Source organism: Sphingobium yanoikuyae, assembly GCF_034424525.1.
Classification (GTDB): Bacteria; Pseudomonadota; Alphaproteobacteria; order Sphingomonadales; family Sphingomonadaceae; genus Sphingobium; species Sphingobium yanoikuyae.
On record NZ_CP139979.1, the window covers coordinates 2,619,214 to 2,732,926 of the forward strand.

The window sequence follows — 113,713 nt, forward strand, 5'->3', positions numbered from 1 at the left end:
CAGCGCGACGCACCGGCACATCCGCATCAACAGCGTGACGCCCGGCCATATCGCCACCGACCTCAACGGCCATGCCGGCACCCGCACGGTCGAACAGGGCGCGCGGGTGGTCATGACCTTTGCGACGCTGCCGGACGATGGCCCCAATGGCGGCTTCTTCAATGAGGATGGCCCCCTGCCCTGGTAGGACGAGGCCGCCCCTTATTCCGCATAGTCGGTGAAGACGAAATCCTTGCCCTTCTCCAGCCGCTCCAGCTTCTGGTGACAGGCAAAGCAGCTCTGCACCACGGCCGGGTCGGGATTGGGTCGACCGCCCTCGAACTGGCCATAGCCCCAACCGCCGGTCGCGGCATAGCGCTTCGCATCCTTGACGCTGACCTGCACATTGGTCGGCGCGCCGGCGACGAAGGATTGCGGGGCGGGAAACACCGCGTCGTTGCGCGGTGAGGCCTGATAACGCCAGGCCAGCCGGACGATCACCGCGCCATCGGGAAAAGGCCGCTTGCCATCGCGAAAGGCCTTCACCGCAATGGCATTGCCAAGGATCGCGCGGATATCGTCATTCCTGCCATTTTCCTGCGCCACGCTGATCAGTTTCCAGTCGCGATAGCCCTTGGGCAGGGTCACGCCATAGATAGGGGACGCCTGCGCCTTGCGGGCCGGGCCGGCGAAGACCACCGATCCGCCCAGCAACAGCGCGGCCATGCCTAGCGCCAGAATGCCGATCCGTGTCATCGCTGCCCCCCTCATCCTGCCATGCGTGCGGCGTCGAGCACCGCCTGTGCAAAGGCCGCCGGCGCCTCATGCGGCAGATTATGACCGATGCCGCCTTCGATCAGCCGATGGTCATAAACGCCCGCGAACTTCGCGCGATAGGCGGCCGGATCGGGGTGCGGCGCGCCATTGGCATCGCCTTCCATCGTAATCGCCGGGATCGTCACCGGCGGGCCGGCGGCCAGTTTCGCTTCCAGTCCGTCATATTGCGGCTCGCCTTCGGCCAGGCCCAGCCGCCAGCGATAATTGTGGATGACGATCGCGACATGATCAGGATTGACGAAGGAGGCCGCCGACCGGGCAAAGGTCGCATCGTCGAACGCCCAGCGCGGCGACGCCAATTGCCAGATCTGCTTGTTGAAGGCGTTGGTATTGGCGGCATAGCCGGCCTTGCCGCGCTCCGTCGCGAAATAATATTGATACCACCATTGCAGTTCCGCGGCGGGCGGCAGCGGCTTGGCATTGGCGGCCTGGCTGCCGATCAGATAGCCGCTGACCGACACCAGCGCCTTGCACCGTTCGGGCCACAGCACCGCCATGATGTCTGCCGTGCGCGCGCCCCAGTCGAAGCCGGCCACCACCGCTTGGCGGATGCCCAGCGCATCCATCAGCGCGATGCCATCCGCGCCCAGCGCCGCCTGCTGTGCATTGCGCGGGGTGGCTGCGTCACGGAAGACGGTGCTGCCATGGCCGCGCAGATGCGGGATGATGACCCGATGCCCCTGCGCCACCAGCAGCGGCGCGACCTCGGCAAAGGCGTGGATGTCATAGGGCCAGCCATGGAACAGCAGGATCGGCGCGCCATCGCGCGGCCCCATGTCGACATAGCCGATATTGAGCACACCGGCGTCGATCTGGCGGATCGGGCCCAGCGCAGGCGGGTTCGCCCCGGCAACCGGAGCGGCAAACGCCCGACCAGCCGACCCGCCAGCCACCAGCGTCGCGGCCATGGCGGCTGCGACACGAACGAAATCCCGGCGAGCGGGGTCTGCAATATCCTGACGCATCATCATTCTCCCATCCATGGGCTGAGCCGGGTTCAAGCTAGCCGGCACTCACGGCGACGGTTTCCTGATAGACGCATCGCCGACGATGCGCCTGTTAATCGCTGTGATCTGCTGTGAGCCGGCATGGTTCCCGTTGTCAGTCGGCATTCGCCGCCTTTTCGATCAGCCGGGCGACTTCGGGTGCGTGCGACACCATCACGACATGCGATGCGCCGCGGATCACCACGCTCTGCCGCGCCGCTGCGCGCTGCGCCATGAAGGCCATGGCGGCGGGCGGGATGTTGCGGTCGGCGTCGCCATAGATGAACCAGGACGGCACGGTCTTCCACGCTGCCTGGGTCGCGGCTTCCGACAGGGCGGCCTCGGCAATCGGGCGCTGCCCCGCCGCCATCAGGCGCGCTTCGGCCGGCGGCACATCGGCGGCGAACTGGTCATGGAAACGGGCCTGCAGGATATAAAGATCCTTGCCTCCCGAACCGAGCGAGACCGGCGGTGCCAGTGCCGGCCCTAGCGTGCTGCCGGGGAATTTGCCGGTCAGGCCGATGGCGGTTTCGCCGACGTCCGGCGCGAAGGCGGCGACATAGACCAGCCCCTTCACATTGGCCTGGCCGGCCGCAGCCTCGCTGATCACCGACCCGCCATAGGAATGACCGACAAGGATCACCGGTCCCGCGATGCTGCGAACCAGATCGGCCACGACATCGGCATCGGCGCGCACGCCTCGCAGCGGATTGGGCGCGGCGACCACCCGATAGCCGTCCTGTTCAAGGAAGGGAATCACGCCGTTCCAGCTGGAACTGTCGGCAAAGGCGCCATGGACCAGGACGATGGTCGGCTTGATCGGTTGCGCCTGCGCATTGCCTGCGGCGAGACCCGCCAGCAATGCGCCCATGATGAGAGTCCGCATGTCAAATCTCCTGATGTTCGGGGTTTCAGACGAGCGTGACGAGGGCATCGATATTGCCCTTGATCGCCTTTGAATAAGGGCAGGTGCGGTGCGCCTGCTCGATGATCTGCCGGGCTATGTCGGGCGCTAGGCCGGGCACCGAGACATTGAGCCGGGCGGCAAGCGAATAGCCTTCGTCGCCATGGCGCAGCGACACCTCCGCATCGATGGCCAGGTCGTCCGGCAGGGTCACGCCCTTTGCCTTCGCGGCGATCGCCATCGCGCCTTGGAAACAGGCAGACCAGCCGGCCGCGAATAATTGTTCGGGATTGGTCCCCTGCCCCTGTCCGCCGGGCGTGGTGAGAGGGAGGTCAAGGCGACCGTCGGAACTGCGGGCGTGGCCTTCGCGTCCACCGGTCACATGGACCTGGGCGGTATAGAGCGTCTTGGTGTCGGACATGGCAAGTCTCCTTTATTGAGGGGGTTCAGCGCAGCGGACGAAAGGCGGTGCGCAGTTCCTGTGCGAACAGCATCGGCTGTTCCCAGGCGGCGAAATGGCCGCCATCGGCCACCGCGTTGAAATAATGGAGGCGGCTGTAGCAGCGCTCGGCCCAACTTCTGGGCGCACGGAAAATCTCGCCGGGGAAGACGCTGATCGCGACCGGCAGGTCGATGACGCCACGCGCGTTGAAATTATTGCTATGGTCTTCCCAATAGATCCGGGCGGCCGAGGCGCCGGTGCCGGTCAGCCAGTAGAGCGAAAGATCGTCGAGGATGGCATCGCGGCCCAGCAGCTTCTCGGGCTGGCCGTCGCTATAGGTCCATTGCGCGATCTTCTCATACATCCACGCCGCCATGCCGACCGGCGAGTCCACCAGCGCATAGCCGATCGTCTGCGGCCGCGTGTTCATCATCGCGGCATAGGCGGCATTGTCGCGGTAGAAGGCGGCGAGTTGGTCGAAGGCCCGGCGTTCCGGCGCGCTCAAGGTGGCGGGGGCGGGATCGCCGGCGGCAAGGATATGGGCGGTCTCGGCCGGCACCACGGCCGGCATGTTGAGATGGATGCCGATCAGGCCCGGCACATGCTGCAACGCCATCCGCTGCGAGATCACCGATCCGCAATCGCCGCCCTGGCTGACATAGCGATCATAGCCCAGCCGCCGCATCAGCACTGACCAGGCCCGACCGATATGGTCGGATCCCCAGCCCGGCACGCGGGGCTTTTCGGAAAAGCCGAAGCCAGGGATCGAGGGAATGACGAGGTGGAAGGCATCGTCGACCGTGCCGCCATGCGCGGTCGGATCGGTCAGCGGACCGATGACCTTCAGAAATTCCAGGATCGAACCCGGCCAGCCATGGGTCAGGATCATCGGCAAGGCGGCGGCATGGCGCGAACGGACGTGGATGAACTGGATGTCGAGCCCGTCGATCCGGGTGATGAACATCGGCAGCGCATTGAGCTGCGCCTCGACCCGGCGCCAGTCATAGGCGCCCGCCCAGTAGCGCATCAGCGGTTCCAGCGTCTGGCGACGCACGCCCTGGCTGTCGTCGGCGACCGGCTGGGTGTCGGCCCAGCGGGTTTCGGCGATGCGCCGCTTCATCGTTGCAATGTCCGCCTGCGGGATGGCGACGCGAAAGGGCCGAACAGCCGTGTCGTCGATCGCGGCACGCAGCGCGGACGGCATGGCGCTGGCCGCGCCTGCCAATGCAGCACCTGCCATGAACCGGCGGCGTGATGTCGAATGGGGTTCCGTCATGTTCATTTCCTCGATCCGGGAAGTCATGGTCCCGGAGATAGAGGAGCGGGTGCGGAACGCCCGTTAGTTGGGATGATGGGGCGTTAGCCGTTGCAAATGCGATCTGCCGCCCGCGCCACTGCCGCCAACTAATGCGCCCGCACAGGGCCTAACAGGCATCCGCGCAACCGGCCGCTACATTGCAGGCAAGAGAGCAACCACAAGGCCGCCCGCCATGACCAGAACCCGTTCGATCCGTTTCATCGCCGCCGCCCTGCTGGCAGCCGGTGCCACCACCATCGCCTGCTGCGCCGATGCGATCCGCGCGGCTCCCTTCAACGCTCCACGAAAGGCCATTGATGTGCTCGATCATGCAGGCCCCTGGCTGATGCCCGTGCCCGGTGGCGTGGCCTCGCTGCGCGGCAAGGTGGTGCTGGTGAATTTCTGGACCTATTCCTGCATCAACTCGCTGCGCGCCCTGCCCTATCTACGCGCCTGGCAGGAACGCTATGGCGACAAGGGGCTGGTCGTGGTCGGCGTCCATGCGCCCGAATTCCGGTTCGAGCATGATCCTGCCAAGGTCCGTCAGGCCACCGCCCGGTTGGGCGTGGACTATCCCAATCTTCAGGACAATGACTATGCCGTCTGGCAGGCGTTCGGCAATCAGGGCTGGCCCGGCTTCTATTTCATCGACGCCAGGGGGCAGGTGCGCGGCTATCGCGTCGGCGAGGGCGATTATGCCGAGTCCGAACAATTGATCCGCCGCCTGCTGGCCGAGGCCGGTCACGATCCTGCGGCCATTCCCGTGACGCCGATCCAGGGTCGCGGAATCGAGGCCCCGGCCGACTGGCGCAATCTGGCATCGGGCGAAGCCTATCTGGGCCATGACAAGGCAACCGGCTTCCGGTCGCCCGGCGGCCTGCGCCGGGATGCGACCGCAAGCTACAACGCGACAACCGATCTGCCGCTGGGCGGATGGGATCTGTCCGGCGATTGGACCGTCGGATCGGAATTTTCCCGGCTGGATGCACCCAATGGCACGCTGCGCTATCGCTTTCATGCCCGTGACGCGCATCTGGTCCTGGGCGGCGCCCCCCATGGCCGCCCGATCCGCTTCCGCGTGACGATCGATGGCGCAGCGCCCGGCGCCAGCCATGGCGCCGATACCGATGCGCAGGGCTGGGGCGAAGTGCGGGACGACCGGCTCTACCAGCTTGTCCGCCAGACCGGCCCCATTCGCGATCGCACCATCGCCATCCAGTTCGCCCGGCCGGGGGCCAGAGCCTATTCCTTCACCTTCGGCTGATTCCCCGGTCCATCTCTCGCCATTCCACTGGTCGTTGCCTTTCGCTAACGATATGGCAATGCAGCAGACAGCGGCGCGAACGTCGCCGGAAATGGGACGGTGCAAGCGTGGCAGACGGAGACAGGCAGCTTCTGGGCGAACGGCGCAGCTTCGGCCCCTTCGCGCTGCTGCCGGCCGAAAGGCTGCTTACCCGCGATGGTGTCCCGGTCGAGATTGGCGGCCGCTCCTTCGACCTGCTGGTGGTGCTGACCGAACAGCCGGGGCAGATCCTTTCCAAGCGCGACCTGTTGAAGCGGGTCTGGCCCGATGTCGTGGTCGAGGATGGCAGCCTGCGCTTCCATATGGCGGGCCTGCGCAAGCTGCTGGGCGAAGGCACCGATGGCGCACGCTATATCGCGACCCAGGTTGGGGTCGGCTATGCCTTCGTCGCCCCGGTCGCGGTGCAAGGGCCGGCAGCGGGTCAGACCGTGACGCCCGCCCCTGCCCCGCTCGCACCGACGCATAATATCCCGCCGCGCCTGCCGCACCTGATCGGCCGGACGGAGGATCTGGCGCTGTTGCAGAACAGGGTCGTCGATACGCCGCTGTTCACGATCGTCGGCGCCGGCGGCGTCGGCAAAACTTCGCTGGCGATCGAGATCGGCCACGCCCTTGCCCCGCAATTCTCCCATCGCGTCGCCTTCGTCGATTTCAGCATGTTGGAAAATCCCGGCCTGGTGCGGCCGATGATCGCCGGCGCCATGGGCCTGACCGTGCAGAGCGACGATCCGCTGGCGGTGATCCTGGGCCATCTGCGCGATCAATCCTTTCTGCTGCTGCTCGACAATTGCGAGCATCTGATCGCCCCCACAGCCGAACTGGTCGAACATATCATCGACGCCGCACCGCAGGTGCGCATCCTTGCCACCTCGCGTGAGCCGCTGCGCGTCCGCGGCGAACATGTCCATCGCCTCGACGCGCTCGGCTATCCCGATGATGCACAGGCGCTGACGCTAGCGGAGTTGCGCGCCTATCCCGCGATCGAACTGTTCCTGGAGCGGGCGCGCGCGGCCGACAGCCAGTTTCGGGTCGATGAGGGTGACGCGCGCCTGATTGGGGATCTCTGCGCCCGGCTGGGCGGCATGGCCCTGCCGATCGAACTGGCGGCCGTGCGCGCCGCATCTCATGGGCTGGAAGCGACGGCCCGGCAACTGGGCGAACGGTTCAGCCTGATGTGGCCGGGGCGGCGCACCGCCCTGCCGCGTCAGCAGACATTGCAGGCGACGCTCGACTGGAGCCATGACCTCCTGCCCGACGTCGAGCGGATCGTGCTGGAGCGGCTGGCCATCTTCGTCGGCCCCTTCTCGATCGACGCGGCGCTCGCGGTGGTGGCCGACGCGCTGGTCGGCGCGGACGATATCGCCGCCGCCGTCGATCAACTGGTCGCCAAGTCGCTGATCGCGCCAAATCGGATGCGAGGCGCGGGTACCTATCGCCTCCTGGAAATGACCCGTGCTCATGGGCGCCAGCATCTGCTTACCCGTGGACAGGCCGAGGTTAATGCCAATGTCCGGCGCCATGCCGCCTATTATCTGGCGGAACTGGAAGCCCTGCTCGCGCAGGAAGATGACGTCCTTCAGGACCAGCGCCCCCTGCGACAGCAACTGGGCAATATCCGCAGCGCGCTCGACTGGGCCTTTGGCGAAGACGGGGATCGGCGCATCGCCGTGCGCCTTGCCGCTGCCAGTGCGCCGGTCTTCCTCAATCTCTCGCATCTGATCGAATGCCGCAACTGGTGCAGCCGGGCGCTGGCCGAAATGATGGACAGCGAACGCGGCACCGCGATCGAGCTGGAACTGCAGGGCGCGCTCGCCATCGCGCTGATGTTCACCCGTGGCAATCGGCCGGAAGCCGGCAAGGCGCTCGACCGCGCGCTGGAAATCGCCCGGCTGTTGGAGGATCGCTGGAGCGAGCTGCGCATTCTTGGCCGACTGCACATTTTTCATGAGCGGATCGGCGAATATCAGGTCGCGATGGATCACGCCGCGCGGGCAATCCAGGTGGCCGAGGCGGTCGGCGAGGATGAGGCCATCGGCGTCGCCTATTCGCTGTCAGGCATTTCGCACCATCTGGCCGGCGACCAGATACAGGCGCGCACCGATCTGGAAATGTCCCTGGCGCATGCTCCCCAATCGCTGCGCAGTCAGACGGTGCGCTATGGCTTCGACCATCGCAATCGCTCTATCATCGCACTGGCCCGCACGCTCTGGCTGACCGGTGACGAACGACGGGCCAAGGCGCTGGCGCGCCAGGCCGTCGAGGACGCCGCGACGCTCAATCATCCCGTGACGCTCTGCATCGCGCTGATCTGGTCGCTGTCGATCCATAGCTGGATGAGGGACTTTGCTGCCGCGGAGGAGACGCTCGCCACCTTTGCCGACTGTGCCGAAGCCAATGCCCTAGGCCCCTATATCGCCGCAGCCAGCGGATTTGCCGGCGAGTTCGCGATCCTGCGCGGGGAAGCAGGCGGCGACGCGCTGACAGCCATCGAGCAATGCCTCGTCCGGCTGCGCACTGCCCGTTATGACCTGCTGACGACGCCTTTTTCCATCGCACTGGCGCAGGGCTTGATGCTCGACACGCGTTTCACAGAGGCTGGCAAGGTGATCGACGCCACCATCCGGCGATGCGAGGCAAATGGCGAACAATGCCTGATGCCCGAATTGTTGCGGATCAAGGCCAGGATCGCAATCGGACTCCTCGACAGCGCAACCGCGAAATCCTCCCTGGATAACGCCATCACGCTCGCGCGCCGGCAAGGCGCTGTCGCATGGGAGTTGCAGGCCGCCGCTGATCTGGCTTCCTCGTAACGGCTGTTAGCGGATAGGTTCTGGCCGCAGGAGAAACGCGCGACAGGCCTATTGATTGCGTTGCCGCTCCCGTTCCTCCGTCTGCCAGACGGTATCGCCGTTTTGCCAATGGGTCGGGCAGCCCCGGCAATCCTTCATCCAGGCATCCTGGAACACGGCAAAGCGCAATTGCACGCCATCCATGACGGCACGTTCCAGGTCGGCTTCGTAGAATTTGGCTTCCATGAGATCGGTGTTGATGAAGCGCGCATCCTGGAAGCTTGCTCCCTTCAGCAGCGCCTTTTCCAGCGTGGCGGCGGTCATGTCGCTGCGGTCGAACCGCGCCTTGGCTGCGCGGACGAAGGACAGATCGGTGCCGCGCAGCGATGCCCCTTCCAGACGGGTGCCGCCCATGAAGGCCGTGCTCATCCGGGCGCCGTCGAGGTCGGCGCTGGTCAGCTTGGCGCCAGTCAGATTGGCATGGCGCAGATCGGCGCGCGCAAGCTTTGCTCCGGTCAGGTCGGCGCCGCTGAGGTCGGCATTGGCCAGATCGGCAAAGCGCAGGTCGGCGCCGGGGCAACTCGCCTTCGGTCCGATCCGGCAGCCATTGACGATCCAGGGATCGGGGCGCTCCTCGACATTGGTGATGAGCATCTGGGCAGTGGCTGGCGGGACAGCCAGCGATGCGGCCAGCAGGGACAGGATGATGCGCATGGCAGGTTCCCTATGAAAACGGAGTCCGCCCGGTCGGTCGGCAAGGGAGGCGCCGGCCGACCGGGCGGATCGGCACCGGGGGTGATGAGGCCCCGGTGATGCCGGAAGGGAATCAGCCTTCGGGCAGTTCGAACACCCAGAATGAGCCACCCTGGCTGACCGAGCGCGTCAGGTCCGCCATGTCACCACCCCATAGCGGCACCGCGCCGCCATAGCCCGAGGCAAGGCCGATATATTGCTTGCCGTCCATCTCCCAGGTGATGGGCACGGACACCACGCCCGACCCGGTCTGGAATTTCCACAGCTCCTCGCCAGTCTTGGCGTTGAACAGCTTCACATAGCCGTCGCTTGTGCCCTGGACGACGATATTGCCCTTGGTCGTCAGGTTGCCGCCCCATAGCGGCAGATGCTCCTTCGCCTCCCAGGCGATCTTGCCGGTCTTGGGGTCCAGCGCCCGCAGCACGCCGACATGATCGTCGAACTGCTTGCGGATGCGGAAGCCCTGACCGAGATAGGCGGCACCCTTGTTATAGGTCACATTCTCGGTCCAGTAATCTTCCGACCAGTCGTTGGACGGGATGTAGAACAGTCCGGTTCCCGGATTGTAGGACATGGGCATCCAGTTGGTGCCGCCCAGGAAATTGGGGGTGACCTTGATCACGTCCCCCTTGTCCTGGCCTGGTGCGGGCGGCGGCGGACGCTGCCCCGGATTTTCGATCGGCCGGCCATTGGCCACATCCCATTTGCTGGCCCAGCTGATGTTCGGGACGAAGGGATAGATGCCCAGCGCCGATCCTTTCTGCTTGCTGATCTTGCCATCGCGCTTGGTCAGCTTGTCGAGATCGGTCAGGAAGAAATAGCCGTTGCGATCGGCATGGGCGCCGGCGCGGATCGTCTTGCCGTCCTTTTCCAGATCGAACAGCACGATCGGGTTGTTGCCCGAAAAGTCCCAGGCGTCGTTGGGCGTATGCTGGAAGAAGCCCACCGGCTCGCCGGTCGACGGTTCGATATAGACCTGGCCCGATGTGTAGAGGCTGTCGCCCGGCGAACGCTTCCAGGTGTTCCATGGCGCGGGATTGCCGGTACCGATGACGATCGTGTTGGTCTTCACGTCAAAGGTCGCCGACTGCCAGGGGGCTCCGCCGCCATGGTTCCACGCCTCGACCTTCTTGCCATCCTTGTCATTGGGCCAGCTCGGCGCCTTGGGATCGCCAGTGAAGCTCGACGGCTTGCCGTTGAGGCGGCCCTGATGCCCCTCAACCATCGGCCGCATCCAGATTTCCTCGCCGGTGTCGGGATCGCGGGCATAAAGTTCGCCCACCACGCCGAATTCATCACCGGACGATCCGTGGATCAGCATGACGCGCCCGGTCTTCTGATCCTTCACGATCGTCGGCGCGCCGGTCATGGTGTAGCCGGCCTTGTGATCCTGGAACTTCTTGTTCCACACCACCTTGCCGGTCTTGCGGTCGAGCGCGATCATGGAGGCGTCGAGCGTGCCGAGGAAGATCTTGTCGCCATAGATGGCCGCGCCGCGATTGATGACGTCGCAGCAGGGACGGATGTCATCGGGCAGGCGCGCGGTGTAGGACCAGATCTTCTTGCCCGTCGCCGCGTCCAGCGCGAATATCCGGCTGTAGGATGCGGTCACATAGATGACACCGTCATAGAAGAGGGCCTGGCTTTCCTGTCCGCGCTGCCGCTCGTCGCCGAAGGAGAAAACCCATTTCGGCACCAGTTTCTTCGCAGTGTCACTGTTGATCTGGTCGAGCGTGCTGAACCGCTGGGCCCGCACGCCCAGGCCATACATCAGCACATTGTCGTTGCTCTGCTCGTCATTCAGGATGTCGTCCCAGCTGACGCCCGGCAGCTTGAAATCATGCTTGGCCGCAGCCCCATTCTGGCCCAGCGCCGGCCCCGCCAGCATCGTTGCCAGCGCCGTAATAGCCGCCAGCCGCCCCCTTGCTCCTCGCATCGCATCCTCCTTGGCAGTGCGGCTTGATCGCCGCTTACCCGGAGAAGTGTAGGAAGGCTTTCTGAGAGCGTCCTGAGCGCTTCATGAGATCCCTCTCAATATCGCTCATGCTTTGGTCCCATGCCGCAGCATGAAACCGACCCCACGCACCGTCAGCAGGTCGGGCGCGCAGGCGTGCGCGGCCAGGCGCTTGCGCAAATAGCCGACATAGACGTCGACGCTGTTTTCCGTGACGTCGGCGTCGGTGCCCCACGCCATGTCCAATATCTGGCTGCGTGATACCACCTGTCCAGCCTGACGGGTCAGGCACAACAGCAGGTCGAACTCGCGCCGGCTGCAATCGAGCGGCTTCCTCTCGATCTGCGCCGTCCGGGCACGAATGTCGATCGCCAGCGATCCCAGCGACAGGCGCTCGGCATCGCGGCCTTCGCGACGTCGAACCATGACCGCCAGCCGCGCCAGCAATTCCTCGAAGGAAAAAGGCTTGGTCAGATAATCATCGGCGCCGCAGCGAAACCCCTCCAGCTTCTCGTCCAGGCTGGCACGCGCGGTCAGCATGCAGATCGGCAGATCGACCCCGTCCCGCCGCACCTCACGGCACAGGTCGGCGCCATCCATGTCGGGTAGGCCAAGGTCCAGGATCGCAGCATGGAACAGACCGGATGCCAGTCGTGGACGGGCCCGCCGTCCCGATGTCTGCCATTCGACCATATAGCCTTCGGCCATCAATCCGCGATGGACGAAACGGCCGATGCCCGGATCATCTTCCACCAGCAGGATGTTCATGACACCACCGGCAAGGTCAGCGACACGCACAGGCCCTCCCTCATGCGGTGATTGGCAGCGTCCAGATGGCCGCCATGCCGATCCGCGATCCATCGCGCGAGCGCAAGCCCGAGCCCGGTGCCGCCCCGGCTGCGTCCGACATCCGCCTGGAAATAGGGATCGAAAATCCTGGCCAGATCGGCCTCCGCTACGCCCGGACCATCGTCGCTGATCGCGATGCGCGCGCGATCGCCGTACGATCGCATATCCAGCCGGATCATGCCCTCGGGCGGCGAGAATTTTATGCCATTATCGATGATGGCAACGAGGGCCTGGCGCAATCGATCAGGATCGCCGACGATCGGCACCGCATCGCTTGCCGCTTCAAGTTGAAGCCCGATACCACTTGATCGGGCGAAGGGGGCCACCATGGCATGGGCCTCGCGCAGCACGAGGGCAAGGTCGATCGGCCGGGGCGCGACCGACAAGGCGCCGTCTTCCGCCTGGGCCAGCGCCAGCAGGTCGTCCAGCCGCCGATGGAGGAACTGGCCGCTGTCGACGATATGGACCAGCGCATCCTCCAGTGCAGCGCGATTCTCCGGCCGGCGCAGCGCCACTTCTGCTTCACCGCGCATCACGGTGACGGGCGTGCGCAGTTCATGGCTGACCTTGGACAGGAACAGCCGACGCCGGCCATCGATATCGCGCAGCCGTTGATTGGCCTGTTCCAGGGCCGTCGTGCGGGTGGCCACCTGCGTCTCGATCGCTTCCGCCATATCGTTGAACTGGGCGGCCAGATGCTGTAGTTCGTGCAGCCCCTGCAGCCGAACGCGTGCAGGGCCCCGTTCTGCCCTGAGCCTGTCTGTGCCATCGATGAGCGCAGCGATGGGCGCCACGATGCCGCGCCACAGCAGCCAGCCGGTTGCGCCACACAGCAGCAGGATGAAAAGCGCCACGCTGCCAATCAGCCAGCCGCTCCAGCGCTGCGCCTGCGCGATCGATTGCGCGGCCTCCCGCGCCTCCCCCTGTTCCCGGACGGCGATGTCATGCGACAGAGCGCGTGCCGCCCTCCATCCCGCTCGATCGGAATTGCCTATGATCCCGGCGAGTTCTAGCGCCCTTGCCCATTCATGGGTTTGCTGGGCCTGACTTTCCGCGTCGGTTTCGATCAGGTGCCGTTCGTTTTCAATACTGCCCAGATAGGCTCGCATGCCGACTGCAATGGCCTGATCCATGGCAACATGCTGTGACCGATCGGCCAGTTGCCGGGCGACGATGTCCGCCTCCAGCCGGGTGACCAGCAGCGCCTGATGCTGGGCCATTTCGATCCGCGAAAGCAACCGAGCGGCGAGCCTGTGATGCCAGATAGATGTCGCGATCAGCACAGCGAGCGACAATATCAGCGCCAATGCGCCCGCGACCATCGCCTTCCTGAAGCTCACCGGCACCTCCCCGATGCGCTGTCATCCGCACCTGCATGGATGCCGAACATAATGGGCCAGGCCGCGCGGTTGGATCATACTTTGGTCCAATAAGGTTTTCCTGACCCAGGCCGGACGCTCAGTTCCTAATTTTCGCGGACCGGAAGCAGACATTCCGTTTAGTCGCATGGGCGCCTAATCACGATAGCGCACGGCTTCGACAAACAGCTTGAAAGCGGCGGAGGCATGCCGCCGGTTGGGATAATAAAGCTGATAGCCCGGCAGGTCGGGCGTGAACTTGCCCAGAACCTGGATCAGTCGCCCGGCATCAAGATCATCCTGGACCTGATCGGTCGGCAGATAGGCGAGACCGTGACCATCGAGCGCCGCAGCACGGACGAGTTCAATCGTCGTCAGCACCAGCGGTCCGCCGACGCGCACCTTCGCCTCCCGCCCGCCGCGCATCAGACGCCAGCCCAGGGGCACCCGAGAACCGGGCAAGCCCAGATTGATGGCGCGATGATCGACAAGGCCGGCCGGAGACGCCGGCGCGCTTCGTCCGGCGAAATAGGCGGGCGCGCCGACGATCGCCATTGGCACATCCGCGCTGATGCGAACCGCAATCATGTCCTTGGCGATCTCGCCGCCCAACCGAACACCGGCGTCGAACCGATCGGCCACCACATCCGCGAGCGCATAGTCGATCGTCAGTTCAACCGTGACATCCGGATTTTTCAGGGAGCAGCTTGCGCATCGCTGGCAGAAGGATCGTCTTGGCGGCATGCTCCACCGTCGTCACGCGGATCGTGCCCGATGGCCGATCCCGCAAATCCCCCAGCGACGCAATGGCGCCGTCCAGATCATGCAACATTGGCCCCAGCGTGGCGATCAACCGTTCCCCCGCCTCTGTCGGGGCGACGCTGCGCGTGGTGCGGGACAGGAGGCGCATCCCAAGCCGCTCCTCGATCTTGCGCACGATCTGGCTGAGCCCCGATTGCGCCATGCCCAGGCGTGCGGCCGCCTTGGTGAAGCTGCGTTCTTCCGCAACGATCACGAATGCCGCCAGATCAGCGATCTCATCGCGCCTCATTCATCACTCCAGTGATAGGACCAAGCAGTATTACCTGTCTAATCCACGCAATCGGCAGGGTCTATATCTCCCTTATCGGCAGACGGTCCCCCGTCGCCAGCCCTGAGGAGACCGAGACATGAGCAAGATCAGCTTCGCCAATTCGAACAACCCGTCGATAGCCATGTCGGCCGTCATCAACCTGCCCGAAGGCTTTGATGCAACCCGGCGCTATCCGGCGATCGTCGTTTCGCATCCGGGCGGCGGGGTGAAGGAGCAGACGGCCGGCACCTATGCCCGCAAGCTGGCGGAGCAGGGCTTCGTCACGATCGCCTTCGACCGCTCCTATCAGGGCGAAAGCGGTGGCGATATTCGTCAGCTGGAAAATCCCCATATCAGCACCGAGGATGTAAGCGCGGTCATCGATCATCTGACGACGCTGCCCTATGTCGACCGGGACCAGATCGGCGCGATGGGCATCTGTGCGGGCGCCGGCTATACGGCCAATGCCGCGATCCAGGATCGCCGGATCAAGGCGATCGGTACGGTCAGCGCGGTCAATATCGGTTCCATGTTCCGCAATGGCTGGGACAATATGGTCAAATCGATCGACGCGCTGCCCTATGTCGAGGCGGGCTCGAACGCCCGCACCGCCGACGCCGAGGGCAAGGGCCATGCGACCATGCCGCTGGCACCGATGAACGAAGCGGACGCGCCGAACGAGGAGCTTCGTCAGGCCTGGGAATATTATCATACTCCGCGCGCCGAATATCCGACCGCGCCCGGCTTTGCGACGCTGCGCAGCCTGAACCAGATCATCACCTATGATGCCTATCACATGGCCGATGTTTATCTAACCCAGCCGATCCAGATCGTCGCCGGCAGCATGGCGGGCTCGAAGTGGATGAGCGATGATCTCTATGATCGCGCGGCCAGCACCGACAAGGCATTCCATGTCGTCGAGGGCGCCAATCATATGGATCTCTATGATGGCGAAGCCTTTGTCGACGAGGCCGTGTCCGTCCTCGCCCCGTTCTTCACGGCCAAGCTGACGGCCGCCGTGAGCGAACCCGCCGAGTAATCGAGCAAGCAGGCGCCGGGAGCATTGCGCTCCTGGCATCCACTGTCTTTCCCGAGGAAATGATCATGGAAAGCGTTCAGATCCGGAACCGCGACATGGCATGGCACATCGCCGCCAACATACTGTTCCCGCCGAATTTCGATGCCGCAAAGAGCTGGCCGGCAATCATCGCCGTCCACCCGTTCGGCAGCTGCAAGGAGCAGATGATCTGCCCCCACCGAGTGGACCGATTGGTTTGTTAGTGCATTAAGCTCATCGCCGCCATATCCGGACGGAGGTGGAGCGAAGCGGAACCGGAGGCCGGATATGGCGGTGTCGCCGTTTCTGGTGCCGGTGGCCGATAGCCAAGACTGCTGTGCGGGCGGACGGTGTTGTAATGCCGCCGCCAGGCTTCGATCAGCACCCTGGCCTCGGCGAGGCTGTAGAAGATTTCACCATTGAGCAGTTCGTCGCGCAGCGACCCATTGAAGCTTTCATTATAGCCATTCTCCCATGGCGATCCCGGCGCGATGTAGAGCGTCTTCACGCCGATCTGCCGCAGCCATTGCTGGACGGCATTGGCGATAAATTCGGCGCCATTATCTGACCGTATATGTGCAGGCGGGCCGCGCGAGATGAACAGGTCCGCCAAGGCCGCCAGCACATCCTCATGTTTGAGCTGTCGCGCAACGATAAGCGCCAGACATTCCCTGCTGGCCTCGTCGATGATCGTCAGGATGCGGAACTTGCGGCCGTCATGCGTGCGCCCCTCGACGAAGTCGTAGGCCCACACATGCCCAGGATACTCAGGCCGCAGGCGGATGCATGATCCGTCGTTGAGCCATAGACGCCCGCGTTTGGGCTGGCGCTGCGGCACCTTGAGCCCTTCGCGCCGCCATATCCGCTCGACCCGTTTATGGTTCACCGTCCACCCCGCATGGCGCAGCAACGCCGTGACCCGGCGGTAGCCGTAACGACCATATTGCTTTGCCAAGGCGATGATGTCCTCCGTCAGCGCCTGTTCGTCATCCGCCCCACGCGGCACTTTACGCTGTGTCGATCGATGCTGCCCCAGAACCCGGCATATCCGTCGCTCGGATAGCCGGACTGGCAGATCCCGTCGTATATGATCGATGCAGCGCCGTCGCCGCGCGGGGCTCAGAAGTTTCCCCGTGCAGCTTCCTGCAATATCAGCTTGTCCAGCGTCAGGTCCGAGATCGCCCGGCGCAGCCGTTGGTTTTCCTTCTCCAGATCCTTCATCCGCCGTGCCTGGTCGGTCTTCAGCCCGCCATATTCCTTGCGCCAGCGATAATAGGTCTGCTCGCTGACCCCGATCCGACGGCAGGCTTCGGCGGTCGAAGCCCCCTGCGCCAGCACAATCTCAACTTCACGCAGCTTGCCGATGATCTCTTCCGGCTTGTGCTTCTTGCTCGGCATTCAATGTCCCTTTCGCGGTCCAGACTATCATAGTCTCTGGGCCACTCAGCGGGGGGCAGATCACATCATGGGAGGGTCAGCGCAAAGTCGCCCACGCGCGGCCTCACGATCATGCTCCAATTCCCGATCGCGAACATCGGGCGCATTGCCAGTGGTGGCAGCGAGCGAGGATAGGCGATCTTCGACAAGGCGGACAGTTTCGACGCGATCATCCGGGTCTTGCCCGGGCGCACGATGGCCCGGGCCGCGTCGCGCTGGTCGCGCGCGTCTGCTAGCGTGACATCGGGGAACAGCCCGAAGGTCAGCCGCTTCTGTTTGCCGGCAAATCGATTTGAAACGCCAGGACTTCGCCCCTTTCGTGGAGACGAACAGGTGCAGGCCGGCGGAATCAGCGAGCTATAGTCCCGCTCCCCCGGTCTGGCGTTCTTCACTTCGGCGACGGTCAGAGCAACGATGCCCCCACTTTGAAATCCGATGCCCCCACCAATGTCCCCGCATGGGGTGCGCTAGAGCGTTTTCTAATCAGGTGGAACACCTGATGACTCGGAAAACGCGTTAAACCAAAAACTTAGAGCAACCGATCTGACGCAGTCGGATCGGAATTTGCTCTAGAGCGAGATAGAGTGAGACAAAGTGTAATTCGAGTGCGCCGGAATAGACGGGGCGCGGAGTCTCAATGAGAACAAATGGCTAACATGATCGGAAAATCTGGTGGGCCCGGCAGGACTCGAACCCGCAACCTAGCCGTTATGAGCGGCCAGCTCTAACCATTGAGCTACAGGCCCCACCTTGAACGCGGCGATAAGGAGCATCAGGCGGCTTGGCAAGCCTTCGCGCGCGCCGGAATAGCGTCCAGCAACTGATCCAGGCCGACCGCCGTCACGCCGCGCCGCGCCAGATGGCTCAGCACCCTATCCCACCAGCCGTAAAAGGCGGTGCGATCGGCCTCGTCACGGACATAGGGCGTGTGCCCCGGCTCCAGCGTGGGCGAATGGAAACTGAAATTGAGGACGCGCACGCCTTCCTCGATCAGTGCATCGATCGCCGTCGTCGCTTCGGCTGCGGTGATGCCCTCGGGCGTCAGCGGCACGCGCGAGAGCATCCGCGCCCGCGCCAGCGCACCGGCCAGCGGCCCCATCGCCTGGGTCGCGCGATAAAGCCCCTCGCCTCCGCCCCGTAACAGGCCGGTGATCGCGGTCGACAGCGGCAATTCGACCAGGCTGCGGGTCGGCCCCGCCCAATAGGGATTTTGCGGCAGGCCATGGAAATCGGGGCCATGCTGATGGCTGTAATCGAACCGGCTGCGCACCGAGGTATCGAGGCGAAAGCCCGCCGCCTCCAGCAGCCGCGCACTATTGGGGCCGACGCCATAGCGCCCCGCCCGATAGGCAATCGGCCGCCGACCGAAGCGATCCTCGATCCGGCGGCACAGCGCCTCCAGCTTTGCCGCCTCCACCGCCTCGGGCAGCGAACCGACATAGGAATTGGCGGCATTCACATCCTCGACATGGGGCGGATTGACCCAGGGGTGGAGATGCGCGCCGACATCGGCCTCGCCCGCTGCCACCCACGCCCCCATCATCCCGGCGGCGGCATCGCTGTCCACCACCGGATAGTCGGTCACATAGACGGGCTTCACCCCGGCCGCCGCAAAATAGGCCTGGCCGCGTGCCATGCCGGCCAACGCCGTCACGCCATGGCCTTCCCGACGGAAGGGCGCATTCCAGTCGAATTCCTCCTCGGTATCGACGAACAGCATGAAGCGGGTGCCGAACGCGGCCGGAAGCGCAATCATGTCCTCGGGCAGCGGCGCCCGAAGCAGATTGCCGTCATGATGATGAGCTGATTGCATCGCCCTTCCCTATCCCGCAATGGTTGCGATAGGGTTTCGTTCCGGTCAAGCCCGCGCCCGACCAGCCCGAAAATCAGCCATTGCCAACGACATCCTCTTCCATCCCGTCGACCGGGATGCGCAGCAGGAAACGGTCCGGGCCGACATCCAGGCTGCCGCCGCAACCCGCCGCCAGGCTGCGGATCAGACGCAGCGAGAAGCCCAGCCCCAGCAACGGCCCGTCCGCCCAGTCGCCCTCGGGCGTGTAGCCCGGATCAAGCAGATGCGCCTCGTCCATGCCGCTCAGCGTCGACGGGCGATCGATCGCCAGCACCACCTTGCCCGACGCGCCATCGGGCTGGAACCAGCAGGCGCCGGTCACCGCCTCGCCCTCGGGCGCGACCGAAATCAGCGTGCGCAGCAGATGTTGCACCATGCGCTCGCCCTGCACCGGATCGATGCTGATCTGCGGCAGATCCTGCGACACGGCGATTTCGATCGGCGTCACCGCCCGGCCATCCTGATCGCGGAAACGGGCCGCGACCTGCATCACCAGCAGCGCCGGATCGATCGTCTGCGGCGCACCGATGCCGTCGCCCCGCGATACCTTGGCGGCCAGATCCAGATCGTCGAACGCCGCCAGCAGATGGCGCGCATCGACCGCGATATTGCCGGCCATCTCGCGATATTCGACGCCGGCCGCGCCGAACAATTCCTGTTCGATAATCTCGGCAAAGCCCAGGATCGCGTTCAGCGGCGTGCGCAGTTCATGCACCAGCTGGCGCAGCGAATCCGCCGACAGGCCGGCAATCGTCACCGGGCCGGACGGCGTCGTCGCCACTTCGTGCAGATAGGGGCGCCGTGCCTGGCCGCGATAGCCCTGGAACCGACCGGACCGCGGATCGAAGAAGGGGGTTGCCGACAGGCGCCATTCGCCTGCCATCATCCCGCCGATGATGGTGAAACGGCCATTCTGGAAGCCGCTGCGACGCTGGAAGGCGCCCGCGACATGGCCATCGGGACCGCTTGCCCCTTCCAGCGCAATTTCGCCGAGCGACAGGCCGACCAGCGCGGCACGCGGCCCCTGGTCGACCCAGACCAGCACGCCGGTCGAATCCGTCTCGAACGCGAAGAAATGCGGCTGTTCGGCGCGCAGCGCGGGCTGCGTCACCGGCGCGACGATGATGTCCTGCGGCGGCGTCTCTTCGGGCGGACGCCGGGTACTGGTGAAGCGCGCAATGCGGTCGACCAGGTTGCGGATCTGGTCGGGGCCGGGTTCAGCCACCGGCTGCGGCGCCACTTCCGGCTCGACGACGGGCTCGGCCGCGAGCGCCATGTCCGCGGTCAGCAGCATGTCGGCTTCACGGACGCTCGTGCCGCTAGTCAGCACCAGGTCCGTCGGGCCGAAGGCTTCGAGCCCCTGCCGCGTTTCGGGGCCGATGTCGCGACGGCCGCGCAGCACACCGCGCGCCGTGGGGCTGAGATGCGGCAGCAGTGCGGCCCACAGCGGATCGGACAGGCGGGCGCGTGCCATAGCCGCGCCGGCGATCGCCGGACGGTCACCGGCAAAGAAGCGGATCAGGCTGGCCGAACGCAGCCGGCCGCCCAGTTCGACGACGGTCGCGATTCGCTGCATTTCAGACAGTTGCGGCCGCAACTGGGCCAATCGGCCGAGCAGAGCCTCGCGATCGGGTGCGTCCATGGGGGGACGATCATAACGATCATGCTGCGCCAGCAGGTCGACACATTGCCGCCACAGCGTCACCGCGCCCACGCCGCTGCGATCGTCGGCAGCCAGCACGGTTTGCATGATGTCGTTGAAGCGCAACCAAAGTCCCCATATTCAAGCGGTAACAGGCGGCATGCCCGCATCGCTGTTCGTTACATCCTAACCGATAAGCAGTCCTTACCCAAAGCGAAAGCGTGTTTTCGACGCACAATATGAGCGTCGCATAGTGGGACAATTGCATTGCGCTGAAATATTATTATGATGCGCCCGCAGTAACAGGTAAGGAAATAATCAATCTGATGGCGGGGCCCAATATCGACGACATCGACCTGCAGATCCTGGGCGAATTGCAGGACAATGGCAGGATGACCAATGTGGATCTGGCGCGGAAGGTCGGGCTGACCGCACCGCCGTGCCTGCGCCGCGTCCGTGCGCTGGAGGAAGCCGGCGCCATCACCGCCTATCATGCCGTGGTCGATCCGGCGATGCTCGGCTATACCATCACCGTGTTCGCGATGGTCAGCCTCAAGAGCCAGGCCGAGGCCGATCTGAAGGCGTTCCAGGACCATGTCGACGCCCTGCCAGAAGTGCGCGAATGCCATATGCTGAACGGCGAAATCGACTTCATCCTGAAGGTGGTCGCGCGCGACCTGCAGAGCTTCCAGCAATTCCTGACGTCGAAGCTGACGCCGGCGCCCAATGTGGTGAGCGTCAAGACGTCGCTGACGATCCGCACGTCGAAGAATCTGCCCGGCGTCCCGCTGCCGGTCTGATCCGGTCAGCCCGCGACAGCCGGCACGCAGGCACAACGAAAAAGGGCCGGCCCCGCGGGGGGACCGGCCCTTTTGCATATCATGTCGCGCCGCGATCAGCTGGCGGTCTGCGCCGTGCCCTGCTGCGCCGACTTGCGATGCTGCAGATCGACCCACACCGACCAGAAGCCGGCGACATTGCTCCAATTGCCGCTGGTCACCTGGGCCAGCGTGGTCTTGCCACCGGCCAGATCGCCCGAACGGGCCAGCGCGATGCCCAGGCGCGCATTGGCATGGCCCTGATCGACCCCGCCCTTGCTCAGCGCCAGCCGATACTGCTCCACCGCCTGCGGATATTGACCGAGCGAGAAATAGCCGTCGGCCGCATTCAGCGCCGCCTTGCCATCGCTCGCCGCCGCCGCCTTCTTCGCCAGCGCGGGCATGGCGGCAATATCCTTGGTCGCCTTGGGCGTCACCGCCTTCAGCAGCTGCGCCGTGGTCGCCTGGCTGGTGGTCAGCTTGCCGGCCGAACGGCCCGCCTCGATGATCGCCTTGGCTTCGGCAAAATTGCCGGTCTTCTCGGCCAGCTGGGCATAGGTCTGGTAATCGCGCTCGCTCGCCATCGCGCCATTGGCAGCCTGCAGGCGATAGAGGTCGAGTTGGACCTGCGGGTCGCTTTCCTGGCCGGCCAGATAGTTGGTCAGCGCCGAACGCCATTCAGGGGTCGACGGATAGACCTCCAGCCGCTCGCGATAGAGGCTGCTCACCTCATCCCAGTCATTGGTCTGATAGGCCATGGAGATAGCGCGGTCATACCAGGCGGCCGGGATCGGCTGACCCGATGCCTTCTGCTGCGCCAGCGCCTCCTGCACATAGGTGCGGGCTTCCTTGGACTTGTTCTTGCGCATCGCGATATCGGCGCGCAGCATGGTGGCGTCGATGCCCGAATAGCCCAGCGTCTTGGCATAATCGAGCTGCGCCACCGCATCGGTATAGTTCGCGACCATGTAGGACAGATAGCCGGCGATGAAGCGCAGGCGCGGCGCGTCCGCCTTGGGCACCGAACTGGTCTTGAACATGTCGGTCAGCGCGATCCGCTGGGCCTGGATGTCCCGGCGCAGCACCGCCACCTCGAAACGCAGGCCGGCCGCAGCATAGGCTTCCATGTCGGTGGTCGGGTTGAGCGACGCGATGCGCAGATTGGCGGTCGACGCGTCACGCGCCTTGATCGCGGTTTCGGCGGCCTGCACATCGGCGCGGAAGGCGTCCGACATCTCGATCGGCGGCCCTGCCACCACGATCTTCTTCTTGGCCGCAGCCGGCGTCGCCAGCATGGCGCCGGCCAGCACCACCGGCAGTCCGATAGTCAGAAAAACAGGATTCCGCTTGGCCATGACAGGCCTCCCCCACTGCAATATCCCGGCCCCCGGCCGGTCATTCAAAAAAATATAGGCGCACAGACCGCCGAACCAGCGACGATCTGCGCGCCTTATACTAGATTCAGGCCTTGGTGCCCAGATAGGTCAGCCACAGATCGGCGATCTGCTTGCGCGCACCGCCCTGGACTGCCTCGAACGCCGACTTGGCGCCGGCATTGTCGCCACCCATAGTCTTGGCAATGCCCAGGCGGGTGTTGATCTCGTCGGCGTCGACGCCACCCTTCTGCTTGGCCAGTTCGAACATCGCCGCCGCCTTGGCATAGTCGCCATAGCCCAGATAGGCGTCGCCGGTCGCAGCCGCGACCTTGCCATTGGCGGCCTTGCCGGCATCCGCTTCGGCGGCACCCAGCGACGACTTGTCGCCCGGAATGCGGCCCACGGCGGCCTGATAGATGTCGCCCGCCTGGCTGGCGTTCAGCACGCCCTTGGCGCGACCGGCGTCGATCGTCGACTTGACCTCGCCATAGATACCCGTCTTCGACGCCATTTCGGCCAGTTCGGTGAAGTCGGCAGCGACCACCAGCCCCTTGGCCGCCGACATCAGGCGCAGCACGTCCAGATTTTCGCGGTTGGTGATGTTCGGGTTCGCCTGCTGGAACAGACGGATCAGCGTGCGCAGATTTTCACCGCTCGGATTGGCGGCATAGGCCCACTTGGCCCAGTCGGTGACTTCCGGCAGGCGCGCGGCAGCCGCACGGCTGACGCCGATCTGATACCATTGCGCCGGCACGGGCTGGCCCGACGCCTTGGTCGCATCAGCCGCCGCCTTCAGCGCGGCGAGGCCCTGCTGGTTGAAGCCACGCGCCGGTTCGGCCGAGGCGTTGCCGGTGCCGGCCTTGCCGAAATACGCCTGCGCAATGGTCGGGTTGACCTGCTCCGCCTTGTAACCGGCGGCCAGCGCCGCCTGACCGCGCGAAATGGCGACGTCGTAATTCTTCTGGGCAAGAGCCGCGTCGGCCGCCACCATGTTGAACTGGCCGGTCTGCTCGGGCGGCGTCAGGCCGCTGTCGAGCATCTGGTTGAGACCTTCCATCTTCAGCGCGTCATCCTTGCTCTGGATGCCGGTGTTCAGCTTGATCGCGCCGATCTGATACTTGTCATCGTTCGACGCCGCCTTGCCGTCGGCCTCGGTCAGCGCCGTCTTGGCACCGGCGAAATCCTGGGCATCGGACGCCTTCTGGGCAGCCTGCAGCGACTTGAGCACTTCGGGCGACACGTTCAGCTTGCGGCCGGCCGGCTTTTCTTCCTTCTTCGCGGCGGAGGCGGGAGCCGAAACGGCGCCGCCGGTCAGCGCCAGAGCCAGCGCGAGCGACAGCGGGGTAACAAAACGCATGATCCTCATCTCCTTTTCGCGCCTGACAGGGGGACCACAGGCGACATCCGGGTTGAACGCCGATTAGGGGTCGGCGCGTGAACGGGCTTTGAACAAGCCTATATCCGCGCATTTTGCAACTGTCATGCTGCCGCTTCGTTCCGCTTTTCTTCACGCCCGCCAATCACCGCCTTGGCTGCACATGCGGGCGCGCGGGCGCGCGCGAGGGGTGACAGATTTGTTTCGCTCGGCTAGTGCAATGGGAACGCATCACACCCATCCAAAAAGAGAATCGCCTTGACCGACGAGACCGTCCTCGCCGACCCTTCGGACATCAGCCCCATCAGCATCGTTGATGAGATGAAGTCGAGCTATCTCGACTATGCCATGTCCGTGATCGTCTCCCGCGCCCTGCCGGACGTGCGCGACGGCCTGAAGCCGGTGCATCGCCGCATTCTCTTCTCGGCCCAGGAATCGGGCTTCGTCTACAACCGTCCCTATCGCAAGTCGGCCCGTCTGGTCGGTGAAGTCATGGGTAAATATCACCCCCATGGCGACAGCTCGATCTACGACGCATTGGCCCGCATGACCCAGGACTGGTCGATGCGCGTGCCGCTGATCGACGGCCAGGGAAACTTCGGCTCGATGGACCCCGATCCGCCAGCCGCCATGCGTTACACCGAAGCGCGCCTGGCCAAGGTCGCGACCGCGCTGCTGGACGATCTCGACAAGGACACCGTCGACTTCACGCCCAACTATGACGCGTCGGAAAGCGAGCCGCAGGTGCTGCCCGCCCGCTTCCCCAACCTGCTGGTCAACGGCGCCGGCGGCATCGCCGTCGGCATGGCAACCAACATTCCGCCGCATAACCTCGGCGAAGTGCTGCGCGCCTGCCTTGCCTATATCGAAAACCCGGCGATCTCGACCGACGAACTGATCCAGATCGTCCCCGGCCCCGATTTCCCGACCGCGCCGCTGATCCTGGGCCAGTCGGGCGCCCGCAACGCCTATCATACCGGTCGCGGCTCGATCCTGATGCGCGCCCGGCACGAGGTGGAGGAAGGCCGCGGCGACCGCCGCTCGATCGTCCTCACCTCCATCCCCTATCAGGTCGGCAAGAGCGGCCTGGTCGAAAAGATCGCCGAAGCCGCCAAGGACAAGCGGATCGAGGGCATCAGCGACATTCGTGACGAATCGAGCCGCGAAGGCGTGCGCATCGTCATGGACCTGAAGCGCGACGCCACCCCGGACGTCGTCCTCAACCAGCTGTGGCGCAACACCCCGGCCCAGTCGAGCTTCCCCGCCAACATGCTGGCGATCCGTGGCGGCCGCCCGGAACTGCTGGGCCTGCGCGAGATCATCGAAGCCTTCGTCAAGTTCCGCGAAGAGGTCATCACCCGCCGCACCAAGTTCGAGCTGAACAAGGCGCGCGACCGCGCCCATATCTTGCTCGGCCTGGTGGTCGCGGTCACCAACCTCGACGAGGTGGTGAAGATCATCCGCAGCTCGGCCAGCCCGGCTGCCGCCCGCGAATCACTGCTGGCGCGCGAATGGCCGATCGGCGAGATCGCGCCCTATCTCGCCCTGGTCGAGGCGATCGAGACCGAAGTCAGCGGCGAGAGCTACAAGCTCAGCGACGTGCAGGTCCGCGCCATCCTCGACCTGCGCCTCCACCGCCTGACCGCGCTCGGCCGTGACGAAATCGGCAAGGAACTGGCCGAACTGGCCGAAGCCATCGCCGAATATCTCGCCATCCTGGGTGACCGGGTGAAGCTCTACGCCGTGATGCGCGAAGAGTTCGAAGCGATCGAGAGCGAATTCGCCACGCCGCGCGTGTCGGTCATCGCCCCTGCCGCCGACGGCATCGATGACGAGGATCTGATCGAGCGCGAGGAGATGGTCGTCACCGTCACCGTGCAGGGCTATATCAAGCGCACCCCGCTGGAGAGCTTCCGCGCCCAGGGCCGTGGCGGCAAGGGCCGTTCGGGCATGGCGACCAAGGATGAGGATGCCGTCACCGAATTGTTCGTCACCTCGACGCACACGCCGGTGCTGTTCTTCTCGACCGCCGGCAAGGTCTATCGCCTCAAGGTCTGGCGCCTGCCCGAGGGCGGCCCCGCCACCCGCGGCCGGCCGATGATCAACCTGCTGCCGCTGGCACCGGGCGAAACCATCCAGACCGTGCTGCCTCTGCCAGAGGACGAGGAAAGCTGGAAGGAACTGCACGTCATGTTCGCCACCGCGAACGGTACCGTGCGCCGCAACAGCATGGACGCCTTCGCCAATGTGCCCAGCAACGGCAAGCTCGCCATGCGCTTCGATGAAGGCAGCGACGATCGCCTGATCGGCGTTGCGCTGCTGACCGAAGAGGATGACGTGCTGCTCGCCACCCGCCAGGGCCGCGCGATCCGCTTCGCCGCCACCGACGTGCGCGAATTCCAGAGCCGCACCTCGACCGGCGTGCGCGGCATGACGCTGAAGGATGGCGATGAGGTCATCTCGCTCTCGATCCTCAAGGGCTTCGACGCGACCACCGAGGAACGCGACGACTATCTGCGCGCCGCGCCGTGGAAGGAAAATGAAGCGACCCCGGCGATCAACAGCGCCGAACGCATGGCCGCCTTTGCGCAAGCGGAGCAGTTCATCCTGACCGTCTGCGCCAATGGCTATGGCAAGATCAGTTCGGCCTATGATTATCGCCGCACCGGTCGCGGTGGCCAGGGCATCACCAATATCGACAATATCGCCCGCAACGGCCTGGTCGTCGGCAGCTTCCCGGTCGCGCATGAGGATCATCTGATGCTCGTCACCGATCAGGCCAAGCTGATCCGCATGGGCCTGTCGTCGATGCGCGTCATCGGCCGCAACTCGGCCGGCGTGCGCCTGTTCAACGTCGCCAAGGACGAGCATGTCGTTTCCACGGCCCGGATCGAGGACGGCGAAGACGACAATGCCGAGGCTACGACCGAAGGCACCGTCGAAGTCGCGCCCGAAACCGCCCCGGAAACCGGCAGCGAGGGTCGCGAGGCGTGAGCGAGCTGTTCGCCTACAAGATCCTGACCGCCGAGCAATATGACCAGTTCAAGGCCGACGGCGTGTTCAAGGGTGCGCCGATCGACCTGCAGGACGGCTATATCCACATGTCCACGCGCGATCAGGCGGCCGAAACGGCGGCCAAGCATTTCGCGGGACAGGATCGGCTGGTGATGCTGATGATCGACCTCGCCCCCTTTGGCGAGGCGATCAAATGGGAAGTGTCGCGCGGCGGCGCACTCTTCCCCCATCTCTATGGCGACCTGCCGATCAGCGCCGTCGCCGGCAAGGTGATCCTGCGCCTCGACGAGGCCGGCAATCATTTGTTCCCGGCCGGGTTCTGATCCATTCCCCTTCCTTCCCGAGCCAGCCTCGGGGAGGAAGGGAACTACCCCCGCCCCATCTCCACCACCCGGCCACGCACAACGCGATAGGTCCAGCCGCCCCAACTGATGCGATTGGATGTGGCAGCCTGTAGCTGCACCGCCAGATGCGCCCAGCAGACGGCAAAGGGCGTCACCATGTCCCACCAGAGCGATCGGCGCGCCCGCGCCGCCTGCTCTGGCTCCAGCACGGCCGCCAATATCCGCCGCCGCGCCGCCGCCCGGCCCCAGGCCGCGCCATAGCCGATCGCGATCGCCGGCCAGCTGCCCCAGCCCAGCGCCCACAGCCAGAAGCCCGATTGCAGCGCGACGGCACCGGTCGCCACCGCCCACATGCGCGGACTGTTGGTGAGGATATGGCGATATTGACGCACCCCAAAATTCCAGAGCGCGCCAAGCCCACCATCCAGCGGACTTGCCACCAGCAGGTCGCGCACCGGCCGCATCCGCAGCTTCGCGCGCCATCCAGCCAGGCCGATCGCCATGTCGTCGGACAGGCGCCCGGCCAGCGCCGCGTCGATGTCGATCCGCTCGGCCGCCACCCGCGTCATCGCCATTGCCCCGCCCCAGGGCATGGTGGAACTGGCCGCGCGCGGCAGCGTCGCCAATTGCTGCTCGACCGCGCCGACCAGCGCCGGCATGCCCTGCCCGGCCGGCAGCAGCAGCCGATAGCCTGTCACGATATCGGCCTTGCCCCGCACCAGCGGGAAGAGCAGCCGTCCTGCCAGCCGCACCGGCGGCGCGATATCCGCGTCGATGAAGATCAGATAGCGATCCGCGTCGCGCAACGCCTTGAGCGCCGCCCGCAGCTTGTGGACCTTCTGCCCCTCGTCGCTGGCCACGCCGGCGCGCACGATCTGCACCCAATCCGGCTCGGCGATCGCCAGCGCCTCCGCCGCCACACAGATCCCCGACGTCGCCAGCAGCAACCGGAACGGCGCACTCTGCGCCTTCAGCCGGGTGACAAGTTCGCTGTCACCTTCCCAGTCATCGCGCACCGACAGGATCATGACCGCGCCGCCGGGCGCCTCCTCCTGCCGGTCCGTCGGCAGATGGCGCCAATAATTGACCACGCCCATCAGGCTCAGCGCCTGGAGCAGCAGCCACAGCGCCAGCATCATCGTCACCACCAGCCCCCTTCGCGGCTCTTTACCGCCTCAACGGCTCCTGTATGACGGGCAGGACCATGCTCTCCAACCCCTTTCTCTTCACCCTGCTCCGTCTGCTTCCCGCCAGCCTCGCCTCCTGGCTGGGTGGCTGGCTGTCGGCGCATGTCGCCCGTCCGCGGATGAAGCTGCGCGACGCCCGCGCCCGCGCCAATCTGGCGCTGCTGCGGCCCGACCTGCCGCAAGCGGAACGCGAAGCGATCCTGACCCGGCGTTGGGTGAATGTCGGCCGCACGCTCGCCGAACTGGCCAATATCGACCGGCTGGTGAATGCCGACCATGTGACCGTCATCGACCAGCCAGCCTATCAGGCGGTGCTGGACGGTCCCGGCCCGATGATCGCCTTCACCTGCCATATCGGCAATTGGGATCTGCTCGCCGCCCATATCAAATGGTCGACCGACCGACCGGGCCTTGGCGTCTATGAAGATCCCGAAGACCCTCGGATCGCCGCCCAGCTCAAGAAGGCGCGATCCAGCTATATGGGCGAGGCGATCGGCGGCGATGGCGCGGCACGCGGCGTGCTCAAGCATCTGACCCAGAAGGATCGCGCCACCCTCTATATCCTGGCTGACGAACGACGCGACCGGCAGGTCTGGTTCCCGACCTTCGGCCGCGCGCTCGAACCATCGGGCAACCTCTCGATCGCCCTGCGCCTCGCACGCAAGGTCGGGGCGCAATTCCTGCCTTTCTATCTGGTCCGCACCAGCGGCCCGCATTTCGCGCTGCACTGGCATCCGCCGCTCGATCCCCGGACGATGAGCGATGCGGAGATCGTCGCTGTCCTCGATCGCTTCCTGGGCCAGGCTTGCATCGACCATGCCGATCAGTGGCTGGCGCTGCACGACATGGACCTGACCCAGCCTGTCTGAATGTGACTTCCCTTCCCTTACGGTCTAAAGGCCCGCCCATGTCCCGAATCGCGATCAAGATCTGCGGCCTGTCGACGCCGGAGACGGTGGGCGCCGCCGTGCGCGCCGGGGCGAGCCATGTCGGCTTCGTCCATTTCCCCAAAAGCCCGCGTCATGTCGAACCCGACCAGATGCGCGCGCTCGCTGCGGCCGTTCCGGCCCATGTCGATCGCGTCGCCGTGGTCGTCGATGCCGATGACGAACAGCTTGCCCGCCTGACCGGCACCGGTGCGCTCAGCGCCCTGCAACTCCATGGCAAGGAAAGCCCGGAGCGGGTTGCCGCTATCCGCCAGCGTTTCAGCCTGCCGGTGTGGAAGGCGATTTCGGTAAAGACCCGCGCCGATATCGACGCTGCCCAGGCCTATGCCGGCACGGTCGACCGGCTGCTGTTCGACGCGAAGACGCCCGATGGCGCGGCGTTGCCGGGCGGCATGGGCCTGCGCTTCGACTGGACCTTGCTACGCGGCGTCGCCATGCCCGCCCCCTGGGGCCTGTCAGGTGGCCTTGGCATCGACAATGTGTGCGATGCGATCCGCCTGACCGACACGCCGCTGATCGACGTTTCTTCGGGCGTCGAGGATGCACCGGGCATCAAGAGTGTGGACAAGATCATGGCCTTCTGCAAAGCGGTGTCGGCATGTTGACGCTGAACGCCCCTGCCATGCGCATCGAAGGACGATGGCGCTGATCGCTTCCTGACCACAAGCGAACGCCCATCATTTGTCCCCGGAAAGATATTCATGACCGACACCATCACCCTGCCCAACAGCCTCCGCAGCCAGCCGGATGACAATGGCCATTTCGGCGCCTTTGGCGGCCGCTATGTCGCCGAGACGCTGATGCCGCTGATCCTGGAGCTGGAAAAGGTCTACAAGGCGGCCAAGGCCGATCCCGAATTTCACGCCGAATATGCCGAGCTGCTGCGCTCCTATGTCGGCCGCCCCAACCCGCTTTATTATGCCGAGCGGCTGACCGAAGCGCTGCGCGCCAAGGCCGAGCCGGGCAAGGGTGCCAAGATCTACCTCAAGCGCGAGGAACTCAATCACACCGGCGCGCACAAGATCAACAATTGCATCGGCCAGGCGCTGCTTGCCCGCCGCATGGGCAAGAAGAAGGTCATCGCCGAAACCGGCGCGGGCCAGCACGGCGTCGCCACCGCGACCGTCGCCGCCCTGTTCGGCATGGAATGCAAGATCTTCATGGGCGCCAAGGATGTCGAGCGGCAGAAGCCCAACGTCTTCCGCATGAAGCTGCTCGGCGCGGAGGTGATCCCGGTCCATTCCGGCTCCTCGACGCTCAAGGATTCGATGAACGACGCCCTGCGCTACTGGGTGTCGAACGTCCATGACACTTTCTACATCATCGGCACCGCCGCTGGCCCGCACCCCTATCCGGAGTTGGTGCGCGATTTTCAGTCGATCATCGGCAAGGAAATCCGTTCGCAGATCATGGAGGCCGAAGGCCGCCTGCCCGACATGCTGATCGCCCCGGTCGGCGGCGGCTCCAACGCCATCGGCATGTTCCACCCCTTCCTTGACGATCCCGAAGTCGCGATGATCGGCGTGGAAGCGGCCGGCGAAGGCCTCGACAAGAAGCATGCCGCCTCGCTAGCTGGCGGCGCATCGGGCATCCTGCACGGCAACCGCACCTATCTGCTCCAGGACGAGGACGGCCAGATCACCGAAGCACACAGCATTTCGGCTGGCCTGGACTATCCCGGCATCGGCCCGGAACATAGCTGGCTGCACGAGATCGGCCGGGTCAAATATCTGCCGATCAAGGATGACGAGGCGCTGGAAAGCTTCCAGACCCTCTCGCGCCTCGAAGGCATCATCCCCGCGCTCGAATCCGCCCATGCCGTGGCCGCCGCCGAACAGGTCGCGCCGACGCTGGACGCGGACAAGATCATCGTCGTCAATCTGTCGGGCCGGGGGGACAAGGATATCTTCACCGTCGCCGACGCGCTGGGAGTGGAGATGTGAGCATGACCGACCGTCTCGCCACCCGCTTCGCCGCCTGCAAGGCGCAGGGCCGCGCCGCGCTCATCACCTTCGTGACCGCCGGTGACCCGGACGTCGCCTCGACCCCTGCCATCCTCGATGCGCTGGTCGCGGGCGGCGCCGACATCATCGAACTGGGCATGCCCTTCACCGATCCGATGGCCGACGGCCCGGCGATCGAACTGGCAAACCTGCGCAGCCTCGGCTCGGGCACCAAGACCAAGGACGTCTTTACCCTGGCCGCTGCTTTCCGCACGCGCCACCCGGAAACGCCGCTGATCCTGATGGGCTATGCCAATCCGATGCTGGCGCGCGGGTCCGACTGGTTCGCCGACCAGTGCCAGGCCGCCGGTGTCGACGGCGTGATCTGCGTCGATATCCCGCCGGAGGAAGATGCCGAACTCGGCCCCGCCCTGCGCACCGTCGGCGTCCACCTCGTCCGCCTGGCCACCCCGACCACGGACGCCGCCCGCCTGCCCGCCGTGCTGAACGGCGCCAGCGGCTTCCTCTACCATGTCGCCGTTGCCGGCATCACCGGCAAGCAGCAGGCGGCACAGGCCAATATCGAAATGGCGGTCGATCGGCTGAAGGCCGCCACCGACCTGCCGATCGCGGTCGGCTTCGGCGTGCGCACGCCCGAACAGGCGGCCGCCATCGGCCGCGTCGCCGATGGCGTGGTGGTCGGTTCGGCGATCGTCGACATCGTCGGCTCGCACGGCGATGCCGCCGCGCCCTTCGTCCAGGAATTCGTCGCGTCGCTCAGCGGCGCCCTCACCACTTCTATCCGGGAGACCGCAGCATGAGCTGGATCAACCGCGTTCGTAACGCCCTGCCCTTCACCAAGAAGGAAACCACCGCCGAAACGCTCTGGCACCAGTGCCCGTCGTGCAAGGAAATGGTCTTCATCAAGGAATGGGAGGAAAATCTCTCGGTCTGCCCGCGCTGCGACCATCATGGCCGCATCGGCCCGTCGGAACGGTTCGAGCAGATCCTCGACGCCGGCTTCATCCTGCTGCCGACGCCCGGCGTGCCGGAAGATCCGCTCAAGTTCCGCGATAGCAAGCGCTATCCGGACCGGATCAAGGCCGCCCGCGCCTCGACCGGGGATCAGGACGCGCTCATCAACGCGCGCGGCGCGATCGACGATGTGCCGCTGGTCATGGGCGTGCAGAATTTCGCCTTCATGGGCGGCTCCATGGGCATGGGCGTGGGCGCGGCCTTCATCCAGGGCATCAACGACGCGATCGCGCATAAATGCCCCTATGTCATCTTCACCGCCGCCGGCGGCGCACGCATGCAGGAAGGCATCCTGTCGCTGATGCAGATGCCGCGCTCCACCGTGGCGATCCAGAAGCTGCACGCGGCCGGCCTGCCCTATATCGTCGTGCTCACCGATCCGACCACCGGCGGCGTCACTGCCAGCTACGCGATGCTGGGCGATATCCAGATTTCGGAGCCCAATGCCCTGATCGGCTTCGCCGGCCAGCGCGTCATCGAAAGCACGATCCGCGAAAAGCTGCCCGAAGGCTTCCAGCGCGCCGAATATCTGCTCGACCATGGCATGCTCGACATGGTGGTCCATCGCAGCGAACTGCGCGACACGCTGGCCCGCGTGATCGGCTATCTGACGCCGCGCGCCGCCGCCTGAGCCTCAAAAGCGCGATAGGGGGATCAGCGCGCCATGGCCGACCATGCCGTTTCGGACGACCCGCAGGTCCAGGCCCAGCTTGACCGGCTCTGGTCGCTGTCCCCCGGCGCCGACATCTTGGGACTGGAGCGGATCACCCGGCTGCTGGAGCGGCTGGATGATCCGCACCATCGCCTGCCGCCAGTCTTTCATGTCGCCGGCACCAACGGCAAGGGGTCGACCTGCGCCTTCCTGCGTGCCGCGCTGGAGGCGGACGGCCGCACCGTTCATGTCTTCACCTCGCCCCATCTGGTCCGCTTCAACGAACGCATCCGCATCGCCGGCAAGCTGATCGACGATGCCATGCTGGCCGCCTATCTCGCCCGCGTGCTGGACGTGGCCGAAGGGATCGGCGCCAGCTTCTTCGAGGTGACGACCGCCGCTGCCTTCCTCGCCTTTGCCGAACATGATGCCGATGCCTGCATCATCGAGGTCGGCCTTGGCGGGCGGCTGGACGCCACCAACGTCATCGTCGATCCGGTCGTCTGCGGCATCGCTCAGCTCGGCATCGATCATCAGGCCTTCCTGGGTGACACGCTGCCGGTCATCGCCGCGGAAAAGGCCGGCATCGCCAAGCCCGGCGCGGCGCTGGTGACGCAGCGTTATGACGCCGCACTCGCCCCGGTGATGCAGGACGCCGCCGATCGTGCCGGTACCCTATGGCTCGCCATGGGCACCGCCTGGGACGCGGCCGTCTATCGCGACCGGGTCCATTATCGCGACGAACAGGGCCATGTCGACGTGCCGATGCCACGCCTGCCTGGCGCGCATCAGGTCCAGAATGTCGCCCTCGCCATCGCCATGCTCCGCCATCAGCAGGCCGTGCCGGTCAGCGAAGCAGCCCTGAAGGCCGCGCCGCTCTGGGCGCACTGGCCCGCCCGGCTGCAACGGCTGGAGCGCGGCCCGCTGCTCGCCGCCCTGCCCGAAGCGGCCGAAGCCTGGCTCGACGGCGGGCATAATGAAGCCGCCGGCCAGGCGATCAGCGCCTTCTTCACCGCCGACCGGTTGCACAGCCGCCAGATCCAGCTCGTCATCGGCATGCTCGCCAACAAGGATATGGACTCCTATCTCGCGCCGTTCGGCGGCCGCATCGCCCATATCCATGCGCTGCCGGTGCCGGGGCATGATCATCATCCGCCCGAACGCTTCGCCGCCATCGCCGCCCGCTGGGGCATAGGCTGCACCGCCCATGACGACCCGGAAGCGGCGATCGCCGCCATCGCACAGGATGCCGCCCAGGCCCAGGATGCGGCACCGATCATCCTGATCGCCGGCTCGCTCTATATGGCCGGAGAGATTTTGCGGTTGAACGGACAATTGCCCGACTGATTTAGACTTGCGAATGCCTCGCAATAGCGTAGCTTGTGTGTCCCCGAGTCACATAAAGGCGCACCCGCATGGCATATGGAGAAAGCTACCCCGTCGAACTGCCCCGGCCCATTCCGGGCGGCTATGGCAATCGGCTGTTCCTGTTCGTCATGCGCCGCATGGCGACGGCCGGGGTCAATGATGCCCATGCCGCCAATGCGATGCTGGGCGCCTTCGGCAAAAGCTATCGCCGGCCCCTGGTACTGATGCGCGCGATGATGCTGGAACTGGCGCGCGCCGCCAGCCGCAAGATATTGGTCGCGCCCTGTTGCTGCGCGCGGATGACGGCGGACGAGGCGGCGATCATGCAGGCGGTGGGCGATGCGCTGCGCGATCCGCATACCGCCTTCGACAATGTCTCGGGGCTGCTGGGCAATGACGACGCCCTGGGCGCGCTCACCTGCTTGCAGGCGGTGGCGCAGGCGCATAGCGACCTTGGCCGGCCGCTGGACCTCTACGCGGCAAATTAAGCCGCCGCCTTGCGCAACTCCGCCAGCTGCTCGCCGGCCCAGCGATACATGTCGGCCTGGGCGGCGCGCTGGGTGCGGTCGAGCCGCCTGGCCCGCTGCTCGACCTCCTCCAATATCTGCCGCGCGCGCAGCCGGTCGCCCTGCGCCAGCAGGAAGGCGGCATAATGGCAGCGCGCCTCCTCGCCGGCATAGCGGCTCATCACATCCTCGAACAGCAGGCGCGCCTGCGCATCCTCACCGATATCGGCCAGCATCCGCGCCCGCAGCAGCGCGCGCCGATCCCATTCGCTGCCCCGGCCAACGTCGGGCACATCGTCCAGCTCCGCCAGCCCCTCGCGGCTGTGCCCCAGCTCGAACAGGGTCTGCGCCAGCTTGACCTGCGTCGTCGCGTCCTGCCCCGGCCCCAGCGCCAGCCCCTTGCGATAGGCCGCCTCCGCCTCGGCAAAGCGGCCCAGGTCCAGCAGCGCATCGCCCAGCGCGATCCGGTTGGCCGCCGTCTCCGCCAGGTCCAGATCAGCCCGCGCCTTGCGCAGGCCGCGTTCGGGATCGACCTTGCCGACCACCTGGCTGCGCGCCGTGCGCAGATGGCGATTGCCCCAATAGGCCGGCAGCACTTCCAGCATCAGATAGGCAAAGCAGCCTGCGAGAGAGAAAAGGAAGATGAACAGCATCCAGATCTGGTTGCGGCCGCTGCGCACGACATCGACCGCACAGATGATCTGGATACAGATGGACGCGACGAGGAAGATCATGCGGCGCTTCCGCTCGCCTTGCCGCCATCAGCAGTCGCCGCCGTGCCGATGCTCGCGTCGATCAGCCCGGCCCGCATCATCAGCCAGAACAGCAGGATGCCCGGCACAGCCAGTGCCGTCGTCAGCAGGTAGAAATCGACATAGCCGAACCGCTCGATCAACGCGCCGGCGGTCGTCCCGGTCAGGAAACGGCCGACGATGCTCGCTGCGGCCGAGATCAGCGCATATTGGGCCGCCGTGAAGCGCAGGTCGCACAGCGCAGAGAAATAGGCGACGACGGTGACGCCGCCGATGCCGCTCGCGAAATTCTCGAAGCCGATCGCCCCGGCCATGCCCCAGTTGCTCTTGCCCAGCGCCGCCAGCGCGGCGAAGCTGAAATTGGACACGCACATCAGCACCAGGCTGATCAGCACCGACCGCTTCATGCCCAGCCGTGCATAGAGGATGCCACCGACGAAGATGCCGATCAGATAGGCCCAGAAGCCGATGCCGACGTCATAGATGGCGATCTCGTCATTGCTGTATCCCATGTCGTCGAACAGCAGGCGGAAGGTCAGGTTGGCGAGCGTGTCGCCGATCTTGTGCAGCAGGATGAAGCAGAGGACCAATACCGCGCCCCGGCGACGGAAAAACTCGACCAGCGGACCGGCGATCGACTGCCACACTTCGCCCATGCCGCGCCGCGCCGCCGCCTCGCGGTGCCGTTCGGGTTCGCCCAGCACCAGCCCGGTCAGCATCGCCGGCAGGGCGAAGACCGCGCAGGCCAGATAGGCGCCATGCCAGCCGATCCGCGCCGCCAGCACCAGCGCCAGCGCGCCGGCCGCCACCGACCCGATCCGCCAGCCATATTGCGACATGCCAGAACCAACGCCCAGTTGCTCGGGCTTCAGCGTCTCGATCCGATAGGCATCGATCACGATGTCGAAGGTCGCACCGGCAGCCCCGACCAGGATCGCGGCATAGGCGGTCTGCAACAGGCCGGTGGTCGGATCGACCAGCGCCAGATTGGCGACCGCGGCCATCACCAGCAGCCCCGTCAGCAACAGCCAGGATACGCGCTGCCCCAACCGGCCGATGATCGGCAGGCGCACGCCATCGACCATCCAGGCCCATAGCCATTTGAGGTTGTAGACGAGGAAGGCGAGCGTGAAGGCGGTCACCGCCTTCTTGTCGATGCCGTCCTGCGCCAGCCGCGTCGTCAGCGTGGCGCCGATCATGGCATAGGGAAATCCGGACGAAACCCCCAGGAAGAAGGCCGCCAGCGGCTCCTTCTGCACATAGGGCTTTACCGCGTCGCTCCAGCTGCGCGTGCCGCCGGCCAATTCCGTCATGATCTGTGATGCCCCCGATGATGCGATCCGGGCGCCACCATATGAGCAAATGCGGCAGAGGCAAGCGGCACGGCCGCCTGCCTGCCCCGGATCAGCCCGGCGTCAGGCGATCTCGGCGAACAGCTTCATGCCGCGCGGCTTGCGTGGTGGCGCGCGACCGGCCAGCACCGCATCGACCACCGCGATCGCCGCCAGCAGGTCGCGCGGGGCGAAGGGCTTGGCGAGACAGCCGACCGCCAGCGATCGCGCATCGGCGGGACAGGCACCGGTGACGAACAGCACCGGCAATTGGCGCGCATGGGCATGACGCGCGACCTCTATGCCGCAGCGCCCACCGCGCAGATTGATGTCGGTGACGACCAGATCGACCGATCCCATATCGATCACGCGGGCGGCGTGGGTGTGGCTGTCGACGGTGGCGGCGATGCGATAGCCTGCCTGGGACAGGATATGCTCATGGTCGAAGGCGACGAGCGGTTCATCCTCCACCACCAGCACGCTGCGAATGGCGTTGCGCGGCGCACCTGCCCCGTCTCTCGCTCCGTCCCTGGCGGTGTCGTCCCCTCTGATTCGCCCGAAAAACATTTGCTGTCCTGCCCCGTTTCCGCCATGCAACCGACCAACGCCGCGCCCCGGCGCCGGGTTGCGCCCGGCCGGGGCTTTGCCGTTCACATGGACGGCGCTATGGCACCGTTCATCATATTGCACATGCCGCCCTGATATGGGGATGGCCACCCGTCACGAAAAGGAATGCATCAAGTGGAACCGCCAAAAAAATCTGGTCCGCCGCGCCGGTCAGGTCCGGGCGGTCCCAAGCGTCCCTCCGGCCCCGGATCGCGTGGCGGCGCCGATCGCGGCACTGGCCGTGGCCCCGCCCGATCGGACGCCCGATCGGACAGTCGCAACGAAGGTCGTTTTGACAGCCGGAGCGAAGGCCGTCCGGGCCGCCCCGCCCCGCGTGGCGAGCGCCCCGATCGCAATGGCCCCGGCGAGGCCCGTGGCAATCGCTTCGGCGAAGGCCGTGGCGAACGCGGCGAAGGTCGCGGCGCCCGCCCCGATCGCAGCGCTTCGGGCGAAGGCCGTGGCGGTCGCTTTGCCGGAAACCGCGAAGAAGGCCGTGGCGACCGCCCGGCCCGTGGCGCGCGTCCCGATCGCAACGCCACCGGCGAAGGCCGTGGCCGCTTCGGCGAAGCGCGCGGAGAACGCAGCGAGCGCCCGGCCCGTGGCCGTCCCGATCGCGCCGCCCAGCCGGATCGCGCCGAACGCCCCGCCCGCAGCGGTCGCCCGGTCGAAGGCCAGCGCCCCGAGCGCGCCGCCGCTGGAGATCGCCCCGCCCGCGCGCCCTTTGGCGATCGTGCCGCCCGTCCCGCTTTCGGTGACCGCCCGGCCCGCCCGCGCCCCGAAGGCCGCACGCCCGGCACATCCTATCCGCCGCGCCGCCCCGGCAGCAAGAAGCCGGCTGCACCCCACACCGCCAACCCGCACCCGGCCCGCGCCGCCGCGGAAACCAGCGGCAAGGGCGAACCCCAGCGCATCGCCAAGCTGCTCGCCCGCGCCGGCATCGCCTCGCGCCGCGAGATCGAGCGGATGATCGAGGAAGGCCGTATCGCCAGGGACGGTGTCACGATCGACACCCCCGCGACGCTGCTGACCTCGCTCCATGGCGTGACCGTCGACGGTGATCCGGTCGCTGCGCCGGCCCCCGCGCGCCTGTTCCTGTTCCACAAGCCGACCGGCTTCCTCACCACCGAGCGCGACCCCGCCGGGCGGCCGACCATCTACGACATCCTGCCCGACGACCTGCCGCGGCTGATGCCGATCGGCCGGCTCGACATGAATACCGAGGGGCTGTTGCTGCTCACCACCGATGGCGAGTTCAAGCGCGAGATGGAATTGCCCTCGACCGGCGTGCCGCGCACCTATCGCGCCCGCGCCTTTGGCGAGGTCAGCCAGCAGCAGCTGGAGGATCTGTTCGACGGCATCGAGATTGACGGCATCCAATATGGTCCGATCGAGGCCAATCTGGAACGGCGCACCGGCCGCAACCAGTGGATCGAAATGACCCTGACCGAAGGCAAGAACCGCGAAGTGCGCCGCGTGCTCGAACATTTCGAACTCAAGGTCAATCGCCTGATCCGCACCAGCTACGGCCCGTTCGAACTGGGCGAACTGGCCGGCGGCGCGGTCGAGGAAGTGCGCCAGCATGATCTGGTCGCCTTCCGCAGCAGCCTGAAGAAAGCACAGAAATGAGGATCATATCGGGCCAATGGCGCGGCCGTCCGCTGGTCGCGCCCAAGGGCGACGCCACCCGTCCCACCGGCGACCGCACGCGTGAGACGCTCTTTTCGATGCTGGCGAGCCGGCTGGGATCGTTTGAGGGCCTCGCCGTGGGCGACTTCTTCGCCGGATCGGGCGCGCTGGGCTTTGAAGCCCTGTCGCGCGGCGCCGGCTCCTGCCTGTTCGTCGAGCAGGACAAGGCGGCGATCGACGCGATCCGCGCCAATGGCGACAAGCTCGGCCTGCGCCCCGACATTCGCCAGACCAGCGTGCTCTCGCTCGGCCCGACGAAGACGCCGCTCGACCTCATCTTCATGGACCCGCCCTATGACACCGGTGCGGGCCAGGTCGCACTCGACAAGCTGGCGCGCCTGGGCTGGACCAGCCCGGCCACCTGGATCAGCATCGAAACCGACCGTCGCGAGGACGTCGCGGTCAAGGGCTTCATCGTCGACGCCGTGCGCGACGTCGGCAAGGCGCGCCTCACCCTGCTCCGCGCAGAGGATAGCGCGCCCGCCGCGTAACGATCAGGCGAGATATCAGGCGGCCTCCGCGTAGGCCGCCTGTTCCTTGCCGATCAGGATATCGGCCAGGAAAGTATAAGCTTCCGCCCAGGCGGCCAGCACTTCATCGGTCGCCACTTCTTCGCCCAGCACCTCGCGGATGGCGGGCAGCAGGGCGGCCGCCACCTTGGGATAATGGTCCGGCTGCACGCCCGTATCGACATGGCGCTGCACCATGCGCGCAATCGCGCCGTCCAGCGCCTGCAACTTGTCGACATTCTCCGCAAAGCCCAGGATCGCCGCCGCCAGCCGGCGCGGCTGCTCGCCGCTGGCCTGCGCCGCCTGATCGAACATGTCCTTGATCGACGCATCCTCGAACAGCCGTGCATACATGCGGGTGGTGATCTCGACGCCATGACGGCGCAGCGCCGGGCCGGTCGCTTTCACGATGGCGATGGTTTCAGGGGACAGATTTTCGCGCATGACAGGCTCCTTATCGGGGACTCGATAAGATCCATTTAATATGCATCTTTTAAGATGTAAATTGAATATATGTTTAAGACGGTCTACGCGCAGGATAGGAGGGCGCGATGCAATTGACCCGCCACACCGATTATGCGCTGCGCGTGCTGATCCATCTTGCCGCCGTGCCGGGCGGACGGGCGACGATCCCGGAAATTGCCGATGCCTATGGCCTGTCGCGCAATCATCTGATGAAGGTGGTGCATGGCCTGGGCCAGAGCGGCTTCATCCGCACCCAGCGCGGTCGCGGCGGCGGCTTCGCCCTCGCCGCCGATCCTGTCGATATCCGCATCGGCGCGGTCGTGCGCCATAGCGAACCGGACATGGCGATGGCCGATTGCGCGTCCTGCGCGATCCGCCCGGCCTGTGGCTTGTCGGGCATATTGGCACTGGCGGTCGGCGCCTTCCTGACCGTGCTGGACGGCTATAGCCTGGCCGACGCGGCGCGTGACCGGGCTGGCCTCGCAGCGCTCATCGCCGCCCTGCCCGGCCCTTCAGCCGCCGATCCCAATCCAGATCTCAGCCCGGCCTGCGCATCCTCTTCTTCGCCTCGCCCGGATTGACGCAACCGTCCTGCACGCCCTTGCCGCAGACCGGATAGGCCTTTGCCTCGGTCGGCGGCGGCGTCATGTTGCCGCCGACCGTCACCGGATTGGCCGCCGTGCCCACCGGCGCGGCCGGATCGCGCGGCACGTCCGCAGGCGCCGGCACCATGCCCGTCTCGGCCGGCACCGCGCCGGTCGGCTGCGCGGCATTGGGATCCTGCTTCTGGGCCGGCGGTGACATCGGCTGCGCCCCGGCCTGACCGGGCATCGCCGCCATCGACAGGGCGGCAAAGCCGGCGATCATGATGATCTTCATCGGGTTGGTCCTTCTACTCCTTGCCCCGAGCAAGGGAGAAACCGGCCGCCCCGCGTCCCTGTTCCGCGTCAGCGACGAACCGTGCCGCCGCTGACGCCGGCCGCGCGCTCAGTCCGACGGGTATCGATCGAACCGGGGCAGGTCATGCGCCGCCGCCATCCACGGCGCCGCCTCGGCATATTGGACATGCACCGCCGGCGGAAAGGCGCTCTGGTCGTCCAGCGTCGCGCTCTGGATGTCGATCATGCCGGGAAAGACCGTCGGGTTGGTGTAGAACAGCCCGGTGCCACAGGTGCCGCAGAAATGGCGGGTCGCATTGTCCGACGACTGGTAGGTGACCGGATCGCCCTCTATCGTCACCTTGTCATGCGCGAACAGCGCCCAGCCGACCATCGGCGCACCCGCGCTCATCCGGCAATCGCTGCAATGGCAGAGCGCGCTGTAAACCGGCTCGCCCTCCGCCGCATAATGGATCGCCCCGCACTGGCACCGCCCCGTCACCATCATCTTGCTCCATTCGCATCTTGCGTGATTCCCTTTTTGTTCTCATAGATTGCGTCCCGCTGCAAGGCCATCCGCCCTTGCCCCCGCAACCACCCATCCCTAGTTGATCGCCCATGACCGTGCCTGCCCCCTCTCCCAATGACCCGCCCTATCTGAAGGGCCTCAACGAACCGCAGCGTCAGGCTGTGCTGACCACGGAGGGGCCGGTGCTGGTGCTGGCCGGCGCGGGCACGGGCAAGACCGCAGCGCTTACCGCCCGCCTCGCCCATCTGGTCGCGACCCAGCGCGCCTGGCCCTCGGAAATCCTGGCCGTCACCTTCACCAACAAGGCGGCACGGGAAATGCGCGAGCGTGTCGGCCGGATGATCGGCCCGGCGGTCGAGGGCATGCCCTGGCTTGGCACCTTCCACGCGATCGCCGCCAAGATGCTGCGCCGCCATGCCGAACTGGTGGGCCTTCAGTCCAATTTCACCATCCTCGACACCGACGACCAGTTGCGCCTGATGAAACAGTTGATCCAGGCGGAGGGGATTGACGAGAAGCGCTGGCCCGCCCGCCAGCTCGCCGGCCTCATCGACCAGTGGAAGAATAAGGGCCTCACCCCGGAGGAAGTCGGTGCCGGCGAGGCCGAGGGCTATGCCCATGGCAAGGAGCAGAAGCTGTACGCCGCCTATCAGGCCCGTCTGCGTGAAGTGAATGCCTGCGATTTCGGTGACTTGCTGCTCCACTCTCTCACCATCTTGAAGCGCCACCGCGACGTGCTGGAGCAATATCAGCAGCGCTTCAAATATATCATGGTGGACGAATATCAGGACACCAACTCCAGCCAGTATCTCTGGCTGCGGCTGCTCGCCCAGACCCGCAAGAATATCTGCTGCGTCGGTGACGACGATCAGTCCATCTATTCATGGCGTGGCGCAGAAGTCGCCAATATCCTGCGGTTCGAAAAGGATTTTCCGGGCGCCGTGATCGTCCGGCTGGAACAGAATTACCGCTCCACCCCGCATATTCTGGGCGCCGCCTCCGGGGTGATCGCGGAAAATGGCAATCGCCTGGGCAAGACCCTATGGACCGACATCGGCGTCGGCGAAAAGGTGCGCGTGCTCGGCGTGTGGGACGGGCCGGAGGAAGCCCGCCGCGTCGGCGACGAGATCGAGGCGATCGCCCGCGCCGGTGGATCGCTCGACGAGGTCGCGATCCTCGTCCGTGCCCAGCACCAGACCCGCGAATTCGAAGATCGCTTCATCCAGATCGGCCTGCCCTATCGCATCGTCGGCGGCTTCCGCTTCTATGAGCGCGCCGAAATCCGCGACGCGCTCGCCTATCTGCGCCTCGTCAACCAGCCGGCCGACGACCTGGCGTTCGAGCGGATCGTCAACGTGCCGAAGCGCGGCCTGGGCGACAAGGCGGTCGAGAAGCTGCACCGGCTGGCGCGCGCGGAGGGCATTCCCCTAGCCCTCGCCGCCGCCCGCATCCTCGACACCGACGAACTGACGCCTCAGGCGCGCCGTGCGCTCGGCGCCTTCATCGGCGATCTCGCCCGCTGGCGCGATCGCGCCGCACAACTGCCCCATGCCGAACTGGCGCGCCAGATATTGGACGAGAGCGGCTATACCGCCACGCTCCAGGCCGAACGCACCACCGAAAGCGCCGGCCGCCTCGAAAATCTGAGCGAACTCACGCGCGCGATGGAGGAATATGAGACACTGGGCGCCTTCCTCGAACATGTCAGCCTGGTCATGGACAATGAGGCGCAGCAGGACGAGCAGAAGCTCACCATCATGACCATCCACGCCGCCAAGGGGCTGGAATTCGACAATGTCTTCCTCGCCGGCTGGGAGGAAGGCATCTTCCCCTCGCAGCGCGCGCTGGACGAAGGCGGGCTCAACAGCCTGGAGGAGGAACGGCGCCTCGCCTATGTGGCGATCACGCGCGCGCGCAAGCGCTGCACCATCCTCCATGCCGCCAATCGCCGCATCTATGGCCAGTGGACCAGTAGCATCCCCTCCCGCTTCGTCGGCGAATTGCCACCCGAACATGTGGATGAGGAAAGCAGCATGTCCGGCGGCGCCTCGCTCTGGCGCGCCAACTGGTCCGAACGGGACGATCCCTTCGCCAATGTCGCGCGCGGCTCGTCGCGCGGCCCCGGCTGGCAGCGCGCCCAGACCAGCGGCCAGTTCAGCCGCGAACCCGTGCGAATCGTCGAAGCCCGCACCTCCGCCGTGTCGCTCGGCAACAAGGGCCGCGACGATGTGGCCGTCGGCCAGCGCGTCTTCCACCAGAAATTCGGCTATGGCACGATCGCCGCGATTGAGGGCAACAAGCTGGAAATCGACTTCGAAACCGCCGGCCGCAAGCGGGTGATGGACAGCTTCGTCACGCTGGCCTGAACGGCGTTGCCCCGTCCTCATTCGCAAAAGCAGGAATGGCCTAAGAGGGTGGCTTACGGCCATTCCTCCCCGGCACGGGAGGGGGACCGCTCGCGCAGCGAGTGGTGGAGGGGCACAGGCCGGATAGCGCAGCGTTAATAGGCTCCTGCCCCTCCGTCAGGCGCTCCGCGCCTGCCACCTCCCCGTGCCGGGGAGGAATGACTGCGATTGGTCATCAGCCGTCAGAACCCGACATCGCCATTGCAAGCGTAGTGAAATTTGCCACCAACCGACACCGCAGCCAGCCCGACCGAATCCGAAGGCCATCAACGCAATCCCATGGGTTGCGTGTGCATGATGCTATGTGAAGAAAAATGGTGGAGCCTAGCGGGATCGAACCGCTGACCTCCTGCATGCCATGCAGGCGCTCTCCCAGCTGAGCTAAGGCCCCATCCTGATACGGCGCGAACCGCGTCCCGATGGATCAGACCATGTCCGGCAAAAGCCGTCGGCCGAAAAAATTGGTGGAGCCTAGCGGGATCGAACCGCTGACCTCCTGCATGCCATGCAGGCGCTCTCCCAGCTGAGCTAAGGCCCCATCCTGATACGGCGCGAACCGCGTCCCGAATGGATCAAACCATGTCCGGCACAAGCCGTCGGCCGAAAAAAATTGGTGGAGCCTAGCGGGATCGAACCGCTGACCTCCTGCATGCCATGCAGGCGCTCTCCCAGCTGAGCTAAGGCCCCGTACCATCTTGAGGCGCCGTTGGGTCCGGCGCCCCGGAGGTCGCTGCCTCTAGGATCAGGCGATCCCGTTGGCAAGCAGAATTTTCACTTAATTGTCGTCGTCGCCGTCATCATTGCCGGCATCGACGCCCAGGTCGTCATCGCCGCCCAGATCGACGTCATTATCCGGCGAATCGCCGTCATCATCGACGTCCAGATCGATGTCCAGATCATCGTCCGCCGTCTCCAGCTCGCCATCGGCCGTTTCCACGACCTTCTTGGGCGCGGCCTCTTCATAGGGCAGCGGCTGCTTCGACTTCAGCACCGGCTCAGGCTCCCAGGCGGCGCCGCAGTTGATGCAGGTCACCGGGTCATCCTTGCCCAGGTCATAGAAGCGAGTCGCGCATTTCGGGCAGGTCCGCTTCGTGCCCCATTCAGCCTTCACCATGTCCGGCCTGTTCCTTCTTCGATGCTCAAACAGAAATCACGCGGCGCGACGGAAGTCGGCCACGAAACGTCGGGCGCCTTGCCATAGCGAAACCGCGCTGTCAAAAGCCGGGCGCATTTTTTCGGTTCCAAGATGATGGATACCCCGTGACGAGCCATAATGACCAACCCAGCCCGATGACCTTCACCACCGCCCCTGCCCTGTCCGGCAGCGTCGCGGTTCCGGGCGACAAGAGCATTTCCCACCGTTCGCTGATGCTGTCCGCCCTGGCCGTGGGCGAAAGCCGGGTCGAAGGCCTGCTGGAGGGCGAGGATGTGCTGGCCACCGCGGCCGCGATGCGCGCGATGGGCGCCGACATCCAGCGCGACGAAGACGGCATCTGGCATATTCATGGCGTCGGCGTCGGCGGCCTGCTCCAGCCGCAGGAAGCGCTCGACATGGGCAATAGCGGCACCTCGACCCGCCTGCTGATGGGCCTGGTCGCCAGCCATGGCATCACCGCCACCTTCGTGGGCGACGCATCCCTCAGCAAGCGCCCGATGGCGCGCGTCACCGAACCGCTCTCCCGCGTCGGCGCCCGCTTCACCACCAGCCCCGGCGATCGCCTGCCGCTGACCATGACCGGCGCCTGCCCGGCCGTGCCGCTCGACTATGTCCTGCCGGTCGCCTCGGCCCAGGTGAAGTCGGCGATCCTGCTCGCCGGCCTCAACACACCCGGCATCACCCGCGTGGTCGAGCCGATCCCGACCCGCGACCATAGCGAGCGCATGCTCAAGGGCTTCGGCGCCGACCTTGATGTCGAGGTCCAGGCCGACGGCACCCGCATCATCACGCTCAAGGGCGAGGCCGAACTCAAGCCGCAGAATATCGTCGTGCCGGGCGACCCCTCGTCGGCCGCCTTCCCGATGGTCGCGGCGCTGCTGGTGCCGGGGTCACAAGTGACGATCGCCAATGTCGGCCTCAATGCCACCCGCGCCGGCCTGATCGACCTGCTGCGCGAAATGGGCGGATCGATCGAGATCATCAACGCCCGCGAAGTCGGCGGCGAGCCGGTCGGCGACCTGGTCGTCACCGCCTCCGCCCTCAACGGCGTCGAGCCTGATCCCGCCCGCGCGCCCAGCATGATCGACGAATATCCCGTCGCCTTCGTCGCCGCGGCGTTCGCGCATGGCCGCAGCATCTTCCGTGGTCTCGACGAACTGCGCGTCAAGGAATCGGATCGCATCGCCACCATGGCCACCGGCCTGCGCGCGATCGGCGTCACGGTCGAGGAACTGGAGGATGGCATCATCATCGAAGGCAGCGGCGGCCAGCCCCTGGCCGGCGGCGGCCCGATCGCCACCAAACTCGACCACCGCATCGCCATGAGCTTCGCGGTCGCCGGCCTGGTCTCGCGCGATGGCGTCACCATCGACGACATGCGCCCGGTCGCGACCAGCTTCCCGACCTTCACCACCCTGCTCCAGACGCTGGGAGCCATTGCATGATCATCGCCGTCGACGGCCCCGCCGCGTCGGGCAAGGGCACGATCGCCAAGGCACTGGGGCGCCATTATGGCCTGCCGGTGCTCGACACCGGCCTGCTCTATCGCGCCGTGGGCCTGTCCGTGTTGAAGAATGGCGGCGACCCGGATCATCAGGCCGACGCGCTGGCCGCCTGCGGCTTCGACGACGCCATCCTGGCCGATCCGGCGCTGCGCAGCGAAGCGGTCGGCAGCCTCGCCTCGCGCGTGTCGGTGCATCAGAGCGTGCGCGACGCACTGGTCCAGCGCCAGCGCGACTTCGCCACCCAGCCGGGCGGCGCCATCCTCGACGGGCGCGACATCGGCACCGTGATCGCGCCGGATGCCGACGCCAAGATCTTCGTCACCGCCAGCGTCCATGTCCGCGCCGAACGCCGTTTCAAGGATGCCCAGGCCCATGGCGGCGCGCCCGACATGGACAGCCTGATCGCCGACATCCAGGCGCGTGACACCCGCGACATGAGCCGCGACCATGCCCCGCTCAAGGTGGCCGATGGCGCCGACTTGCTAGATACCAGCAATTTGACTATAGACGCCGCCGTCCAGAGGGCCATCGCGCTTGTGGACGCCCAGCTTGAAGGTCGCCCGTAGGCGTGCGACCCGATAAGGCGCGCGGAAATTCCGGGCGCCCTTTTCGCTTTTCCAGGCTTGGCGTTCCAACGCCCAACCCCTTGGATACGCAGGCGGTATTCGGCCGCATGCGTGGTTTGGCCAAAGACCATCGGACACAACCGATTGGCCAGCAATGATGAGTGAAGGACCAACCATGGCCTCTACGGCATTCCCCTCGCGCGACGATTTCGCCGCGCTTCTCAATGATTCTCTCGGTGGCGAAGACGGCGGCTTTGAAGGCCGCGTCGTAAAGGGCACCGTCACCGGCATCGAAAACGACATGGCGCTGATCGACGTCGGCCTGAAGTCGGAAGGCCGCGTGCCGCTGCGCGAATTCGCCGCTCCCGGCCAGAAGGCTGACCTCAAGGTCGGCGACGAAGTCGAAGTCTATGTCGACCGCGTCGAAAACGCCCATGGCGAAGCCATGCTGTCGCGCGACCGCGCTCGCCGCGAAGCCGCCTGGGACAAGCTCGAAGCCGAGTTCACCGAAAGCGCCCGCGTCGAAGGCGTCATCTTCGGCCGCGTCAAGGGTGGCTTCACCGTCGACCTCGACGGCGCCGTCGCCTTCCTGCCCGGCTCGCAGGTCGACATCCGCCCGGTTCGCGACGTCACCCCGCTCATGGACATCCCGCAGCCCTTCCAGATCCTCAAGATGGATCGCCGTCGTGGCAACATCGTCGTGTCGCGTCGCGCCATTCTGGAAGAAACCCGCGCCGAACAGCGCTCGGGCCTGATCCAGACCCTGGCCGAAGGCCAGATCATCGAAGGCGTCGTCAAGAACATCACCGACTATGGTGCGTTCGTTGACCTGGGCGGCATCGATGGCCTGCTGCACGTCACCGACCTGTCGTACAAGCGCATCAACCACCCGAACGAGATGATCAACATCGGCGACACCGTCCGTGTCCAGATCATCCGCATCAACCGCGAAACCCAGCGCATCAGCCTCGGCATGAAGCAGCTGGAAAATGATCCGTGGGAAGGCGCCGCCGCCAAGTATCCGGTCGGTGCGAAGCTGTCGGGCCGCGTCACGAACATCACCGAATATGGTGCGTTCGTCGAACTGGAGCCGGGCATCGAAGGCCTGGTCCATGTTTCGGAAATGTCCTGGACCAAGAAGAACGTCCACCCCGGCAAGATCGTTTCGACGAGCCAGGAAGTGGAAGTCATCGTTCTCGAAGTCGATCCCGAGAAGCGCCGCATCTCGCTCGGCCTCAAGCAGGCCCAGTCGAACCCGTGGGATTCGTTCGCAGAACGTCACCCGATCGGCTCGACCGTCGAAGGCGAAGTCAAGAACGCGACCGAATTCGGCCTGTTCATCGGCCTGGACGGCGACGTCGACGGCATGGTCCACATGTCGGACATCGCCTGGGGCATCTCGGGCGAAGACGCGCTGGCGCTGCACCGCAAGGGCGAGACGGTTCAGGCCGTCGTTCTCGACATCGACGTCGAGAAGGAGCGCATCAGCCTCGGCATGAAGCAGCTTGAGCGTGGCGGTCCGGCCGCCGGCGGCACCACCGCCGCTGCTGCCGGCCTGAACAAGAACGCGATCGTCACCGTGACCGTTCTGGAAGTTCGCGACGGCGGCCTGGAAGTCCAGGCCGGCGAAGATGGCGCCACCGGCTTCATCAAGCGCAGCGACCTGGGCCGCGACCGCGACGAACAGCGTTCGGAACGCTTCCAGATCGGTCAGAAGTTCGACGCCATGGTGACCGGTTTCGACCGCGCCAAGAAGCCGACCTTCTCGGTCAAGGCGATGCAGATTGCCGAAGAAAAGCAGGCTGTTGCACAGTATGGCTCGTCGGACAGCGGCGCGTCGCTGGGCGACATCCTGGGCGAAGCGCTCAAGGCCAAGAACGAAGGCTAATCCCTTCCTTCCTGCCAACAGGCAAAAAAAGCCCGCCGGAACCCAGGTTCCGGCGGGCTTTTTCATGCCCGTCCACCACTTCCTTGCCCTATCGAAACGATTTCGTTGCTCCCCGATTGTCAACAGCTTTCCAATTGTTTATAAATGTCGGCAGGGGAAATTAGGGGTGCTGGAGGAACTATGATCCGTTCTGAACTGATCCAGAAACTCGGCGAAGAAAATCCGGGCCTCAGCCTGCAGGAAGTGGAAAGGATCGTCGATCTTTTCTTCCGCGAGATTGTCGATCGCCTGTCGAGCGGCGGCCGGGTCGAACTGCGCGGTTTCGGCGCCTTCACCACCCGCGCCCGCGATGCCCGCACCGGCCGCAATCCCCGCACCGGCGAACAGGTGCCGGTCTCGGCCAAGCGCGTGCCCTATTTCAAGCCGGGCAAGGAAATGCGCGAACGGCTGAACGGCAAGGCCGCCGACTGATCAGCCCCTTGACCTGCCGCGCCTGAGCCTTCAGGGGAAGGCGCAGCGCGGACGTGGCGAAATCGGTAGACGCAGCGGACTTAAAATCCGCCTCCCCCTGGGAATATGGGTTCAAGTCCCATCGTCCGCACCAGGCGGCTTTTCTCGACAATTAGAAATCGGCGCTGATCAGCGCCAGGCGATCGAGCGCCAGCATTTCCCGGCGGGTCGGATGTTCGGGATCGTCGGCGCCCAGCCACAGCCTGACCAGTTGCCCCTCTTCCATCCGCGCCAGTTCGGACGCAATCTCGACATCGGCGGTGGGGCTCATGCTGCGGCCGCATCCGCGGGCATTGATCTGCGCCGCAAGGGCGGCATTCTTGCCGGCCAGGGCCTGCTCGACCCTTGCCCAGATCAGGATATCCCCGGCACTGATCGGCGCATCTTGCAGCGGCGCAGCCATCATTCCCATCACCATTCGTCCATAGCAAATCCGACCGCCCTTCTAGCGCCGCCGATTTTGCGTCGGGATGTCCGGAAAATTACAGGCCGGTAACGCAAATGTCACATCGCCCCGCGCCCGCCCGAGCCCGCCTGTACCGGCGATTTGCCCGGAATTCTTTTGGCAAAAGGCTGGTATTTCCGTGCGCCACCCGCAATGATGCCTCATGACCGATGCAATCAATCCGCAAAGCTTCAGCGACTCCCTCGTCATCCTGGGCGCAGCAGGATTGGTCATTCCCGGTTTCGCCCGCTTCCGCATCAGTCCCGTCATCGGTTTCATCCTTGTGGGACTTGCCGTCGGCCCCGCAGGACTTGGCTCGCTGGTCGGCCAATATCCCTGGCTCTATCATGTCACCATCTCCAACCGGGCAGCGATTGAGCCATTTGCCGAACTGGGCGTCATATTATTGCTCTTCTCCATAGGTCTGGAACTGAGCTTCCGGCGATTGTGGAGCATGCGCGCGCAGGTGTTCGGCGTCGGCGCGACCGAATTGCTGGGCAGCGCCGCGCTCATTGCCATGGGCCTCTATCTGCTGGGCCAGCCGACCGCCGGCGCGATCGGCCTCGGCCTTGCCCTTGCCCTGTCCTCCACCGCCGTGGTGCTGCCGATGGTCGGCACCCAGAGCGCGGTCGGCCGCTCCGCCTTCTCGATGCTGCTGTTCGAGGATCTGGCGCTGGTGCCGATCATCTTCATGCTCGGCGCGCTGGCGCCATCGGTCGCGACCAGCCCGGACGCCGCCTGGAACGAACTGGCGACCACCCTGCTCAAGGGCGGCCTCACCATCGCGGTGATGCTGGTCTTCGGCCGCATCTTCCTGCCCCATATCTTCCGTCAGGCGGCGCGCACCAAGAGCCCGGAAGTCTTCCTCGCCGCCAGCCTGTTGGTCGTCATCCTCTCCAGCCTCGCCACCTCGATAGCCGGCCTGTCGCCGATCGTCGGCGCCCTGCTCGCAGGCCTGCTGATCGCGGAGACCGACTATCATGGCGAGGTCGAGGTAATGACCGCGCCGTTCAAGGGGCTGGCCCTCGGCGTCTTCCTCATCACCGTGGGCATGAGCCTCGACCTGCGCGTCATCCTCGCCAACTGGCCCAGCCTGCTGCTCGCCGTGCTGGGCGTCGTCGTCGCCAAGACGCTGGTCACCGGCCTGCTTCTCTATTTCTCGGGCGTGCGCAAGGGCGTCGCGCTGGAAGTCGGCGTGCTGATGTCCAGCCCGTCGGAAACCACGCTGATCGTGCTGTCGGCGGCGGCGGCGGCCAAGCTGATCCTCCCCTCCACCGCCGCCTTCTGGCAGATCGTCACCGCCATCGGCCTCACCATCACGCCTTTGCTCGCGCGCTTCGGCCATGACATCGCCCAGCGGCTGGAAAATGCCATTGGCGAGGAACGGGTCGAGACCGAACCGGACCAGACCGAGGCGGCGGCCGTCGTCATCGGCTTCGGCCGCGTCGGCCAGATGGTCTGCGACCTGCTCAAGACCCATGGCCAGCGCTTCATCGTCGTCGAATCCGACCCCGATGTCGTCGCCGAGGCCCGCCGCCTGGGCTATCCGATCCTCTTCGGCGACGTCGCGCGGGCGGAAATGCTCGACCGCCTGCGCCTCGGCCATGCCCGCGCGCTCATCCTGACGATGGACGATCCGGTCCTGTCGGTGCGCGTCACCAAGCGGGTGCGTGGCTGGGTGCCCGACCTGCCGATCATCGCCCGCGCCCGCGACGCCGATCATGCCGCCCAGCTCTACAAGGCCGGGGCCAGCGACGCCGTGCCCGAAACGCTCGAAAGCTCGCTGCAACTGGCCGAAACCGCGCTGGTCGACCTCGGCGTCGCCATGGGGCCGGTGATCGCCTCGATCCATCAGGCGCGCGAGGATCTGCGCGTCGGCATCAAGGAAGCTGCCCAGCTCCAGTCCGCCCCCCGCCTGCGCCGCCTGCGCCAAGACGAAGTGCCCTGAGGCGCTAGGGCTTTCCTATTTCGCCTGTCTCTGTTCTATCCTTGCCGATGGAACGCACGCACCACATCGCGGCTGATCGGCAGTGACTGTTGCGTCGCTGTCGCCTGGCTGTCGCTTCCCTGTCGCGTCGAAGGCGCGTGGCCGTGACCCGATTGTTACGTCACTGTCGCGTCGGTGGCGCGTGGCAGGCGCGTTTCCGGTGCAAATGGCCCAAATCCATGCTGACGACACTGTGAACTTCGACTGTCGCGTCGCCGCGTCAGCCCTGATGCACTTCGGGCGGGCTGAACACCGACCAGCCGGTCCGCCGCGCCAGCATCTCCAGCGCTTTGGTGCCCAGCGCACTGTTGCCGCTGGTGTTGAGGCCGGGCGACCAGACTGCGATCGCCGCGCGGCCGGGCACGATCGCCAATATGCCGCCGCCCACGCCCGACTTGCCGGGAATGCCGACCCGGAACGCAAAATCGCCCGACGCATCATAATGGCCGCAGGTCAGCATCAGCGCGTTGATGCGCCGTGCCCGGCTGGGCGACACGACCCGTCCGCCCTCGGGATGCCGCCCGTCGAGCATCAGGTAACGCCCCGCCAGCGCCAGTTGCCGGCAGTTCATCTCGATCGCGCATTGATGGAAATAGCTGCCCAGCACCAGATCGACCGGATGACGGACATTGTTGAAGGCGCGCATGTAATTGGCGAGCGCCATGTTGCGATAGCCGGTGGCGGTTTCCGACGCGGCCACCTCCTCATTGATGCGGATCGCGTCGTCGCCGGCCAGATAGCGCACGAAACGCAGCATCTCGCCGATCGCCACGCGCGGCTGATGCCCGCCCAGATTGACATCGGCCACCACGATCGCCCCGGCATTGATGAAGGGATTGCGCGGGATGCCATGTTCCTGCTCCAGCTGGACGATGGAGTTGAAGGCATTGCCCGACGGCTCACGCCCGACCCGGTCCCACAGCTGGTCGCCGACCTTGCCCAGCGCCAGCGTCAGCGCGAACACCTTGGAAATGGACTGGATCGAAAAGCCGGTGTCAGCGTCGCCGCCGGTCAACAGCCGCCCGTCGGCGGTGGCGATGGCGACCCCGAACTGGCCGGCATCCACCTTCGCCAGTTCGGGGATATAGCTGGCGACAGTGCCCCGCTCCGTCTCCCTGGCCATCGCGGCCACGATATCGTCGATCAAAGCTGTCAGATCCATGGCAGCCTCTTAGAGCCTGTTTCAAAAATCGCGAAAGGGCGATTTTTTGGGTACGGTACCAGCCCGCGCCCCCGCCCAACCACCCGATCCAGTGTCATCCTGTCGGGTGGTTGGGCGGGGGCGCGGGCTGATACCGGCTTTCTCAAACGGCGATTCAGCCAAACAGCCAGTGGCCCAGCATCCGGTCGAACGGGAAGGTGAAGAAGCCGGCGATCAGCAGCGCGCCCGTCACCATGCCGCGCACCGACCGACGGTGGCGCTTGAGGTCATGGCGCCGCGCAGACAGCACGATGATCGGCACCTGGATCAGGGTGAAGATCGACAGGATATGGATGATGCTGAACCGGCCACCCGGTCCGTGCAGCAGGAAACTGTCGAGCGCGGTCAGGAACAGCGCGCCGCTCCACACCCAGCCCAGCCAGCGATGCCGCCCGTCGCCGCGCCGCCGCAACAGCATCACCGGCGTCAGCGCCAGCGCGACCAGGATCGTCAGCAGATGGAACCAGACCAGGCCCGGCACCTGCCCCCACTGCCCATGCCCCCGCCCGATCGCGGTCAGCACCACGGCGAGCAGGATGACGGACGCCACCGCCAGGACGCGTTCATAACGGTCGGGCGCAATCCCCTTGGGCTGCGACGATGTGCTTGCAATGCTGGCCATATATCCCCCTGAACCGCACCCTGTCAGGCGCGCAGGGGCGGGTCAATTGGCTGCGGACAGCGCCCTGTTGACCGCGCCGATGCGCCGACGGACCACGGCGGTCAGTTCCTCGATCGTCGACACCTGTTCCACGCCATAGCGGGCGGCAGTGATGTCGACATTGCCCTTGCGCCAGAAGCCGTCGGGACACAGCACGATCAGCTTTCCGCCGCGCGCATGCAGGCCCATTTCCAGCAGGCTGACCGGGCTCTGCGTGCCCGGTGCCAGATAGAGGATGATGATGTCGGCGCTGTCCAGTGCGGCCAGTTCCCATTCCACCTGCTGGCGAAAATGGGGATCGCTCGCTTCGGGCTTCCAGGCCGGGTTCCAGTCCGCCCGGCGCGGGTTCAGGATCGTCACCTTCTCGTCGGCCAGCGCCGCGATCATGTCGCGCTGCCAGTCGGTCGCCTTACCCATGTCGATGCTGCCGCCCAGGAACAGGCGCGCGCGATCATGCGCGGCCGGCAAAGGCGCGGGCGAGGTGATGGTCACCGCCTCACCCGCCCGCGCCGTCATCGGCAGGGCGAGCAGACAGGATGCAAGGATCAGGCGCAGCATAGGGACGTCAAGGCGCACCGGCGGCGCGCCTTCCCATCGCGTCAGGCCGGAACGCTGGCGAGCGCGGCCTTGACCGCGTCGATCGCGGCCTGCGCCTTGTCGCCATCGGGGCCGCCGCCCTGGGCCATGTCGGCACGGCCGCCGCCGCCCTTGCCGCCCAGCGCCTCGACGCCCGCACGGACCAGATCGACCGCGCTAAAGCTGCCGGTCAGGTCGTCGGTCACGCCCACCGCAATGGTCGCGCGGCCATCGACCACGGCCAGCACCGCCGACACGCCGCTGCCGAGCGTCTTCTTGTTGCCGTCGACAATGCCGCGCAGTTCCTTGGGGTCGAGGCCGTCGATCACCTGGCCCAAAAAGTCGACGCTGCCGACCTTCTCGGGACCGGCCGGCTTGGCCGAACCGCCACCGCCCAGCGCGAGCGCCTTCCTGGCCTCTGCCAGTTCCCGCTCCAGCTTGCGGCTCTGCTCGACCAGCGCGGCGATGCGCGCGGGCACCTCTTCCGGCGTGGTCTTGAGCGCCGCCGCGGTCTGGCGCAGCTTCTCGTCGCGCTCGACCAGCCACAGGCGCGCCGCCTCACCGGTCAGCGCCTCGATCCGGCGCACGCCCGAGGATACGGCGCTTTCCGACACGATCTTGAACAGCGCGATGTCGCCGAGCGCGCGGACATGGGTGCCGCCGCACAGTTCGACCGAATAGCTATGGTCGTCGCCCTTACCCATCGAGAGGACGCGAACCTCGTCGCCATATTTCTCGCCGAACAGCGCCATCGCGCCGGCGGCAATCGCGTCGTCCGGGGTCATCAGCCGGGTCATGACCTCGTCATTATGACGGATCTGCGCGTTCACATCGGCCTCGACCTTGGCGATCTGCGCCTGGGTCAGCGCCTCGGGATGCGAGAAGTCGAAGCGCAGGCGGTCGGCCGCGACCATGCTGCCCTTCTGGGTGACATGGCCGCCCAGTTCCTTGCGCAGCGCGGCATGGAGCAGATGGGTGGCGCTGTGATTGGCACGAATGCGATCGCGGCGCTCGACATCCACCGTCAGGTTGACGGTGTCGCCAACCTTGACGCTGCCCGCGCTGATCACCGCCTGATGCGCATGCAGGCGGCCGAGCGGCTTGGACGTGTCGGCCACCTCGGCCACCAAGCCGCCCAGCGTGGTGATCGTGCCAGCATCGCCATTCTGACCGCCGCTCTCGCCATAGAAGGGCGTCTGGTTGGTGATGATCGTCACCTTGTCGCCGGCCGACGCCGCATCGACCCGCGCGCCATCCTTGAGGAGGGCCAGCACTTCGCCCTCGCCCTTGGTCGAGGCATAGCCGATGAACTCGGTGCTGCCGAGCGTTTCGGCGATGTCGTACCAGATCTCGTCCGACGCCTTCTCGCCCGATCCCTTCCAGGCGGCGCGCGCGGCGGCCTTCTGCTCGGCCATGGCGGCGTCGAAGCCGGCGCGATCGACCGACAGTCCCTGGGTGCGCAGCGCATCCTCGGTCAGGTCATAGGGGAAGCCATAGGTGTCATAGAGCTTGAACGCAGTCTCGCCCGGCAGGGTCGCGCCCTCGGCCAGATCGGCGGTCGCCTCGTCCAGCAGCTTGAGGCCGTTTTCCAGCGTCTTGCGGAAGCGGGTTTCCTCGCGCAGCAGGGTTTCCTCGATCAGCGGCTGGGCGCGGACCAGTTCGGGATAGGCGCCGCCCATTTCCGACACCAGGCTCGACACCAGGCGATACATCAGCGGATCCTTGGCACCGATGATGTGCGCGTGGCGCATGGCACGGCGCATGATCCGGCGCAGCACATAGCCACGGCCTTCATTCGCCGGCAGCACGCCATCGGCGATCAGGAAGCTGGTCGAGCGCAGATGGTCGGCGATGACGCGGTGGCTGGCCTGGAATTCGCCGTCGGTCGCGGTGCGGGTCAGCGCCCCGCTCTCTGCGATCAGCGCCTTGAACGTGTCGATGTCATAATTGTTGTGGACGCCCTGCATCACCGCGGCGATGCGCTCCAGCCCCATGCCGGTGTCGATCGAGGGCTTGGGCAGTTCCGAAACAATCTCGTTGGCTTCCTGCTCATATTGCATGAAGACGAGATTCCAGATCTCGACGAAGCGATCGCCATCCTCTTCCGGCGATCCGGGAGGGCCACCCCAGATATGGTCGCCATGGTCGTAGAAGATTTCCGAGCAGGGACCGCACGGGCCGCTGTCGCCCATCGCCCAGAAATTATCCTTGGTCGGGATGCGGATGATCTTGTGATCGGGCAGGCCCGCGATCTTCTTCCACAGGTCGAACGCCTCGTCGTCCGTGTGATAGACGGTCGTGGTCAGCTTTTCCGCAGGCAGGCCCCATTCCTTGGTCAGCAGGCTCCAGGCATGATGGATCGCCTGTTCCTTGAAATAGTCGCCGAAGCTGAAATTGCCCAGCATTTCAAAGAAGGTGTGGTGGCGCGCGGTATAGCCGACATTGTCCAGATCGTTGTGCTTGCCGCCGGCGCGAACCGACTTCTGGCTCGACGTCGCGGTCTTGTAGGGGCGCGTTTCCAGACCGGTGAAGACATTCTTGAACGGCACCATGCCGGCGTTCACGAACATCAGCGTCGGGTCGTTGTGCGGCACCAGCGGCGCGGACGGAACGATGGTGTGGCCATTGGCCCCGAAATAATCGAGGAAGCTGCGGCGAATGTCGTTGGTCGAGGTCATGCGCGCGATTTAGTGGGAAGCGGCCCGCCGCACAAGCGGGGGATTTGGTCGCGATGTCACAACCCTGTTCAGATCAATTGCAGCGTGACCTCCACGCCATAGTCACGCCGGGCATCGGCGAACACAGTTGTTACCCGCGCCATGAAGTCTGCCATCTCGGCCGACAGGTTGTCGATATTTGCTATCGTCACAGTGAAGGGCGGCTCAACGGCGTTAATGTCGCCCAACAAACTGTCATATAGGGCATCCAGATTAAGACCATGCCATTCGGGCGCGCCCAGTCGCGGCAACAGCGCGAGATAAAAGTCCAATGGCTTTGCCCAGCCGGAAGCATCAAGTTCAATCAGCTGCATGGCCCGTCGCTTACCCCATCGGTTCCTCGATCGACATCGGCGGCCTGGAGAACCATTGCGGCCCCTGCGCGGTCATGTGGAAGCAATCCTCCATGCGCACGCCCATCGTGCCGGGCAGGTAGAGGCCCGGTTCGTTGGAGAAGCACATGCCGACGTCCAGCTTCGTCGTCTCGCCATGGACGAGGTTGACCGGCTCATGCCCCTCCATGCCGATGCCATGGCCGGTGCGGTGGGACAGGCCGGGCAGCTTGTAGCCGGGGCCGTAGCCCAGTTTCTCATAATAAGCGCGAACCGCGTCATCGACGGTGCCGGCCGCCACGCCCAGCTTCGCCGCACGGATCGCGACCTGCTGGCCCTGCGCCACCTCGTCCCACAGCTTGCGCTGCTGCGCCGTGGGCGCGGCGCCATAGACGAAGGTGCGGCTGATGTCGGACTGATAATCCTCGACGGTGCAGCCGCAATCCATCAGCACCACCTCGCCCGCGCGCACCGACTGCGGCTTGCCCGAGCCATGCGGATAGGCGGCCGCTTCGCCGAGCAGGATCAGGTTGAACTCGCCCTTGCCGCCCAGCGCGCTGGTCGCCGCGCTCATCAGCGCGCCGATATCGGCCGGGGTCATGCCCGCCTTCACCTGCGGATGGGTCCAGCGATAGGCGCCCATGGTGACATCCGCCGCCTTCTGCATCAGCGCGATCTCGGCCGCCGTCTTGCGCATGCGGATGGCGCGGGTCACCGGGTCTTTCGCCAGGGTCGCGGCGGGCAGCGCGGCCTTCAGCCCATCGACCGCGAAATAGCGGACCGTCTCCTCGATGCCGATCCGCCCCTTGTCGAGGCCCTGCGCCTTCAGATAATCGGCGATCGGCGCATAGGGGCTTTCATGCTCCTGCCAGACGCGAACCTCGGCCGGAATGGCGAGCGATTCGTCGATCGAGGGCTTCTCGAAAAAGGGACAGACGACCAGAGGCGTGCCGCTGGCCGGAATGACCAGCGCGGTCAGCCGCTCGGAACGCCACCAGCGGATGCCGCTATAATAGATGAGGCTCGCGCCCGGCTCGACCAGCAGCGCGTCGATGCCCTGCGCCTGCATCATCTTCTGCGCCCGCGCCAGCCGGTCGGCGCGCTCGGCCTTGCCGATCGGGGTGACGTCGCGGGTGATCGACTGAAGCGCCTCGACCGCCTTTTCCTGCGCGAACAGGCGCGGGCTGACCAGCGCGGTGGCAACCCCGGCAGCGGCATAGCGAAGCAAGGTGCGGCGATCAGGCGTAAGCATAATGTCCCCCGGTGCGCAGCGCGGCCTGATAGGCGGGCCGCGCCTGTATTCTCTCCAGCCACCCGATCAGATGCGGACGCGATTCGTCAAGCCCGCCGCGCGCCCGCGACGCCTCGATCGGAAAGCTCATCATCATGTCGGCAGCGGAAAAGTCCGGTCCGGCGAAATAGGGCCGGCTTGCCAGTTCGCTTTCCAGCCAGTCGAGATGATCGTCCAGCATCCCCTGAACCGTCGGCCGTGCCGGTCGGCCAAGCAGGCCCAGCTTGCCGACCACCAGCAGGGCCATCAGCGGCGGCATCATCGATCCTTCGGCATAATGGAGAAACTGGCGCCAGCGGATCGCGCCCTCTGCATCGGCCGGCGCGCCGAAGCGACCACCGGCCCGCGCGACCAGATATTCCATGATCGCCCCGGTCTCGATCAGCCGATGGCCATCCACCTCCACCACCGGCGACCGGCCGAGCGGATGGATGGCGCGCAGAGCGGCGGGTGCCCGCATCGTCTTGCGGTCCCGCTCATAGCGGCGCACGTCATAAGCCTCGCCCAGTTCCTCCAGCAGCCACAGGATGCGCTGCGAACGACTATTGTTCAGATGATGGACGATGATGGTCATGGCGCCTCTCCCCTGCTGCGACCCGATCAGGGCTAACGCAGCATGGGAAAGAGTGACAGCGAAGTTTACGCTATCTCGAGGACTTCCTCCGCCTTGGCGCGGGCGCGATAGGCGTGCAGCAACGGCTCGGTATAGCCATTGGGCTGCGCGACACCCTCGAACACCAGGGCGCGCGCAGCCTGGAAGGCCAGGCTCTCGCCCTCCCGCCCGCTCATCGGCTGATAGAGCGGATCGGCTTCATTCTGCGCATCGACCTTGGCCGCCATGCGGGTCAGCGCAGCATCAACCTGTTCCGCGGTGCAGACGCCGTGCAGCAGCCAGTTGGCCATATGCTGCGAGGAAATGCGCAAGGTCGCGCGATCCTCCATCAGGCCGACATCATGGATATCGGGAACCTTGGAACAGCCGACACCCTGGTCGATCCAGCGGACGACATAGCCCAATATGCCCTGCGCATTATTGTCCAGTTCCTGCGCGATCTCTTCGTCGGAGAAATTGCGGCCGACCGCGACGGGAATGGTCAGCAACTTGTCGAGCGACGCAATGCCCTCGGCCTTGCGTTCTTCCTGACGGGCAAAGACGTCGACGCGGTGATAATGGGTCGCGTGCAGCGTCGCCGCCGTCGGGGACGGAACCCAGGCGGTGTTGGCGCCACTCTTGGGATGGCCGATCTTCTGCTCCAGCATGTCCGCCATGCGATCGGGCGCCGCCCACATGCCCTTGCCGATCTGCGCCCGACCCGACAGGCCGCAGGCAAGGCCGATCTGGACATTGCGATCCTCATAGGCCGTGATCCAGTCGCTCGCCTTCATCTCGCCCTTGCGGATCATCGGCCCGGCCTGCATCGACGTGTGCATCTCGTCCCCGGTGCGGTCGAGGAAGCCGGTATTGATGAAGACGATCCGGTCGCGGACGGCGTGGATGCAGGCCGCCAGATTGGCCGATGTGCGCCGCTCCTCGTCCATGACGCCAACCTTGATTGTGTGGCGCGCCATGCCCAGCATATCCTCGATCGCGTCGAACAGGCGGTTGGTGAAGGCGGCTTCCTGTGGCCCGTGCATCTTGGGCTTGACGATATAGACGCTACCCGCGCGGCTGTTGCCATCCGCCTTGGCCAGATCATGCAGCGCGATCAGGCTGGTGACGATGCCGTCGATGATCCCCTCGGGCGCGTCCTGCCCATCGGGCAGCGCAATCGCCGGATTGGTCATCAGATGGCCGACATTGCGGACGAACAACAGGCTGCGGCCCGGCAACGTGAAGCTGCTGCCATCGGGCGCAGCATAAGCGCGATCGGGATTGAGCGCGCGGGTCATCTGCCGCCCGCCCTTCTCGAACGTCTCGGTCAGGTCGCCCTGCATCAGCCCCAGCCAGTTGGCATAGGCGGTAACCTTGTCCGCCGCATCGACCGCCGCGACCGAATCCTCCAGGTCGCAGATGGTGGTCAGCGCGGATTCCAGGATGACGTCGGATATGCCGGCGGGATCGGTCGCGCCGATCGGATGCGCGGAATCGAAGACGACCTCGATATGCAGGCCATGATGACGGAACAGCCTGCCCTTCTCGCTGGTGCCGACAAACTGCGCCGGATCGGCCAGGACGATTTCTCCGCCCGCCAGATCGGCCCAGCGTCCCGTCGCCAGCGGAACCGCATCGTCCAGAAACGCCTTGGCCCAGGCGATGACCTGCGCCCCGCGCGCCGCATCATAGCCCTTGCCCGAAGCCGCGCCCGCTATGGCATCCGTGCCATAGAGCGCGTCATACAGGCTGCCCCAGCGCGCATTGGCGGCGTTCAGCAGGAAACGGGCGTTGAGGATCGGGACGACCAGCTGCGGCCCGGCCGTGCGGGCGACTTCAGCGTCGACATTCTCGCTGCCGATCGCGAACGGCGCGGGTTCCTCGACCAGATAGCCGATCTCGCGCAGGAAGGCCTGATAGGCGGCGGCGTTGTGCACCTGTCCCCGGCGCACCTGATGCCAGGCATCGATCTGCGTTTGCAGGTCATCGCGCGTGCGCAGCAGCGCCGCATTGTCGGGGGTGAAGCGCGCCAATATGTCGGCAGTGCCCGCCCAGAAGGCGTCGGCATCAATGCCCGTGCCCGGCAGCGCGCGCTGCTCGATGAAGTCGGCCAGCGTTGCGGCAACCTTCAGGCCGGCGCGGTCCGTCATACGGTCGGTCATGCAATCCACTCCTTGCTATGCCGTCCTTTTACGCCTTTCCAATTATGCCGTGTAGGCGCTATTATTCGAATAGAGACTTTCCTGTGGTGAACGAATATGATGGACCCGGACCATGAATTGTTCGTGAGCATCGTCGATGAAGGCGGGCTGGCGGCCGCTGGACGGCGGCTCCACATATCGCCGGCGATGATGTCCAAGCGGCTGGCCCGGCTGGAGGACAGGCTGGGCGCCCGGCTGATCCACCGCACCACCCGCCGGCTCGCGCTGACCCCGGCGGGCGAGCGGCTCCATGGCGACCTGCGCGCGATCCTCGCCTCCCTCGACGAAGCCGAACGTCGCGTGTCGGGCGTGTCGGCGATTGCGTCCGGCCCCCTGCGAATCACCGCTCCGACATCCTTTGGCCGCATGCATCTCGCGCCCTATCTCCAGCCTTTCCTGGACGACCATCCCCGTATCGAGCTGCGGCTCGACCTGTCGGACGACTATGTCGATCTGATCGAAAGCCGGGCGGACCTGGCCATCCGTATCGCCGCCGATCCGGGTGCCGGCCTCACCGCCCGGCGGCTGGCGCCCAATCGCCGCATCCTGTGCGCCGCGCCCGCCTATCTTGAGCGCTTCGGCACGCCGCGCCGCATCGCCGACCTCAAGCAGCACCGCCTGCTCGCCGCCGACGGCCAGCTACCCTGGCGCCTGATCGGTCCCAAGGGGCCGGTCGCGATCGATGGCCACAGCCATATCCGCACCAACAGCAGCGAAGTCGTGCGCGAACTGGCGCTGTCGGGCAGCGGCATCGCGCTGCGTTCGCTGTGGGACATCAGCGACGCGCTGGCGCAGGGCGACGTGCGCCAGATCCTGCCCGATCATGAAGGGTCGAGCGACGTCGCCCTCTATGCCGTGCAACTGCCACAGGCCAATCCGCCGCTGGCCATCACCGCCTTCGTCGACTTTCTTGCTGCGCAATATGCCCTTGCGCCGCCGTGGGAGTCGCGGACGGACCGCACTGGCTTGCCCTAGCGGAACACAGTCTCTAAGGCGCATCGCATGGACGATAACACCCGCCGCGCCGCCCTAGACTATCACCGCCTTCCCCAGCCCGGTAAGCTCGCGATCGAGCCGACCAAGCGCATGGTGAACCAGCGCGATCTGGCGCTGGCCTATTCGCCGGGGGTGGCCGCTCCTTGCGAGGAGATCGCTGCCGATCCCGCCAAGGCGCTGGACTATACCGCGCGCGGCAATCTGGTCGCGGTCATCTCCAACGGCACCGCCGTCCTCGGCCTCGGCGCGATCGGCGCGCTGGCGTCGAAGCCGGTGATGGAAGGCAAGGCCGTCCTCTTCAAGAAGTTCGCCGACATCGACGTGTTCGACATCGAAGTCGACACCACCGACACGGACAAGTTCGTCGAAGCCGTCGCCCTGCTGGAGCCGACCTTTGGCGGCATCAATCTGGAAGACATCAAGGCGCCCGAATGTTTCGAGATCGAACGGCGCCTGAAGGAACGGATGAACATTCCGGTCTTCCATGACGACCAGCATGGCACCGCCATCGTCGTCGCCGCCGCCGTACGCAACGCGCTGGTGCTGCAGGGCAAGACCCTGGCCGACGCCAAGCTGGTCACTTCGGGCGCCGGTGCCGCCGCGCTCGCCTGCGTCGACCTGCTCGTCTCGATGGGCCTGCCGATCGACAATGTGACGATGACCGACAAGGACGGCGTCATCCATTCGGGCCGCGAAGGCATGCTGCCCAACATGGCGCGCTATGCCCGCGACACCAACGCGCGCACCCTGCCCGACGTGCTGCCGGGCGCCAACCTGTTCCTGGGCCTTTCGGCGCCGGGCGTGCTGAAGCCGGAATGGCTGCCGCTGATGGCGCCCAATCCGCTGATCTTCGCGCTCGCCAATCCGGAGCCGGAAATCCGCCCGGAAGCCGCGCGCGAAGTGCGTCCGGACGCGATCATCGCCACCGGCCGGTCGGACTATCCCAACCAGGTCAACAACGTCCTGTGCTTCCCCTATATCTTCCGCGGCGCGCTGGATTGCGGCGCGACCCAGATCAACGAAGCGATGAAGGTCGCCGCCGCCGACGCGATCGCCGCCCTCGCCCGCATGCCCGCGCATGACAGCGTGGCGCAGGCCTATGGCGGTCGCAAGCTGGTGTTCGGCGCCGATTACATCATCCCGACCCCGTTCGATCCGCGCCTGATCGGCGAGATTGCCGGTGCCGTGGCCAAGGCGGCGATGGACAGCGGCGTCGCCACCAAGACGCTGGACCTGGAAGAATATAAGCGCGCCCTGTCGCACCAGAACACCCGCTCGGGTCAGCTGATGCTGCCGGTCTTCCATGCCGCGCGCGGTAGCCAGTGCCGCATCGTCTATGGCGAGGGCGAGGATGAGCGCGTGCTGCGCGCGATCCAGGATGGCCTGGACGAAGGCATCGTCAAGCCGACCATCGTGGCGCGCCGCCGCCTGCTGGAACAGAAGCTGGCCGACATGGGCCTCAGCTTCCAGCTCGACCGCGATGTCGAGGTGATCGATCCCGAGACGGATCATGACATCATGCGCGAACTGGTCGAGGCCTATCGCGCCATCGCCGCGCGCAAGGGCGTGCCGCCAGACGAAATCCTGCGCCATGTCTATCGCCGCCCGACCGTCACCGCCGCCATGCTGCTGCGTACCGGCCGGGTCGACGCCGCGCTGGTCGGTGGCCGCTCCGAATATTGGGGCCAGGTCGAACATGTGCTGCGCATCATCGATCGCGCGCCCAACCACAGCCGCATCTATGCGCTGTCGGGCCTGATCCTGGACGCCGGCGCGCTGTTCATCACCGACACCCATATGGTGCCGGACCCGACCCCCGACCAGATTGCGGAAATGACGCTGCTGGCGTCGACCGAGTTGCAGCATTTCGGCCTGAAGCCGCGCGTCGCGCTGCTGTCGCACTCCAATTTCGGTGCGTCGAACAGCCCCAGCGCCCGCAAGATGCGCGCCGCGCTCGATCTGGTGCGCCAGGCCGCACCGGAGCTGGCGGTCGATGGCGAAATGCACGCCGACGCCGCGCTCAGCCAGGCGCTGCGCGAACGGCTGATCCCCGACTCCCGGTTCGAGGGGCCGGCCAACCTGCTGGTGATGCCGAACCTCGACGCGGCCAATATCACGCTGACGGCGCTCGGCGCTTCGTCCAGCTCGCCCACGGTCGGGCCGATGCTGATCGGCACCGCCCAGCCGATCCATGTGCTGACGCCCGGCGTCACCGCGCGCGGCATCCTCAACCTGACCGCCATCGCCGCCGCCGAAGTGGCGCGCGAAGGCTGACCTTAACCTTTGCCGGTTAGGCTGTTAGCTTGACCGGCAAAGGATGAAGCGAGGAAGATCATGGCAGGCGTCATCGGCACATTGGCTCGCAGCCTTGGCCCGAAACTGCTGATCGGCGCCGTCCTGGGCGGCGGCGCGCTGCTGCTGACCGACAAGATCGATCGCAACGCCGGCACCGCGACCCAGGCCAAACCGGCCGAGGCCGCCGCCGCGCCCAAGCCGCTGCCGCTGGTCGAGCGACGCAGCGATCAGGGCATGAAGGTCGATCCCCACGCCCTGGCGGTCAAGCGCGTGCTCAAGATCGAGGGGCCTTTCGAGCATGGCGACTATGCCTGGGACGAGGAAGGCGCACCGGCCAAGGGGCCGGTCATCATCACCGTCGACCTGAAAGCCCAGACCCTCTCCGTCTTCCGCGACGGCTATGAAATCGGCGCCGCCGTCATCCTCTATGGCGCGACCGACAAGCAGAGCCCCTTGGGCGCCTTCCCGATCATGCAGAAGGACGCCGACCATTATTCCAGCACCTACAATAACGCGCCCATGCCCTATATGCAGCGGCTGACCAGCGACGGCGTCGCCATCCATGGCAGCGACGTCAAATGGGGCTATGCCACCCATGGCTGCATCGGCGTGCCCAAGGAATTTGCGCAGAAGCTGTTCGGCGTCACCAAGGTCGGCGACATGGTCATCATCACCAATGGCAAGATGCTGGACACCAGCAAGGCTGTCGTCAGCGGCTGACCGCCCTATTGCGGCGCATCCTCGATCGCAGGCGCATGACGCACCGTCAGCGCGCTGCCGCCTGATGCCGCGATGATGCAGAATATCGCCACGCCCTGCAGCGCCGTCAGCCGCTCGCCCAGCACGACGAAGCCGGCCAGCGCGCCGATCGCCGGCGCCGCGCTCAGCAACAGGCCGAACACCGGCGCGGGCAGGCGCCGCATCGCCTCCATCTCCAGCGAATAGGGCAAGGCGCTCGACAGCAGGGCGATCGCCAGCCCGACCATCAGCACCCAGGGCGAAAAGAGCGACGCGCCGGCATGGGTCAGCCCGACCGGCAGCACCAGGATCGCCGCCGCCAGCATGCCCCAGGCAACCGCATCGCCGCGCAGCGCACCCGACACCCGCTTGCCGGTCAGGATATACAGCGCCCAGCAGGCCGCCGCCCCGACAGCGAAAATGACACCCAAAGGATCAAGCACGGCGTCGCTGCGCAGCGGCAAGAGCAGCAGCAGGCCGATCACCGCCGCTCCCAGCCACAGGAAATCGCGCGGCCGGCGCGACCCGAACAGCACGATCGCCAGCGGCCCCGTCACCTCGATGGCCATGGCGATGCCGAGCGGGATGCGGGCGAATGCCTGATAGATGAGCAAGTTCATCAGCGCGAGGGTCGCGCCATAGATCAGCAGCGGCCAGCGCACATCGGCCGGGATCGGTCGGCGCCATGGCCGCCGGAACAGCATCAGCAGGATCGCCGCCAGGAAGATGCGCAGCGCCGCGATGCCAAAGGCACCGACGATCGGGAACAATGTCTTGGCAAAGGCCGCGCCCATGTTCATCGACAGCAGCGACGCCAGCACGGCTCCCGCCCCCGCCAGCACGGCGCCCTGCCCGTTCATCTCGTTCCTGCCCATGCCTGTCGAATACCATATACGATAAAATGAAAAAGCGTCATTCGATGCCGCGTTGCACCAGATGCGTTGCCAGTTGCAAGAATCTCATACGTATGCAGCCTTGACCAACGCTGTCACTCGGCCCATCTGGCGGACTTCCGTCATTTTGCATTGCAGCATGGAGCTTGTCATGGGCAGCCAGTCCCACAAGGCGCACCCCGCGCTCGTCCTTTTCGCGCTGTCCGTGGGCGCCTTTGCGATCGGCACGACCGAATTCGCCTCCATGAGCCTGCTGCCCTTCTTCGCGCGCGACCTGCACATCGACCTGCCGACCGCAGGCCATGCGATCAGCGCCTATGCGCTGGGCGTGGTGGTCGGCGCGCCGCTGATCGCCGCCTTTGCCGCGCGTCTGCCGCGCCGCACGCTGCTGATCGCGCTGATGGCGATGTTCGCGGTCGGCAACGGCCTGTCGGCGCTGTCGCCCAGCTATCACTGGATGCTGCTGTTCCGCTTCCTTTCGGGCCTGCCCCATGGCGCCTATTTCGGTGTCGCCGCCCTGGTCGCGGCCAGCCTGGTGCCGATCGAGAAGCGCACGCTAGCCATTGCCAAGGTGATGTCGGGCCTGACCATCGCCACGGTATTGGGCGTGCCCGTTGCCAACTGGATGGGCCAGATACTGGGCTGGCGCTCGGGCTTCTTCGTGGTCTGCGCGCTCGCCGTGCTGACCATGAGCCTCGTTGCCCTCTACGCCCCGCGCGATGCCGGCGACCCGAAGGCCAGCCCGATGCGCGAACTGAGCGCACTCGGCAAGTCGCAGGTCTGGCTGACCCTGCTGACCGGCGCGATCGGCTTTGGCGGCCTGTTCGCGGTCTACACCTATGTCGCCTCGACCATGATCGAGGTGACCCATGTGTCCGAAACCCTGGTGCCACTGATCCTGATCGTCTTTGGCCTGGGCATGACGGTCGGCAATCTCGCCGTCGCCTGGCTCGCCGACCGCGCGCTCAACCGCACCGTCATCGGCATCCTCGTGTGGAGCGCCGTGGCGCTGGCCCTCTTCCCCTTCATGGCCGGGAATATCTGGAGCCTCAGCCTCATCGTCTTCCTGATCGGCATTGGCGGCGGCATGGGCACGCCGTTGCAGGCGCGACTGATGGACGTTGCGGGCGACGCCCAGACGCTGGCCGCCGCACTGCACCATAGCGCCTTCAACATCGCCAATGCGCTCGGCCCCTGGCTCGGCGGCCTGTCGATCGCGGCAGGCTATGGCCTGGTGTCGACCGGCTGGATCGGCTGCGCCTTGTCGCTGGGCGGCCTGGCCATCTATCTGGTCGCCATCGCCACCGCACGGCGCAGCGCCCAGCCCGCGCTGGTGCCCTGCGAATAAGCCGCTTCCTTCCATCCGTTCCGCTGGTTAAGGCGGGTGGATGACGGATCGGGCACGCGAACAGACTTTGCAGGACGCGGCGATCGCCGCATTGCGCCGCGGCGACGCGGCCGTGGCGCGCGCCACCCTCTCCGAAATGGCCGATCCTCCGGCCATGCTGCTGGCCCAGGCCTGCAATCGACTGGGCGATCTGGACGGCGAGCAGGCGGCACTCAACCGCATCCTGCAACAGGATATGCGCAACCTGCCCGCCATGCTGGCAATGGGCCAGAACCTGATCCGGCGCGGCGACGAGCGCGGTGCATCGATCTGGTTCCGCGGTGCCCTGGCGCAGGCGGCCGCCACCGGCGCGCCCCCCGCGCTGCAACCGCTGCTGCAACAGGCGCAGGCCAGCATCGCCCAGTCCGGCCGCAAGTTCGAGGATCATCTGAGCGCCGCCATCGCCGATCTGCCCGCCCTGCCCCGGATTACGCACGCGACCGACCTGCTGCTGGGGAAAAGCGAACTCTATCTGCAACAACCCAGCATGTTCTATTTCCCCGGCCTGCCGCAGCGCGCCTTTTACGAGCGCGACGAATTTGCCTGGGTGCCGGCGGTCGAGGCGGCAACCGACGCCATCATCGCCGAACTGAACGACGTCCGTGCCGGCGCGCCCGATTTCGCGCCCTATGTCCAGACGCCCACCGATCGCCCGGCGCCCAACAACCCGCTGCGCGACGATCCCTCCTGGGGCGCCTATTATTTCTGGCAACAGGGCGAGATCGTGGCGGACCATGCCGCCCGCTGCCCCGCCGTCATGGCCGCGCTCGACCATGCCGATCGCCCGATGATTACCGGCCGTTCGCCCATGGCGCTCTGGTCGCTGCTAAAGCCCGGCACCCATATCCAGCCGCATCATGGCCTGCTCAACACCCGCCTGATCTGTCATCTGCCGCTGATCGTGGCCGACAATTGCGCGCTGCGGGTCGGTGCGCAGACCCGCGCCTGGGTGCCGGGCGAAATGCTGATCTTCGACGACAGCATCGAACATGAGGCCTGGAACCGGGGCAATGACACCCGCGTCATCCTGCTGTTCGAAGTCTGGCGCCCGGAAATCCACGCGGAGGAACGGATCGCGCTCACACGCCTGTTCGAGGCGATCGACCGCTTCGGCCCGAAACAGGTCGACGCCGGTTAACGCCCCTTTTCAGAATGCCCGTCTGCGACTATGGGCGCGGACAAAGACGACAAGAGAGGATGGCACGGGGCGCTCACGCTTTTCGGACATGCCATGACCTCGATCGACCCGACGCCCCCGGCGCCGTCTCCTGCCCTGCCCGTTCCGCCCGCCCATGTCGCGCGGCCGCATAGTCCTGCCGAGGATTTCTATGCGATCGCCATCGGCTGCGCCTTCATCGCCATGGGGCTGATGCTGCTGAAACAGGCAAAGCTGGTGACCGGCGGCATGGCCGGAATCGCGCTGCTGCTGTCCTATCTGATCCATCTGTCGCCCGCGACGCTGTTCCTGCTGATCAACATCCCCTTCTTCCTGTTCGCCGGCCGGGCGATGGGCATGGCCTTCGGCCTCAAGACCCTGTTCGCCAATATCGCGATCATGGGCGTCGGCCTTGCCATGCCCTATGCGATGGAAATCGCCCGGATCAGCCCCTTCTTCGCCGCGCTTTTCGGCGGCTCGATCATCGGCTTCGGCATCCTGGCCATCGCCCGCCATGGCGCGGGCGTGGGCGGCGTCGGCGTGGTCGCGCTGATCCTGCAGAAATCGCGCGGCTGGAATGCCGGTCGCACCCAGATGGCCTGCGATGTGCTGATCCTGCTCGCCTCGCTGCCGATCCTCAATGCCGAGCGTTTTGGCCTGTCCGTCCTGTCGGCCGCCGCGATCAACGCCGTGCTGTTCGTCAACCACCGCCCCGGCCGCTATATCGGCCATTGATGCGCGCCGGCCTCCCCGGCTAGACGGACCCCGGCGCCCACGCCGGTGCGCCCATCATAAAAGGGGTCCAGAATGAAGCGGTTCGCGCTCTGTATAATATTGGCCAGCACGGCCCTGTCGGTTCCGGTCCGTGCCGCCACGCCCACCAGCGCGACCGCACCGGCCGATGCCCGCGCCATTGCCGCGATCCGCGCGCGCCCGGCGGTCAAGGCCGCCTTCGCCGCGCTGGAGGCCGAACATGAGCAGTGGGTCGACAATATCGTCACCCTGACGCAGATTCCGGCGCCGCCTTTCAAGGAAGAGGCACGGGCCAAGGCCTATGCCGACATGTTCCGCGCCGCCGGCCTTACCGATGTGGAGATTGACGAGGGCGGCAATGTGCTGGGCCTGCGCCGTGGCAGCGGCAAGCCGGGCGGCAAGCTGATCGTCGTGTCCGCCCATCTCGACACCGTCTTTCCCGAAGGCACGCCGGTCACGGTCCGGCGTGAAGGCAACAAGCTCCACGCGCCCGGCGTCGGGGACGATGTCGCCGGCCTCGCCACCCAGTTGAGCCTGATCAAGGCGATCGTCGGCGCCAACATCAGCGCGCCGATGGACATATTGTTCGTCGGCGATGTCGGCGAGGAAGGCCTGGGCGACCTGCGCGGCATGAAGCAGCTGTTCCACAAGGGCAAATACAAGGACCGCATCGCCAGCTTCTTCTCGATCGACGATGGCTCGGTCGATGGCCTGATCAATGGCGGCGTCGGGTCGAAGCGCTATCGCCTGACCTTCACCGGCCCCGGCGGCCACAGCTTCGGCGCCTTCGGCCTGGTCAATCCGATGGCGGCGATGAGCCAGGCGATCGTCGACCTCTACAAGATCCCGGTGCCCCAGTCGCCCAAGACGACCTACAGCGCCAGCGTCGTGGGCGGCGGCTCGTCGGTCAACGCCATCCCGCAGGAAGTCTGGCTGCAGGTCGACATGCGATCGGAAAGCGCGGCTGAACTGGCCAAGCTGGAACAGGCGTTCCTGGCCACGGTGGACAAGGCGGTCGAGACCGAAAACGGCGCCCGCTCGATCAAGGAAGGGCCGATCCGCGTCGACAAGAAGGTCGTGGGCGATCGTCCGGCCGGCAGCACCGCCGCCGACACGGCGCTGGTCCGCCATACCGCCGCCGCCTATGCCGCCGAAGGCGTCACCGCGCGCATGAGCTTCAGTTCGACCGACGCCAATGTGCCGATGAGCCTGGGCATCCCGGCCATCACCATCCCGCGCGCGGCGACCGGCGGCCGGGGTCACTCGCCCGACGAATGGATCGACGTGTCGGCGCCGGAATCGCTCAAGGTCAAGCGGATGGACCTGGTCGCCCTGCTCGCCGCAGCCGGCTATCGCTGATCAGCATGGCGGGGCTGGCAGACATGCCAGCCCCGTTCAGTCCGCCTCGCACAGCGGTTCGTCCTCGCGATCGCGCGCGCGCAATGCCGCGCCCGCATCATTGGCGATGCGCGGGAAGGTCACCCCTTCCAGATTGCCGCGCCCGTCGCACAGCCGGTCACAGGCCATGTCGACCACGCCGGGCAGCGCCACCTGGTCGCCATCATATTGGGCGACGATGATGCACTTCCTGCCCCCGGAAAAGCTCAGGATCAGCTTGTCGCCGGCCCGCCGCGCCGTGCCTGCGCCATGGCAGCTCTGCTCGGTGCCGAAGATCGCCTCCAGCCCGAAACGATAGTCGCCCGACTTGGCGGGTAGGACGCAGAGCGAATCCCGCCCTGCCTCATGCCTCCGCTGATACAGCCCGACCGGCGCGACCTTCGACGCATCGGCAATGGCGCCGGTCGCGATCGCCGCGCGCTCCAGCCCCGAAGCCGCAGCCCCGGCGCGATCGGGCGCGGCGGCGCCCGGCGTCGCGGCCTGCTGGCACCCGGCCAGAAGACATGCCAGGAAAAGGCTAGTGCGCCGCATCGACACCCGGTTCATCGACCGCGCTCAGCCCATCGGGTCCGATCCGGCGGAAGAAGCAGGACCGCGCACCGGTGTGACAGGTCGGCCCCGCCGGCTCGGCCAGCACCCAGACGGCATCCTGGTCACAGTCGATCCGGATGTCGCGCACGCCTAGCATATGGCCGGAGCTTTCGCCCTTCTTCCACAGTGATTGGCGGCTGCGCGACCAGAAATGGGCCAGGCCGGTCTCGACCGTCAGCGCCAGCGCCTGCGCATTCATATGCGCCACCATCAGCACTTCCCCCGAGGTGACATGGGTCACCACCGCAGTGATAAGGCCATGATCGTCATATTTGGGGTTGAGAGTCAGCCCCCGGTCGCGTGCGTCATCCATCCGCGCGCTATAATCGCCAATGCGGCCCGTGCGAAGTCCCTTCGGCGCTTTGCACTGGGGCACGGCCTGACAGCGCCATCGGGTCGGACTGTCGCATTTTGGCAAATCTGTTGCACGGATGCTACAGAATGGCGACAGTCCTGCTTGCTCCCAGGCCCGCGCGCGCATAGCGTCGCGCGCGATCCGCAACAGCGGACACCAGCAGGGAAACGGATGCCAGGCCAATCAAGGGGGCCAAATATGACATCTTCGCATATCTTCACCAGCATTTCGCGCGGCGCGCTCGCCGTCGCTCTCACCGCTCTGGCGCAGATCGGCGCCGCCCATGCCCAGACCGAAGCGCCCGCCGCATCGGGCGAAGGCCTGGGTGAAATCGTCGTCACCGCCTCGCGCCGGGCTGAAAATGCCAAGGACGTGCCGGTCGCCGTGACCGCCATCGGCGGCGAAAAGCTCGACGCGCTCAACAGCAGCGGCCTCGACGTCCGCTTCCTCGCCGCGCGCACGCCCAGCCTTCAGGTCGAAAGCTCGTTCGGCCGCACCTTCCCGCGCTTCTACATCCGCGGCCTTGGCAACACCGATTTCGATCCCAACGCCGCCCAGCCGGTCTCGGTCGTGCTCGACGATGTCGCGCTCGAAAATCCGATGCTCAAGAGCTTCCCGGTGTTCGACCTTGCCAGCGTTGAAGTGCTGCGCGGCCCGCAGGGCACGCTGTTCGGCCGCAACACCCCGGCGGGCGTCGTCAAGATGACCTCGGCCGCGCCGACCGATCATTTCACCGGCTATGCCAGCGCCTCCTGGGCCACCTACAACACCGTCAATGCCGAAGCCGCGATCGGCGGCCCGATCGCCGACGGCCTCAGCTTCCGCGTGTCGGGCCTGCTCCAGCGTCGCGACGACTGGGTCAAGAACGACAATGAAGGCGGCAACGCCGCCAGCGAGCTGGAAGGCTATCGCGACATGGCCGGCCGTGTGCAGCTGGCCTATGAAGCCGGCGACTTCAAGGCGGTGCTGAGCGGTCATTATCGTGACCTGGACGGCAGCCCGCGCGTGTTCCGCGCCAACATCTTCAAGCAGGGCAGCAACCATTTCGTCGACGGCTTCGACAAGGATCATGTGAACCTGGACGGCTATACCAGCCAGTCGATGAAGCAGGGCGGCGGCAATCTGCGCATGCAGCTCCATGTCGACGGCCTGGGCACCTTCTTCTCGACCACCGGCTATGAGAAGGCCAGCGTCGAAAGCACTGGCGACATCGATGGTGGCGGCTGCTACCCCTATACCGGCTGCACCGCCGGCCAGCTCGGCGTCGGCTCGTTCGACTCCAACACCGGCGGCGTGACCAAGCCGGAGGAATTCAGCCAGGAATTCCGCTTCGCGACGGACGACATGAACGGCATCCGCCTGCAGGCGGGCACCTATTTCTTCCACCAGCGCCTGAAGTATAACGAATATGCCTATGATCTCGCGGGCAACCGGGTGAGTGCGATCCTGCACAACAACACCAACGAGAATATCGGCCTGTTCGCCTCGGGCGAAGCCAAGGTGACATCGGCCCTGACGCTGCGCGCCGGCGTGCGTTATTCGCACGACGACAAGCGCGACACGATCACGCTCGATCCGGCACTCGCCGCCAGCAGCATCTCGTCGCAGCTGATCGGCGTCGACCTACCGCTCAGCAACACCGCGCAGGGCAGCAACCTGTCCTGGGACGTCAGCGCCACCTATGCGCTCAGCCCCGACGTGAACCTCTATGGCCGCGTCGCCACCGGCTATCAGGGCCCGGCGATCCAGGACCGCGTGACCTTCTTCAGCGTCCCCTCGGTCGCCAAGAAGCAGACCACCATCTCCTATGAAGGCGGCATCAAGGGCGCGATCGCCAACATGGTCCGCTTCGACCTGTCGGCCTATTACTGGAACACCGACGATCTGCAGCTGACGGCGGTCGGCGGCGTCGGCAACTCGGCCCGCCTGATCAACGTGAACAAGGCGGTCGGCTATGGCCTGGAAGGCAATCTGGAGGCGCAGCCGCTCGATCACCTGAACCTGACCGTGGGCGGCAGCTACAACTTCACCGAAATCCGCGACAAGAACGCCTTCGTGGCGGTCTGCGGCTCGGGCATGTGTACGCCCACCGGCAACACCTTCGTCGATGGCGGCACCACCTACAGCTATCTGGACGGCAATGACCTGCCCCAGGCGCCACGCTACATCGCCAATGCGACCCTGCGCTATGGCATTCCGGTCGGCGACGCGGGCGAAGTCTTCGCCTATACCGATTGGGCCTATCGTAGCAAAATAAACTACTTCCTCTACTCGGCGGCCGAATTCCGCGGCCGTTCGTCGCTGGAGGGCGGCCTCAAGGTCGGTTACAAGTCGAACCATGGTTATGAGATCGCGGCTTTCGCCCGCAACATCACCAACCAGATCCGCGCCGTCAGCGCGATCGACTTCAACAACCTGACCGGCATGATCAACGAGCCGCGCATCATCGGCGGCATGATCAAGGCGAGCTTCTAAAGCTTGATCGCTTGAGGTGGGAGCGGTTCGCGCTTCCACCGATAGCGTCAATCAGGCTCTAGACCGAAGTCTAAGCGCCCCATAGGCGTTAGTCGGCAGAGGAAGGGCGTCCCGCAAGGGGCGCCCTTTCTTGTTGCGCCCAGGGCAGCGGAAAGCCGCCGCCACGCGCCAGGAAAATCACCGAATCCAGAAACGCGAAAACCCCATCCTGCCAAGGCAGGACGGGGTTTCATTTCGCGCATTCCCGAAGGAAATGGGGCGATCGACGGGATCCGAACCCGCGACCTCCGGTACCACAAACCGGCGCTCTAACCAACTGAGCTACGATCGCCACAGGGGCTGTTGCCCCGCGAGAAGGGCCACATATGCGGCCGCCCCTCCCCCGTCAAGCAGCTTATGTCAAAGGATGAAAATTATCGCCCGGCATCGTTGCCGGACGCCGCCAGACGGGCGCGCAGCACGGCCAGTTCGTCCGCCCCGACGCGCGGCCGCCCCTCCGCCGGCTTGCCCTTGCGCAGCTTCTTGCGATCCTTTTCCGACGGATCGACGGCGCGAACCCGGACCGCCGCATGGCCCTGACCGCGAATCCCCAGTTCCTCCGCCGCGCCACGCGACAGATCGATGATCCGGCCGCGCGAAAAGGGGCCACGGTCGTTGATCCGCACCAGGATCGTCCGCCCGGTATCCAGCGCCGTCACCTCGACATAGGCGGGCAAGGGCAGGCTGGTATGTGCCGCCGTGATCCAGCCCGGCCGGAAGCGTTCGCCATTGGCGGTGCGATTGCCCGATTCCGATCCATACCAACTGGCATAGCCGACCAGGTCATAGCCCGGCTGGTCGGCCGGTACATAGGTGGTGCCGCGCACCGTATAGGGCTTGCCGATGCGCACCGGCATGTCGCTCACCGGACGGAAATTGCCCCCGCCACAGGCCGACAATGTACCCAGCAGCGCCAAGGCCGCGCCCGAAGTCCCGACACCCCGTCTGATCGCTCTCATGCCCCCTCCTACCCCCGCAGGCGGAGCAGGTCGAGGGCAGCGGACCGGTCATCGCCGCGATCCGCCGCACAAGGCCATGAAAAAAGGGGCAGAGGCCCCCGGCCCCTACCCCTTCCTTTCGACATGCATGCGCCGGGCGGGTTTCCCCTGCCGCAGCGCCACTCTCCCGCAAACCTACTTCCGACCGCGACGCCGGCAGATCATCAGACGTAAACGCGCCCGAGCGGGCGCGCCTGCATCCTTAGTTGACCGAATCCTTCAGGCCCTTGCCGGCCTTGAACTTCGGCTGCGACGACGCCTTGATCGTCATCGTCTCGCCGGTGCGCGGGTTGCGACCGGTCGAAGCCTTGCGCTGCGACACGGAGAAAGTGCCAAAACCAACCAGGCGCACTTCGTCGCCCTTCTTCAGCGCGCCGGTGATGGCGTCGAACACGCCCTCGACCGCCTTGCTGGCGTCGCTCTTGCTGAGACCGCTGCTTTCAGCGACCGCGCTGATAAGATCCTGCTTGTTCATGCCTTGGGAACCCCCTTTATAGATGTTGGATAGTCAAGGAATCGCGGCGTAGGCGGGGCAATAAGGCCCAGCTTTCAAGCGGTGTCAAAGGGAAAGCGTCAAAAAAGCCGGCGTCGGCGCGTTTTTGCCCCCATGGGCATAAACGCGCCGAAAACCGGGCTTTTAGTGACGGATAGCGGGATCGCCGTCACGACCCTGGCCGGCACTGGGCTGCGCCGCCAGATCATCTTCCTCGGTCCAGGTGATCGCCTCGGGCTTCGACACCAGCGCGCGCGCCAGCACCTCGTCGACATGGGACACAGGAACAATCTCCAGCCCCTCGCGGATGTTGGCCGGAATTTCCGCCAGGTCTTTCTCGTTTTCCTGCGGGATCAACACCGTCTTGATGCCACCACGCAGCGCCGCCAGCAGCTTCTCCTTGAGGCCGCCGATCGGCAGCACCCGGCCGCGCAGCGTCACCTCGCCGGTCATCGCCACATCCTTGTGGACGGGAATGCCGGTCAGGGTCGACACGATGGTCGTGACCATACCGATGCCGGCCGACGGACCATCCTTGGGCACCGCGCCCTCGGGCAGGTGAATATGGATGTCCTTGCGGTTGAACAGGCTCGGCTTGATGCCATAGCCGGGCGAACGCGCCTTCACATAGGAGAAGGCGGCCTGCACCGATTCGTTCATCACCTCGCCCAGCTTGCCGGTCGTCTTGATGAGGCCCTTGCCGGGCACGGTGACCGCCTCGATCGTCAGCAGTTCGCCGCCCACCTCGGTCCAGGCCAGGCCGGTGACGGCGCCGATCTGGTTCTCTTCCTCGCCCACGCCGTGACGGAATTTCCGCACGCCGGCATAGTCGGCCAGGTTTTCGGGCGTGATCTCGACCTTGTCGAACGCGCCTTCCAGGATCTTGCGCAGCGCCTTGCGGGCCAGACGCGCCACTTCCCGCTCCAGCGTGCGGACGCCGGCTTCACGGGTATAGTAACGGATCAGGTCGCGCACCGCGGCCTCGGTCACCTCGAACTCGCCATTCTTCAGGCCATGGGCGTCGATCTGCTTGGGCACCAGATGGCGCTGGGCGATCTCGACCTTCTCGTCCTCGGTATAGCCTTCGAGCCGGATGATCTCCATGCGGTCGAGCAGCGGCTGCGGCAGGTTCAGCGAGTTGGCCGTCGTCACGAACATCACGTCGGACAGGTCGACGTCGATCTCCAGATAATGGTCCTGGAACTTGCTGTTCTGTTCGGGATCCAGCACCTCCAGCAGCGCCGATGCCGGATCGCCGCGGAAATCCTGGCCCAGCTTGTCGATCTCGTCGAGCAGGAACAGCGGGTTCATGGTGCCCGCCTTCTTCAGGTTCGACACGACCTTGCCCGGCAGCGATCCGATATAGGTGCGGCGATGGCCGCGGATCTCGGCCTCGTCGCGCACGCCGCCCAGCGACTGGCGCACGAACTCGCGGCCGGTCGCCTTGGCGATCGAACGGCCCAGCGACGTCTTGCCGACGCCCGGCGGGCCGACGAGGCACAGGATCGGCCCCTTCAGCTTGTTGGTGCGCGCCTGCACCGCCAGATATTCGATGATCCGGTCCTTGACCTTCTCCAGCGCGAAATGATCCTCGTCCAGGATCGCCTGCGCCTTCTTGAGGTCGGTCTTGACCCGGCCCTTCTTGCCCCAGGGCAGGCCCAGCAGCACGTCGAGATAGTTGCGCACCACCGTCGCTTCGGCCGACATGGGCTGCATGCCCTTGAGCTTCTTGAGCTCGGCCGTCGCCTTGGCGCGCGCTTCCTTGCTCAGCTTCGCCTTGGCGATCTTGTCGGCCAGTTCGGCAAGCTCGTCGCCTTCCTCGCCCTCGCCATTGCCCAGCTCGCGCTGGATCGCCTTGAGCTGCTCGTTCAGATAATATTCGCGCTGGGTCTTTTCCATCTGGCGCTTCACGCGGCCACGGATCTTCTTCTCGACCTGCAGCACGCCCAGTTCGCCTTCCATGAAGGCGAACACCATCTCCAGCCGCTTGACCGGATCGGGCTCGACCAGCAGCGACTGCTTGTCGGCGACCTTGACGTTGATGTTGGCGGCGACGGAATCGGCCAGGCGACCGGCATCGTCGATCTCGCGCAGCTGCACCGGCGTTTCGGCCGGCAGCTTCTTGTTGAGCTTGGCGTAATTCTCGAACTGCTCGGCCACCGAGCGCATCAACGCAGCGGCTTCCGGACCTTCGGCGACGATCTCCTCGACCGGCGCGACCTCGGCGACCAGATAGCCCGCTTCGGCCGGCGCCAGATCGGCCAGCTGGGCACGATGCTTGCCCTCGACCAGCACGCGCACCGTGCCGTCGGGCAGCTTGAGCAGCTGCAGCACCACCGACACCACGCCGGTGTCATACAGCGCGTCCTTGCCCGGATCATCCTCGGCCGGGTCCAGCTGGGACACCAGGAAGATTTCCTTATTGCCCTCCATCGCCGCTTCCAGCGCGGCGACGCTCTTGTCGCGACCGACGAAAAGCGGGACGATCATCTGCGGGAAGACGACGATGTCGCGCAGCGGCAGAAGGGGATATTGCGTAGTCATTCACTCTCCAGGGCCGGACTTGCGGCCCGTCATGCGGTTCATCGCCTTTATGGGGATGCCCGTCGCGTCAATCAATCAGCGATCACCATATTGCTGCAACGATGAACAAGGGCTTATCCGCCAGCGGCAGCCCCGGAACGGCAATGCGCGCCGGCTCAGAAGGGCAGCTTGAAGCCCGGCGGCAGCGGCAGGCCGGCCGTCATCTTGCCCATTTCGGTGTTGCTGACCTCGTCCGCCTTCTTGCGCGCATCGTTGAACGCGGCAGTGATAAGGTCTTCCAGCATCTGCTTTTCCGACGGTGCCAGCAGGCTGTCGTCGATCGACACGCCCAGGATGCGGCCCTTGGCCGACGCCTTCACCTTGACCAGGCCGCCACCGGCCGCGCCCTCGACTTCCAGCTTGTCCAGATTGTCCTGCGCGCGCTGCAGCTCTTCCTGCACGCGGCTGGCCATCCCCAATATTTCGTTCAGATCCTTCATGCTTCGGCACTCCATTGTTCCGGCTCGTCCGAATGGACCAGCTCGGCATCGGGGAAGGCGTCCATTGCCGCCTTGACCACCGGGGTTTCCAAAATTGCGGCGCGGCTGTCGGCCAGCTGGCGCTGTTCATTGGCCAGCAGGGTCGGCTGCGCCTCTCCCTCGCCCTGCGTCACCGTCCAGGCGACACCGGTCACTTCACGCAGCGCCGGAATGATCCGGGTGGCGAAGTCGGGCGACAGGCTGGCCGTGCCGCGATATTCCAGCATTGGCGGATCATAGCGGATGATCCCCACGCAATCATGCATTTCCTGCGCCAGATGGCCCTTGCTCTTCTGCCAGAAGGCTTCGATCAGATCCTCGAAGCTGGCGGGCAGGCTGGACGCAGGTTCCGGCGCGGGCGCGGCGGCGGCGGGCGCCTGGCCCGGCAGCGCCGGCGCGGCCGCCGGCACCCCGCCCTGCAGCATCCGGGCAAGGTCGCTGGGATCGGGCATGGTCGCGGCATGCATCACGCGCAGCAGCGCCATCTCGCACGCCTCGATCGGCAGGGCGGCGGTCGCCACCTCGTCATGGCCCTTGAGCATCAACTGCCACAATCGATGCAGCGGGCCGAAGCCGATCTGCGACGCCCAGTCGGCCAGCGCGCCGCGCTCCTCGTCGGACTGGCCCGGCGTTGCAATGTCGCGCCCGGCCTTCACCAGCGTGACGGCATGCACCAGTTCCAGCAGGCCGCGCATCAGCGACAGCGGCTCGACCCCCAGCGCATATTGATCGCGCACCCCGCCCAGCAGCGCGGCGGTATCGCCCTCCAGCAGCAGGCCGAGCAGCCGGCGCGTCGAGCCACGATCCGACAGGCCCAGCATCTCGCGCACCTGCGCCGCCGTGACCATCGGCTCGCCCTCGCCCATTTCGGCGTGGGCGATCGCCTGGTCCAGGATCGACAGGCCGTCACGCGCGGAGCCTTCGGCCGCCTGCGCGATCAGCGACAGCGCATCGGGTTCGGCCGCAACCTGTTCGGCTTCCACCACATGGGCGAAATGGCCGGCCAGCATCTCTGCCGGGATGCGGCGCAGGTCGAACCGCTGGCAGCGCGACAGCACCGTCACCGGCACCTTGTTCACCTCGGTCGTGGCGAACAGGAATTTCACATGAGCCGGCGGCTCCTCCAAGGTCTTCAGAAGCGCGTTGAACGCGTTCTTCGAAAGCATATGGACTTCGTCGATAATGTAGATCTTGTAGCGCGCCGACACGGCGGCATAGCGCACCGCCTCGATGATCTCGCGCACGTCGTCGACGCCGGTATGGCTGGCGGCGTCCATCTCGACCACGTCGATATGCCGGCCCTCGGCAATCGCCATGCACGGTTCGCACACGCCGCACGGGTCGATCGTCGGCCCGCCCTGCCCATCGGGGCCGATGCAGTTCAGCGCCTTGGCGATCAGCCGCGCGGTCGACGTCTTGCCGACCCCGCGCACGCCGGTCATCAGGAAAGCATGGGCCAGGCGCCCGCGCCGGATCGCATTGCCCAGCGTCTGGACCATGGCGTCCTGCCCGATCAGCTCGCGAAAGTTGCGCGGACGATATTTGCGCGCAAGCACGCGATAGGGCTGAGGGGAATCGGACATGCCTGTTTCCTAACCGTTCAGATGCGGCTTGTCGAAGCCCGTTCGGACCTTGCGAAGAGATGATGCTGTGCGGAAAGGTGGGAGCCGGAACGACCCGCAGAAAAATCGTTGTGGCTGCTTCCGTCAGGACCTGACCAGGTTGGCGACGACTACGTCCGCCCGACTCCCGGCCGGGCATATGGCGAACTCATGACAGGAAGGCAAGGGGCATCACCGCACCGACCCGCGCACGCCGGCGCGCCACGGCACGGATCGTCATTGTCGGATGCCGCCAGCCGTCCCAGCCAGTCAGGGTCGTGCCCCAACATAGACAGCAATGACCATCCCAAAAAAATGGGACAACTGAAAAAACAAGCCTTGTTACAAGGGATAAACCGAAAATAAGACCAACATATCGCAAATATATTTGACAAAATATCTATCTTTGAAGAGCTTTTCCAGCACCACGCGAGGATGAAGGTTTTACTTGATATAGCGACTGATGGGAGGTGCATATATGTCTGTTTCCGACGAAACTGTCTTGCATTGCTATCGTTTCCTACTCGGACGTGAACCGGAAGATCCCGCGGACATCGCGCTCCACGCCAAGGCGGCGAACTGGCAGGATCTTCGCCACGCCTTCATCAACAGCGCAGAATTTCATCAGGGCGTCGGCAAGGAACTGACGGCCAACATCGCCGCCATCGGGCAACTCATGGGCGAAAAGGACAATAATGTCGAAGTCCGCTGCACGCCCGAGCAGTTGCAGGCCATGTTCAACGGCATCGCGGCGAACTGGACCAAGTTCGGTGAAACCGAACCCCATTGGTCGGTGCTCACCAACCCCGTGTTTTTCCAGGACACGCTGCAGGAACATCTCGACTCCTTCTTCGCCTATGGAAAGGTCGATATCGAGATCGCGCTGAACTATCTCAGCCGCGCCGGCCTGCCTGCAACGGGCTTCGACAGCGTGATGGATTTCGGTTGCGGCGTCGGACGCCTCACCGCCGCGCTCGCGCCGCACACGCGCGAAATCCTCGGCGTCGACATCTCACCCAGCCATTTGCGCGAAGCGGCGAAGAGCATGGAACTGCTCTCCGTCACGAACGCCAAATTTGCCCAGATCAAGACTGTCGACGACATCCTGGGACTGGGCACCTTCGATCTGGTCTACAGCCGCCTGGTGCTTCAGCATAATCCGCCGCCGATCATCGCGGCGGTCTATGAACGACTTCTGGGCACGCTGCGTCCGGGTGGCGTGGCCATCGTGCAGATCCCCACCTATCTCAAGGGCCAGAAATTCAGCGTGACGGACTATCTGGCCGGAACCGCGCCCACGATGGAAATGAACGCCCTGCCGCAGCACGAGATTTTCCGCATCATCCAGCAGCAGAATTGCGTCACGCTGGAAGTCCGGGAATGCACCGACCTGCGCGCCATTGAAGGTGTGTCGCACACCTTCGTCGTCCAGAAGCAATAAATGGCCTGAAGGGCGGGATCGCCGACTGACGATCCCGCCCTTCTTGCAACTCAGTCCAGCCCGCTCTTCTGCGCCTTGCTGACGAATTCCAGCGCCGAATGGGCGGCCTCGGCGATCGCCGCCTCGGCCTTCTTGTCGTCCACGGTCGGCCGGTCGAGATAGATGGCCAATATATATTCCTCGCCCGCCGGCGACTTCACCAGTGCGACGTCATTATAGGCGGTGCCGCAGCTGCCGGTCTTGCTGCCCGACGTCCAGCCTTCGGGCAGGCCCGCCTTGATCCTTTTGTCGCCGGTGGTGCTGGCATTGAGCCAGCCGCGCAGCCTGTCGGCATCGGCCGCCTGCATATCGCGGAACAGCAACCGTCCCATCAGCCCGGCCATCGCCGCCGGACTGGTCGTGTCGCGGGGATCGCCGGCGACATTCTCGTTCAGCTCGGGTTCGATACGGTCGAGCCGCGTGATCTTGTCGCCATGGGCACGAATGAAGGAGGTCAGCCCCTCCGGCCCGCCCAGCATCGGCAGCAACAGGTTGGCGGCGCTGTTGTCGCTCACTTCGACCGCCGCCTCGGCCAGTTCGGCCATCGACATGCGGCCGCGCTTCTTGTTCTTCTTCACCACCGGCGCATAATCGAGAATATCGTCCTTGGTGAATGGTATCTCCCCCTCCAGCCCGAACTTGCCGCCCTGGGCGCCGATCAGCACGGCGGCGGCCAGCGGCGCCTTGAAGGTCGAGCACATGGCAAAGCGATCATCGCGGTTGAAGCCCAGGATCAGCGCGCCCTCGCGATCGACCAGCGCGATGCCCATGCGCCCGCCCGTTTCCTCCTCGATCTCCTTGGGATTGCGGACGGAGGTGAGCGCGGATTGCGGCACCAGATAGCGTGGTGCGGGCGGCATCAATGTCGGCAGGGTCGGCACCTCTTCGGCCTTCTTGGCCGGCGCCTTCTTCTTGGGCGCGGCCGACAGCGGCAGGGTCACGACGAGACAGGCGGTCAGCGCCGCCAGCGACAGGGATTTGCGCAGCGCCATGGCTTACATACCTTGCATATTGTTGAATTCGCCGGGGATACGGACGGTCAGCGCGTCCAGTTGCTCGGACAGGATGATCTGGCAGGCCAGGCGGCTGGTGCGGGTCGCCGCAGCGGCCAGGTCCAGCATATCCTCCTCATCCTCGCTCGCGCGCGGCAGCCGGTCGAAATCGGCGGCATCGACGATGACATGGCAGGTCGAACAGGCCATCTGCCCTTCGCATGTTCCTTCCAGCGGCTGACCCGCCGCCTGTGCAACCTCCAGCAGGACGGCCCCGGCAGGCGCATCGACCTCCAGTCGATTTTCGCCGTCGGCGCTGATGAAGGTGACCATGGTCATGCTATGCGATGCTCCCTGCTCACGGCGCCGCTTGTGCGGTCGCCGCCCCGTTAATCACCTTCGCAGCCTCCTCCAGTTCGGCCGATGTCGTGTATCGGCCAAAACCGATCCGCACCGATCCGCGCGCCTGACTGTCTGAAAGACCCAAGGCGCGCAGCACATGGCTAGGCCGCCCGGACCCGCTCGCGCAAGCGCTGCCGAGCGAAAAAGACATATTGCGGCAATCGGACAACAATCGCGCGCCGTCGATCCCGGCGCGACGAATGTTGAGATTGCCGGGATAACGCGCGTCGGCGCTGCCGTTCAGCGTCCAGTCGGCGAACAGCGCGTGCGCCTGCGCAGACAGCGCCGCGATGTGCGCGCGATCGGCTTCGGCCTGTTCTCGCATCAGGCGCGCCGCCACGCCAAAGCCCGCGCACAGGGCGGGCGACAGCGTGCCCGACCGCAGCCCGCCTTCCTGCCCGCCGCCATGGATCAGCGGGTCGATCTTCACCCCGTCGCGCAGCCACAGCGCGCCGATCCCTTTTGGCCCATGGATCTTGTGCGCGCTGATCGCCACCATGTCGCACGGGTCGGGGATCGGCACCCGGCCATAGCCCTGCACCGCGTCGCACAGGAACAGCGCGCCCGCGCCATGGGCCAGTTCCGCCAGCGCACCGACCGGCTGGATCACGCCAATCTCGTTATTGACCAGCATCGCGACGACCAGCGCCACGCCAGGCACAATCGCCCGCGCCGCCGCTTCCATGTCGACCAGCCCGTCGCCATCCACCGGCAGGACCGTCACCGCCCGGCCCATCCGCCGCATCACCGCCACCGTATCCAGCACGGCGGCATGTTCGGTCGCGATGGTGACGATGCCGCCCGCAGGCGCGCCCTGGATCGCGATATTGAGCGCCTCGGTCGCGCCGGAGGTGAAGAGCAGCCTGCCGCCCGGCGGCAGCAACTGGCCTATGGCATCGCGCGCCAGTTCCACCTGCGCCGCGACCATGCGGCCGGCGCGGTGCGCGCTGTGCGGATTGGCGAACTGGTCGCGCAACAGCGGCACCATCGCCTCGAAGGCTTCGGGCGCCAGCGGCGTCGTCGCCTGATAGTCGAGATAGATCACCGGCCCGCCCGCTCCGCCATGGCGGTCCATGTGGCCAGGAAGCGATCGACATCGCCCGCGCTGGTCTGCGGGCCGAAACTCACCCGCACCACTTCGCCCGCCGCCGCCGCGTCCCAGCCCATCGCGCCCAGCACATGGCTGGTCTTGAGCGATCCGGACGAACAGGCGCTGCCCGCCGACACGGACATGCCGGCCAGGTCGAACTGGATCAATTGCGCCCGCGCCGACAGGCCGGGCATGCGATAGCTGGCGATCGCCGGCAGGCGCGGCGCGTCACGCGCGACGATCTGCCCGCCCGCCGCCTCGATCCCGGCGTCCAGCCTTGCCCGCAGCGCGGCCGCCACCGGCATCCAGTCGCCCCGTGCCTCCAGCGCCGCCGCCATCGCCATGATCGCCGGCAGATTTTCGGTGCCGGCGCGATAGCCCTGCTCCTGCCCGCCGCTGGGCTCCACCAGCGCCAGGTCGCGGATCAACAGCGCGCCGATCCCCGGCGGCCCGCCGAACTTGTGCGCGCTGATCGCGATCATGTCGGCGTCGGGCAGGGCCAGCTTGCCCGCACTCTGGGCGCAATCGGCAAACAGCAGCAACCCCGCGCGCCGGAAATCCGCCAGTGGCTGGATCACGCCCGTCTCGTTGTTCACATGCTGGATCGCGAATATTGCGTCATCCCAGCGAAGGCTGGGATCTCTCTTTTCTTCATCCGACATCCCACAAGAAGCGGGATCCCAGCCTTCGCTGGGATGACGAGGGGGAAGGACGATGCCATCCCCATCCACCGCCAGCCGTTCGGCATCCCTGGTCACGCGCAGCACCGCATCATGCTCGACCGGCGAGGTGATGATTCGCGCGGCCTTGGCGCGGGTCAGCGCGATGGCGATCGCCTCGCTCGCGCCGGAGGTGAAGAGGACATGGCCATCCCATCCCAGCGCCGCCGCGATCCGCCGCCGCGCATCCTCCAGCATCGCCCGCGCCGCGCGCCCGTCGCTGTGCGGGCTGGAAGGGTTGGCCCAGCCGGCCATCGCGGCGACCATCGCGGCCTGCGCCTGCGGCAGCATCGGGGTGGTCGCGGCATGATCGAGATAAAGGCGGTCGGCGGCCAAGCGGAACTACTCATTGATTGCGGAAATGGCGGCGGCATCTATATAGGCGGATTGCCGCGCTGCGCCAGCGTGAAGGCCATATGGCCAAGCCCCGGCGCGCGCACGGACCCTTTCCCCGCTGCCCCGTGGCAGCCCAGACCATAACAGGTGCCATGCCCGACGTCATTTTCCCCGGACCCGAAGGTCGCCTCGAAGGCCGCTTCAGCCCCCCGCCCCGCCCGCGCGCACCGGTCGCCATGATCCTGCACCCGCATCCGCAGGGCGGCGGCACGATGAACGACCGCATCACCCAGGCACTCTACAAGACCTTCGTGAAGCGCGGCTTTGCCGTGCTGCGCTTCAACTTCCGTGGCGTCGGCCGCAGCCAGGGCACGTTCGACAATGGCATCGGTGAACTCAGCGATGCCGCAGCCGCGCTCGACTGGGTGCAGAGCTTCCACCCCGAAGCGCAGACCACCTGGATCGCCGGTTTCTCCTTCGGCGCCTGGATCGGCATGCAGCTGCTGATGCGCCGCCCGGAAATCCGCGGCTTCATCTCGGTCGCGCCGCCGGCCAACATGTATGATTTCTCGTTCCTGGCGCCCTGCCCCTCGTCGGGCATCATCGTCCAGGGCACGGCGGACGAAGTGGTGACCGCCAGCGCGGTGCAGAAACTGGTCGACAAGCTGCGCACCCAGAAGGGCATCACCATCCATCATGACGAGATCAAGGGGGCCAATCACTTCTTCGAGCATGAGCTGGACCAGCTGATGAAGTCGGTCGACAATTATCTCGACATGCGCCTGTCGCCGGACTCGCCGATCCGCTGAGGACCGGCCCGATCGGGATCATGGAGGGGCTGCCGCCGCGCAGCCCCTTTTTCTTTGCCCGCACGATCCGCCTGGCCGCCAGGACCGGAAATCTGCCGAGCCGCATCCAGCACCGGCCCGCAACCGAATGTCGATCAGCCTGACCTTCGTGATCTCCAGCCCCCGCCTCTGGCCTTTTGCAGCGGGACGCCCACCGTCTCCCGCCATGAAGCCTTGATGGCTGGCGCCCAGAAAGAGCGCCCTCCACTTACTCCACGGCTTCTCCCAAAAACTGACCTTGGCATATCCGTCATCCCGGACTTGATCCGGGATCCATTCAGCAGTCCCTATCTGGCGTAGTGCAAAATGGATCCTGACCTCCGTCAGGATGACGCCCGTTGCGATTGGCAGGTTTCGACCACTTGTGGCCGTTGGAACATCCCCCCTAACTTCTCGGTAGCGGACAGTCGCTTGTGAACGTAAGCATGGCCACATGCGGACCGGCTTGATTTGCATTGCTACGTTGACGCTATGCGCATGCAACAGCCACGAAGACGTGGCTATTCCCATCGATCAGACCACCGGATTTCGAGACGGTTATCGTGTCGAAATCAAACGTTCAGGGAGCCTCGAATGGAACGGCCAGAACCTAAATGACGCTGAATTCGTATCATACATGCGAGAGTATGCGGCGCAGCCGAAAGGAGCCGGTCGTCTGTGGGTAGAGTTTGAACCCGGCGTTCCGGCGGCCCGCGCTTCCGAAATTCGCCAGCAGGTAATTGCAAGCGGCCTATGCAAACAGAAGCGATGCGTGGAAGGACGTTGGGGCGTTCAGCGACCAGTAGTTAACTAACTGCTATATACCGATGCTTCCCGTAAGCTGCCATTCCGCTACCCACCCATTCCCGCCCTTCCTTCTTTCCCCTCCGCGCTCTTCGCGGCTCCGCGCGAATAATGAATCACGCGGAGCCGCGAAGAGCGCGGAGAAAGAGGCCAGCCGTCTCGCGCTATCTGCTTAGGCGGCGTTCGCCTGCCTGGAATGCCAGCCTCCGCTGGCATGACCGGATAAGGACCAGTCCGCTACCCACCCTATTTCCGATCGCGGACCACCTCAATCGCAGCAGCTATTGCCCAGCGACCTTCCTGCTTCTCCAACCGCGCAATTTGAAAGGAACGCCGCTTCCCGTATTTCACGGTGAAACGGCAGGTGATTGAAGGTGGATCGGAAGAAAGTTCATCGCTGCATAGCACATCTGATAGGCCGGTAATCCGGATAGCATGAACGAAAGTTATGTGATCAGGATAGTCATTGGCGTATTGCGCTGATGCCGAATAAACCGTTTCATCATCCTGACTGCTGACAGCTTCCAAGATTTCTGCATCTGTTGGGCACAGTTGTGCCGATGCACACCGGGATATAGCAGCCAGAATGACAAGGGGTAGCATCGAGTCTCCATGAGCGTTGTCATCAGCAGTCAAATGCTCGCATCCTGCATATCGTGACGCAACGGCCTTTCGGATTAAAAGCAGCCCGGCAGTCATCGACCAAAATCAGTCTTTCAGGTTGCCCTTTGCTCCGCCCCATTGAAGACAATTCGAGTGCGCCCTATTGCCTTGGCACAGACGAAATTTTGTTGATGGATGCAAAGATGAAATCCCGCTTTTTCGCGTTAATCAGCGGACTTCTTACCATGACAGGATGCGTTGACCCCAATGCACCCATCAAAACTCGCGCGGGCAAGCTTACGCAGATGCAAGTTGATGCCATCGTGCACAGTTGCGGGGGCAATCCAGAAATGGTGAGGATCGAAAATGACGATCTGATAATCTATCCCGCAAAAGACTTGAGCGTCACTGGGTGCGTGCTCAAGGCACTGCAAGCGACCGGCCAGACAACGCTAAGTCGGGTCGAAAATCAGCGACATAACCCGCCGGAAAGTCAGTAAAACCGCCTTCTTTGCTGCTGTTTTATCGTCAGCTTTTTGATCAAAGTGACGCTGAACCCGCCAGTCCGCAAACCACCCAACTCCGTCATCCCAGCGAAGGCTGGCATCTCACTTCCTTCTGGGCTCTGAGAAGAACAGAGAGATGCCAGCCTTCGCTGGCATGACGGGATAAAGACCTGTCTGCGACCCACCCAATCCCACCCGGTGAAGGCTGTGGTTTTCCTGTTCTTCGAGAGCAAGAGATGATGGAGTACAGGTGCGCGCCGCGCGGTTCATGCGCGCGGCGCCGTGAAGAAGGCGGAGGAAGGACAGGCCGAATGCCGCCGCCAGACCAGCAACCAAGCCGCCACCCCGCCCGCGCCCTCCCCAGGGGCGCCGGCAGGATTAGGCCGGATCAGTTGGCCTTGGACAGGTCCACCTTCTCGACCCATTCGGGGTAGAAGGTCGGCTCGCGGTTGGACCAACCGACCGCCGTGGCTGCCGCCTCGCTGATCGACTGCAACAGCAGCCGGCGCTTTTCGGGATGCAAATGCGGCAGGCTCGCCGCCGCACAGAAGGCGCCCGGCAGCCAGGGCCGCGCCCCCGCCCCCAGCAGCCGCTCATAGAGGAAGCGATAGGCCGAGAAGCTCGCCAGCCGGTCCTGCCCCAGGTCGAAGGCGGACACCGTCACCAGCGGCGCCATGAACGGCTCCACCTGGTCCAGCCCGCTATCGTCGGGAACATGCGCCTTGATCTCGTCCAGCCGGCCATAGATGCGCGCCTGGGCGCGGATGCTGGCTTCCTCGACCATGTCGCGCGACCATAGCTTCATCGCGTCGCGGCGATGCAGCCCGATGTCCAGCGATCTGCGAATATATCTTTGCGTGGCCGACGGGAAACTGGCGAATTCCCGCAATTCCGCCAGGGTAATGGCCCCGTCCGCCGGTCTTGCACTCGTGCCCATTGCTCATGCCCTCCGACTTGAAGTCGATCAGCAGAACATGCGCCTCACATGGTTAGCAAAGGCTTAACGGGCACCTGTCCCACCGATTGTCACAAGGGACCAGATTTCGTTTTGCAGTGCAACATGATATTTTTGTGAAATGCGACGGACGGAGGATTATGCCTGCGCTTCAACCGCTTCGGCTTCCAGCAACCAGGCGAGGCCGGCCGTCGCATCATCGAAGATCCGCAGATAGGGCTGCGTCATTTCGCGCTTCACCTGCAACCGGGTGATCGCGCTGCCGGTTATGATGGCGATCCGCCGGGCCTTGGGAAAATCGCCCAGATTCGCGCGGAAGGATGCGACCGCCTCCTGCGGCTGGGCGCTGCTGGCGCTCATGTCCATGCGCAACAGATAGCCCGGCTTGAACCCTTCGGCCAGGAAGCGGGCCTTGCACTCGCGGGCATAGGCCGCGACTTCCTGCGCCGTGAACAGCTTGGACCATTTGATGTCCAGCAGGTTCAGATCATGGCGAAATTCGATGTGGTACATGGCGCAGTCTCCTGCGCGCTCCCTGCCACGACCGGGTTAATATTTCGCGTGTCGCCGGTTCAGCCCGCACGCCGCTCCAGCACCGCGCCGATCATGCTGCGCCACACCGCCACATCGCCGGCCCGCGCCATGTCGGCATCGGGCTCGCGCAGCGTGTGCAATATCGCATAGGCATCGTCGACATGGTCGGGCCAGGCCGCATCCACCGCGCCCGCCGCATGGGGATCCTGGCCGCCGCCATTCAGGCTGAGCTGGCGCCCGGCCAGCACGCGGGCAATGCGTTCGATCGCGGGGGTGGTGGAAGTCGGCATCGTCGTCTGCTCCTCTCGCGCGGGGAAGCCGGCCTGCCGCCTGATGGCGGTCGGGGCCGCGCTTGCCCGACTGGAATAACATGGATCTTCGCGGTCCGCTATCAGGGACGCTCGGGCTTTTCGGGCCGGGGCTTTTCGGGAAACCCCGATGACGGCACCGGTTCGCCGTCATCGTCCGGCCGGCTGGTCGCGGGCGGGTCCGACGCGTCCATGCTGTCTTCCAGCGCCTCGTCCAGCTTCTTCTCGCTCTCGCGTCTGGTATCGCTCATCTGCGCGTCTCCTTTTCTCCTGCCGGATCAACCGACAGGGACCAATGCCGGTTCCCCACGCCGCCGCTTCGACCAACCGCCAAGCCGCTTCGACCAGCATCGCGCGCAGGGGGCGACAGCGCCGGCAAGCTGGCGTAGATATCCTCCATGACACTTCCCACCGAAGACGGGCCACGCGGCGTGGCGCCTGCCGTCGCCCTTTATTCCATCATCGGCTTCTGGTTCTTCTACGCCGTGCTGATCAGCCTGCGCGCGGCGGTGGTCGGCTTCGATTCCCAGATCGAGATGGCGGCCCGCCGCGCGGTGGTGACATTGATCGGCATCATCGTCACCTGGGTGCTTTACCTGGTGCTGCGACGGTTCGACGGCAAGCCGCTGACGATCCGGGTGGTGGCCGCCTTCTCGCTCGCCGCGCCCTTCGCCCTCGCCATGGCGGCGGCCAATTTCTATGTCTTCAACATCTATGATCCGGTCAGCATGTTCCCCGATGCGGATCATGAGAAATATACCCAACAGGGCTATGCCCTGACCGCGATCCTGGAAGATGCGCTCAGCCGCTATTTCTTCCTCGCCGCCTGGGCCGGCCTCTATCTCGCCCTCTCCTATGCCAGCGAGGCGCATCGCACCGAACGCCGCGCCGCCCGGCTGGAACGCGCCGCGCAGCAGGCCGAACTGCGCTCGCTGCGCTATCAGGTGAACCCGCATTTCCTGTTCAACACGCTCAACTCGCTTTCCTCCCTGGTGATGAAGGACCGGCGTGACGAGGCCGAACAGATGATCATGTCGCTCTCCAACTTCTACCGCACCAGCCTCACCGGCGATCCGCTCGATGACGTGCAGCTGGAAGAGGAAGTCCATCTCCAGAAACTCTATCTGGATATCGAGGCGGTGCGCTTCCCCGACCGGCTGGCCACCCGGATCGACATTCCCGCCGACCTGCTGACCGCCTGCGTGCCGGGCCTGATCCTCCAGCCTCTGGTCGAAAATGCGATCAAATATGGCGTCTCGCGCACCTCCAGCCCGGTCGCCATCACCATCCGCGCGCGCGAGGAGCATGGCCTGCTGCACCTCACCGTCGCCGACAATGGCGACAAGCCGCCCAGCCCCGGCGATGGCGGCAGCGGCATCGGCCTCGCCAATGTGCGCGACCGCCTGTCCGCCCGCTTTGGCGATCAGGGCCGGATCGACTATGGTCCGCAGGCCGATGGCGGCTTTGCCGTCAATCTCTTCCTTCCGCTCAACCGCCGGGGGTGCTGACGCCCATGTCCATCCGCACCATGATCGTCGATGATGAGCCGCTTGCGGTCGAGCGATTGCAGATGCTGTGCGCGCGCGAACCGCGCATCGCGCTGGTCGGCACCGCCAATGATGGCGAGGCGGCGTTGCGCCTGGTCGAGGCCCTGAAGCCCGACCTGCTGCTGCTCGACATCGCCATGCCGCTGCTCGACGGCATCGGCGTCGCCCGCGCGATCAGCCAGATGGGCATCCGCCCGGCGATCATCTTCGTCACCGCCTTCGAAAGCTTCGCGGTCGAGGCATTCGATCTCGCCGCAGTCGATTATCTGCTGAAACCCGTCGCCCATGATCGCCTGACCCGCGCGGTCGACCGGGTCGAACAGGCGCTGCGCAGCCGCGAGGGCGAGGAGGACGCCCCCCTCGCCCCGGCCGAACCCGCGCCGGAATGGGCCGAGGAATTCTGGGTGCCGCACCGTTCCGAACTGGTCCGCATCGCCGCCGATCAGATCGACCGGATCGAGGCGGAGCGCGACTATATGCGCCTCCATGTCGGCGCCCATAGCTATTTGCTGCACCAGACCATCAGTTCGCTGGAGGAGCGGCTCGATCCGCAGGCGTTCGTCCGTCTGCACCGCTCGCACATCGTCCGCCGCCCGCATATCGCGCGGCTGCGCCATGATGGCAGCGGCGTCTGGTTCGCGGCGCTGGCCGACGGCAATGAAATCCGCATCGGCCGCACCTATCTCGCCAATGCACGGGCCATGACCGGCCGCTGAGAGGCCTTTTGGACGTGCGCCGCCGGCGCACCCGCACCGGCCCGAACTGAAAATGCGCCCTTCCGCGCATTTTCCAAAACACGCTCTTCCGCGCTCAATAGATCCACTGGATGCGGGTCAGCACCGTGTCGCTCTCGCCGCGCTCGCCGAACCGGTCGAGCCAGGTATGGCCCCAGGTCGCACCGAATTTCCAGCGCGTCGTTGCCCACCAGTTGAGCCCCAGCATCGTCTTCTTGAAGCGGCCGCCCTCGATGCCATTATCGTCCAGGTCCATTTCCGAATAGCGCGCCACCAGTTCGGGCGCGCCCCAGCGGCCCTTGGGAATGACGCGCCGGGCATAGCCGACATTGCGGTCATAGGGCCGGGTTTCGCCGGTCAATATCCAGCTGCCGGTGACATACCAGCCATGGAAGACCGGGTCGCGAAATTCGCGCGAATTGGTCCGGTTCAATATATATTCGCCCAGGAACGACACCGGCCCGACATTCAGCAGCGCCTCGCCGGCAAAGCCGTCGCTGCTCTGCGCCGCGAATTTCCCGGTGTCGATCGCGACGTCGCCGACATTGGTTTCCGCCCGGCCGCTATAGCGGATCGTGCCGTCCGCCGCGGCATGGCGATAGGCCATGCCGACATGCAGGAATTCATTATGATCCGGCCGGTCCCAGATCAGCCCGGTCATGCGCGCCGAATAGTCCCAGCCACGGTCGGTCGAACTGCCGAAATCCCAGCTATCCTTGTAGGCACCCGCCGAAAAGGTCGCCGCCTTGTTCGCGCCCAGCACCTGGACGAAGCGGACGCCGAAATTGCGCGACGTGAAAAAGGGCGTCAGCACGCGCTCGCTATGCGGCAGGTTCGCCGAATCCCCGACCATTTCGTAGGAGAATGTCTCCTTGGTCTTGCCCACCGTCATCTTGGTGCGGCTGCCCAGCGGAAAGGTCAGCGACGCATCGGTCAGCTTCCATTTCTGCTCGGGGTTGGTGTCGAACCCCTTATATTCGCCGCTGACCTGATAGCTCACCCGATAATCGCCGCCGACCGATCCGATCAGGCTAAGCCGTGCCGATCGCACCTGAAACTCGTCCTCCTGCCGGCCGATCTGGCTTTCATTGACTGCATCCTGGCTGAAATCGGTCCAGTCGCCGATCAGCGACAGGCTGAGACGGATCTTGAAGAAGGGTTGTTCCTTGTTCGGGTCGGCCGGTTTGGCGGGCGCGAAATCGGGAATGATATAATGGGGCGTCTCGTCCACCGCATGCACGTCGCCACCGCTATGATGGCCGATCGGTTCGTAGAGCGATTCCGTACTCTGCGCCCAGGCATGGGGCGCGCACAGCCCCCCGGCCAACAGCGTTGCCATGATGACGGGCGAAGTGCCGGGAAGACGCGCGCGCATGACCATTATCCCCTTGAGCCTGTCCCTTCTGATCGTCGCAAATCCGGGGCTCCGCCATCGGGAGAAATACCGAGAATGGCCGGGGCGACGGGCCTTTTCCCACGCAAAAAAGGGCCCGGCTCGCGCCAGGCCCTCTCCCTCCCTTGGCGGGATGATAGGCGTCAGTTGCCGACGACAGGCCGGGCATCCTTGGCATCGGCATAGCGCTCGTTGGTCTGGGCGCGGGCGATGGCGGTCGCGATCGGCGCCTCGACCTGGGCGATCGCCGCCGCGCGGCACGCGCTCATGGTGTTGATGTCGGTGCTAAAGCAGACCCGGCTGGCCGCACGGGAGATGCGGGTGCGCAGTTCCTGCTGGTCGGCGTGGCGCGTGAGGTCCAGGTCGCCGAAGCGGACCTCGGTGGTGCGGCCGTTGGACGTGAACTCCTCGGCCGAAGCGATGCCGGAACCTGCCAGCAGGGCGGCGGCGGCACTCAGGGCAGTGATGATCTTGGCGGTGGCGAACATGGCGTGTCTCCTCAAAACTGTCATGGCATCCGGCCTGCGTCGTCAGGGGGCGTCGACGCGCCGGATGCGAACGGTTCGGCGGGGGTCTTGTGGGGGCGTTGCGCCATATCCCGTTCGCCCATCCTGTGTACGCGCCCGGTCCTCTCGCCGCCCGTCCGCTTCGACCGGCAACCCTCGTCATCGGCCAACGACCGATCCATCGACCAAGCGCGGATTTGCGGGGACGAACGACCGGACGAATGGCATTCGTCTACGAAACGACAGGCTATTCCCTAAGGGAATTTACGGAGATTCAAGGCAAGCGGACATGAAAACGCCCCCGGCGCAAGGGAATGCCGGGGGCGTATCCGGATGCTGTCGGGCACTCCAGATCTTGTCTCAACTGTTACCGTCAACACGGCACCATCGGCCGTGAACCGTCGCTTAACGCGCTGCTCTCTGGCCTGTTTCGATGTCAGAATAGCGACAGTGCAGGCATGCGGGACGATGCTTCGATGACCGGCCGACAAGACGCGGCCGGCAGCATGGCCCAGGGACGAACGACCGATGCCGCCCGATGGACGACATCGGCACGCTCATGTTCCCCCGATCACCCCAAAACGATGAAGTCGAAGTTGCTCAACGTCAGCCCCGGCGTGACCTGCGCGAACAGCACCGCCGCGCCCGCGCCGCTGCCATCGGCATCATAGAAGATGTTGCCGCTCGCCGCATCATAGAGGATGCGGTCGTCCGCCTCGGTTGCCACCGATCCGGTCTGGAACGCGCCGAAGGCCAGCGACCCATTGTGTCCGCCCAGTTCGCCAAAGGCCGACCGGAACAGGCTGATGACATCGTCCACCGGCGTAAAATCGGTAATGCGGTCGACATTATTGGCCCCGAGCGCGGTGTCGAACACGAAATTGTCGATCCCTGCACCGCCGGTCAGCACGTCATTGCCATCCCCACCCCACAGGGTGTTGCCGCTGGCATTACCGCGAATGTTGTTCGCCGCATCATTGCCATGGACGACCAGATGCCCGCTGCCGATCAGTCGCACATCCTCGACATTGGTGCCGCGCAGGTCGACGTCTACCGAACTCACGATCAGGTCATGGCCCTCGCCCGCCTTCTCGACCACCCGGTCGCCGGCATTGTCGATATAATAGATGTCGTCGCCCGCGCCGCCGATCATGGTGTCGGCGCCCGCGCCGCCGCGCAGGCGGTTGTCGCCGACATTGCCGGTCAGCACATTGTCCAGACCATTGCCGATCGCGTCGATATTGGCCCGGCCGCTCAACGTCAGCGCCTCGACATGGGCGCTCAGCGTGTAGTCGACGGCGGCAATGACCGTGTCATAGCCGTCCCAGGCCTTCTCGACCACCTTGTCGCCGACATTGTCGACATAATAGACGTCATCGCCAAACAGGCCGATCATCACGTCCGCGCCGTCCAGACCACTGATCGTGTTGGAATGGTCATCCCCGGTCAGCCGATCGTCGAACGCCGACCCGCGGATATTCTCGAAGCCGGTCAGCGCGTCCACGCCCGCGCCGCGCGTATTCTGCGCGCCGCTGACCGCCAGCGACACAACGACCCCCGCCGCCGCATGCTCATAGCTCACGCTATCCACGCCAGCCCCGCCGTCCAGATAGTCGCGCCCCGCGCCCCCCTCCAGCCGGTCATTGCCATCGCCGCCGAAAATCCGGTCATCGCCCGCACCGCCATTGACCTGATCATTGCCCAGCCCACCAATCAGCCGGTTGGCTCCATCATCACCGGTCAGACGATCATCAAAGGCCGAACCCTCGACATTTTCGATCTGATTGACGACAATGCGGAGCGCGCCGTTCTCGATCAACCCGCCACGCGACAGATCGACCGTCACGCCAGCCGCAAAGTCTGCAAAGGTCACCCGGTCGATGCCCAGACCGCCAATATAGCGATCATGGCCTTCACCCGCGATAAACACATCATCGCCGCCGCGCCCCAGAAAGATCTCATGATTGGAGGTGCTGACAAAACGATCAGCCGCCGTATCGGCCCCCACGACAGTCGTACCGATAATACCCGACGAAGTCGTGTCTTCGCCAATATCTCCCGTCAGTTCGGTAATGCTGACGACATAATCGCCCTGCTCGCCACTGACATCCAAATAATAGATACCCGACGTCGCTGGCGAAACGACAAGGTCGGCATCCGACGCATTGTTCAGCGCGTTACCCTGCGCATCGCGGATCGTTATGTTGCCGCCATATACGGCATAGCTCTTGTGGGCGGTCAGGGTGACGGCGAACCAGTCGCTGTCGCCATTGCCCTCCAATGTTCCGGTCGCGGTTCCGCCGACCGCAATGGTTCCAGTGGTAAGGCTGCTTGCCAGATAATCATCCGACCCGCTCTGGCTCGTCAGAATATAGTCACCGGCTCCCGCCGCCGACGCAACCGTCAAATAATAGGTGCCGTTTTTCGCAACGCCCACGTTGAGTGTCGATGACGTCGCATCCACCCAATATCCGCTGGCCACCACATTTTCATCTTTGTCCATCAACGCAATAATGTAGGATTCCGGGCTTTCTGGAGTGCTGATTGTAAAGCTGTAAGATTGGCTGTCCGTCAACGTGACCGAATAGACGTCTCGCTCTCCAACGCTTTGCCAGTCCGCCGCTACGGTTTCGCCGATGGCCATCGCAACCGACGGCGGCGGGAGCAGGACGGCGACCGAGACGCTATACTGCCAAATATGGTCTGGCTGACTAAGGCCGACGCTGTTGGTCACCTCCAGATAATAGACGCCATCGGCAGCCGCTGTGAAATCCAGCGGCGAATAGCTTCGGTCGCTCGCCGCCAAGACCTGCCCATCGGCGTCGAGTATCCGCGGCGAACCCCAGCCATCGCTTTCGCCTGTCACGCTGGTCACGAACCGATAGCGAGTGCCTGCGGTCAGGCTTACCGCGAACCAGTCTCTATCGGCCGCCGCTTCCCAAAGCCCCGTTGCCAGGCCGTCCACCGTCAAGTTTCCAGCGGCCGCTGCCGATGTGCCGTAATCGTCGGCCACCGCGTTCAGCGACAGGGTGTAATCATTGCCACCAAAAGGTCGGATGCCGACATAGTAGCGGCCTGTATCCGTCGCGCTGAAATGCAACTGACCGAAAGACACGTTGCTGACCAAACGGGCCTGTGCATCCATGACGTAGAGCGTGGCGAGGCCGGTATCCAGGAAATAGGACTGGCCGCCTGTCAGATCAACCGCATACCAATCGTCGGCAACGGCGCCAGTCATCGCCACCTGTTCGCCTACAGCAAGGGTCAGTGTCGTTGCCGACGACGCCGGATTGGCATCCTCTATTTCAAAGGCGTTGATGCTGTAGAATGTCGCGCCGGTGTAGCTGTCCGACGCCGCAAGCCAGTAATCCCCGCTCACGGGCGCGACGAACGTGATCTCGTTGCTATAGGCGCCCGGCGGGCTATATTCGGTGCCGTCCGCAAGCATCAGCTTTAGGAAGGCCCCGCCATTGCCTGAACCGATCCGGTAGGTCTTCCCGGCCTCGAACTGCACACGATACCAGTCCGTATCACCCCGCGCTTCAAAGCGGCCGCTCACGCTACCCGTCATTCTTCGAATCCCCCAAATCGAATATGCACGACGACTTCACCCCAATGAAGCATCGCCATCCCACTGAAATCAAATCTATTTGTGACGTCTCTCAACTTCAAAAAACAATCACTTGGCGCACACCGCATATCATCGCAATGGCCGATGAATTGGCGCGCGAACCGCCTGTCTCCTCACCCCAGGACGATGAAGTCCATATGGGTCAGGCCCAGCCCCGGCGTGACCTGTGCGAACAGCACCGCCGCGCCCGCGCCGCTGCCATCGGCATCATGGAAGATGTTGCCGCTCGCCGCGTCATAGAGGATGCGGTCGTCCGCCTCGCTCGCCACCGATCCGGTCTGGAACGCGCCCTGCGCCAGATAGCCCGCCGGTCCCGCCGCGCCGAAGATCGCCGCATTGAGCAGGATCGTGTCGTCCGCCACCGAAAAGTCGGTGATCCGGTCGACATTGTTCTTGCCCAGCGCCGTGTCGAACACGAAATTGTCATAGCCCGCGCCGCCGGTCAGCACGTCGTTGCCGGCATCGCCGCGCAGCACATTATGCCCCGCATTGCCGGTCACCCGGTTCGCCCCGGCATCACCTTCCGCGTTCAGCGCCGCGCTGCCCAGCAGCTTGATATCCTCCGCCCCGGTGCCATGCAGGTTGAACGATACCGAACTCACCACCAGGTCATGGCCCTCGCCCGCCTGCTCGACCACCCGGTCGCCGGCATTGTCGACATAATAGATGTCGTCGCCCGCCCCGCCGATCATCATGTCGGCGCCCGTCCCGCCGCGCAGGCGGTTGTCGCCGGCATTGCCGGTCAGCACATTGTCCAGGCTGTTGCCGGTCGCCTCGATATCATCGCTGCCGCTCAGCGTCAGTGCCTCGACATTGGCGGCCAGCACATGGTCGATGCTCGACACCACAGTGTCGAAGCCGCCCCCCGCCTTCTCGACCACCTTGTCGCCGATATTGTCGACATAATAGACGTCGTTGCCCGCCCCGCCGATCATCACGTCCGCGCCATCCAGGCCGTTGATGACATTGGCGCCCGCATCGCCGGTCAGCCGGTCGGCAAAGGCCGATCCCTCGACATTCTCGATCCCCAGCAACTGGTCCACGCCCGCGCCGCGCGTATTCTGCGTGCCGCTGACCGCCAGCGACACCACGACCCCCGCCGCCGCATGCGCATAGCTTGCCGTGTCGATGCCAGCCCCGCCGTCCAGATAGTCGCGCCCCGCGCCACCCTCCAGCCGGTCATTGCCATCCCCGCCGAACAGCTTGTCGTCGCCGATGCCGCCGGTCAGGATGTTCGCTGCACCATTGCCGACGATCCGGCTGCCCATGTCGCCGCCGCGGATCGCGATCGCTGCCGTGCCGGTCGCGCGGATTTCCTCGACCGACTGGCCGGCCAGGTCCAGCCCCACGCTGGTCCGGACGATGTCATAGCCCTCGCCGGCGGTCTCGATGACGCGCGTGCCCGCGCCATCGACGATATAGACATCGTCGCCCGCGCCGCCGATCAACAGGTCCGCGCCGCCCTTGCCGTCCAGGATATTGGCGAACTCGTTGCCGACCAACGTATTGGCATTGGCATTGCCGGTCGCGTTCAGCGGCCCCATGCCGGACTCGAGGAACAGCGTCTCGACGTCCCGCCCTGCCAGGCTGTAGGATACGAAGCTGTAGATCGCGTCATTGCCGCCGCCGGCGAGCTCGACCACATTGTCCAGCACGTGGTCGACGATATAGATATCGTCGCCACCCAGCCCGACCATCGTGTCGCCGCCCCAATAACCGTCAAAGACATTGTTGCCGTCATTGCCGGTCAGATGGTCGGAATAGAGCGACCCGTGAATATTCTCGAACCCGCTGATCGTGTCGGTGCCCGACCCTCCGGTCACCTGCGGACCGGTGACGGCCAGCGAAATCGTGACGACGCCGGTCGCAGTCTGATAGTTCAGCGTGTCTAACCCCTCGCCGCCGATCAGCACATTGTTCCCGGCATTGGCCAGGATGATATTGTTCAGCCCATTGCCGATGCCGTTCGCATTGGCGCTGCCGGTCAGGTAGAGATATTCGACGAAATTGCCCGACAGGTCGACGCTCGCGCTGGCGAAGACGCTATCATAGCCCTCGCCGTCCAGTTCCACGATGACGTCGCCAATATTGTCGACATAATAAGTGTCATCGCCCGCACCGCCGATCAGTGTGTCTGCCCCGGCACCACCGTCGAGGCGATCGTTGCCGCCAAAGCCTCTAATCTGATCATCGCCGTCTCCGCCCCAGATCTGATTGTCTGCATCATCTCCGTCCAGCACGTCCCCATGCGCTGAACCGATAATGTTTTCGACACTGATCAGCGTGTCGCCGCCCGTGGCAGCCCCACTGGTTGCAGAACCGCGCGCCAGTTGCACCTGAACAGCACTCGCAGCAGTTGAATAATCGATCGTATCATGCCCCTCGCCGCCGTCAAAGCGATCGGCCCCTGCGCCACTCACGAAACGGTCATTGCCCGCTCCGGCCGTCAAATATACGGGACTGGCGCCGGCTATCACCACATCGTCGCCACCGGCACTGTCCACGTCGACCGATCCCGCTTGAGTAGCGAGTGTCACTATGTCTGCAAAATCGGTGCCGCGCAGATAGGCCAGATTTTCGATATTCTGGAGAGTACCACCAGCCAGAACCAATGGCGCGCCGCCGCGCAATTCATTGACATCGAAAATCACCCCGGCGCTGGCTGCCCCCAACGACAGATAGAGAGTATCGCTACCCTCACCACCGTCGGCGTCATCCCCGGCACCTACTGACAGCACATCATCGCCTGCGCCGCCCGCCAGCACATCCTTTTCAGCTCCCATATCGGGATAGCCCGCAAAATTATTGGCGACAAATTCGCCTGAAGCGAGCCAGTCGCCCTCTTCGCCCCCGAACAGGCGATCCGCACCTACGCCACCAAAGACATAGGTCGCGCCTGCAGTGACATGGATTTCGTCGTTCCCCTCATCGCCATACATACGGCCAGGCCCATAATAGGTGAATTGCGCCACGATATAATCGTCACCCGATCCACCATGGGCAGTGGCGCTGGCATAGATGATGTCGTTGCCTGCATCACCAGACGCCGTAGCAATGCCTTCGCCCATGATCAGCGTGTCATTTCCATTGCCACCGACGAGGATGGTCAACTGTCCACCCACGAGATAATCGTCACCATCGCCGCCTGAAATATATTGGGTGTCAAATGCGCCGACCACGCGATCATCGCCGCTCATCGCGTAAATGACGGTATCGCCACCCAGATTGCGCAGATTGATGTTGTCCGAAAAATTGCTTCCTTGGATCCAGTTTACAAACCAGATGTTGCTGATCGTTCCGGCACCATTCGCATTGGTCGCGTCATCAAAGTCGAGGGTTGCGCCACTGGTCGCGCCCATCAGGCTAATGAATAACCGGTCGTCGCCATCGCCCACGACCGTGTCATTATAGCCCGCGAAGATGAAATCCTCTCCCTCGCCCCCATCTAGCAAATCGGCTTCCGCGCCGGTATCCAGCAGTGGATTGGCGAGGTAATAGATGCTCCCATAGAAATTCGGCATACGTCCTGCGGCATACAGAAAATCGGTGCCACCGCCGCCATACAGGCTATCCGAGCCGCCATTGCCGACAAGGACGTCACCCTCCCAGTCACCGTAAAATATGTCATTCCCGGCGCCCCCCACAAAATCCGTCATGCAGCACACCCCCTGTTTGCCCTGCGCTGACATACGTTGAAATATTCGGCAATAACAATGCCATATTTATCGTCTGCTGATCGCGGTGCGCTCCCCCCTTCCGAACAAATCATGCCAGGCACAGCGCATCCGCCGCGCTAGAATCGGAAGGACAGATTTCCCCGCCATTGCCAGCTCGACAGGCCGCCCGATCCGATCCCGTAATATTCGCCCGATCCGATCAGCGCGACATTGCCGCGCAACTGGATGCGCGTGCCGAACCGGACCGATCCCACCGCAGGCGTGGTCGCGATCAGGCGCAGGTCAGGCCCCAGGACACGGCCGCCATTGGGGCGCAGATAGGCAAAATCGACGCCGCCCTCGACATAGGGGGTGATGACCATATCATCCGATCGGAACGGCCGGCTGATCTCCAGCGACGTCGCCACCGCGCCATAATCATAGCGCGCATCGCCCTGCAGCACGCGCAGGTCGATACCGCCCACCTCGCCCTGCAGGACATAATCGTCGTGCCAGATGCTGGCATAGCTCCACGACAGGCGGGGCCGCAGCAGGAAGCTGCCGAGCGGACGCTGCGCGCTGATCCCGACCGTGCCCGACAGGGTGAAGCTGTCATGCTTGCCCGACAGCATCAGCACATGCTGTTCATATTCGCCGAAGTTGAAGCCGATGCTGGCATCCAGCACCACGTCCGAATTTGCCATCCGATGCACCATATAGGGCTTCACCGTGATGGAATCGGCCTGCTGGCGCATGCCGCCATTGAAGGATTTATAATCCGAATTGCCGAACTGGATGGCCAGGCCGGCGACGGTGCGCTTGTCGATCCAGCGATCCAGGCCAATATTATACTGGTTCGCGCTGCCCCTGGTCCGGGCACCGGAACGGTCGTCCTTCAGCGTCGAATGGTTCCATTCTGCCCAGGCGGTCCAGCGCCGACGGGCATTGGCTGCAATCCTGCAGGCCTTTTCAATAAGCTGCGGATCGCCCCGCAATCGGCCTTCACGTCCGGCCCGGCAGACCTCATCGGCGGTCATCAGCATCGGGCGCCGCTCGTCACGGCCCGGCGCGACACCGGGCGGAGCGATCGGCGGCAGCGTCTCGGGGCGCGGCCGTAATTCCGGCGTCACCGTATCGGGATCGGGCCGCAGCCCCGGCGTCACCGTATCAGGATCGGGCCGCAAGCCCGGCGTCACCGTATCCGGATCGGGCCGTAGCCCCGGCGTCACCGTATCAGGATCAGGGCGCAGTCCCGGCGTCACCGTATCCGGATCGGGTCGCAAGCCCGGCGTCACCGTATCAGGATCAGGACGCAGGCCCGGCGTCACCGTATCCGGATCGGGCCGTAGCCCCGGCGTCACCGTATCGGGATCGGGCCGCAGTCCCGGCGTCACCGTATCAGGATCGGGCCGTAGCCCCGGCGTCACCGTATCAGGATCGGGCCGCAGTCCCGGCGTCACCGTATCAGGATCGGGCCGCAGTCCCGGCGTCACCGTATCAGGATCGGGCCGCAGTCCCGGCGTCACCGTATCAGGATCGGGCCGCAGTCCCGGCGTCACCGTATCAGGATCGGGCCGCAGTCCCGGCGTCACCGTGTCCGGATTGGGCCGCAGTCCCGGTGTCACCGTATCCGGATCGGGCCGTAGCCCCGGCGTCACCGTATCCGGATCGGGCCGCAAGCCCGGCGTCACCGTATCAGGATCAGGGCGCAGTCCCGGCGTCACCGTATCCGGATCAGGCCGCAGACCCGGCGTAACCGTATCGGGATCGGGCCGCAGCCCCGGCGTCACCGTATCAGGATCGGGCCGCAAGCCCGGCGTCACCGTATCGGGATCAGGCCGCAGACCCGGCGTAACCGTATCGGGATTGGGCCGCAGACCCGGCGTCACCGTATCAGGATCGGGCCGCAAGCCCGGCGTCACCGTATCGGGATCAGGCCGCAGACCCGGCGTAACCGTATCGGGATTGGGCCGCAGTCCCGGCGTCACCGTATCCGGATCGGGCCGCAGCCCCGGCGTCACCGTATCGGGATCAGGACGCAGACCCGGCGTCACCGTATCCGGATCGGGCCGCAAGCCCGGCGTCACCGTATCCGGATCGGGCCGTAGCCCCGGCGTCACCGTATCCGGATCGGGCCGCAGTCCTGGCGTCACCGTATCCGGATCGGGCCGCAAGCCCGGCGTCACCGTATCCGGATCGGGCCGCAAGCCCGGCGTCACCGTATCCGGATCGGGCCGTAGCCCCGGCGTCACCGTATCCGGATCGGGCCGCAGTCCTGGCGTCACCGTATCCGGATCGGGCCGCAAGCCCGGCGTCACCGTATCCGGATCGGGACGCAGACCCGGCGTCACCGTATCCGGATCGGGACGCAGACCCGGCGTCACCGTATCTGGATCGGGCCGCAGCCCCGGCGTCACCGTATCAGGATCAGGCCGCAGACCCGGCGTCACCGTATCCGGATCGGGCCGCAGCCCCGGCGTCACCGTATCGGGATCAGGACGCAGACCCGGCGTCACCGTGTCCGGATCAGGACGCAGACCCGGCGTCATCGTATCCGGATCGGGCCGCAGTCCCGGCGTCACCGTATCCGGATCAGGCCGCAAGCCTGGCGTCACCGTATCGGGGTCAGGTCGCAATTCGGGTGTCGGTGTATCAGGGTCCGGGCGGACTTCCGGTGTCACCGTATCGGGGTCTGGTCGCACCTCCGGCGTAATGGGAACGGGCACCGGCCGCAGTTCGGGCGTGACGATTTCGGGATCAGGATGCAATTCCGGCGTCACCGTATCCGGATCGGGTCGTAGCCCCGGTGTCACCGTGTCCGGATCAGGACGCAGACCCGGCGTCACCGTGTCCGGGTTCGGCCGCAACTCCGGCGTCACCGTATCCGGATTGGGCCGCAAGCCTGGCGTCACCGTATCGGGGTTCGGCCGCAACTCCGGCGTCACTAGATCAGGGTTCGGCCGCAAGCCCGGCGTCACCGTATCGGGGTTCGGCCGCAACTCCGGCGTCACGGTCCCGGGCAAGGGGCGCAGGCCGGGTGTGATCAGATCCGGATTGGGCCGCAATTCCGGCGTTACCGTATCCGGCAGGGGACGCAGCCCCGGCGTCACCGTATCCGGGTTCGGCCGCAATTCCGGCGTGATCAGATCGGGCAGTTCCGGGTCGGGCCGGTTCCAGTGATCGGGGAAATTGATGCCGCCCGGATACTGATCGGCGGAATCGACGAAATTATCATATTCCGAATATTCAGAGCGGATATGGGCAAACAGATTATGGGTGCCGCCATTTTCCCGCACGATGGGAGAAACTGTCAGGTGCAACCCCGTATCGGGCTGGGTCCAGCTATCCACCCGCTCACCGGTCTCGGCAAAGACGACGAAAAACTCCCCCGGATCAACGCCGGACAGCCAGACGGAACGGTCCTTGCCCTCGGTCCAGCCAAGAAAGACGATCCGTCCTGCCGGTGTTTCGGTCTGGGCCATCACGCCCGTCGTCGGCAATGTCATGCCCGCGACGCTTCCCGCCACGCACAGGACGCCCGCATGCCAATGGAGCCGCCAATATGTCATGCCGCTTTTCTACGTGCGGTCCCATAGCCGCTGCCATCCATAGAAACCCCGAGACAGGCCGAGACGCCCCCGCAGCCGACCCAGAAACGCCCTCCGGCCGGCGCAGCGCGCCATCGTCCACGCCCGGCCATCTTCCCCTGGCCGCTCCCCCTTCCTATCTTGCCTCCCGACCGGGCAACGCCCCCTTGCCCCCACGGAACAAATCTGGAACAACGCCCCCATGAGTCTGACCCATATTCCGAAGCAGAGGTTTACCGAATGCTGACCCACATCAGCGTCCGCGGCGCGCGCGAGCATAACCTCAAGGGCGTGGACGTCGATCTGCCCCGCGACAGCCTGATCGTCATCACCGGCCTCTCCGGCTCGGGCAAGTCCAGCCTCGCCTTCGACACCATCTATGCCGAGGGGCAGCGCCGCTATGTGGAGTCGCTCTCCGCCTATGCGCGCCAGTTCCTGGAGATGATGCAGAAGCCCGATGTCGAGCATATCGAGGGCCTCTCCCCCGCCATCTCGATCGAGCAGAAGACCACCAGCCGCAACCCGCGCTCCACGGTCGCGACCGTCACCGAGATTTACGACTATATGCGCCTGCTCTGGGCGCGCGTCGGCATCCCCTATTCGCCCGCCACCGGCGAGCCGATCAGCGCCCAGACCGTCAGCCAGATGGTCGACCGGGTGATGCTCCTGCCCGAAGGCACCCGTTTCTACCTGCTCGCCCCCGTGGTGCGCGGCCGCAAGGGCACATACGCCAAGGAACTGGCCGAATGGCAGAAGGCGGGCTACACCCGCGTCCGCATCGACGGCGAGCTTTACCTGATCGAGGATGCCCCCGCCCTCGACAAGAAATACAAGCATGACATCGAGGTCGTGGTCGATCGCCTGGCGGTCAATGCCGACATGGCCACCCGCCTCGCCGACAGTTTCGAACAGGCGCTCAAACTCGCCGACGGCCTCGCCTTCGTCGACCTGGCCGAGGGCGTCGTACCCGGCCGCGAGGACGAAGCCCAGTCCGCGGGCAAGATGAAGAATGCCGGCATCCCCGCCAACCGCATCGTCTTTTCCGAGAAATTCGCCTGCCCGGTCAGCGGCTTCACCATTCCCGAGATCGAGCCGCGCCTCTTCTCCTTCAACGCCCCGATGGGCGCCTGCCCGGCCTGCGACGGCCTGGGCGAGCGGCAGGAGTTCGACCCCGAACTGGTCGTCCCCAACGAAGCCCTTTCGCTCAAGAAGGGCGCCGTCGTCCCCTGGGCCAAGTCCAACCCGCCCAGCCCCTATTATATGCAGGTCTTGGGCTCCCTCGCCAAGGAATTCGGCTTCTCCCTCGACACCGCCTGGGCCGAGCTGCCGGGCGAAGTGAAGCTCATCATCCTCCACGGCACCGGCGGCAAGCCCGTCACCCTGCGCTTCGTCGACGGCAAGAAGAGCTACGAGGTCAAGAAGCCGTTCGAGGGCGTGATCGGCAATCTCAACCGCCGCCTGCTCCAGACCGAAAGCGCCTGGATGCGCGAGGAACTGAGCAAATATCAGACCGCCATGCCCTGCGAGACCTGCCACGGCGCGCGCTTGAAGCCCGAGGCGCTCGCGGTCAAGATCGCCGGCGAGGACATTTCCGTCTCCACCCGCCGCTCGGTGGTGGACGCGCTCGCCTTCTTCACCGCGATGCCCGACGCGCTCAATGAGCAGCAGAACCAGATCGCCCGCGCCATCCTCAAGGAAATTGTCGAGCGCCTCGGCTTCCTCAACAATGTCGGCCTCGACTATCTGAACCTCGATCGCACATCAGGCACCCTGTCGGGCGGCGAAAGCCAGCGCATCCGCCTCGCCAGCCAGATCGGCTCGGGCCTCTCGGGCGTCCTCTACGTCCTCGACGAACCCTCGATCGGCCTGCACCAGCGCGACAATGACCGGCTGCTCGTCACCCTGAAACGTCTCAGAGACCTCGGCAACAGCGTCATCGTCGTCGAGCATGACGAGGATGCGATCCGCGCCGCCGACTATATTGTCGACATGGGGCCGGGCGCCGGCGTCCATGGCGGCACCATCGTCGCCCAGGGCACCCTGCCCGAACTGCTGGCGCACAAGGACAGCCTGACCGCGGATTATCTGAACGGCACCCGCCGCATCGAAGTCCCCGCCAAGCGCCGCAAGGGCTCGGGCAAGAAGCTCACCGTCCACAATGCCCGCGCCAACAACCTCACCGGCGTCACCGCGTCGATCCCGCTCGGCACCTTCACCTGCATCACCGGCGTGTCGGGATCGGGCAAGTCCAGCTTCACCATCGACACCCTCTATGCCGCCAGCGCCCGTACCCTCAACGGCGCCCGCATCGTCGCCGGCCCGCATGACAAGATCACGGGCCTGGAACATTGCGACAAGGTGATCGACATCGACCAGTCGCCCATCGGCCGCACCCCGCGCTCCAACCCGGCCACCTATACCGGCGCCTTCACCAATATCCGCGACTGGTTCGCGGGCCTCCCCGAAGCGCAGGCGCGCGGCTACAAGCCGGGCCGCTTCTCCTTCAACGTCAAGGGCGGCCGCTGCGAAGCCTGTCAGGGCGACGGCGTGCTCAAGATCGAGATGCACTTCCTCCCCGACGTCTATGTCACCTGCGACGTCTGCCACGGCGCCCGCTACAACCGCGAGACGCTGGAGGTGAAGTTCAAGGGGATGAGCATCGCCGACGTCCTCGACATGACGGTCGAGGATGCGGTCGAATTCTTCAAGGCCGTGCCGCCGATCCGCGACAAGATGGCGATGCTGGCCGAAGTGGGCCTTGGCTATATCAAGGTCGGCCAGCAGGCGACGACCCTGTCGGGCGGCGAAGCCCAGCGCGTCAAGCTCGCCAAGGAATTGTCGCGCCGCGCCACCGGCAACACCCTCTATATCCTCGACGAACCCACCACCGGCCTGCATTTCGAGGATGTCCGCAAGCTGCTGGAAGTCCTCCACGCCCTGGTCGAACAGGGCAACAGCGTCGTGGTGATCGAGCATAATCTCGATGTCATCAAGACGGCGGATTATATTATCGACATGGGACCGGAGGGCGGCGTGAAAGGCGGCGAAGTCGTCGCGCAAGGCACGCCGGAGCAGGTGGTGAAGGAGAAGCGCAGCTTTACGGGGCAGTATCTCGCGCCGCTTTTGGCCCAACCGAAGACCGAGGCTGCAGAATAACAGAGATCGCGTTCAACCGTCGGATGAACGGTCGAACGCGATCCGCTTTAGAATGGCAAAGCCGTAAAGAAGAATCTTAGACTGATCGCGCACTCCGCCCCTATTTCCGAAGTCAGAGACAACAACATTGAAGCGCTTCATACCGCCAAAGCATCTTCAATCATCGAAACAAATTCAGTTGTGTCTGCAAAATAGTTTCGGAATGTTACACGCATATTGTCAAAAGAGTCAGCCCTAACCAGAACAACATCCGCCTCATCAGACAATTTCTCTTCTAAAGCGTTATATCTTTCGAGCGCCCTAAATACGTTGTCAAAAGGGTATATTTCCAGTTCGCTAGCATTCTCATCTTCCGGCTTAACATAGGGGAAAACGAGAACGTTATTTTTCTTGAAATCTATATCCACAACTTTTGTGTTTACACTGCGAAAGAGTCCCAAAATTCTAGTCTTCTGCTCACACTCGCTAAAGCCATCCCGAACTTCTTGGAGGGACAGATTTGGCAAGCACGAAGTACTACCTTCATAATGCCTAGCTATTAATTCGCTAGCAAACCGAAATTGATCTATTAATTCCTGACTTCCTTGGCCAAATTTCGGCTTATTCATTGTAAGAAGCCCTGCGACTTCAACAGCAGTAGACCAAGCATGCTGGGAAAATGTTCTGAATTGAATTTCAACATTCAATCCATTCTATGTCTTGCCACCTTCTGATCGCACATCATACTCATAAACCTCATGAATACCACGGTATCCATCCGGCTTAGGGTTCACGAGATAATTCCACTTTTCTTCGTTATCGGCACCACGGCGCTTATGATTAAAATTTGCATTATGAAGACTGTTTCTGAATAATAATAGCTCTTCAACAGTATCAAAAATTATACGGCATCCGGCGATATCATGCATTCTCGAAAGTTGCATATCGGGAAATCGCCGAACCTTGTTCTCAATCGTTGGCCGCCGTTTCAGCCGCGTCCCTACGACTGCCGCACTATCTTTTGTTCTTTTCCTAAGGGTAGCTTGGAAGGTATTGAGGACATAAGCGTGCGATGCACGCCAATTTTCCATGACTTCAATGTCTTCTGCTGTAGCGGCACCCTCGCCAATCGCCTTACCCGCGCGATTGACCCGGCTCTTAGAAAATTTCGGAGAAACCCAGTTGACCATACCTTGGCGTAGCAAGGCATGGCCGCAGAGGAAATAGACTAACCTAGATTTTCAGGAGATCAGCTTGCCGCGCGATGGCTTTATCACCTCATAACGAAGCCATCCGAAATGGATCAATCATCCATCCCAGAGATTGGCTCTCCTCAGCATCGCTGATACTCTCACTCCGATGACCAAGCTCACCCCCATCGAGTCCGAATTTGCGACGACCGAGGAAGCCGCCGCCTATGAGGCTTGGTTCAAGGCGGAGGTTGAGGCCAGCATGGCCGATCCCCGGCCGGGCGTGCCGCACGATCAGGTGATGGCCGAATTGCGCGCGATCATCGACGCCAAGAAGGCCCGGCAGGACTGATGCCACACGTCATCTGGCGCGAGAAAGCGCGAGAAGACGTGCGCACTATCATCGACTATATTTCTGATCGCAATCCGACGGCTGCGCTGCGCCTGACCGACCTGTTCGCCCATGTCGCAGAACAATTGGTCTATCATCCCCATATGCACCGCAGCGGGCGCGTTCCCGACACGCGCGAAGCAATCGTCACGCCCAACTATATCCTCGTCTACCGGATCAGTGCCGAAGCGATCGAAATCCTGAACGTCAAGCACACCCGCCAGCAATATCCTTGATACCGCGAACAACCGCTACGCAGGAGTTGGTCTCCAGTGCGTCCAGACGGAGCCGAAAAGGGCGTTTTTCGAGTAACGGAGCGCAGCGCACTTCAAGTACGTAAGCACCGGAACGCAGAAAGGCGCGCTTTGCAGGCCCCTATGGGCGTACTGGTGGCCAATTCCTATTCCGCTGTCCTACAACCCGCCTTTCTGCCTACCCTTCCGGCAACGCGTCCTCTTTCCCTGAAAGGGCCTTGCCATGTCCTGCGCATTTCCGCCGATCACGCCGCCCCTGCCGGACACCATCCCCACGCCCGATCCGCAGCGGCGGGTCGATGGCTGGAGCCCGGCGCGCCAGCGGCGCTTCCTGGAGATACTCGCCGCCACCGGCGTCATCATGCTCGCCTGCGAAGGGGTGCGCATCACCGCGCGCTCGGCCTATAGCTTGCGCATCCGCCATGACGGCGCCGCCTTTCGCCTCGGCTGGGACGCCGCGATCCTGATCGCCCGCGCCCGCCTGGCCGACGATCTCCTGTCGCGCGCGATCATGGGCAGCGAGGAGACGATCCGCAAGGATCCCGACAATTACGAAGTCCGCCGCCACCGCCATGACAATCGCCTCGCCATGTCGATGCTCGCGCGGCTCGATCGCATGGCCGACAGCCCGCCCGAAGGGTCGGATGCCGCGCTCGCCCGCGTCGTGGCCCAGGATTTCACCGCCTATCTCGACCTGATCTGCCCGGCCGAGGATGCCGACAAGGAGTCCGAACTGATCGGCCTGCCGCGCACCGGCATGGAGCGCATGGCCCGCGACATGGCCGACGCCCGCCTGCTCAACGGCGACCAGCCCGAGACGCCCGACCCCGTCGAACCCGAGGTCGCAACAGCCCTCGCCCCCGCCGCCTCGGTCGCGCTGTTCATCGCCGCCCGGCTCGCGCTCCAGCCCGGTGCGAAACGCCCGCCCATCCAGCCCGGAATCTCGCCCTTTTCCGACCGCAATGAACGGTGTGAACTTCCGCCCCATATCCACCGCGCCGACCTGCCGCCCGAGGAGGCCGCGACCCGTTTGCGCGGCGTCTGGTGGGATGAGGATCGCGAGCAATTGCGCACCGATTACCCCGCCCCGCCCGGCTTCACCGGCGACCAGAGCGAGGATTATTACGATATCGACGAGTATGACCGCGCCCTGACACAAGCCGAGGAGGCCGCCTATGCCGCGGAGCTGGAGGCGCAGGCCCGCCCCTATGAGGAAGCCGCAACCCGCGCCCGCGACGCCCGTTTCGGCTTCGCGCCGGGCAGTGACGAGGAAATCGCCGTGCTGGAAGCGGCCGGTTACGAGCTTCTGAACGAGGATGAGGAAGACGAGGCGGAAGAGGAGGACGCGGCGGCAGCCCCCGCCGAAACGGCCAGTGATTTGCCAGGACGCCCGCAATGCCGTACAAGGGCGCTGCTATAGTCGCAAATCGACGGTCTTCGGCGCTTTGCGGCACCTATCTCCCTCTTTCCCTGCCCCTCTAGCGACCCGGCGTGCCCGCCATGGGTCCGCCGCATGAAAGAAGGAAATATCATGAGCAGCATCACCGGAACCGTGAAGTTCTTCAACGCCGACAAGGGCTATGGCTTCATCGAGCCCGACACCGGCGGCCAGGACGCGTTCGTCCACATCAGCGCGGTCGAGCGCGCCGGCCTCGCCACCCTGCGCGAGAAGGACCGCGTCACCTATGACCTGGAGCAGGACAAGCGCGGCAAGATGGCCGCGGTGAACATCGCCCACGCCGAATAATCGGCCAATCGAGCCGGGCGCCACCTCACCGTGGCGCCCGGTCCCGATTTATCCGGCCCGGTCAGATATAATCCTCGGCGATGCTGGCGCCCAGCAGGATCAGGTTCGCCGCGATCAGCATCGCCATGTTCGCGCGCCGGCTCCGCACCCGCAGCAGCGCGACCAGCAGGGTCAGCAACCCCACCAGCCCGCCCAGCAGGATCGGCGCGGCATAGGGGGCGAGCGGTCCGGCGGGGGCATCGGCGACCGGCCTTACCTCTTCCAGCACGCCCTGGCCGATCGTGACCGCGACATTGGCCAGCAGCAGCCCGCCGATCACCATCCGCTTCTGCCGGTCATACCAGTCGTCGAAATCGGGCCATTGTTCCGGCTCGTCGGGAAAGATCAGCGACGCGGCAAGATGATAGACGCCCACGATCGCCAGCACCACGACCAGCGTCAGATAGCTCGCATCCATCTGGTCCCGCATGATATAGGCGCTGCCCCAGAAGCTGGTGAGGTCCAGCAGCACGAACAGCCCCAGCAGCGGCGTCAGCCAGCCGATCCGCACCGGCTTGGCCGTCCGCTTGAGCTTCAGCGCACGGGCAAAGCCGCCCAGCACCTCGGCGATCGCCAGCCCCAGCAGCAGCCCGAACACCGCGAACACCAGATCGAATGCCGACATTGCCACCCCCTTGTCACGGCGGCCCCCGCCACCGTCCGTCGCAAGACTAGCAAGGCCCGTCGCGGACGCAATCATGCTCGGAACCCTTGTCGCCGACGCCGGTTCTTTTCCCCGACTGGCAACCAAGGAGTTCCCCATGATCCGCACCCTGATTTTCGGCGCCATCGCCGGCTATGTCGGCAAGAAGCTCTATGACGACGGCAAGCTGACCGAGTTCAAGGACGACCTCGTCGCCCGCTACAACGAAGCCCGTGCCAAGCTGGAGGACCAGCGCATCCAGGACAGCCCGGCCCCGGTCGTCACCCCGGCCACGGCCAGCGGCGCCTCGCCCCTGGCCCATTAAGCCCCATCCCCTCGGCGGCGCGTCCCCTCGACGCGCCGTTGATGCCGTCCGCTCGCTGCCGCACTCCCCTCTCGATGGCAGTGGCGGGCGGTTTCGCGTTTCTGATCAGTATCTTGGCGCAACCTTCGCGCCGCTTGCGGGTTCTCCTCGCGACAGGGAAAAGAAGAGGAGACTATCCCGTGCGTACCCCCATAATGGCGCTTGCCGCCCTTGCCATGCTCCCGCTCGGCGCCTGCGCCTCGGACAATTATGGCGGCGGCTATGGCTATGACCGCCCCGGCGG

The 113,713-nt window shown here is 65.0% G+C and carries 103 protein-coding genes, 6 tRNA genes and 1 other RNA gene (2 of these 110 running past the window's edge); 45 read left to right on the top strand and 65 right to left on the bottom strand.

Going from position 1 to position 113,713, the window contains the following annotated elements; genetic code table 11:
* Positions 1-187 carry the final stretch of an SDR family oxidoreductase gene (locus U0025_RS12010; protein WP_004207628.1) on the top strand. The gene continues 545 nt to the left of window position 1, outside the view, so 187 of the gene's 732 nt are visible here — the last part of the coding sequence; the start codon falls outside the window, past its left edge; it ends in the stop codon at positions 185-187.
* Between the two features lie 14 nt (positions 188-201).
* Here the strand turns inward: U0025_RS12010 and U0025_RS12015 are convergent, their stop codons facing one another.
* The 5 genes from U0025_RS12015 to U0025_RS12035 form a co-directional block, all read right to left on the bottom strand.
* The gene (locus tag U0025_RS12015) at positions 202-735 is read right to left on the bottom strand and encodes a cytochrome P460 family protein (RefSeq protein ID WP_004207629.1); all 534 of its coding nucleotides are present in this window, start codon (positions 733-735) and stop codon (positions 202-204) included.
* A gap of 11 nt (positions 736-746) precedes the next feature.
* On the bottom strand, positions 747-1,781 hold the full coding sequence (locus tag U0025_RS12020; protein ID WP_004207630.1) for an alpha/beta fold hydrolase: 1,035 nt from the start codon (positions 1,779-1,781) through the stop codon (positions 747-749).
* A gap of 136 nt (positions 1,782-1,917) precedes the next feature.
* On the bottom strand, positions 1,918-2,688 hold the full coding sequence (locus tag U0025_RS12025; RefSeq protein ID WP_004207631.1) for an alpha/beta fold hydrolase: 771 nt from the start codon (positions 2,686-2,688) through the stop codon (positions 1,918-1,920).
* A gap of 25 nt (positions 2,689-2,713) precedes the next feature.
* The gene (locus U0025_RS12030) at positions 2,714-3,127 is read right to left on the bottom strand and encodes an organic hydroperoxide resistance protein (protein ID WP_004207632.1); all 414 of its coding nucleotides are present in this window, start codon (positions 3,125-3,127) and stop codon (positions 2,714-2,716) included.
* A 25-nt stretch (positions 3,128-3,152) separates the two neighbouring features.
* On the bottom strand, positions 3,153-4,424 hold the full coding sequence (locus U0025_RS12035) for an epoxide hydrolase family protein (RefSeq protein ID WP_004207633.1): 1,272 nt from the start codon (positions 4,422-4,424) through the stop codon (positions 3,153-3,155).
* A 214-nt stretch (positions 4,425-4,638) separates the two neighbouring features.
* Between U0025_RS12035 and U0025_RS12040 the strand changes: the two genes are divergently transcribed.
* Positions 4,639-5,709, top strand: coding sequence for a redoxin family protein (locus U0025_RS12040; protein WP_004207634.1), 1,071 nt, complete (start codon positions 4,639-4,641; stop codon positions 5,707-5,709).
* A gap of 107 nt (positions 5,710-5,816) precedes the next feature.
* A complete protein-coding gene (locus tag U0025_RS12045) occupies positions 5,817-8,558 on the top strand; it encodes an ATP-binding protein (RefSeq protein WP_004207635.1) in 2,742 nt (913 codons plus the stop codon).
* Positions 8,559-8,606: 48 nt separating this feature from the next.
* Here the strand turns inward: U0025_RS12045 and U0025_RS12050 are convergent, their stop codons facing one another.
* The 6 genes from U0025_RS12050 to U0025_RS12075 all read right to left on the bottom strand — a co-directional run bounded on the left by U0025_RS12050 (position 8,607) and on the right by U0025_RS12075 (position 14,502).
* Positions 8,607-9,251, bottom strand: coding sequence for a pentapeptide repeat-containing protein (locus U0025_RS12050; RefSeq protein WP_004207636.1), 645 nt, complete (start codon positions 9,249-9,251; stop codon positions 8,607-8,609).
* Between the two features lie 112 nt (positions 9,252-9,363).
* Positions 9,364-11,226 carry a methanol/ethanol family PQQ-dependent dehydrogenase gene (locus U0025_RS12055; protein WP_004207637.1) on the bottom strand — a complete coding sequence of 621 codons (1,863 nt, stop codon included), beginning with the start codon at positions 11,224-11,226 and terminating at the stop codon, positions 9,364-9,366.
* Positions 11,227-11,331: 105 nt separating this feature from the next.
* Positions 11,332-12,042 (bottom strand): response regulator transcription factor, encoded by a 711-nt coding sequence (locus U0025_RS12060; protein WP_004207638.1) that lies wholly within the window; start codon positions 12,040-12,042, stop codon positions 11,332-11,334.
* Positions 12,009-13,433, bottom strand: coding sequence for a sensor histidine kinase (locus tag U0025_RS12065; protein WP_175551309.1), 1,425 nt, complete (start codon positions 13,431-13,433; stop codon positions 12,009-12,011). Before U0025_RS12065 ends, U0025_RS12060 begins: the two co-directional genes overlap by 34 nt.
* A 174-nt stretch (positions 13,434-13,607) precedes the next feature.
* The gene (locus U0025_RS12070; RefSeq protein ID WP_306452531.1) at positions 13,608-14,195 is read right to left on the bottom strand and encodes a LysR substrate-binding domain-containing protein; all 588 of its coding nucleotides are present in this window, start codon (positions 14,193-14,195) and stop codon (positions 13,608-13,610) included.
* A complete protein-coding gene (locus U0025_RS12075; RefSeq protein WP_004207641.1) occupies positions 14,125-14,502 on the bottom strand; it encodes a LysR family transcriptional regulator in 378 nt (125 codons plus the stop codon). Before U0025_RS12075 ends, U0025_RS12070 begins: the two co-directional genes overlap by 71 nt.
* A gap of 118 nt (positions 14,503-14,620) precedes the next feature.
* On the opposite strand from U0025_RS12075, the gene U0025_RS12080 reads away from it, so the two are divergent.
* The gene (locus tag U0025_RS12080) at positions 14,621-15,562 is read left to right on the top strand and encodes an alpha/beta hydrolase (protein ID WP_004207642.1); all 942 of its coding nucleotides are present in this window, start codon (positions 14,621-14,623) and stop codon (positions 15,560-15,562) included.
* A gap of 65 nt (positions 15,563-15,627) precedes the next feature.
* On the top strand, positions 15,628-15,804 hold the full coding sequence (locus U0025_RS12085) for an alpha/beta hydrolase (RefSeq protein ID WP_004207643.1): 177 nt from the start codon (positions 15,628-15,630) through the stop codon (positions 15,802-15,804).
* Here U0025_RS12085 and U0025_RS12090 read toward each other — a convergent pair.
* From U0025_RS12090 to U0025_RS12110, 5 genes are all read right to left on the bottom strand, one after another.
* Positions 15,801-16,978 (bottom strand): IS3 family transposase gene (locus U0025_RS12090; RefSeq protein ID WP_086012819.1). Its coding sequence is split into 2 segments (ribosomal slippage): positions 15,801-16,714 and positions 16,714-16,978, totalling 1,179 coding nucleotides; the frame shifts between segments, so codons are not numbered across the junction. The genes U0025_RS12085 and U0025_RS12090 overlap by 4 nt on opposite strands.
* Before the next feature lie 65 nt (positions 16,979-17,043).
* Positions 17,044-17,409, bottom strand: a complete 366-nt coding sequence (locus U0025_RS12095) for an Arm DNA-binding domain-containing protein (RefSeq protein ID WP_157225179.1) — start codon at positions 17,407-17,409, stop codon at positions 17,044-17,046.
* Positions 17,410-17,687: 278 nt separating this feature from the next.
* Positions 17,688-17,763 (bottom strand) — tRNA-Ile (locus U0025_RS12100).
* Positions 17,764-17,789: 26 nt separating this feature from the next.
* The gene (locus U0025_RS12105; protein ID WP_004207646.1) at positions 17,790-18,830 is read right to left on the bottom strand and encodes a polysaccharide deacetylase family protein; all 1,041 of its coding nucleotides are present in this window, start codon (positions 18,828-18,830) and stop codon (positions 17,790-17,792) included.
* A 73-nt stretch (positions 18,831-18,903) separates the two neighbouring features.
* Positions 18,904-20,637: a sensor histidine kinase gene (locus U0025_RS12110; RefSeq protein ID WP_004207647.1), complete on the bottom strand. Its 1,734-nt coding sequence runs from the start codon at positions 20,635-20,637 to the stop codon at positions 18,904-18,906.
* Positions 20,638-20,837: 200 nt separating this feature from the next.
* Between U0025_RS12110 and U0025_RS12115 the strand changes: the two genes are divergently transcribed.
* Positions 20,838-21,311 (top strand): Lrp/AsnC family transcriptional regulator, encoded by a 474-nt coding sequence (locus tag U0025_RS12115; protein WP_004207648.1) that lies wholly within the window; start codon positions 20,838-20,840, stop codon positions 21,309-21,311.
* 95 nt (positions 21,312-21,406) lie between these two features.
* Here the strand turns inward: U0025_RS12115 and U0025_RS12120 are convergent, their stop codons facing one another.
* Together U0025_RS12120 and U0025_RS12125 are read right to left on the bottom strand one after the other, a co-directional pair.
* Positions 21,407-22,684, bottom strand: coding sequence for a tetratricopeptide repeat protein (locus U0025_RS12120; RefSeq protein WP_004207649.1), 1,278 nt, complete (start codon positions 22,682-22,684; stop codon positions 21,407-21,409).
* 106 nt (positions 22,685-22,790) lie between these two features.
* Positions 22,791-24,062 carry a YfgM family protein gene (locus U0025_RS12125; protein ID WP_004207650.1) on the bottom strand — a complete coding sequence of 424 codons (1,272 nt, stop codon included), beginning with the start codon at positions 24,060-24,062 and terminating at the stop codon, positions 22,791-22,793.
* Positions 24,063-24,338: 276 nt separating this feature from the next.
* On the opposite strand from U0025_RS12125, the gene gyrA reads away from it, so the two are divergent.
* Both gyrA and U0025_RS12135 read left to right on the top strand, forming a co-directional pair.
* A complete protein-coding gene (gene gyrA / locus U0025_RS12130; RefSeq protein ID WP_004207651.1) occupies positions 24,339-27,074 on the top strand; it encodes a DNA gyrase subunit A in 2,736 nt (911 codons plus the stop codon).
* A complete protein-coding gene (locus U0025_RS12135; RefSeq protein WP_004207652.1) occupies positions 27,071-27,418 on the top strand; it encodes a DUF952 domain-containing protein in 348 nt (115 codons plus the stop codon). The genes gyrA and U0025_RS12135 overlap by 4 nt, the downstream gene beginning before the upstream one ends.
* 44 nt (positions 27,419-27,462) lie before the next feature.
* On the opposite strand, the gene U0025_RS12140 is transcribed toward U0025_RS12135, so the two are convergent.
* Positions 27,463-28,578: a glycosyltransferase family protein gene (locus tag U0025_RS12140; RefSeq protein WP_004207653.1), complete on the bottom strand. Its 1,116-nt coding sequence runs from the start codon at positions 28,576-28,578 to the stop codon at positions 27,463-27,465.
* Positions 28,579-28,643: 65 nt separating this feature from the next.
* Between U0025_RS12140 and U0025_RS12145 the strand changes: the two genes are divergently transcribed.
* The 7 genes from U0025_RS12145 to U0025_RS12175 all read left to right on the top strand — a co-directional run bounded on the left by U0025_RS12145 (position 28,644) and on the right by U0025_RS12175 (position 35,059).
* Positions 28,644-29,495: a lysophospholipid acyltransferase family protein gene (locus U0025_RS12145; RefSeq protein WP_004207654.1), complete on the top strand. Its 852-nt coding sequence runs from the start codon at positions 28,644-28,646 to the stop codon at positions 29,493-29,495.
* 38 nt (positions 29,496-29,533) lie between these two features.
* The gene (locus U0025_RS12150) at positions 29,534-30,178 is read left to right on the top strand and encodes a phosphoribosylanthranilate isomerase (protein WP_004207655.1); all 645 of its coding nucleotides are present in this window, start codon (positions 29,534-29,536) and stop codon (positions 30,176-30,178) included.
* A 96-nt stretch (positions 30,179-30,274) separates the two neighbouring features.
* Positions 30,275-31,516: a tryptophan synthase subunit beta gene (gene trpB / locus U0025_RS12155; protein WP_004207656.1), complete on the top strand. Its 1,242-nt coding sequence runs from the start codon at positions 30,275-30,277 to the stop codon at positions 31,514-31,516.
* Positions 31,517-31,518: 2 nt separating this feature from the next.
* Positions 31,519-32,337 (top strand): tryptophan synthase subunit alpha, encoded by an 819-nt coding sequence (gene trpA / locus U0025_RS12160; protein WP_004207657.1) that lies wholly within the window; start codon positions 31,519-31,521, stop codon positions 32,335-32,337.
* Entirely contained in the window at positions 32,334-33,182 is an 849-nt protein-coding gene (gene accD, locus U0025_RS12165; RefSeq protein WP_004207658.1) for an acetyl-CoA carboxylase, carboxyltransferase subunit beta, read from the top strand. Before trpA ends, accD begins: the two co-directional genes overlap by 4 nt.
* A 33-nt stretch (positions 33,183-33,215) precedes the next feature.
* Positions 33,216-34,550, top strand: a complete 1,335-nt coding sequence (locus tag U0025_RS12170; protein WP_004207659.1) for a bifunctional folylpolyglutamate synthase/dihydrofolate synthase — start codon at positions 33,216-33,218, stop codon at positions 34,548-34,550.
* Positions 34,551-34,618: 68 nt separating this feature from the next.
* On the top strand, positions 34,619-35,059 hold the full coding sequence (locus tag U0025_RS12175) for a DUF6628 family protein (protein ID WP_004207660.1): 441 nt from the start codon (positions 34,619-34,621) through the stop codon (positions 35,057-35,059).
* Here U0025_RS12175 and U0025_RS12180 read toward each other — a convergent pair.
* The 3 genes from U0025_RS12180 to U0025_RS12190 all read right to left on the bottom strand — a co-directional run bounded on the left by U0025_RS12180 (position 35,056) and on the right by U0025_RS12190 (position 37,727).
* A complete protein-coding gene (locus U0025_RS12180) occupies positions 35,056-35,811 on the bottom strand; it encodes a tetratricopeptide repeat protein (RefSeq protein ID WP_004207661.1) in 756 nt (251 codons plus the stop codon). The genes U0025_RS12175 and U0025_RS12180 overlap by 4 nt on opposite strands.
* Positions 35,808-37,142, bottom strand: coding sequence for an AmpG family muropeptide MFS transporter (locus U0025_RS12185; protein WP_004207662.1), 1,335 nt, complete (start codon positions 37,140-37,142; stop codon positions 35,808-35,810). The genes U0025_RS12180 and U0025_RS12185 overlap by 4 nt, the downstream gene beginning before the upstream one ends.
* Positions 37,143-37,244: 102 nt before the next feature.
* Complete coding sequence (locus U0025_RS12190) at positions 37,245-37,727, bottom strand: response regulator (protein ID WP_004207663.1); 483 nt, start codon at positions 37,725-37,727, stop codon at positions 37,245-37,247.
* Between the two features lie 174 nt (positions 37,728-37,901).
* Between U0025_RS12190 and U0025_RS26120 the strand changes: the two genes are divergently transcribed.
* Both U0025_RS26120 and rsmD read left to right on the top strand, forming a co-directional pair.
* On the top strand, positions 37,902-39,392 hold the full coding sequence (locus tag U0025_RS26120; protein WP_004207664.1) for a pseudouridine synthase: 1,491 nt from the start codon (positions 37,902-37,904) through the stop codon (positions 39,390-39,392).
* A complete protein-coding gene (gene rsmD / locus U0025_RS12200) occupies positions 39,389-39,943 on the top strand; it encodes a 16S rRNA (guanine(966)-N(2))-methyltransferase RsmD (RefSeq protein ID WP_004207665.1) in 555 nt (184 codons plus the stop codon). Before U0025_RS26120 ends, rsmD begins: the two co-directional genes overlap by 4 nt.
* A gap of 15 nt (positions 39,944-39,958) precedes the next feature.
* Here rsmD and U0025_RS12205 read toward each other — a convergent pair whose 3' ends face one another.
* Positions 39,959-40,405 carry a globin domain-containing protein gene (locus U0025_RS12205; protein WP_004207666.1) on the bottom strand — a complete coding sequence of 149 codons (447 nt, stop codon included), beginning with the start codon at positions 40,403-40,405 and terminating at the stop codon, positions 39,959-39,961.
* 107 nt (positions 40,406-40,512) lie between these two features.
* Here U0025_RS12205 and U0025_RS12210 point away from each other — a divergent pair, with 107 nt between their 5' ends.
* On the top strand, positions 40,513-41,007 hold the full coding sequence (locus U0025_RS12210) for an Rrf2 family transcriptional regulator (protein WP_004207667.1): 495 nt from the start codon (positions 40,513-40,515) through the stop codon (positions 41,005-41,007).
* On the opposite strand, the gene U0025_RS12215 is transcribed toward U0025_RS12210, so the two are convergent.
* Positions 40,964-41,305: a hypothetical protein gene (locus U0025_RS12215; RefSeq protein ID WP_004207668.1), complete on the bottom strand. Its 342-nt coding sequence runs from the start codon at positions 41,303-41,305 to the stop codon at positions 40,964-40,966. The two genes, U0025_RS12210 and U0025_RS12215, sit on opposite strands and share 44 nt — an antisense overlap.
* A 108-nt stretch (positions 41,306-41,413) precedes the next feature.
* Positions 41,414-41,809: a GFA family protein gene (locus tag U0025_RS12220; RefSeq protein ID WP_004207669.1), complete on the bottom strand. Its 396-nt coding sequence runs from the start codon at positions 41,807-41,809 to the stop codon at positions 41,414-41,416.
* Between the two features lie 113 nt (positions 41,810-41,922).
* Here U0025_RS12220 and U0025_RS12225 point away from each other — a divergent pair, with 113 nt between their 5' ends.
* Positions 41,923-44,199, top strand: a complete 2,277-nt coding sequence (locus U0025_RS12225; protein WP_004207670.1) for an ATP-dependent helicase — start codon at positions 41,923-41,925, stop codon at positions 44,197-44,199.
* A gap of 354 nt (positions 44,200-44,553) precedes the next feature.
* Here U0025_RS12225 and U0025_RS12230 read toward each other — a convergent pair.
* From U0025_RS12230 to U0025_RS12245, 4 genes are all read right to left on the bottom strand, one after another.
* A tRNA-Ala gene (locus U0025_RS12230) sits at positions 44,554-44,629 on the bottom strand.
* Between the two features lie 71 nt (positions 44,630-44,700).
* A tRNA-Ala gene (locus tag U0025_RS12235) sits at positions 44,701-44,776 on the bottom strand.
* A 73-nt stretch (positions 44,777-44,849) separates the two neighbouring features.
* A tRNA-Ala gene (locus tag U0025_RS12240) sits at positions 44,850-44,925 on the bottom strand.
* Between the two features lie 88 nt (positions 44,926-45,013).
* Entirely contained in the window at positions 45,014-45,352 is a 339-nt protein-coding gene (locus U0025_RS12245; protein ID WP_004207671.1) for a TIGR02300 family protein, read from the bottom strand.
* A gap of 176 nt (positions 45,353-45,528) precedes the next feature.
* On the opposite strand from U0025_RS12245, the gene aroA reads away from it, so the two are divergent.
* The 5 genes from aroA to U0025_RS12270 all read left to right on the top strand — a co-directional run bounded on the left by aroA (position 45,529) and on the right by U0025_RS12270 (position 49,957).
* Complete coding sequence (gene aroA, locus U0025_RS12250; RefSeq protein ID WP_174320766.1) at positions 45,529-46,839, top strand: 3-phosphoshikimate 1-carboxyvinyltransferase; 1,311 nt, start codon at positions 45,529-45,531, stop codon at positions 46,837-46,839.
* Positions 46,836-47,465: a (d)CMP kinase gene (locus tag U0025_RS12255; protein WP_004207673.1), complete on the top strand. Its 630-nt coding sequence runs from the start codon at positions 46,836-46,838 to the stop codon at positions 47,463-47,465. The genes aroA and U0025_RS12255 overlap by 4 nt, the downstream gene beginning before the upstream one ends.
* 175 nt (positions 47,466-47,640) lie before the next feature.
* Positions 47,641-49,353 (top strand): 30S ribosomal protein S1, encoded by a 1,713-nt coding sequence (gene rpsA, locus U0025_RS12260; protein ID WP_004207674.1) that lies wholly within the window; start codon positions 47,641-47,643, stop codon positions 49,351-49,353.
* Positions 49,354-49,533: 180 nt separating this feature from the next.
* Positions 49,534-49,824, top strand: a complete 291-nt coding sequence (locus tag U0025_RS12265; RefSeq protein ID WP_004207675.1) for an integration host factor subunit beta — start codon at positions 49,534-49,536, stop codon at positions 49,822-49,824.
* Between the two features lie 47 nt (positions 49,825-49,871).
* Positions 49,872-49,957 (top strand) — tRNA-Leu (locus tag U0025_RS12270).
* Positions 49,958-49,975: 18 nt separating this feature from the next.
* Here the strand turns inward: U0025_RS12270 and U0025_RS12275 are convergent.
* Positions 49,976-50,275, bottom strand: a complete 300-nt coding sequence (locus tag U0025_RS12275) for a hypothetical protein (RefSeq protein WP_004207676.1) — start codon at positions 50,273-50,275, stop codon at positions 49,976-49,978.
* A gap of 196 nt (positions 50,276-50,471) precedes the next feature.
* Here U0025_RS12275 and U0025_RS12280 point away from each other — a divergent pair, with 196 nt between their 5' ends.
* Positions 50,472-52,256, top strand: a complete 1,785-nt coding sequence (locus U0025_RS12280) for a cation:proton antiporter domain-containing protein (protein ID WP_004207677.1) — start codon at positions 50,472-50,474, stop codon at positions 52,254-52,256.
* A gap of 259 nt (positions 52,257-52,515) precedes the next feature.
* Here U0025_RS12280 and U0025_RS12285 read toward each other — a convergent pair whose 3' ends face one another.
* The 8 genes from U0025_RS12285 to U0025_RS12320 all read right to left on the bottom strand — a co-directional run bounded on the left by U0025_RS12285 (position 52,516) and on the right by U0025_RS12320 (position 61,827).
* Complete coding sequence (locus tag U0025_RS12285; protein WP_004207678.1) at positions 52,516-53,457, bottom strand: glutaminase; 942 nt, start codon at positions 53,455-53,457, stop codon at positions 52,516-52,518.
* Between the two features lie 154 nt (positions 53,458-53,611).
* Entirely contained in the window at positions 53,612-54,118 is a 507-nt protein-coding gene (locus U0025_RS12290; RefSeq protein ID WP_004207679.1) for a DUF2306 domain-containing protein, read from the bottom strand.
* 42 nt (positions 54,119-54,160) lie between these two features.
* On the bottom strand, positions 54,161-54,733 hold the full coding sequence (locus tag U0025_RS12295; RefSeq protein ID WP_004207680.1) for a nucleoside 2-deoxyribosyltransferase domain-containing protein: 573 nt from the start codon (positions 54,731-54,733) through the stop codon (positions 54,161-54,163).
* Between the two features lie 23 nt (positions 54,734-54,756).
* Positions 54,757-57,411 (bottom strand): alanine--tRNA ligase, encoded by a 2,655-nt coding sequence (gene alaS, locus U0025_RS12300; protein WP_004207681.1) that lies wholly within the window; start codon positions 57,409-57,411, stop codon positions 54,757-54,759.
* A 68-nt stretch (positions 57,412-57,479) separates the two neighbouring features.
* On the bottom strand, positions 57,480-57,764 hold the full coding sequence (locus tag U0025_RS12305; RefSeq protein WP_004207682.1) for a barstar family protein: 285 nt from the start codon (positions 57,762-57,764) through the stop codon (positions 57,480-57,482).
* Positions 57,765-57,774: 10 nt separating this feature from the next.
* Positions 57,775-59,034, bottom strand: a complete 1,260-nt coding sequence (locus U0025_RS12310) for a M24 family metallopeptidase (protein ID WP_004207683.1) — start codon at positions 59,032-59,034, stop codon at positions 57,775-57,777.
* Positions 59,021-59,647, bottom strand: a complete 627-nt coding sequence (locus tag U0025_RS12315) for a glutathione S-transferase family protein (protein WP_323156732.1) — start codon at positions 59,645-59,647, stop codon at positions 59,021-59,023. The genes U0025_RS12310 and U0025_RS12315 overlap by 14 nt, the downstream gene beginning before the upstream one ends.
* Before the next feature lie 65 nt (positions 59,648-59,712).
* Positions 59,713-61,827, bottom strand: coding sequence for a malate synthase G (locus tag U0025_RS12320; protein ID WP_004207686.1), 2,115 nt, complete (start codon positions 61,825-61,827; stop codon positions 59,713-59,715).
* Positions 61,828-61,923: 96 nt separating this feature from the next.
* Here U0025_RS12320 and U0025_RS12325 point away from each other — a divergent pair, with 96 nt between their 5' ends.
* The 3 genes from U0025_RS12325 to U0025_RS12335 are packed head-to-tail and all read left to right on the top strand — an operon-like array spanning position 61,924 to position 65,877.
* Positions 61,924-62,841: a LysR family transcriptional regulator gene (locus U0025_RS12325; RefSeq protein ID WP_037490274.1), complete on the top strand. Its 918-nt coding sequence runs from the start codon at positions 61,924-61,926 to the stop codon at positions 62,839-62,841.
* A 27-nt stretch (positions 62,842-62,868) separates the two neighbouring features.
* Positions 62,869-65,136, top strand: coding sequence for an NADP-dependent malic enzyme (locus U0025_RS12330; protein ID WP_004207688.1), 2,268 nt, complete (start codon positions 62,869-62,871; stop codon positions 65,134-65,136).
* A 60-nt stretch (positions 65,137-65,196) separates the two neighbouring features.
* The gene (locus U0025_RS12335; protein ID WP_004207689.1) at positions 65,197-65,877 is read left to right on the top strand and encodes a L,D-transpeptidase family protein; all 681 of its coding nucleotides are present in this window, start codon (positions 65,197-65,199) and stop codon (positions 65,875-65,877) included.
* A gap of 5 nt (positions 65,878-65,882) precedes the next feature.
* Here the strand turns inward: U0025_RS12335 and U0025_RS12340 are convergent, their stop codons facing one another.
* A complete protein-coding gene (locus U0025_RS12340; RefSeq protein WP_004207690.1) occupies positions 65,883-66,755 on the bottom strand; it encodes an EamA family transporter in 873 nt (290 codons plus the stop codon).
* A gap of 184 nt (positions 66,756-66,939) precedes the next feature.
* On the opposite strand from U0025_RS12340, the gene U0025_RS12345 reads away from it, so the two are divergent.
* The 4 genes from U0025_RS12345 to U0025_RS12360 all read left to right on the top strand — a co-directional run bounded on the left by U0025_RS12345 (position 66,940) and on the right by U0025_RS12360 (position 71,443).
* A complete protein-coding gene (locus U0025_RS12345) occupies positions 66,940-68,136 on the top strand; it encodes an MFS transporter (protein ID WP_004207691.1) in 1,197 nt (398 codons plus the stop codon).
* A 40-nt stretch (positions 68,137-68,176) separates the two neighbouring features.
* A complete protein-coding gene (locus U0025_RS12350; protein ID WP_004207692.1) occupies positions 68,177-69,313 on the top strand; it encodes an aspartyl/asparaginyl beta-hydroxylase domain-containing protein in 1,137 nt (378 codons plus the stop codon).
* A 93-nt stretch (positions 69,314-69,406) separates the two neighbouring features.
* On the top strand, positions 69,407-70,066 hold the full coding sequence (locus U0025_RS12355) for a YitT family protein (RefSeq protein ID WP_004207693.1): 660 nt from the start codon (positions 69,407-69,409) through the stop codon (positions 70,064-70,066).
* A gap of 72 nt (positions 70,067-70,138) precedes the next feature.
* A complete protein-coding gene (locus U0025_RS12360) occupies positions 70,139-71,443 on the top strand; it encodes a M20/M25/M40 family metallo-hydrolase (RefSeq protein ID WP_004207694.1) in 1,305 nt (434 codons plus the stop codon).
* A gap of 36 nt (positions 71,444-71,479) precedes the next feature.
* Here the strand turns inward: U0025_RS12360 and U0025_RS12365 are convergent, their stop codons facing one another.
* Together U0025_RS12365 and hisI are read right to left on the bottom strand one after the other, a co-directional pair.
* Positions 71,480-72,013 carry a hypothetical protein gene (locus U0025_RS12365; protein ID WP_037490277.1) on the bottom strand — a complete coding sequence of 178 codons (534 nt, stop codon included), beginning with the start codon at positions 72,011-72,013 and terminating at the stop codon, positions 71,480-71,482.
* The gene (hisI, locus tag U0025_RS12370; RefSeq protein WP_004207696.1) at positions 72,000-72,386 is read right to left on the bottom strand and encodes a phosphoribosyl-AMP cyclohydrolase; all 387 of its coding nucleotides are present in this window, start codon (positions 72,384-72,386) and stop codon (positions 72,000-72,002) included. Before hisI ends, U0025_RS12365 begins: the two co-directional genes overlap by 14 nt.
* A 240-nt stretch (positions 72,387-72,626) precedes the next feature.
* Between hisI and U0025_RS12375 the strand changes: the two genes are divergently transcribed.
* Positions 72,627-74,903 (top strand): TonB-dependent receptor, encoded by a 2,277-nt coding sequence (locus U0025_RS12375; RefSeq protein ID WP_004207697.1) that lies wholly within the window; start codon positions 72,627-72,629, stop codon positions 74,901-74,903.
* Positions 74,904-75,157: 254 nt separating this feature from the next.
* Here U0025_RS12375 and U0025_RS12380 read toward each other — a convergent pair.
* From U0025_RS12380 to ffs, 7 genes are all read right to left on the bottom strand, one after another.
* Positions 75,158-75,234 (bottom strand) — tRNA-His (locus U0025_RS12380).
* A gap of 82 nt (positions 75,235-75,316) precedes the next feature.
* Entirely contained in the window at positions 75,317-75,901 is a 585-nt protein-coding gene (locus U0025_RS12385; protein ID WP_004207698.1) for a septal ring lytic transglycosylase RlpA family protein, read from the bottom strand.
* A 241-nt stretch (positions 75,902-76,142) separates the two neighbouring features.
* Positions 76,143-76,415, bottom strand: coding sequence for an HU family DNA-binding protein (locus U0025_RS12390; protein ID WP_004207699.1), 273 nt, complete (start codon positions 76,413-76,415; stop codon positions 76,143-76,145).
* A gap of 162 nt (positions 76,416-76,577) precedes the next feature.
* On the bottom strand, positions 76,578-78,977 hold the full coding sequence (lon, locus tag U0025_RS12395) for an endopeptidase La (protein ID WP_004207700.1): 2,400 nt from the start codon (positions 78,975-78,977) through the stop codon (positions 76,578-76,580).
* A gap of 155 nt (positions 78,978-79,132) precedes the next feature.
* The gene (locus U0025_RS12400) at positions 79,133-79,456 is read right to left on the bottom strand and encodes a YbaB/EbfC family nucleoid-associated protein (RefSeq protein WP_004207701.1); all 324 of its coding nucleotides are present in this window, start codon (positions 79,454-79,456) and stop codon (positions 79,133-79,135) included.
* Positions 79,453-81,078 carry a DNA polymerase III subunit gamma/tau gene (locus U0025_RS12405; protein WP_004207702.1) on the bottom strand — a complete coding sequence of 542 codons (1,626 nt, stop codon included), beginning with the start codon at positions 81,076-81,078 and terminating at the stop codon, positions 79,453-79,455. Before U0025_RS12405 ends, U0025_RS12400 begins: the two co-directional genes overlap by 4 nt.
* A 73-nt stretch (positions 81,079-81,151) precedes the next feature.
* Positions 81,152-81,249: signal recognition particle sRNA small type (gene ffs / locus U0025_RS12410), an RNA gene on the bottom strand.
* Positions 81,250-81,574: 325 nt separating this feature from the next.
* On the opposite strand from ffs, the gene U0025_RS12415 reads away from it, so the two are divergent.
* Positions 81,575-82,537 carry a class I SAM-dependent methyltransferase gene (locus tag U0025_RS12415; RefSeq protein WP_004207703.1) on the top strand — a complete coding sequence of 321 codons (963 nt, stop codon included), beginning with the start codon at positions 81,575-81,577 and terminating at the stop codon, positions 82,535-82,537.
* A gap of 50 nt (positions 82,538-82,587) precedes the next feature.
* Here U0025_RS12415 and U0025_RS12420 read toward each other — a convergent pair whose 3' ends face one another.
* Genes U0025_RS12420 through U0025_RS12435 form a run of 4 tightly spaced genes read right to left on the bottom strand, consistent with a single transcriptional unit; the run spans position 82,588 to position 86,115 of the window.
* Positions 82,588-83,568: a class A beta-lactamase SGM-6 gene (locus tag U0025_RS12420; protein ID WP_004207704.1), complete on the bottom strand. Its 981-nt coding sequence runs from the start codon at positions 83,566-83,568 to the stop codon at positions 82,588-82,590.
* 3 nt (positions 83,569-83,571) lie between these two features.
* Complete coding sequence (locus U0025_RS12425; protein WP_004207705.1) at positions 83,572-83,907, bottom strand: 2Fe-2S iron-sulfur cluster-binding protein; 336 nt, start codon at positions 83,905-83,907, stop codon at positions 83,572-83,574.
* Between the two features lie 19 nt (positions 83,908-83,926).
* The gene (locus tag U0025_RS12430) at positions 83,927-85,045 is read right to left on the bottom strand and encodes a cysteine desulfurase family protein (RefSeq protein WP_004207706.1); all 1,119 of its coding nucleotides are present in this window, start codon (positions 85,043-85,045) and stop codon (positions 83,927-83,929) included.
* Positions 85,012-86,115, bottom strand: a complete 1,104-nt coding sequence (locus U0025_RS12435; RefSeq protein ID WP_004207707.1) for a cysteine desulfurase family protein — start codon at positions 86,113-86,115, stop codon at positions 85,012-85,014. The genes U0025_RS12430 and U0025_RS12435 overlap by 34 nt, the downstream gene beginning before the upstream one ends.
* A 152-nt stretch (positions 86,116-86,267) precedes the next feature.
* Between U0025_RS12435 and U0025_RS12440 the strand changes: the two genes are divergently transcribed.
* Positions 86,268-86,924 carry an alpha/beta hydrolase gene (locus tag U0025_RS12440; protein ID WP_004207708.1) on the top strand — a complete coding sequence of 219 codons (657 nt, stop codon included), beginning with the start codon at positions 86,268-86,270 and terminating at the stop codon, positions 86,922-86,924.
* A gap of 1,068 nt (positions 86,925-87,992) precedes the next feature.
* Here the strand turns inward: U0025_RS12440 and U0025_RS12445 are convergent.
* Positions 87,993-88,382: a hypothetical protein gene (locus U0025_RS12445; RefSeq protein ID WP_139278796.1), complete on the bottom strand. Its 390-nt coding sequence runs from the start codon at positions 88,380-88,382 to the stop codon at positions 87,993-87,995.
* Between the two features lie 170 nt (positions 88,383-88,552).
* Between U0025_RS12445 and U0025_RS12450 the strand changes: the two genes are divergently transcribed.
* The gene (locus tag U0025_RS12450; protein WP_157225181.1) at positions 88,553-88,849 is read left to right on the top strand and encodes a hypothetical protein; all 297 of its coding nucleotides are present in this window, start codon (positions 88,553-88,555) and stop codon (positions 88,847-88,849) included.
* A gap of 394 nt (positions 88,850-89,243) precedes the next feature.
* Here the strand turns inward: U0025_RS12450 and U0025_RS12455 are convergent, their stop codons facing one another.
* From U0025_RS12455 to U0025_RS12470, 4 genes are all read right to left on the bottom strand, one after another.
* Complete coding sequence (locus U0025_RS12455) at positions 89,244-89,792, bottom strand: hypothetical protein (RefSeq protein WP_004207710.1); 549 nt, start codon at positions 89,790-89,792, stop codon at positions 89,244-89,246.
* A 156-nt stretch (positions 89,793-89,948) separates the two neighbouring features.
* Positions 89,949-90,323, bottom strand: coding sequence for a hypothetical protein (locus tag U0025_RS12460; protein ID WP_004207711.1), 375 nt, complete (start codon positions 90,321-90,323; stop codon positions 89,949-89,951).
* A gap of 59 nt (positions 90,324-90,382) precedes the next feature.
* Positions 90,383-90,634, bottom strand: coding sequence for a hypothetical protein (locus U0025_RS12465; RefSeq protein WP_004207712.1), 252 nt, complete (start codon positions 90,632-90,634; stop codon positions 90,383-90,385).
* Positions 90,635-90,735: 101 nt separating this feature from the next.
* Positions 90,736-90,903 (bottom strand): hypothetical protein, encoded by a 168-nt coding sequence (locus tag U0025_RS12470; RefSeq protein ID WP_004207713.1) that lies wholly within the window; start codon positions 90,901-90,903, stop codon positions 90,736-90,738.
* Positions 90,904-91,050: 147 nt separating this feature from the next.
* Here U0025_RS12470 and U0025_RS12475 point away from each other — a divergent pair, with 147 nt between their 5' ends.
* Complete coding sequence (locus U0025_RS12475) at positions 91,051-92,160, top strand: sensor histidine kinase (protein WP_004207714.1); 1,110 nt, start codon at positions 91,051-91,053, stop codon at positions 92,158-92,160.
* Between the two features lie 5 nt (positions 92,161-92,165).
* Positions 92,166-92,915, top strand: coding sequence for a LytR/AlgR family response regulator transcription factor (locus U0025_RS12480; RefSeq protein WP_004207715.1), 750 nt, complete (start codon positions 92,166-92,168; stop codon positions 92,913-92,915).
* Positions 92,916-93,009: 94 nt separating this feature from the next.
* Here U0025_RS12480 and U0025_RS12485 read toward each other — a convergent pair whose 3' ends face one another.
* The 5 genes from U0025_RS12485 to U0025_RS12505 form a co-directional block, all read right to left on the bottom strand.
* Positions 93,010-94,308: an OprO/OprP family phosphate-selective porin gene (locus tag U0025_RS12485; protein WP_254792311.1), complete on the bottom strand. Its 1,299-nt coding sequence runs from the start codon at positions 94,306-94,308 to the stop codon at positions 93,010-93,012.
* Between the two features lie 161 nt (positions 94,309-94,469).
* Complete coding sequence (locus U0025_RS12490; protein ID WP_004207717.1) at positions 94,470-94,814, bottom strand: UrcA family protein; 345 nt, start codon at positions 94,812-94,814, stop codon at positions 94,470-94,472.
* Between the two features lie 589 nt (positions 94,815-95,403).
* Positions 95,404-98,403 carry a calcium-binding protein gene (locus tag U0025_RS12495; protein ID WP_004207718.1) on the bottom strand — a complete coding sequence of 1,000 codons (3,000 nt, stop codon included), beginning with the start codon at positions 98,401-98,403 and terminating at the stop codon, positions 95,404-95,406.
* Between the two features lie 173 nt (positions 98,404-98,576).
* A complete protein-coding gene (locus tag U0025_RS12500; RefSeq protein ID WP_004207719.1) occupies positions 98,577-102,119 on the bottom strand; it encodes a calcium-binding protein in 3,543 nt (1,180 codons plus the stop codon).
* Between the two features lie 137 nt (positions 102,120-102,256).
* Positions 102,257-105,688 carry an autotransporter domain-containing protein gene (locus U0025_RS12505; protein WP_323156733.1) on the bottom strand — a complete coding sequence of 1,144 codons (3,432 nt, stop codon included), beginning with the start codon at positions 105,686-105,688 and terminating at the stop codon, positions 102,257-102,259.
* A 258-nt stretch (positions 105,689-105,946) separates the two neighbouring features.
* Here U0025_RS12505 and uvrA point away from each other — a divergent pair, with 258 nt between their 5' ends.
* Positions 105,947-108,862, top strand: a complete 2,916-nt coding sequence (gene uvrA, locus U0025_RS12510; RefSeq protein ID WP_004207722.1) for an excinuclease ABC subunit UvrA — start codon at positions 105,947-105,949, stop codon at positions 108,860-108,862.
* 137 nt (positions 108,863-108,999) lie between these two features.
* On the opposite strand, the gene U0025_RS12515 is transcribed toward uvrA, so the two are convergent.
* The gene (locus U0025_RS12515; protein ID WP_157225185.1) at positions 109,000-109,548 is read right to left on the bottom strand and encodes a hypothetical protein; all 549 of its coding nucleotides are present in this window, start codon (positions 109,546-109,548) and stop codon (positions 109,000-109,002) included.
* A 6-nt stretch (positions 109,549-109,554) separates the two neighbouring features.
* Positions 109,555-110,031 (bottom strand): RelA/SpoT domain-containing protein, encoded by a 477-nt coding sequence (locus tag U0025_RS12520; RefSeq protein WP_072893623.1) that lies wholly within the window; start codon positions 110,029-110,031, stop codon positions 109,555-109,557.
* A 169-nt stretch (positions 110,032-110,200) separates the two neighbouring features.
* Between U0025_RS12520 and relB the strand changes: the two genes are divergently transcribed.
* The 4 genes from relB (at position 110,201) to U0025_RS12540 (ending at position 112,423) form a co-directional block, all read left to right on the top strand.
* A complete protein-coding gene (gene relB / locus U0025_RS12525) occupies positions 110,201-110,383 on the top strand; it encodes a type II toxin-antitoxin system RelB family antitoxin (RefSeq protein ID WP_004207723.1) in 183 nt (60 codons plus the stop codon).
* Positions 110,383-110,658 (top strand): type II toxin-antitoxin system RelE/ParE family toxin, encoded by a 276-nt coding sequence (locus tag U0025_RS12530; protein WP_004207724.1) that lies wholly within the window; start codon positions 110,383-110,385, stop codon positions 110,656-110,658. Before relB ends, U0025_RS12530 begins: the two co-directional genes overlap by 1 nt.
* Before the next feature lie 241 nt (positions 110,659-110,899).
* Positions 110,900-112,096, top strand: coding sequence for a hypothetical protein (locus tag U0025_RS12535; protein WP_004207725.1), 1,197 nt, complete (start codon positions 110,900-110,902; stop codon positions 112,094-112,096).
* Positions 112,097-112,207: 111 nt separating this feature from the next.
* The gene (locus U0025_RS12540) at positions 112,208-112,423 is read left to right on the top strand and encodes a cold-shock protein (RefSeq protein WP_004207726.1); all 216 of its coding nucleotides are present in this window, start codon (positions 112,208-112,210) and stop codon (positions 112,421-112,423) included.
* Positions 112,424-112,484: 61 nt separating this feature from the next.
* Here the strand turns inward: U0025_RS12540 and U0025_RS12545 are convergent, their stop codons facing one another.
* On the bottom strand, positions 112,485-113,087 hold the full coding sequence (locus U0025_RS12545; protein WP_037491660.1) for a hypothetical protein: 603 nt from the start codon (positions 113,085-113,087) through the stop codon (positions 112,485-112,487).
* A gap of 136 nt (positions 113,088-113,223) precedes the next feature.
* On the opposite strand from U0025_RS12545, the gene U0025_RS12550 reads away from it, so the two are divergent.
* Positions 113,224-113,430, top strand: a complete 207-nt coding sequence (locus U0025_RS12550) for a hypothetical protein (protein ID WP_004207728.1) — start codon at positions 113,224-113,226, stop codon at positions 113,428-113,430.
* Positions 113,431-113,609: 179 nt separating this feature from the next.
* A protein-coding gene (locus tag U0025_RS12555; protein WP_004207729.1) for a glycine zipper 2TM domain-containing protein crosses the window boundary here: on the top strand, positions 113,610-113,713 show its 5' portion. Its footprint extends 280 nt past the window's final position; only the first 104 of its 384 coding nucleotides appear in the window; its start codon is at positions 113,610-113,612; the stop codon falls past the right edge of the window.

Excerpts from the sequence above, each read along its gene's own strand:
- U0025_RS12015 (WP_004207629.1), bottom strand. The coding sequence starts at position 735 with ATGACACGGATCGGCATTCTGGCGCTAGGCATGGCCGCGCTGTTGCTG.
- U0025_RS12020 (WP_004207630.1), bottom strand. The coding sequence starts at position 1,781 with ATGCGTCAGGATATTGCAGACCCCGCTCGCCGGGATTTCGTTCGTGTC.
- U0025_RS12025 (WP_004207631.1), bottom strand. The coding sequence starts at position 2,688 with ATGCGGACTCTCATCATGGGCGCATTGCTGGCGGGTCTCGCCGCAGGC.
- U0025_RS12030 (WP_004207632.1), bottom strand. The coding sequence starts at position 3,127 with ATGTCCGACACCAAGACGCTCTATACCGCCCAGGTCCATGTGACCGGT.
- U0025_RS12035 (WP_004207633.1), bottom strand. The coding sequence starts at position 4,424 with ATGACGGAACCCCATTCGACATCACGCCGCCGGTTCATGGCAGGTGCT.
- U0025_RS12040 (WP_004207634.1), top strand. The coding sequence starts at position 4,639 with ATGACCAGAACCCGTTCGATCCGTTTCATCGCCGCCGCCCTGCTGGCA.
- U0025_RS12050 (WP_004207636.1), bottom strand. The coding sequence starts at position 9,251 with ATGCGCATCATCCTGTCCCTGCTGGCCGCATCGCTGGCTGTCCCGCCA.
- U0025_RS12055 (WP_004207637.1), bottom strand. The coding sequence starts at position 11,226 with ATGCGAGGAGCAAGGGGGCGGCTGGCGGCTATTACGGCGCTGGCAACG.
- U0025_RS12070 (WP_306452531.1), bottom strand. The coding sequence starts at position 14,195 with ATGCCGCCAAGACGATCCTTCTGCCAGCGATGCGCAAGCTGCTCCCTG.
- U0025_RS12075 (WP_004207641.1), bottom strand. The coding sequence starts at position 14,502 with ATGAGGCGCGATGAGATCGCTGATCTGGCGGCATTCGTGATCGTTGCG.
- U0025_RS12080 (WP_004207642.1), top strand. The coding sequence starts at position 14,621 with ATGAGCAAGATCAGCTTCGCCAATTCGAACAACCCGTCGATAGCCATG.
- U0025_RS12085 (WP_004207643.1), top strand. The coding sequence starts at position 15,628 with ATGGAAAGCGTTCAGATCCGGAACCGCGACATGGCATGGCACATCGCC.
- U0025_RS12105 (WP_004207646.1), bottom strand. The coding sequence starts at position 18,830 with ATGCAATCAGCTCATCATCATGACGGCAATCTGCTTCGGGCGCCGCTG.
- U0025_RS12115 (WP_004207648.1), top strand. The coding sequence starts at position 20,838 with ATGGCGGGGCCCAATATCGACGACATCGACCTGCAGATCCTGGGCGAA.
- U0025_RS12120 (WP_004207649.1), bottom strand. The coding sequence starts at position 22,684 with ATGGCCAAGCGGAATCCTGTTTTTCTGACTATCGGACTGCCGGTGGTG.
- U0025_RS12125 (WP_004207650.1), bottom strand. The coding sequence starts at position 24,062 with ATGCGTTTTGTTACCCCGCTGTCGCTCGCGCTGGCTCTGGCGCTGACC.
- U0025_RS12140 (WP_004207653.1), bottom strand. The coding sequence starts at position 28,578 with ATGATGCTGGCGCTGTGGCTGCTGCTCCAGGCGCTGAGCCTGATGGGC.
- U0025_RS12145 (WP_004207654.1), top strand. The coding sequence starts at position 28,644 with ATGCTCTCCAACCCCTTTCTCTTCACCCTGCTCCGTCTGCTTCCCGCC.
- U0025_RS12150 (WP_004207655.1), top strand. The coding sequence starts at position 29,534 with ATGTCCCGAATCGCGATCAAGATCTGCGGCCTGTCGACGCCGGAGACG.
- trpB (WP_004207656.1), top strand. The coding sequence starts at position 30,275 with ATGACCGACACCATCACCCTGCCCAACAGCCTCCGCAGCCAGCCGGAT.
- trpA (WP_004207657.1), top strand. The coding sequence starts at position 31,519 with ATGACCGACCGTCTCGCCACCCGCTTCGCCGCCTGCAAGGCGCAGGGC.
- accD (WP_004207658.1), top strand. The coding sequence starts at position 32,334 with ATGAGCTGGATCAACCGCGTTCGTAACGCCCTGCCCTTCACCAAGAAG.
- U0025_RS12170 (WP_004207659.1), top strand. The coding sequence starts at position 33,216 with ATGGCCGACCATGCCGTTTCGGACGACCCGCAGGTCCAGGCCCAGCTT.
- U0025_RS12175 (WP_004207660.1), top strand. The coding sequence starts at position 34,619 with ATGGCATATGGAGAAAGCTACCCCGTCGAACTGCCCCGGCCCATTCCG.
- U0025_RS12180 (WP_004207661.1), bottom strand. The coding sequence starts at position 35,811 with ATGATCTTCCTCGTCGCGTCCATCTGTATCCAGATCATCTGTGCGGTC.
- U0025_RS12185 (WP_004207662.1), bottom strand. The coding sequence starts at position 37,142 with ATGACGGAATTGGCCGGCGGCACGCGCAGCTGGAGCGACGCGGTAAAG.
- U0025_RS12190 (WP_004207663.1), bottom strand. The coding sequence starts at position 37,727 with ATGTTTTTCGGGCGAATCAGAGGGGACGACACCGCCAGGGACGGAGCG.
- rsmD (WP_004207665.1), top strand. The coding sequence starts at position 39,389 with ATGAGGATCATATCGGGCCAATGGCGCGGCCGTCCGCTGGTCGCGCCC.
- U0025_RS12205 (WP_004207666.1), bottom strand. The coding sequence starts at position 40,405 with ATGCGCGAAAATCTGTCCCCTGAAACCATCGCCATCGTGAAAGCGACC.
- U0025_RS12210 (WP_004207667.1), top strand. The coding sequence starts at position 40,513 with ATGCAATTGACCCGCCACACCGATTATGCGCTGCGCGTGCTGATCCAT.
- U0025_RS12215 (WP_004207668.1), bottom strand. The coding sequence starts at position 41,305 with ATGAAGATCATCATGATCGCCGGCTTTGCCGCCCTGTCGATGGCGGCG.
- U0025_RS12220 (WP_004207669.1), bottom strand. The coding sequence starts at position 41,809 with ATGGTGACGGGGCGGTGCCAGTGCGGGGCGATCCATTATGCGGCGGAG.
- U0025_RS12225 (WP_004207670.1), top strand. The coding sequence starts at position 41,923 with ATGACCGTGCCTGCCCCCTCTCCCAATGACCCGCCCTATCTGAAGGGC.
- U0025_RS12245 (WP_004207671.1), bottom strand. The coding sequence starts at position 45,352 with ATGGTGAAGGCTGAATGGGGCACGAAGCGGACCTGCCCGAAATGCGCG.
- aroA (WP_174320766.1), top strand. The coding sequence starts at position 45,529 with ATGACCTTCACCACCGCCCCTGCCCTGTCCGGCAGCGTCGCGGTTCCG.
- U0025_RS12255 (WP_004207673.1), top strand. The coding sequence starts at position 46,836 with ATGATCATCGCCGTCGACGGCCCCGCCGCGTCGGGCAAGGGCACGATC.
- rpsA (WP_004207674.1), top strand. The coding sequence starts at position 47,641 with ATGGCCTCTACGGCATTCCCCTCGCGCGACGATTTCGCCGCGCTTCTC.
- U0025_RS12265 (WP_004207675.1), top strand. The coding sequence starts at position 49,534 with ATGATCCGTTCTGAACTGATCCAGAAACTCGGCGAAGAAAATCCGGGC.
- U0025_RS12275 (WP_004207676.1), bottom strand. The coding sequence starts at position 50,275 with ATGGGAATGATGGCTGCGCCGCTGCAAGATGCGCCGATCAGTGCCGGG.
- U0025_RS12280 (WP_004207677.1), top strand. The coding sequence starts at position 50,472 with ATGACCGATGCAATCAATCCGCAAAGCTTCAGCGACTCCCTCGTCATC.
- U0025_RS12285 (WP_004207678.1), bottom strand. The coding sequence starts at position 53,457 with ATGGATCTGACAGCTTTGATCGACGATATCGTGGCCGCGATGGCCAGG.
- U0025_RS12290 (WP_004207679.1), bottom strand. The coding sequence starts at position 54,118 with ATGGCCAGCATTGCAAGCACATCGTCGCAGCCCAAGGGGATTGCGCCC.
- alaS (WP_004207681.1), bottom strand. The coding sequence starts at position 57,411 with ATGACCTCGACCAACGACATTCGCCGCAGCTTCCTCGATTATTTCGGG.
- U0025_RS12305 (WP_004207682.1), bottom strand. The coding sequence starts at position 57,764 with ATGCAGCTGATTGAACTTGATGCTTCCGGCTGGGCAAAGCCATTGGAC.
- U0025_RS12310 (WP_004207683.1), bottom strand. The coding sequence starts at position 59,034 with ATGCTTACGCCTGATCGCCGCACCTTGCTTCGCTATGCCGCTGCCGGG.
- U0025_RS12315 (WP_323156732.1), bottom strand. The coding sequence starts at position 59,647 with ATGACCATCATCGTCCATCATCTGAACAATAGTCGTTCGCAGCGCATC.
- U0025_RS12320 (WP_004207686.1), bottom strand. The coding sequence starts at position 61,827 with ATGACCGACCGTATGACGGACCGCGCCGGCCTGAAGGTTGCCGCAACG.
- U0025_RS12325 (WP_037490274.1), top strand. The coding sequence starts at position 61,924 with ATGATGGACCCGGACCATGAATTGTTCGTGAGCATCGTCGATGAAGGC.
- U0025_RS12330 (WP_004207688.1), top strand. The coding sequence starts at position 62,869 with ATGGACGATAACACCCGCCGCGCCGCCCTAGACTATCACCGCCTTCCC.
- U0025_RS12335 (WP_004207689.1), top strand. The coding sequence starts at position 65,197 with ATGGCAGGCGTCATCGGCACATTGGCTCGCAGCCTTGGCCCGAAACTG.
- U0025_RS12340 (WP_004207690.1), bottom strand. The coding sequence starts at position 66,755 with ATGAACGGGCAGGGCGCCGTGCTGGCGGGGGCGGGAGCCGTGCTGGCG.
- U0025_RS12345 (WP_004207691.1), top strand. The coding sequence starts at position 66,940 with ATGGGCAGCCAGTCCCACAAGGCGCACCCCGCGCTCGTCCTTTTCGCG.
- U0025_RS12350 (WP_004207692.1), top strand. The coding sequence starts at position 68,177 with ATGACGGATCGGGCACGCGAACAGACTTTGCAGGACGCGGCGATCGCC.
- U0025_RS12355 (WP_004207693.1), top strand. The coding sequence starts at position 69,407 with ATGACCTCGATCGACCCGACGCCCCCGGCGCCGTCTCCTGCCCTGCCC.
- U0025_RS12360 (WP_004207694.1), top strand. The coding sequence starts at position 70,139 with ATGAAGCGGTTCGCGCTCTGTATAATATTGGCCAGCACGGCCCTGTCG.
- U0025_RS12365 (WP_037490277.1), bottom strand. The coding sequence starts at position 72,013 with ATGCGGCGCACTAGCCTTTTCCTGGCATGTCTTCTGGCCGGGTGCCAG.
- hisI (WP_004207696.1), bottom strand. The coding sequence starts at position 72,386 with ATGGATGACGCACGCGACCGGGGGCTGACTCTCAACCCCAAATATGAC.
- U0025_RS12375 (WP_004207697.1), top strand. The coding sequence starts at position 72,627 with ATGACATCTTCGCATATCTTCACCAGCATTTCGCGCGGCGCGCTCGCC.
- U0025_RS12385 (WP_004207698.1), bottom strand. The coding sequence starts at position 75,901 with ATGAGAGCGATCAGACGGGGTGTCGGGACTTCGGGCGCGGCCTTGGCG.
- U0025_RS12390 (WP_004207699.1), bottom strand. The coding sequence starts at position 76,415 with ATGAACAAGCAGGATCTTATCAGCGCGGTCGCTGAAAGCAGCGGTCTC.
- lon (WP_004207700.1), bottom strand. The coding sequence starts at position 78,977 with ATGACTACGCAATATCCCCTTCTGCCGCTGCGCGACATCGTCGTCTTC.
- U0025_RS12400 (WP_004207701.1), bottom strand. The coding sequence starts at position 79,456 with ATGAAGGATCTGAACGAAATATTGGGGATGGCCAGCCGCGTGCAGGAA.
- U0025_RS12405 (WP_004207702.1), bottom strand. The coding sequence starts at position 81,078 with ATGTCCGATTCCCCTCAGCCCTATCGCGTGCTTGCGCGCAAATATCGT.
- U0025_RS12415 (WP_004207703.1), top strand. The coding sequence starts at position 81,575 with ATGTCTGTTTCCGACGAAACTGTCTTGCATTGCTATCGTTTCCTACTC.
- U0025_RS12420 (WP_004207704.1), bottom strand. The coding sequence starts at position 83,568 with ATGGCGCTGCGCAAATCCCTGTCGCTGGCGGCGCTGACCGCCTGTCTC.
- U0025_RS12425 (WP_004207705.1), bottom strand. The coding sequence starts at position 83,907 with ATGACCATGGTCACCTTCATCAGCGCCGACGGCGAAAATCGACTGGAG.
- U0025_RS12430 (WP_004207706.1), bottom strand. The coding sequence starts at position 85,045 with ATGGACCGCCATGGCGGAGCGGGCGGGCCGGTGATCTATCTCGACTAT.
- U0025_RS12440 (WP_004207708.1), top strand. The coding sequence starts at position 86,268 with ATGCCCGACGTCATTTTCCCCGGACCCGAAGGTCGCCTCGAAGGCCGC.
- U0025_RS12450 (WP_157225181.1), top strand. The coding sequence starts at position 88,553 with ATGAAATCCCGCTTTTTCGCGTTAATCAGCGGACTTCTTACCATGACA.
- U0025_RS12455 (WP_004207710.1), bottom strand. The coding sequence starts at position 89,792 with ATGGGCACGAGTGCAAGACCGGCGGACGGGGCCATTACCCTGGCGGAA.
- U0025_RS12460 (WP_004207711.1), bottom strand. The coding sequence starts at position 90,323 with ATGTACCACATCGAATTTCGCCATGATCTGAACCTGCTGGACATCAAA.
- U0025_RS12465 (WP_004207712.1), bottom strand. The coding sequence starts at position 90,634 with ATGCCGACTTCCACCACCCCCGCGATCGAACGCATTGCCCGCGTGCTG.
- U0025_RS12470 (WP_004207713.1), bottom strand. The coding sequence starts at position 90,903 with ATGAGCGATACCAGACGCGAGAGCGAGAAGAAGCTGGACGAGGCGCTG.
- U0025_RS12475 (WP_004207714.1), top strand. The coding sequence starts at position 91,051 with ATGACACTTCCCACCGAAGACGGGCCACGCGGCGTGGCGCCTGCCGTC.
- U0025_RS12480 (WP_004207715.1), top strand. The coding sequence starts at position 92,166 with ATGTCCATCCGCACCATGATCGTCGATGATGAGCCGCTTGCGGTCGAG.
- U0025_RS12485 (WP_254792311.1), bottom strand. The coding sequence starts at position 94,308 with ATGCGCGCGCGTCTTCCCGGCACTTCGCCCGTCATCATGGCAACGCTG.
- U0025_RS12490 (WP_004207717.1), bottom strand. The coding sequence starts at position 94,814 with ATGTTCGCCACCGCCAAGATCATCACTGCCCTGAGTGCCGCCGCCGCC.
- U0025_RS12495 (WP_004207718.1), bottom strand. The coding sequence starts at position 98,403 with ATGACGGGTAGCGTGAGCGGCCGCTTTGAAGCGCGGGGTGATACGGAC.
- U0025_RS12500 (WP_004207719.1), bottom strand. The coding sequence starts at position 102,119 with ATGACGGATTTTGTGGGGGGCGCCGGGAATGACATATTTTACGGTGAC.
- U0025_RS12505 (WP_323156733.1), bottom strand. The coding sequence starts at position 105,688 with ATGACATATTGGCGGCTCCATTGGCATGCGGGCGTCCTGTGCGTGGCG.
- uvrA (WP_004207722.1), top strand. The coding sequence starts at position 105,947 with ATGCTGACCCACATCAGCGTCCGCGGCGCGCGCGAGCATAACCTCAAG.
- U0025_RS12520 (WP_072893623.1), bottom strand. The coding sequence starts at position 110,031 with ATGGTCAACTGGGTTTCTCCGAAATTTTCTAAGAGCCGGGTCAATCGC.
- relB (WP_004207723.1), top strand. The coding sequence starts at position 110,201 with ATGACCAAGCTCACCCCCATCGAGTCCGAATTTGCGACGACCGAGGAA.
- U0025_RS12530 (WP_004207724.1), top strand. The coding sequence starts at position 110,383 with ATGCCACACGTCATCTGGCGCGAGAAAGCGCGAGAAGACGTGCGCACT.
- U0025_RS12535 (WP_004207725.1), top strand. The coding sequence starts at position 110,900 with ATGTCCTGCGCATTTCCGCCGATCACGCCGCCCCTGCCGGACACCATC.
- U0025_RS12540 (WP_004207726.1), top strand. The coding sequence starts at position 112,208 with ATGAGCAGCATCACCGGAACCGTGAAGTTCTTCAACGCCGACAAGGGC.
- U0025_RS12545 (WP_037491660.1), bottom strand. The coding sequence starts at position 113,087 with ATGTCGGCATTCGATCTGGTGTTCGCGGTGTTCGGGCTGCTGCTGGGG.
- U0025_RS12550 (WP_004207728.1), top strand. The coding sequence starts at position 113,224 with ATGATCCGCACCCTGATTTTCGGCGCCATCGCCGGCTATGTCGGCAAG.